This window comes from Cupriavidus sp. SW-Y-13 (assembly GCF_009793345.1).
In the GTDB taxonomy this organism is placed as follows: Bacteria; Pseudomonadota; Gammaproteobacteria; order Burkholderiales; family Burkholderiaceae; genus Cupriavidus.
Genome location: NZ_WHLX01000001.1, coordinates 2871290 through 2986632, shown reverse-complemented (window position 1 = coordinate 2986632; position 115343 = coordinate 2871290). Strand labels below are relative to the sequence as shown.

Here is a 115343-nt window from a genome sequence, read left to right as displayed (position 1 = left end):
AAATGTCGCCCCGGTGCCATGACGCCCGGACGCCACCCCTGCGGCGGCGTGTCCCGAAGCGCCTGGCCGTGCCCCGACGCCGCTACGTATTGTGCAGCGCGCCGGCTCCGGCACAGAGTCACTCCCGTCTGGAAGCGAGATACATGCGTTCATTCCGTTCGACCGCCACGCGCCCGGCGCTGGTATTTTCCCTGCTGGCAGCGGCGCTGCTGGCCGGTGCCTGCTCCGCTTACGACAGCACGTCGCGCAAGGTGGTGCAATCCATCACGCCTTACCGCATCAATATCGTCCAGGGCAATTTCGTGTCCCGCGAAGCTACCTCGCAGTTGCGTGAAGGCATGACGCGCGATCAGGTTCGCTTCCTGCTCGGCACGCCGCTGCTGCAGGACGTGTTCCATGGCAATCGCTGGGACTATTATTTCTCGTTCCGTCGCGGCGCCACCCCGGTCGTGCAATCGCGCCAGTTCACGGTGTTCTTCGACGGCGACAAGCTCGTGAAGTGGCAAGGCGATGAACTGCCTTCAGAATACGAATTGATTGCCGAGATCGACGGCATGAAGGCAGCGCAGCGGAACAACACGTCGGGCAAGGCCGTGTCGACGCCAGCCGCAGCACCAGCTTCTACCTCGACGACCCCCGCGCCGGAAGCGGCGCCGGCAGCACCGGAAGCGCCAGCGGCGTCGGCCGTACCCGCCGCGCAGGAAAAACCCGCCAACTGATCGGACCGGGCCCACGCTATCGCATAGACGACATCGTTGGCCGGTTCCTTCCAGACTGCCCGGCCTGTGGACCGGGCGCTGTCCCCAATTACCCCCGTACACCATGAAAATCGCCATCGCAGGTGCATCAGGCCGCATGGGCCGCATGCTGATCGAAACCGTCCTGAACACCGAAGGCGTGACGCTGACCGGCGCGCTGGACATTCCGGGTGCTGCCGCATTGGGGCAGGATGCGGCCATGTTCCTGGGCCGCGAGACCGGCGTGAAGATTTCGGACGATATCGAAGCGGTACTGGGTGCTTCGGACTGCCTGATCGATTTCACGCGGCCGGAAGGCACGCTGGCCCATCTGGCCGTGGCGAAACGCCTGGGCAAGAAGATCGTGGTCGGCACGACCGGATTCGATACAGCTGGCAAGCAGGCACTCGAAGATGCGGCGAAGTCGATCGGCGTGGTCTTCGCCTCGAACTTCAGCGTGGGTGTGAATGCCACGTTCAAGCTGCTCGAAGTGGCGGCCAAGCTGCTCTCGACAGGTTATGACATCGAAGTCATCGAGGCCCACCATCGCCACAAGGTGGATGCACCGTCCGGCACGGCGCTGACGATGGGCGAGGTGATTGCCAAGGCAGTCGGCCGGAATCTGGACGACTGCGCGGTGTATGCCCGCGAAGGCCACACCGGCCCGCGCGATCCGAAATCGATCGGGTTTGCCACGATTCGCGGCGGCGATATCGTGGGCGACCACACGGTGATGTTCGCCGGCATCGGCGAGCGCATCGAGATCAGCCACAAGTCGTCGAGCCGCCAGTCGTACGCCGATGGTGCCGTGCGCGCGGCGCGTTTCCTGGCCGACAAGCCCAATGGCCTGTTCGACATGCAGGACGTGCTTGGCCTGAAGTGATGTCGGGCCCGTTTCGGCGGGCCGCCCCAGCGCCCTGGCGCATTGCCGTGGCAGCCCGGATTGGCCGGGCGCCACGGTTATAATCGTTTCTTTCGCAAACCGATCCCCCGGCCGTCCGGCGCGCCTGTTGCCGCCGGACTGGTGTCCAGACTGCCGTCCCGACCATGCAAGACAAATATCTTCCGTCCGCCGTTGAACAAGCTGCGCAGCAGCACTGGCAAGCCATCGATGCCTACCGGGTGTCCGAGTCTGCCGTCGGCCCGGATGGCAAGGAAAAGCAGAAGTTCTACGCCTGCTCGATGCTGCCGTATCCCTCGGGCAAGCTCCACATGGGGCACGTGCGCAACTACACGATCAACGACGTGATGGCGCGCTATCTGCGCATGAACGGACGTAACGTGCTGATGCCGATGGGCTGGGATGCATTCGGCATGCCCGCCGAGAACGCCGCGCTGAACAACAAGGTGGCACCGGCCGCCTGGACCTACGACAACATCGCTTACATGAAGAAGCAGATGCAGTCGATGGGCCTGGCGATCGACTGGTCGCGCGAAGTGGCGACCTGCAGCCCTGACTACTACCGATGGAACCAGTGGCTGTTCCTGAAGATGCTGGAAAAGGGCATTGCCTACCGCAAGACCGGCACAGTGAACTGGGACCCGGTCGACCAGACCGTGCTCGCCAACGAGCAGGTGATCGATGGCAAGGGCTGGCGTTCGGGCGCGGTGGTGGAAAAGCGCGAGATTCCGATGTACTACCTGCGCATCACCGAGTACGCGCAGGAACTGCTGGGCGATCTGGACGGCCTGGGCTGGCCCGAGCGTGTCAAGATCATGCAGCAGAACTGGATCGGCCGCAGCGAAGGCGTGCGCTTTGCGTTCCCGCATGACATCCGCGATGCGGCAGGCAACACCATCCAGGACGGCAAGCTGTACGTGTTCACCACGCGCGCCGACACGGTGATGGGCGTGACGTTCTGCGCCGTGGCGGCAGAGCATCCGCTGGCTACGCACGCCGCCGCGAACAATCCGGAACTGGCTGCATTCATCGAGGAGTGCAAGCACGGTTCCGTCATGGAAGCCGACATGGCGACCATGGAAAAGAAGGGCATGCCCACTGGCCTGCAGGTCACGCATCCGCTGACCGGCGCGCAGGTGGACGTCTGGGTCGGCAACTACGTGTTGATGAGCTACGGCGACGGCGCCGTGATGGGCGTGCCGGCTCACGACGAGCGTGACTTCGCCTTCGCCAACAAGTACAACCTGCCGATCAAGCAGGTGATCGACGTCAAGGGCCAGCCGTACTCCACAGATGCGTGGCAGGAATGGTATGGCGACAAGGAACAGGGCGTCTGCATCGAAAGCGGCAAGTACGATGGCCTGGCCTACAAGGCTGCCGTCGACGCGATTGCCGCCGACCTCGCCGCCAAGGGCCTGGGCGAGAAGAAGGTGACATGGCGCCTGCGCGATTGGGGTATCTCGCGCCAGCGCTACTGGGGCACGCCGATTCCGCTGATCCATTGCGATGCCTGCGGCGTGGTGCCCGTGCCCGAGCAGGATTTGCCCGTGGTGCTGCCGGAAGATCTCGTGCCGGACGGCACGGGCAATCCGCTGAACAAGGACGAGCGTTTCCTGGCCTGCACCTGCCCGTCATGCGGCAAGCCCGCGCGTCGCGAGACCGACACGATGGATACGTTCATCGACTCGTGCTGGTACTACATGCGCTATACGTGCCCGGATGCCACCACGATGGTGGATGGCCGCAACGACTACTGGATGCCGATGGACCAGTACATCGGCGGCATCGAGCACGCGATCCTGCACTTGCTGTACGCACGATTCTGGACCAAGGTCATGCGCGACATGGGCCTGGTCAAGTTCGACGAGCCGTTCACCAACCTGCTGACGCAGGGCATGGTGCTCAACGAGACGTACTACCGTGAAGATGTGTCGGGCAAGAAGACCTGGTACAACCCCGCCGACGTCGATGTGAAGACGGACGAGCGTGGCCGCCCCGAAGGCGCCACGCTGAAGGCGGACGGGCAGCCCGTGGTGATCGGCGGCGTGGAAAAGATGTCGAAGTCCAAGAACAACGGCATCGACCCGCAGGCCCTGATCGACCAGTACGGTGCCGACACCGCGCGCCTGTTCGTGATGTTCGCCGCGCCGCCGGAGCAGCAGCTCGAATGGAGTGGCTCTGGTGTGGAAGGCGCATCGCGCTTCCTGCGCCGCGTGTGGAACTACGGCGTGGCCAATGCGCAGGCCATTCGCGATGGCGCCGGCACGAAGCCCGTCGCCGGAGATGCCGACCTGCGCCGCGAACTGTACACGGTGCTCAAGCAGGCCAACTACGATTACGAGCGGATCCAGTACAACACCGTGGTGTCCGCCACGATGAAGATGCTGAATGCGCTGGAAGATGCCAAGGGCGCATCGCCGGCTGCGCGCCGCGAGGGCTTTAGCATCCTGCTGCGCGTGCTGTACCCGGTGGTGCCGCATATCGCGCACGGGCTGTGGGCCGAACTCGGCTATGCAGCTGAGTCCGGCGACGTGCTCGACGCCGCCTGGCCGCAGGTGGACGAGTCCGCGCTGGTGCGCACCGAGATCGAACTGGTGCTGCAGGTCAACGGCAAGGTCCGTGGCAGCCTGACCGTGCCGGCCGGCGCGGACAAGGGTGCGATCGAAGCCATGGCCGCGGCCAGCGAGACCGTGGCGAAATTTGCCAACGGCGCGGCACCGAAGAAGATCGTGGTCGTGCCCGGCCGCCTCGTCAACGTGGTGCTCTGACGCAAGTCGCCAGATATCGCCAGCAACAGCCAGGAAACAGAATGGATCGACCGGACATGGGACGCCGCGGATTTCTCGCCATCGGTGCTGCAATGGCAGCGGCCGGCCTGCTGGCTGGCTGCGGCTTCCACATGCGTGGCAATGCCGACTTCGCATTCAAGCGGCTCTATATCGGTCTGCCGGCCGGTTCGCTCATGGGCGCCGACCTGCGCCGCAACATCCGCAACGGGTCGGACACCAAGGTCGTCGAGGACAAGGCGGATGCCGATGCCTTCCTCGACGTGCTGGCCGATACGCGGGGCAAGTCGATCCTCTCGATCACGGCCCAGGGCGTGGTGCGCGAGTTCCGGTTGAGCCAGCGGTTCGTGTTCCAACTGCGCGACGCCGCGGGCAAGGAACTGATTCCGCCGTCGACGCTGCTGCTGACGCGGGACCTGACGTACAACGAAGCCAGTACGCTAGCCAAGGCGTACGAGGAAGAGCAGCTTTATCGCGACATGCAGAAGGATGTGGTGCAGCAGTTGATGCGCCGTCTGGCGGCCGTCAAGACGATCTGACCCCCTTCTGGCCACGCATTGGCGATGCAACTCAAGCTCGACGCACTCGACGGACATCTGAAGCAGGCCCAGGCCAAGGGCCTGGCGCCGCTTTACGTGGTGCATGGCGACGAACACCTGCTCGTGCTGGAAGCGGCCGATCGGCTGCGGCGTGCGGCGCGTGATGCCGGCTTTACGGAGCGCGAGGTGCTGGTGGCGGAGCGCGGGTTCCATTGGAGCCAGCTCGTCGAGGCCCAGCAGTCGATGTCGTTGTTCGGCGACCGCAAGATCGTGGAACTGCGCATTCCGACGGGCAAGCCCGGCAAGGATGGTGGAGAAGCGCTGCGCGCTGTCGCGGCGCAGCCGTCGCAGGATGTGGTGATGTTGGTGACGCTGCCCCGGCTGGACTTTGCCACGGCGAAGTCGGCGTGGTTCCAGGCGCTGGAATCTGCAGGCGTCTCGATCAAGGTGGATGCCGTGGATCGCACCCGGCTGCCCGCCTGGGTGGGCGAGCGGCTTGGCCTGCAGCAGCAGCGCGTGGAGCCCGGCGAAGCGGGCCGGCGCGCGTTGCAGTTCATCGCGGACAAGGTGGAAGGCAACCTGTTGGCCGCGCATCAGGAGATCCAGAAGCTCGGACTGCTGTATCCGCCCGGTGTGCTGACGTTCGATCAGGTACATGATGCCGTGCTCAACGTGGCGCGTTTCGATGTTTTCAAGCTGTCCGAAGCCATGCTTGGCGGCGATGTGCCGCGCCTGACACGCATGCTCGAAGGGCTGCGGGGCGAGGGCGAGGCCACGGTGCTGGTGCTGTGGGCGCTGACCGAGGAAATTCGCGTATTATCCAAGGTCCGGCAAGGGCTGGCGGGCGGTAAGCCGGCCGGTGTGCTGATGCGCGAACTGCGCGTCTGGGGGCCGCGCGAGCGGCTCGTGCCGCAGGCGGCCCAGCGGCTGTCGATGCCGCAGTTGGAAGCGGCGCTGGCCATGGCTGCCCGGTTGGACCGACAGGTCAAGGGACTGGGAGACCTACCGGGTGCAGGGGGCACGGCAGGGGGGCTGCCCGCCGAGCCTTGGGATGGGCTGCTGCAACTGGCGTTGCTGATCGCCCGGCCAGCCTGACATCCTCACCCAAATGGAATTTCGCCGGCAGCCGCGCCGGCGCCAAGCATCGCGGCACCATGAATCGTGGCACCACGCAGTGCCGCACCCACAGCAGACCGGGCTCGTGCCCGGACACATCATGACCGAGTCCGATCTCCACGCATACATGAACCGCGTCGGCCAGCAGGCCCGCGCGGCATCGCGCGCCATGGCGCGTGCCTCCACGGCTGACAAGAACCGCGCGCTGATGACCATTGCCGCCGCGATCCGCCGCGACGCCGACAAGCTCAAGGCCGTCAATGCACGCGATGTGGAGCGCGCGCGCGCCAACGGGCAGGACGCCGCCTTCATCGATCGCCTGACGTTGTCGGACAAGGCCATCGACACCATGGCTGCGGGCCTCGAACAGATCGTGGCGTTGCCGGACCCGATCGGCGAAATCTCCAACATGAAGTTCCGCCCGACCGGTATCCAGGTGGGGCAGATGCGCGTGCCGCTGGGCGTGATCGGCATCATCTACGAGTCGCGCCCGAACGTGACGATCGACGCCGCGGCACTGTGCCTGAAATCAGGCAACGCCACGATCCTGCGCGGCGGCTCCGAAGCCATCGAATCGAACACGGCGCTGGCCGCGCTGGTGGCAGAAGGGCTGTCGTCGGCGGGACTGCCCGCCGAGGCCGTGCAGGTTATCGAGACCACGGATCGGGCCGCAGTGGGCCGCCTGATCACGATGACCGAATACGTGGACGTGATCGTGCCGCGTGGTGGCAAGAGCCTGATCGCACGGCTGATCGAGGAGGGACGCGTGCCGATGATCAAGCATCTGGATGGCATCTGCCACGTCTATATCGACGATGACGCCGATCTCGACCGTGCGGTGCGCATCTGCGACAACGCCAAGACGCAGCGTTATGCGCCGTGCAACACCATGGAGACGCTGCTGGTGTCGCGTCCGGTTGCCCGACAGGCGCTGTTGCCGCTGTGCCGCATCTATCAGGAGAAGGGTGTCGAGCTGCGGGTCTGTGCCGAAACGCGCGCCATGCTCGAAGCCGCAGGCTTCTCGGGGCTGGTGGATGCCACCGAGGAAGACTGGCGTACCGAGTACCTGGCGCCGGTGCTGGCGATCCGCACTGTCGACGGACTCGATGCGGCCATCGACCACATCAACACGTACGGCTCGGCACACACTGATTCGATCGTGACCGAAAACTACAGCACGGGTATGCGATTCATCCGCGAGGTGGATTCGGCCAGCGTCATGATCAACGCGTCCACGCGCTTTGCCGATGGCTTCGAGTATGGGCTCGGCGCGGAGATCGGCATCTCCAACGACAAGTTGCATGCGAGAGGTCCGGTGGGCCTGGAAGGGCTGACTTCGCTCAAGTACGTCGTGTTCGGGCACGGCGAGATTCGCGTTTAAGCGGAGGCAGTAAACAGATGCTCTGGGTCAAGGCGTTTCACATCCTGTTCGTGACTTCGTGGTTTGCCGGGTTGTTCTACCTGCCGCGTATTTTTGTCAACCTAGCGATGGAAACCGAGGCGGCCAGCGTACAGCGGCTACTGCTGATGGCGCGCAAGCTGTTCCGGTTCATGACGATGCTGGCAGTGCCTGCCGTGGTGCTCGGGCTCTGGCTCTACCTCGGCTATGGCATCGGACGCGGCACGGGGCAGGGCTGGATGCATGCCAAGCTGGCACTGGTGCTGGTGCTGATCGGCTATCACCATGGCTGCGGCGTGCTGCTGCGCAAGTTCGAGCGGGGCGCCAACAAGCGCTCGCACACGTTCTATCGGTGGTTCAACGAAGTGCCGGTGCTGGTGCTGTTGGCCATCGTGATTCTGGTTGTCGTAAAGCCGTTCTAAGCTGTCGGATCTTTCCTGATATCTGATGAGGTCGTGATGAGCAAGCAGGTCGAGTATTTTCTGGCGCCGCATTCCCCGTATGTCTATATGGGGCATGCGCGCTTCGTTGAAATCGCCCGGCGCCATGATGCGCAGGTGCTGCTCAAGCCGATGGACCTGGGCAAGCTGTTTTCCGTTTCGGGCGGGCTACCGCTGGCACAGCGTCCGCCGCAGCGGCAGGCGTACCGGCTGGTCGAACTCGAGCGCTGGCGCAAGTTTCTCGACATCCCGTTCAACCTGCATCCCACATTTTTTCCAGTATCCGGCGATGCCGCCGCACGGCTCATCATTGCCGCGCAACTGGCGCACGGCACGGCACGCGCGTTGGAGTTGACCGGCGCCATCACCCGTGGTGTCTGGGCCGACCAACGCAACATCGCCGATGCTGCCACGCTGTCCTTGATTGCCGACGAACTGGATTTCGACGGTGCGAGTCTGCTGAAGGCCAGTGAAGCACAGGCCGTGCAGGCGGCTTATGCACAAAATACGCAGGATGCCATTTCGGCCAATGTGTTCGGCGCCCCGTGGTATGTCCACGACGGCCAGCCGTACTGGGGCCAGGACCGTCTCGATTTCCTCGATCGCGCACTTGCGGCGGTCTGAGAGACGGTCAACACCACGCTTTCCCGTCCGCTGCTGTTGCGGACGTTTTTGTTTCAGGATGACACGTCATGACCCAAGCATTTTTCGCTCCCTGCCCACGCGGCCTTGAACAGGCACTGGCCGAGGAGTTGCGCGAGATCGCGCAGTACCCGGCTGTGGTGGCCTCGGCGCCGTTCACGGTGCATCGCGATGTGCCCGGCGGCGTGACATTCTCCGGCGACATGTCTGCGGCGTACGCGGTCAACCTGCATTCGCGGATTGCCAGCCGCGTGCTGCTGCGTGTGGCGCAGCGCGGCTATCGGCACGAGGACGATATCTACACGCTGGCGCGCCAGCAGCGCTGGGAACAATGGTTCTCGCCCAACGAGACGCTGCGCGTTGATATCACGTCGCACAAGTCGCCGTTGCGCAGCCTTAATTTCACGGCGTTGCGGGTCAAGGATGGTGTGTGCGATGCCATGCGCGAACGCCTGGGCGAGCGGCCGAGTGTGGATACCGTCAGCCCGGATGTCCGCATCTACGCGCACCTGACCGAGACCGACTGCACGCTCTATCTCGATACCACGGGCGAGCCGCTGTTCAAGCGCGGCTGGCGCATGGAGAAAGGCGAGGCGCCGCTCAAGGAAAACCTTGCGGCCGGCATCCTTCGGTTGGCGGGCTGGACGCCGGGTAATACCAACCGTCCGTTCTTCGATCCGATGTGCGGCAGCGGCACATTCCTGGTAGAAGCCGCGCAGGTGGCGCTGGGCATTGCACCGGGCGTGGCCCGCACGTTTGCGTTCGAATGGCTCAAGGGCGCCGACATGAAGGCATGGCAGGCGCTGCGCAGCGATGCCCAGCATGCCCGCGAGCGGGCCGCGAACCGAGGCGATGCGCTGCATATCGCAGGCTCGGATATCTCCACCGACATGCTTTACATGGCGGAAGCCAACTGGCGCCGCGCCGGATTGCCCGGTGACGTGCAGTTGAAGCAGGTCGATGCACGGTTCGTGCAACCGCCGTTTGCCGAGGCGGGACTGGCAATCATGAACCCGCCTTATGGCGAGCGTATCGCAGTGCGCGGCGAACGTCGCGATCCCACGTATGACGCACCGCCGGACGAAGCCGAGGAAGCGGCCGCCAACCAATTCGCAGCGGCCTTTGCCACGACGTTGAAGCAGCATTTTTCCGGCTGGCAGGCATGGGTATTCACAGGCGATCTGTCGATGCCGAAACGTCTGCGTTTGAAGGAGTCGCGCCGTACCCCGCTATACAACGGCAACATCGAATGCCGGTTGTTCCGGTTCGATATGGTGCGTGGCGGGAATCGGGAGGGGAAGAAGGAGTGAGGTGGTTTTCTCCCCTCTCCCGTTTTGCGGGAGAGGGGAGAAAAACAAGCGGCGGATTCTAAGCCAGCTTGTTCCTACCCGTCATTGCCTGCCCATTGCGTGAGAACTCCGACAGGAAGCTTTGCAGGCTGACGATCGGTTCCTGCAGCAAGTGACGCGGCAGGTCGAACAGGGCGTAGAAGTATTCCTCGCGGCCTTCGCAACGTTCGGCCGGCAGGCAGTACTGTTCCCAGTCTACACAGGCCGGGGTGTACATGCCGTTGCCGGGCCAGAAGAACGGCACGATACGGCCTTCGCGCAGACCCTCGATCAGCGCGGCGGGCGCCTCGTAGGCTTCGGCCGACTCCACCTGGTTCAGCAGGCCGGCGCGCGTTTCGATCACCATCAGCGTGGCATGGCCCTGCGCGGTCAGCAGCAGCATGCCCACGGGATTCGGATACAGGTAATACTCCACGAAGCCATAGCGCGCCGCCGTCTGGCGTACACGCTCGGCCATGACCGGGTCCGACAGGAACGAGTACGAATGCCGTGTCAGCAAATCGCGCAGCGTGCGCGAAATCGACGCGAAATACTGTTGCTGCAGGGCGTCGATTTCCTCGTTCAGCCGGGCCACCATGTCCGGGTCATGCTTCTTGACGTAGCGATCGATCAGCCCGTGATTGAAACCCTGCACGGCGATGCTTTCGTCGGCCGTGCCGGTCAGGAGAATTGTCTTGCACGGCAGGTCTTCCAGTGCCTGGCAGAACTCGAGGCCATCCATCTGTGGCATCGAGTAATCGACCACGATGACGCCGGGCTGCAGGAAGCGATGCACATCGTGAATCTGACGATGGATGCGGTCGACATCGAGCTGCACCGTGCGGCGCTCCGACAGGAACGTCAGGTCGTCGTGGGTGACGCGCACCGGGAGGAAGGCCGGATGCCGCGTGGCATAGGCTTCGCGAATCCACGCGAGTGCTTCGCGCGGGTCCGTGAAATTGACGACCGCGCGCGATGCATCCATCTGGAATGCAAGGCTGTCGATGAACGACTTGCTGTCGTCCACCAGCACCGTCAGAACGGGGTGATGGAAGACCGACAGGTTCCTGTCATGCGCGGTAAATGTCATGGTGCGATTGAATCTGGCCGCCTGCTGCAAAGGGGGAATGGAAAAGGGGCAAGCCAGTATAGCGCCGGAATTCCCGCATGCAAGCCAGTCGCACAAAAGGAAACGGCCGGCGTTGGTTGCCGGCCGCACCAGTTCGATTTTATTGATTTCAGGTCTGCGCGTTGCTTTATTCACCCTGCGGACCTGACGCCGTCCGCAGGGTTAACGGCAACTTATTCCACGGCCTTGAACATGTCTTCCACCACCTTCTTGGCGTCGCCGAAGACCATCATCGTCTTGTCCATGTAGAACAGTTCGTTGTCGAGACCCGCGTAGCCGGCGGCCATCGAACGCTTGTTCACGATGATGGTCTTGGCCTTGTAGGCTTCGAGGATCGGCATGCCGGCGATAGGTGATTGCGGATCGGTCTTGGCGGCCGGGTTGACCACGTCGTTGGCGCCCAGCACCAGCACCACGTCGGCTTGCCCGAACTCGCTGTTGATGTCCTCCATCTCGAAGACCTGGTCGTACGGCACCTCGGCTTCGGCCAGCAGCACGTTCATGTGGCCGGGCATGCGACCCGCCACGGGGTGGATCGCATACTTGACCGTCACACCGTGCTCGGTGAGCTTTTCGGTCAATTCCTTAAGTGCATGCTGCGCCCGCGCCACGGCCAGGCCGTAGCCCGGTACGATGATCACGGTCTCGGCATTGCTCATCACGAACGCTGCATCGTCGGCAGAACCCGACTTCACGTTGCGCGCGGCCTGCGAACCGGCAGTGGCGCCAGCCGTGGCATCGGCGCCGAAGCCACCGAGCAGCACGTTGAAGAACGAGCGGTTCATCGCGCGGCACATGATGTACGACAGGATGGCACCGGAGGAGCCCACCAGCGAGCCGGCGATGATCAGCATCGGGTTGTTCAGCGAGAAGCCGATACCTGCCGCCGCCCAGCCCGAGTACGAGTTCAGCATCGACACCACCACGGGCATGTCGGCGCCGCCGATCGGAATGATGATCAGTACGCCGAGCACGAACGCAATGGCCAGCATCAGCAGGAACGGCAGCCATGCCTGCGTCATGAAGAAGATGATGCCGAAGCCCACCATCGCCACGGCCAGCAGCAGGTTCAGCCAGTGCTGTCCGGCGAACACCACCGGTGCGCCCTGGAACAGCCGGAACTTGTAGCGGCCCGACAGCTTGCCGAACGCGATCACCGATCCCGAGAACGTGATGGCACCCACGAAGCAGCCGATGAACAGTTCGATGCGGTTGCCCAGCGGGATGTCATGCGAGCCGGCCGGCGTGATGCTGAAGGCGGCCGGTTCGGCCACGGCAGCTACGGCGATGAACACTGCCGCGAGACCGATCAGCGAGTGCATTGCTGCCACCAGTTCCGGCATCTTGGTCATTTCGACCTTGCGCGCCACGTAGGCGCCGATGCCCCCACCGACGACCAGCGCGCCGAAGATCAGCCCGAGGCCCGTAGTGACCGACGATTGCGCTGCGCCCGCCGCAAGGAACTCGTGCTTGAGCTTGACGATCAGCACCAGCGTGGTCACCACGGCAATCGCCATGCCGATCATGCCGAACGCATTGCCCTTGCGGGCCGATGCCGGATGCGAGAGACCCTTCAGCGCCTGGATGAAGCAGACCGACGCCACCAGGTACAGCAGCGTCACAAGGTTCATGCTGACGGCTTCCATCACGCACCTCCCTTGGCGGCTTCAGCCCCGGCCTTGGCCTTTGGCTCCTTCTTCTTGAACATCTCCAGCATTCGCTGCGTCACCAGGAAGCCGCCGAACACGTTCACCGCGGCCAGTGCCACAGCCAGCGTGCCCATGATGCGGCCGACGTTGCCTTCGGTGAGGCCAGCGGCCAGCATGGCGCCGACGATGATGATGGCCGAGATCGCATTGGTCACGGCCATCAGCGGGGTGTGCAGCGCGGGTGTGACTGTCCAGACCACGTGGTAACCCACGTAGATTGCCAGCACGAAGATGATCAGGTTGATCACCGTGTGGTTCACCATCTCCATCGACTTCTCCTCCGTTGCTTTGAATACGGTGCCACGCCCACGCGTGCGGGGGCGCGGTGTACCGTGGCGCGCAGGCTCGGCGCACCACGGCAACATCAGGGGCGATTAAATCAGGCGGCTTCGCGGATGACCTGGCCGTCCTTGCACATCAGGCAGGCGGCGACGATGTCGTCTTCGAGGTTCAACGTGTAGCGGCCGTCCTTGTCGATGATCAGCTTGAGGAAGTCCAGCACGTTGCGCGCATAGAGCGCCGACGCATCGGCGGCCACCATGCTTGCCAGGTTGGTGTGTCCGATCAGCGTCACGCCATGGCGTTCCACAACCTCGTCAGCCACAGTCAGCGGACAGTTGCCACCCTGCGCGGCCGCCAGGTCCACTACGACCGAGCCGGGCTTCATCTGCTTGACGGTGTCTTCCTGCAGCAACACCGGCGCCTTGCGACCCGGGATCAGTGCCGTGGTAATGACGATATCGGCCTGGATGGCGCGCTGGTGGACCAGTTCGGCCTGGCGGCGCATCCAGTCAGCGGGCATCGGGCGGGCATAGCCGCCAACACCCTGGGCAATCTCGCGTTCCTCGTCCGTGACGAAGGGCACGTCGAGGAACTTGGCGCCAAGAGACTCGATCTGCTCTTTGACTGCGGGACGCACATCGGACGCTTCGATCACAGCACCCAGCCGCTTGGCCGTGGCAATGGCCTGCAGGCCGGCCACGCCAGCACCGAGAATCAGCACGCGCGCCGCCTTCACGGTACCGGCGGCGGTCATCAGCATCGGCATGAAGCGCTGGTAGTGGTGCGCGGCCACGAGCACTGCCTTGTAGCCGGCGATGTTGGCCTGCGACGACAGCACGTCCATGCTTTGCGCGCGCGTGGTGCGCGGCGCGGCTTCCAGCGCGAAGGCGGTGATCGCCGAGCTGGCCATGCGGGCGTTGTTTTCGATATCGAAGGGATTGAGCATGCCGACGAGCACGGACCCGGCCCGGAACTGCGCACGCTCGGCATCGTCGGGGGCACGTACCTTGAGTACCAGTTCGGCGCCCAGCGCATCGGATGCAGATCCGATGCGCGCACCAGCCGCCTCGAACGCTGCATCCGGAATGCTGGCACGTACGCCAGCGCCGGTCTGCACCGTCACCTGATGGCCCTGAGCCACGTACTTCTTGACGGTCTCCGGGGTGGCGGCGACACGCGTCTCACCTGCCCGCGTCTCGAGCGGGATACCGATATGCATCGTCAATTTCTCCTGTCTGGCGTCGTTCGAATCTGGTTGTCGGGGCTACGTCCATGCCCGTTGGTGCATTGCAAAACCCGCACCAATTTTTGCGCAGCTTACCCGAAACTTACGCTCGGTGGTGGCTGGCCGGTCAGAGATTTGTGCGTCGGCGGCGACTCATTTTTGTTCCGCATGAAACGACTCCTTTCATGCAAGGCTGATTCCTGTTGAAAAGCGTCTTTATCGGAAGGTGTCGGCACCGTCCCTTTTCTTGATGCCGATTTGATATGCGTCTGCGTATCGTGGCGCCCACGCCTCCTCAAGGGGCGCATTCCCAACGCAACGCTATTCCATTTCATGATTGCCACCCGCCTGATGACTTCGGTGCCTGCCTCGCTGGCCGCCGCCATCCTCCTCGCCGCCCCGTTCTCTACCGCATTTGCGCAAGAAGCCACCGCCACGCTCGAAGCGCCTTCGCAAACCTCGCCGCACACCTTCACCGCCAATGTCTCGGTGGTCTCCGACTACCGCTACCGCGGTATCAGTCAGACCGACCGTCGCCCCGCCATTCAGGGCGGCTTCGACTATGCGCATGCCAGCGGCTTCTATCTGGGCAACTGGAATTCGAGCATCAGCTGGCTTGGAGATTCTGACGCGTCAGTGTCTGCGCCGATCGAGATGGATTTCTACGGCGGCTTCAAGAACACGTTCCAGCTAGGCGGCCAGGACTTCAACTACGACCTCGGCGTGCTGGAGTACTACTACCCCGGCGCGTACACGGCCACGCGGCCATACACCACCGAGCTGTACGCCGGCATCGGCTGGGGTCCCGTGTTCCTGAAGTACTCGCATGCCGTGACGAACCTGTTCGGATTCGCCGACAGCAAAAACAGCTACTACGTCGATCTCTCGGCCAACGTGCCGCTCGATGTGTGGGGCCTGACGCTGAATGCGCATGTGGGCTACCAGGGCGTGCAGCATTTCAGCGATGCCTCGTACGCGGACTGGAAGATCGGCCTGACGAAGGATCTTGGTCAGGGCTTCTCCGTGGCCGTGGCATATATCGACACCAATGCGAAGCAATCGGTCTACACGAATACGCGCGGCCGATACCTCGGCAAGTCTACGGCCTTCGTCTCGCTGACCAAGACGTTCTGATCGTTGCCGATGGCGGGGTCTTTTACGCGTTCTTGATGCGCCCCGCCCGTAACGCTGCATCAAATTGATGCCCGCCTCCCTAGCATGGGAGGCATGTTCAACAGACGATCCGCCACGCGCGGATCATCGCTTCATGCGACAGTCATCGAGTCTCGCCATCGCCTTTGCATCCGTACCGCGACGCCGGATCGTTGCGGACGACGCCTGGATCCGCCTGCGCCTCGCCGTATCGTCGACGCAGGTCTTTGCCCTGCGCCAGACCCTGCATCGGGCTATCGGCAACATGGCGCGGATCTACGTGGTGCAAGTCGATCATCGCCATGGCGAGACCACGCTGCATGTGGAAGTGGAGCGCGCCGACCGCGACGCGGCCATGCACGCCATCATGGAAGCGCTGCCCGCCGCCGAGTTCGGTGCGGCCACCGTGCTGGGAGCCGACCATGCCGCGCACTGAAACGCAGCGTGGCACCGTTACCGACGGCTTGTGGCTACCGATGGTCACGCCGCTGCGCAACGACCAGGTGGATCTGGACGCAGCACAACGGCTGGCCTTGCACTATGCGGAAGCCGGCGTCGATGGCCTGATCGTGCTGGGCACCACGGGGGAGGGCGGGCTGCTGACGGACGCCGAACGCTTCATGCTGACGGCGTCGGTGACCGAAGCCGTGCATGGCGCCATACCTGTGATGGCTGGCGTAGGAGGCGTGGCCACGCATGCGGTGTGCGAACAGGTGCGCAGGCTCGACCGCCTGCCGCTGGCCGGCTACCTCGTGCCGCCGCCTTACTATCTGCGTGTTTCCGATGAGGGGATCGCCTGGCACATGCGCAGCATCGCTGGCCACACCAACAAGCCGTTGATGCTTTACAACGTGCCCAAGCGCACCGGCTGCACGATCTCCCCGGAACTGGCGTGGCGACTGGCGGCGCATCCGCAGATCGTCGCCATCAAGGAATGCGATCCCGCGAACATGCGCACGCTGGCAATGCAGGATCTGATCGGCGTCTATTGCGGCGACGATGCATCGATGCTCGACCATTTGCTGGATGGCGGGCAGGGGGTGGTGCCGGCCGCCGCGCATGTGCGGCCTGACCTGTTCGTGCGGTTGCTGCAATATGCCCGCACGGGTCGCGTCGACGCCGCGCGTGCGTTGTTCCAACAACTGTCGCCGCTGATCGCCCTGATGTTCGCCGAACCGAATCCCGCGCCGGTGAAGGCGGCGCTGGCCTTGCTCGGTCAGGCGACGGCAGAGGTGCGCCGTCCGCTGATGCCGGCATCGAAGGCGCTCACGGCGCAGATCGATGCGGCCATGGCGTTGCTGCCGCCTGTGGTCATCGCCAAGGCTGCGTGACACCCCGAGCCATGCACGTTCGAACGGCAACCGGTAAAATGCCGGATTGCTTAAAAAATGTGCATCATGTCACGTGAATGGAATGCCAGTGTCACGGTTGCCGCCGTTATCGAACGGGGTGGCCGCTTCCTGCTGGTGGAAGAGGAAACGGCGGATGGCCTGCGCCTGAACCAGCCGGCGGGCCATCTCGAAGCGGGCGAAAGCCTGATCCATGCGGTGATCCGTGAAACGCTCGAGGAAACCGCGCACACCTTCGAGCCGCGCGCACTGGTGGGCTGCTACATGAGCCGCGGCCGTTCGTCGCGCGATCAGGGCGACACCACCTATATCCGCTTTGCCTTCACCGGTGACCTCGGCGCGCTCGACGCCGGCCGTCAACTCGACGCGGGCATCGTACGCACCGTCTGGATGACCGCCGAGGAACTGCGCGCGAGTACCGACCGGCATCGCACGCCGCTGCTGATGGCGTGCGTCGAAGACTACCTGGCCGGCAAGCGCTTTGCGTTGGATGTGCTGCATACTCATCCCACTGCGGTGGCGGAGGCGGCGCTTGTCGCAACGCCTGCAACTCCCGCAACGACCGGATCGGCATCATGACCGGCAAGCGCGTAGTGGTGGGCATGTCCGGCGGCGTGGATTCGTCGGTCACGGCATGGCTGCTCAAGCAGCAGGGCTACGAGGTCATCGGCCTGTTCATGAAGAACTGGGAAGACGATGACGACAGCGAGTATTGCTCCACGCGGCAGGACTGGCTCGATGTGGCGTCGGTTGCCGACGTCATTGGCGTGGATGTCGAAGCCGTGAACTTCGCGGCCGAGTACAAGGATCGCGTGTTCGCCGATTTCCTGCGCGAGTACTCGGCAGGGCGCACGCCGAATCCCGATGTCCTCTGCAATGCCGAGATCAAGTTCAAGGCGTTTCTCGACCATGCAATGTCGCTGGGCGCGGACACCATCGCCACGGGCCACTACGCCCGCGTGCGGCAGGCGACGAATGGTCGATTCGAACTTCTCAAGGCGTTCGACCACACGAAAGACCAGAGCTACTTCCTGCATCGCCTGAATCAGTCGCAACTGTCGCGCACGCTGTTTCCACTCGGGGAAATGCCGAAGACGCGCGTGCGCGAGATCGCCGCGGAAATCGGCCTGCCCAACGCGAAGAAGAAGGATTCGACGGGCATCTGCTTTATCGGCGAGCGTCCGTTCCGGGATTTCCTGAACCGCTACCTGCCGACCAAGCCCGGTCCGATGAAGACCGACGAAGGCAAGGTGGTGGGCGAGCATATCGGCCTGGCCTTCTACACGCTGGGCCAGCGCAAAGGCATCGGTCTGGGCGGCAGCAAGGACGGCAATGGCGATGCATGGTACGTGGCGCGCAAGGACATGGCGGCGAATACGCTGTATGTCGTGCAGGGACACGATCATCCGTGGCTGTTGACGCCGGAACTGAACGCGGCCGATCTCTCGTGGGTGGCTGGTGAACCCCCGGCTGCAGGTGCCGTGATGGCGGCCAAGACGCGTTACCGGCAGAGCGATGCGCCGTGCACCGTGGTGTCTGCGGATGGCGAGGCGCTGAAGCTGTCGTTCGCCGAGGCGCAGTGGGCGGTCACGCCGGGCCAGTCGGCGGTGCTGTACGACGGCGAGGTGTGCCTGGGTGGGGGGATTATTCAGTAGTGCAGGGATGCAGAGGGTGGCCGGAGCCGGCCACCCGGGCGCGCCGGTCAGGCGGCGGGAATTGCAGTGTCGATGAACGACTGGCGCTTCTCGATCTTCTCCTGGAACGCGACGAGGTTGGCGTACTGCTCGCGCCATGCCAGATCCGGGAAGCGGAAGTCCAGGTAGGCCAGCGCACAGCCCACGGCCACGTCGGCCAGCGTGAAGTGGATGCCGGTGCACCACGGCTTGTCGGCTAGGCCGGCGGACATCGCGGCCAGTGCCGCGTCGATCTTGCCGCGCTGGCGGGCTACCCAGCTTTCGCTGCGTTCGTTCGGCTGGCGTTGCGTGGCTTCCAGGCGCACGAGCAGGGCGGCGTCGAGCAGGCCATCGGCCAGTGCTTCCCAGCAACGCACTTCCAGGCGTTCACGGCTACCTTGCGGAATCAGTCGGCCGACTGGCGACAGCGTGTCGGCATACTCGGCGATGACGCGCGAATCGAAGACCGCGCCGCCGTCTTCCATGACCAGGCACGGCACCTTGCCGAGCGGGTTGAACTGGGAAATGGTGGTGTCGGGTGACCAGACGTTCTCCTCGATCATCTGGTAGTCGATCTTCTTTTCCGCCAGCACCACGCGCACCTTGCGCGCATACGGGCTGGTGTGGGACGCATACAGCTTCATGTTCTCCCCTTGAGCATGTTATGAAGTGCATCGGCGCTCTATGGCACACGGTGCAGCAGGCGCGGCCGCGTGCCCAATGCACTTCATAACAGGCTAACGGATGGGCGAGCGGGAGTATACCCGCGCGTCTGCCCGGATGCCGCGCCAATGCGGCCTGTCGCACCGATCACCGCCCATCGCATGGGACGGTCCGCACAGCGCCATGGTGCGATGGTAAAATCGCGCGTTACGCGTTTTGGCCCTGGCCACTGAGCGGCGCATCCGCCGCTTGCACGAGCCGCCTTCGCGACGCCTATCCTCTGGTTCCGGCGCCCCCGCACGAACCCCCGATTTCTCTTCTCTCCGGTTGCCCAGCATGTCCACGTCTTCCCTTTCGCCGCTCTCCGCCCTGTCCCCCATCGATGGCCGTTATGCCGCCAAGGCCGACGCGCTGCGCGAGTGGCTGTCGGAAGCCGCATTCATGCGCAACCGCGTCAAGGTCGAGGTCAACTGGCTGATCGCACTGGCCCAGGCCGGCCTGCCTGACGTGCCGAGATTCTCGGCCGAATCCGAAGCGAAGCTGCAGGCGCTGGTGGATGATTTCACCGAAGCCGATGCCGGCCGGATCAAGGAAATCGAAGCCGTCACCAACCACGACGTGAAGGCGGTGGAGTACTGGCTCAAGGAACAGGTCAAGGGCAACGCCGAGCTGGAAGCCGCGAGCGAGTTCATCCATTTCGCCTGCACCTCGGAAGACATCAACAACACGTCGCACGGCATGATGCTCAAGGGCGCCCGCGATGGCGTGATCGTCCCGGCGCTCAAGCGCGTGCACGCCCGCCTGGTGGAACTGGCCAAGCTCAATGCCACGCAGCCGATGCTGTCGCGCACGCACGGCCAGCCGGCCAGCCCGACCACGCTGGGCAAGGAAATGGCCAATGTGGCCGCCCGCCTGGCCCGCGCCATCGAACGCGTGGAGCGCGTGGAACTGCTCGGCAAGATGAACGGCGCCGTGGGCAACTACAACGCCCACCTGTCGGCCTATCCGTCGTTCGACTGGGAGTCGTTCTCGAAGCAGGTGATCGAGCAGCGCCTGGGCCTGACGTTCAACCCGTACACCATCCAGATCGAGCCGCACGACTACATGGCCGAACTGTTCGATGCCGTGGCGCGCGCCAACACGATCCTGCTGGACCTGAACCGCGACATCTGGGGCTACATCGCGCTGGGCTACTTCAAGCAGAAGACGAAAGCTGGCGAGATTGGCTCGTCGACGATGCCGCACAAGGTCAATCCGATCGACTTCGAAAACTCGGAAGGCAACGTGGGCCTGGCCAATGCCGTGCTGCGCCACCTGTCGGAAAAGCTGCCCTTGTCGCGCTGGCAGCGTGACCTGACCGATTCCACCGTACTGCGCAACATGGGCGTGGCCTTCGGCTACAGCCTGCTGGCCTACGAGGCATGCCTGCGCGGCCTGGGCAAGCTGGAAACCAATCCGGAGCGCCTGAACGAAGACCTCGACAACTGCTGGGAAGTGCTGGCCGAGCCGGTGCAGACCGTGATGCGCCGCTTTGGCGTGCCCAACCCGTATGAACAGCTCAAGGAGCTGACGCGCGGCAAGGGCATCTCGCGCGAAGCGCTGCAGACGTTCGTGCAGGGGCTGGCGATTCCCGACGACGCCAAGAAGGTGCTGCTCGACATGACGCCGGCCAGCTACATCGGCAAGGCCGTGGAACTGGCGAACCGCATCTGATTACCTTCGCGCTCCGCAAGGAGCGTGGCGGCAGGACAACAGGGGCTGACCTTCGGGTCGGCCCTTTTTGTTTGGCGCGGTTTCAAACGGGCAACGACTGGCCGGACAGGGTGACACCATCGGCCAGTGCCGTCTGTCACCGGTGTGCGCTACGATCGGTTCCCGGTTGGCTGGTGCGACATTACGGCACATCAAATGATTTGAACGACTTCATGAAGTTCGGGGCTTCCCAGCATCGGGCGCGCACCCAATAATGCGAAGATTGCTGGTCACGCATGGCGCGGCGCAGGCGGCCTTGGGGCCTGACGTGATTGTCGTGGCGGATCGTCTTGCATGATGGATGGTCGCCAGACAGGCCGGCGCAACAAATAAAAGCAACAAACGAAGGGATTGACTGACATGGGTTCCATTGGATCCTCGACGGGGGCGCCGGCGCGCTATACGCCTACGGCGATCGGCCTGCACTGGCTGATTGCGTTCGGCATCTTTGCCGCGTTCGGCCTCGGCCTCTACATGACCGGTATCCCCGGTTTCACGCCCACCAAGCTCAAGCTGTTCTCCTGGCACAAGTGGCTTGGCGTAACGATCTTCGTGCTGGCCGTGCTGCGCGTGATCTGGCGCGCCACCCATGCCGCACCGGCCGTGGCGCCGGGCACGCCGGCCTGGCAGGCACGGGCCGCGGCCGCCGCGCACCATCTGCTCTACCTGCTGATCATCGTCGTCCCGATCACCGGCTATCTGTACAGCCTGGCTGCTGGCGTGCCGGTGGTCTACCTGGGGCTCTGGAAGCTGCCGGTCCTGATCGAGGCCAGCGACACATGGAAGCCGATCCTCCAGAATGCCCATATCTGGCTCAACTACCTGATGGCGGCGATTGTCGTGGTGCATGCCGCTGCAGCCATCAAGCACCAGATCATCGACCGTGACGGCACGCTGGGCCGCATGATCCCGTTCCTGCGCTGAACCGCGCGAATCCATCACCCGATCACCCCATTACCACTGGAGTCTCAGATGAAACGCATGTCCCGTTCCGGTCCAATCCTCGTGGCCACCATGCTGGCCACGGCGGGCATGGCCGCCAACCTGGCATGGGCCCAGATCGATGCCGCAAAGAGCTCGGTCACGGCCGTTGCCAAGCAGATTGGCGTGCCGATGGAAGGCAAGTTCAAGAAGTTCGATGCCACGCTCGACTTCGATCCGGCCAAGCTCGCCACCTCGTCGGCCAAGGTCGAGATCGATGTGTCGAGCTTCGAGATCGGCGATGCCGAGACCACGAAGGAGGTCAAGGGCAAGGATTGGTTCGATGCAGGCAAGTTTCCGAAGGCCGTGTTCCAGTCCACCAGCATCAAGGCCGGCGCCGCAGGCAAGTACGACGTGGTGGGCAAGCTGACCATCAAGGGCAAGACCATCGACGTGACCGTGCCGGCCACGTACAAGCAGGACGGCGGTGCGCAGGTCTTCGACGGCGTGCTGCCGATCAAGCGTACCGTGTTCAACATCGGCGACGGCGAGTGGAAGGACACTTCCGTGGTGGCCGACGACGTCCAGATCAAGTTCCATATCGTGACCCCGGCAAAGAAGGGCTGAGGCAGGCTTAGTCCCGCTGACCGCTCCTTGGCCGATTTATGACCTTCCTCTCCAACTTTTTGACGGGAGATTCAAGATGAAAATGCGCACCCTGATCGCCGCTGCCGCGGCAGCCTCCGCCACGTTCGCCGCCGGCGCCGCCATGGCCAACGCGTCGACGTACAACATCGACCCGACCCACACGTACCCGAGCTTCGAAGCCGACCACCTGGGCGGCCTGTCGAAGTGGCGTGGCAAGTTCGACAAGTCCAGCGGCGTGGTGACGCTGGACCGTGCTGCCAAGTCCGGCACGGTGGATATCAAGATCGATGCGGCGTCGATCGATTTCGGCAACGGCAAGCTCAACGAGCACGCCAAGGGCCCGGAGATGTTTGACGTACAGGCTTTCCCGGATGCCACGTACAAGGGCAAGTTCTCGAAGTTCAAGGGCGACGTGCCGACCGAAGTGGAAGGCGTGCTGACGCTGCGCGGCGTATCGAAGCCGGTCAAGCTCGAGATCAAGGAATTCAAGTGCATCCAGCACCCGATGCTCAAGCGTGAAGCTTGCGGCGCCGATGCCGTGGCCGAGTTCAACCGCGCCGACTTCGGCATCGACTACGGTGTGAAGTACGGCTTCAAGCAGGACGTGAAGCTGGCGATCCAGGTCGAGGCCGTCAAGGCGGACTAAGGTTCGGACTGGGTTCGACGGTGATCCGTACACAAGGACGGATCACGGCGCGATGCAATATTTCGGTGCATCGGCGCTATCGGGGAGATGTCATCTTCCCAAGACATGGGCCGGCAGGGAATGCCGGCCCATTTTTTATGCGTGTTGGCATACCCCACTATTTGGCTGGACTGGCCGGTTGTGCGTTGTCGAACAGCCACAGTACAATGGGTCGCCGCAGTCCCACCCTCTGGGGCGGCGCCCGCCAGTGCAATGGCCAGTTCCGCCAGCCTGCCGGTGCGCGCCTTCCCGCAACAGGTCACGCGCATCGATATGAGCATAGGCTGCATTCCCTGACTGGTAGTTCGCCTCAAGTCCCTTGCCTGAGCCGTAATCGGCCGGCTGCCCCTTGGCGCCGAGCCCGCAGTGTTTCTCGGAATTCCCCTGGCGCGATACCGTGTACTCCAAAACGCAAATCGATCCGGTAGTCAGCTTCCGCAACTCGCAGGGCGAGCAGGTGCGGGGCACGATTATCAATCTCCAGCGCAAGTCGCTGGTGATGGAAATCTACAATCCCTATTCGATTGTCCAGGTCAGCGAGGTACTCAGCGAACTGAACGTCCGCATGGGCGCCAAGAACGCTTACCTCGGCAAGGCCGTCGTCATGAGTCTCGTCAACACGGGCCTGACCGCTGTGGTCTCGCTGACGCTGATCGACGAATGGCGCGAGCTGACGGACGTGGGCGACGCGCCCAAGTCGGTCGCCCACGAGGCGAATCTCTTTGTCCAGGACTGGGACACGCGCTTCAATATCCGGCGCGATTACCAGATCGTGGTCAACGAGATGCGCGCATTCCTCTCGGAAGTCTCGCGCTGGGTCGAGCAGGTGGACCTGACCGAGTCGCTGCCGAAGAAGGAAGGCCGGCTGCGCGAGGACGTGTTCTACGAACTGGCCTCGCCGCTGATGGGGAAGGTGAAGACCTACCTTGACTGGCTCGAGGGTGAAGCACAGAGCGTGGACAGCGAACTGGCGCCGGTGCACCGCACCTATGCGCAGGCCGCGCTGCATCCGCTGCTGCTGCGGGCACCGTTCGTGTACCGCACCTTCACCAAGCCGCTGGGCTACGCCGGCGACTACGAGATGGTGAACCAGATCCTCAGCGATCCGCAGCAGGGTCCGACCACGTACTTCCAGATCGTCAACACCGCGTTCCTCAAGGCTGCGGTGGCTACGGCGCACCGCAACCGCATCGACCTGCTGGTGGACTTCCTGACACGGCAGGCCGAGCGCGCGCGGGCCGCGGGGCGTCCGTTCCGCATCCTCAACGTGGGGTGCGGGCCGGCATTCGAGATCCAGCGCTTCGTGCGCGAGTACCCGAATCCAGAGTTGCTGTCGTTCCAGCTGGTCGATTTCAGCGAGGAAACGCTCGAATACACACGTAGCTCGATCGAGCGATCGGCGGCGGCGGCCGGGCACAAGGTATCGGTGGAGATGCTGCATCAGTCGGTGCATGAACTGCTCAAGCGCCGGATTGCCATGGACGACCCGAGCGTGCGGGAGTTCGACGCGGTCTACTGCGCCGGCCTGTTCGACTATCTCTCGGACAAGGTCTGCGCGCGTCTGCTGTCCTATTTCGCATCGCGATCGAAGCCGGGCGGGGAGATGCTGGTCACCAATGTCCACTCCGACAATCCCGAGAAATTCGGCATGGAACATTTGCTGGAGTGGTACCTGATCTATCGCGACGAGGCGGGGATGTCCTCGCTGCTGCCGGAGAATTCGCATGCCCACCGACTCTATGTCGATGAAACCGGCGTCAATGTCTTCGCCGAAGCCACCATCCGCTGAGATAGAGGCGGCGCCTGCCAGGGTCATGAGCTCGAACCAACTCTATGCCGGCTATCAGTCGGAGCTGGCCGACTTCCGCCTCGCGTTCAGTCGGGGCGGCGCCTACACGGCCATCGCCCTCGTGCTCCTTGGTGTCGGGCTCGACTACGGCCAGTACCCGCATCTGCAACTGCCTTTTGCGATTGCGCGGGTCGTCGTGTCGTTGCTGATCGCCGGCGTGGTGGTGGCGCTCTACAGCCAGGCGGGGCGCCGCTTCGCGCCCTGGCTGACGATGTCGTGGCTGCTGCTGCCGCAGATCATGATCGCGTGGATGATTTCGCAGACCGAAGGGGTGCAGTCGCCTTACTACGTGGGCCTGAACCTCGCGATCTTCGCCTCGGGCATCGCCCTGCCATTCGGACTCTGGCAGAACCTGGTGTTCGGCATTCTCTCGTACGTGCTCTACGCGCTGGCTTGCCTGCTGCATTCCGGCGGCATCGAGCCGATGGGCACGTTCATCGTGAACTCGCTATTCCTGCTGTTCGCGGCGGCTGCCAGCGGCGTGTACACGTTCTTCAATGAACGCGCGCGCTTCATGCTGTTCCGGCTCAAGGCCGAGGTGGCAGACAAGAACACCGAGCTCGAAGTCATCAATCGCAAGCTGGTGGATATCAAGGGCCAGATGCTGCAGCAGGAAAAGATGGCCGCCATCGGTACGCTGGCGGCGGGGCTGTTGCACGAAGTCAACAATCCGGTGAATTTCTGCCTGATGGCCATCGAGGTGGCCATGGAGGAGCCGGCGGCCAAGAACGAGCCGGGGATCCAGGAGTGCCTGGTGGATGCCAAGCAGGGTATGCAACGCATCCAGCATATCGTCTCCGACCTGAAGACGTTTGCGTACCGCAAGCCCGGCGCCGAGGTGGAGGGCACACCTTTCCTTTTCGAAAAGGCGCTCGACTCGTCCCAGCGGCTGACGGCGCACGAATTGCGCGGCGTCAAGATGACGCGCGAGATGCCGATGGATACGCTGGTGCTCGGCGACGAGGCTGCGATCATCGGCGTGCTGATCAACCTGTTTTCGAATGCCGCGCTGGCCATGCGCAAGGCGGGCACGAAGGAACCGGCGATCCATACGACCGTGCGCTGGGACGTCAAGCGCCTGCACGTGACGGTGCGCGACAACGGCCCCGGCATTGCGCCGGAAAACCTCGCGCGGGTGTTCGAACCGTTCTTCACGACGCGCGAAGTGGGGCAGGGGTTGGGGCTGGGCCTGTCGATCAGCTATGCGGTGATCGAGCGCCACGACGGCGTGCTCTATGCCGAGAGCGAGGTCGGCCAGTGGGCTGCCTTCAGTTTTGACCTGCCGCGCGCGGAGTGATGTTGTCATGATCGAAGTTACGCAGGCGCGTCCTACCATTCTCTACGTCGATGACGAGGAGATGGCCTGCAAGTATTTTGCCCGCGCTGTGGGCAGCGAGTACGAAGTGCTGTCGGCCACGGGTGCCGACGAAGCCATCGCCATCCTGCGTGCGGAGCACGCGCGGATATCCGTGCTGGTGACCGATTTCCGGATGCCGGGCCGCGATGGTGGCGACCTGTTGCGCCAGGTGTCGCTGGAGTATCCGCAGATCGTGCGGATTCTGGTCACGGCCTTCGCGGACAAGGATGTGCTGCTCGAAACCGTGAACAACGGCGAGGTCTTCCGCATCCTGGAGAAGCCGATTGGCGTGGCGGGTGCGCGGGATGTCCTGCGGCTGGCCGGCGAACGGTTCCGCGAGCGCGCGGTGCGCCAGCAGCGGCTGATGGCCATCGACGAGACGCTGGCCTTTCTTGCCCACGAACTGAATACGCCGCTGGCGGCCATCGCCAACTTCGCGCGTGGCATCGAGTCACGCGTCGGAGGTGAACTGAGCCAGCAGCGCCAGACCGAGATCGGCCATGCCGCTGGTGCGATGCACGATAACGCCCAGTATTGCCTGGCGGTGCTGTCGTCATTCCTTCAGTCGGTGCGGAGCAGCGCGGGTGGTACCAAGCCCCGGTCCGGACCGGGGCAGGAGGTCAGTGCGGGCGCGCTGGTGGCATCGCTACTGGATAGCTACCCTTTTGCCGATAACCAGCGTAGTTGGGTACAGGTCGATGTGATCGGTGATTTTCCGGTGCTCACGCTGCCCAATTGCGTGGCGCTGGTGCTGTCGTCGGTTATGAGCAATGCATTGCGGGCACTGGCCGACGTCGAGGCGCCGTTGCTGCGCTTTGTCGTGGAGTCCGGCGACCGGCCGGAAATCCGCATCGCGGACAACGGCCCCGGCATCCCGCCCGAGGTGATGGGCCGGCTGCTGGTGGACCCGGTGACCACGCACGCCTCGGCGGGTGGCAGCGGCATGGGCATGATTTTCTGTAATCGCGTAATGCAATCTTTTGGTGGCGGCATCCGGATAGCGTCCGCATCGGGCGCAGGCACCACCGTTACCCTCGATTTCCCCAATTTCAAGAATCGTATGCACAGGAGTGATCGATGAGCGAACCGAATATGACGCAGGCACCCCCGGCGATTCTGTTCGTCGACGACGAAGCTACCGCAGTCAAGTATTTCCAGCGCGCCATCGGGCAGCTTGCACCGGTGGTGACCGGCCAGTCGGTGGAGGAGGGCAAGGCGCTGCTCGATGCCCACGCCGAGAGCCTTGCCGTGCTGGTGTCCGACCAACGTATGCCGGGCGAGTATGGCAACGAACTGCTGCGGTATGCGCGCGAGCGCTACCCGCACATCGTGCGCATCCTGACCACGGCCTACTCGGAGCTCGACCAGACCGTCGAGGCAGTCAACCAGGGCCAGATCCATCGCTACATCAAGAAGCCCTGGGACATTACGGCGCTGCGCATGGAACTGAAGCAAGCGCTGGAACTGTCCGGGCTGCGCCGCGAGCGCGACCAGCTTGTACGCGAGAAGCTGATGGTGCTGCAGAAGCAGACCGTGGCGACGCGCGTGGGCATGGTGCATGCGCTGTGTGCGAGCCTGATCGGTCCTGGAAAATTCCAGCCGGTGGAGACGTATCTGTCGGGTACCTCGCTGGCCGGTGCGAAGAATGCCGAGCCGGACTGGCAGCGCATGGACTACGCGGACGTGATCGGCGCGGAAAGCCAGCGCAGTGGATCGTTTGGCCATGCGGTCGGCTTGAGGCTCGCGGCGTTGCGCGCAGCGGGCCGTGGCGCTGGCGATGTGGCGGCGGTGTTGGCCGAGGCGCTTGGCGCGTCCGTGCGCCGTGATGGCGACGTCATCACCTGGACGTCCCCCGCAGCGTTGAGCGAGTTCGTCGCCAATCCAGTGGGCGAAGCCGTGTCGGCCGAACACGCTGCCTGGCTGGCTACGCTGCTGTGGCTGGAGGAAGCAGGCGGGGCGCTGCAACTGGTGCGCGAGGGCGATGCCATTTCGGCGCGCACCGGCACCCGTACCGAGTCGTTTGCGTCGGATCGCCTGGCGGTCTGGATCGAGAACCTGACGGAAGTCTGATGGCTCGGCCGGTAGCGGCCCGGAGGAAAATAAAAAGGCACCCGATGAACTGCACCCCAAAAGTTGGACATCAATCCAACCTTTGGGGTGTTTTTCATGACGAAGTACAACGAGGCGTTTAAACGACAGTTGGTTCAGGAGTATCTGGCGGGCCAGGTTGGGACTCGGGCTCTTAGCGAAAGGCATCAGATCAGCCATTCGACCCTCCGACGCTGGATTGCTGGGTGGCAGCATCACGGGCAGGCCGGGCTGCGCAAGAAGCATGAAACGTATAGCGCCGAGTTCAAGCTGAAGGTGCTGCAACGCATGTGGCGCGACGAGTTGTCCTTCCAGCGGGTAAGCGCGCTGTTCGATCTGCGTGAAGCAAATGGAATCGCTCGGTGGGAGCGCCAGTATCATGAGGGTGGTTTTGAAGCTCTCCAGCCTCGCCGCAAAGGCCGGGCGCCCACAATGTCCCAAGCCAAGCCGCCAACTCTCCCCCCGTCCGTGCCGGTTCAAGACCGTTCGCGTGAGGATCTGCTCAAAGAAAATGAGTGCCTGCGCGCTGAGGTCGCGTACTTAAAAAAATTGAGGGCCTTGCGCCAGGCCAAGGAACAATCGGCGCAAAAGAGAAAGCGCAAGTCGTGAACGTATTGCGCCAACATCATCCCCTGTCGATCTTGCTCAAGATCGCCGGACTGGCACGCAGCACGTTCTACTACCAAGTGAGCGCAGGTAAGGCGCAGGATCGACATGGCGAGCTGAAAGCGCATATTGCCCGCATCTTTGCCCAGCACAAGGGTCGATATGGCTATCGCCGGATCACGGCCGCTTTGCGTCACAGCGGTATTCGAGTCAATCACAAGACCGTGCAACGGCTGATGGCGGTGTTGCAACTGAAGTCACCTGTGCGGCCCAAGCGATACCGCTCGTATCGAGGGCAAGTGGGACGCGTGGCCCCCAACCTGCTACAGCGCCAATTCGCGGCAACCAGACCAAATGAGAAGTGGGTGACAGACGTAACCGAGTTCAGCGTTAGTGGCAAGAAGCTCTATCTCTCGCCCGTGCTGGACCTGTATAACGGCGAGATCATAGCGTGGCAAACCAGCGAGCGACCTGACTTCGAACTGGTCCGGGGAATGCTTGATAAGGCTTTGCGAAAGCTAGGCCCTGAAGACGCCCCAATGTTGCACTCGGATCAAGGCTGGGCCTATCAAATGGCGGCATATCGTCGGAAACTGGCCAAGCGAGGCTTGCCTCAGAGCATGTCTCGAAAAGGCAATTGCCTGGACAATGCGGCGATGGAGAGCTTCTTCGGCACGCTGAAGTCCGAGTACTTCCGGCTGGAGCGTTTCGCGGACATCGACCAATTGCGACGCGGCATTGCCGAATACATCCGGTACTACAATTACGACCGCATCAAGCTCAAGCTAAATGGGCTGAGTCCCGTGCAATACAGGACTCAGCCCCAGGCCGCCTAACTTACTTACCCGTCCAACTTTGTGGGGTCAGTTCACGAAGGTGCCTTTTTATTTTGTCGCTTCTTTGTCGCTTTCTTTGTCGATGACAGCGTGACAGCAATGACCGTCAGGCCTGCGCCCCGAAGTTCGGGTCGTTGCGGTCGGTGGAGTCGCCACCCTTCTTGTCGCCCTTGACCAGGTCTTCGCGCTTGACGCCCAGCCACATGGCCAGTGCCGCAGCCACGAACACCGACGAGTAGATACCGAACAGGATACCCACGGTCAGGGCCAGTGCGAAGTAGTGCAGCGTCGGTCCGCCGAAGAAGAACATCGACAGCACCATCATTTCGGTCGAGCCGTGGGTGATGATGGTCCGCGACATCGTGCTGGTGATGGCGTGGTCGATGACTTCGTGGGTGCTCATCTTGCGGTACTTGCGGAAGGCTTCGCGAATCCGGTCGAAGATCACGACCGATTCGTTGACCGAGTAGCCCAGCACCGCAAGGATTGCCGCGAGCACCGACAGCGAGAACTCCCACTGGAAGTACGCGAAGAAGCCCAGGATGATCACCACGTCGTGCAGGTTGGCGATGATGCCCGCCACGGCGAATTTCCATTCGAACCGGAATGACAGGTAGATCACGATACCGGCCACCACGCAGAGCAGCGCCAGCAGCCCATCGGTGGCCAGTTCCTTGCCCACCTGTGGTCCCACGAACTCCACGCGCTGGAGCTTGGCGTCAGGCGTGGAGGCGGTGAGTGCGCCCATCACCTGTTCGCTCTGCTGCGCCGAGGTCACGGGCTTGCCGTCCGGACCCTTCTGCAGCGGCAGGCGGATCATCACGTCGCGCGAGGTGCCAAAGTTCTGCACCTGCACGTCGCTATAGCCGAGCTTGCCTACCTGGCCACGGATCTTTTCGAGATCGGCGGTCTGCTGGTAGTTGACTTCCATCACCGTACCGCCGGTGAACTCGATCGACAGGTGCAGGCCCTTGTGCCAGAGGAAGAAGACGGCAGCGGCAAACGTCAGGAAGGAGACCACGTTGAAGATCAACGCGTGCTTCATGAACGGAAAGTCGCGCTTGATGCGGAAAAATTCCATGATGTGTATTCCTGTCCTGGCTTACTTGGTGACCGGGGTATCGGGGCCCGGCTTCCAGACCTGGCCAATGGCCAGGCTCTGCAGCTTCTTCTTGCGGCCGTACCAGAGGTTGACGATGCCGCGGTTGAAGAACACCGCCGAGAACATCGAGGTCAGGATGCCCAGGCAGTGCACCACGGCAAAGCCGCGCACAGGACCCGAGCCGAACGCCAGCAGCGCCAGGCCTGCGATCAGTGTGGTCACGTTCGAGTCCAGGATGGTGGCCCAGGCGCGGTCGAAGCCGATGGCAATGGCCATCTGCGGCGACGCGCCCGCGCGCAACTCTTCCCGGATACGTTCGTTGATCAGCACGTTCGCATCGATGGCCATGCCGAGCACCAGCGCGATAGCGGCGATGCCGGGCAGCGTCAGCGTGGCCTGCAGCATCGACAGCAGCGCGATCAGCAGCAGCAGGTTCACGCCCAGCGCGATCACCGAGAACACGCCGAACAGCATGTAGTAGAAGATCATGAACACGCCCATGGCCGCAAAGCCGTAGGCGACGGAGTCAAAGCCCTTCTGGATATTGTCCGCGCCCAGCGACGGGCCGATCGTGCGTTCCTCGATGATTTCCATCGGTGCGGCCAGCGAGCCGGCGCGCAGCAGCAGCGCCAGGTCGTTGGCGGCTTCGGTCGAGTAGGAGCCGGTGATCTGGAAGCTCGAACCCAGTTCCGACTGGATCGTCGCCACGGTCAGCACTTCGCCCTTGCCCTTTTCGAACAGGACGATGCCCATCGGCTTGCCGATGTTCTCGCGCGACACGTCACGCAGCGTGCGGCCACCCTGTGCATCGAGCTTGATGTTGACGGAGGGGCGCTGGTTCTGGTCGAAGCCGGCCGACGCGCTTTCAATGCGGTCGCCCGTGAAGATCACCTGCTTGCGCAGGATCACCGGCGCGCCGTTACCTTGCGTGAACAGTTCGTCGCCAAACGGCACCGGGTCGCCCGGACGCGGGTTGCGCGGTGCGTCCGGATCGGCCAGGCGGGCTTCCAACGTGGCGGTACGGCCGATGATGTCCTTGGCCTTGGCCGTGTCCTGCACGCCCGGCAGTTGCACGACGATACGGTCGGCGCCCTGCTGCTGGATCACGGGCTCGGCCACGCCGAGTTCGTTCACGCGGTTGTGCAGCGTGGTGATGTTCTGCTTGACGGCGGCGTCCTGCACGGCCTTGCGGGCAGCATCGGTAAACACGCCGGTGACGTTGTTGCCGTCCACGGTGAATGCCAGCTCGCGCAGGCTATCGGCCAGGACAGCGCGTGCGCGGTCGGCCTCGCCAGCATTGCCAAAGCGCACGGTCAGGCGGTCGCCGTCACGGTCGATGCCGGAATGGCGGATGTTCTTGTCGCGCAGCAACGTACGGGCATCGCCCGAGAGGCTGTCGAGCTTCTTGTCGACGGCACCCTTCATGTCGACTTGCAGCAGGAAGTGGACGCCACCGCGCAGGTCCAGGCCCAGGTACATCGGCAGTGCGTGCAGGGAGGTGAGCCACTGCGGCGAGCCGGACAGCAGATTCAGCGCCACCACATAGGTGGGATCGTTGGCGTTGGGATTGAGCGCGCGGGACAGGACGTCCTTGGCCTTGAGCTGCTCGTCGGTCGTGCGGAAACGTGCCTTGACCGAGCCGGACTGGCCGGCGAGATCGAAAAAGACCCCGTCGGGCTGCAGCTGGTTCTGGGCCAGCACTTCCTCGACCTGTTTCTGCATGGCCAGGTCGACCTTGACCGTGGCCTTTGCGGAGGACACCTGCACAGCGGGTGCCTCGCCGAAGAAGTTCGGCAGGGTGTAGATGATCCCGATGGCCAGGGCCACCAGAATCACGATGTACTTCCAAAGCGGGTAACGATTCATCTTTGGCCAGTCGTTGCAGTTGGCGTGGCCGATTGTCGCGCGCAGTGCGCGCCGGATCGGCCGGACCGGTTGGCAAACAGCCGCCTGGCAGCTCCGGGCCGGGTCCGGGTGGACCCGCGGGCTGGTTCAGGCGGCTGCGCAGGGGGCGGTCACGCGCGGCGGTTGCCGTGGGAGACCGTGCCGGGATCAGGCGATTGAGGCAGTCCGGATCAGAGCGACTTCAGCGTGCCTTTCGGCAGGACGGTGGTCACGGCGTTCTTCTGCACGGTGATTTCCGTGCCTTCCGCCACTTCTACCGTCACGTAGTTCTCGTTGACCTTGGTTACACGACCCAGGATGCCGCCGGCGGTCACGACTTCGTCGTTCTTTGCCAGTGCTTCCATCATGGCCTTGGCTTCCTTTTGCCGCTTCATCTGCGGGCGGATCATGATGAACCACAGCACCGCGAACATCAGGATGATCGGCAGGAAGCTCATCAGGCCACCCGCTGCGCCGCCAGCGCCAGCGGTCTGAGCAAAAGCGTTCGAAATCAGCACGTTACTTCTCCGTCACAAAGGTCATTCAGTGAATCGGGCATTCTATCACCCGTTGTCGTCCCGCCTTGGGCATTCTAGGGCGAATTCCGGGTTTGCTCGGGGTGCTCCGAAAGTACTTTAAGTACGTGACAGAAATACCTCGTTCCCGGAGACCACCCGCTCGGCGGGCAGGTATTCGACCATCAGGCCGCGAAAAGTTCTACCGGGCTTTCCGCTACCTGTCTGGTTTTGGATACATGGAGGCTATTTGGTGCCGCGCGCGCGGTTCTCGGCGAACATGCGACGGAACGCCTCGAAGCGGTGTTCCTCGATGGCGGTGCGCATTTCGCTCATCAGTTCCAGGTAGTAATACAGGTTGTGGATCGTGTTGAGCCGTGCGCCGAGGATCTCGCCCACGCGGTGCAGGTGGTGCAGGTAGGCACGCGAGAAGTTGCGGCAGGTGTAGCAGCCGCACTGCTCGTCGAGCGGGCGCGGATCGTTGCGATGGGCGGCATTGCGGATCTTCACGTCACCGAAGCGCGTGAACAGCCAGCCGTTGCGCGCGTTGCGCGTCGGCATCACGCAATCGAACATGTCTACGCCGTGGGCCACACCGGCGACGAGGTCTTCCGGCGTACCGACACCCATCAGGTAGTGCGGCTTGTTGGCCGGCAGGCGCGGACCCACATGTTCCAGCACCCGCATCATGTCTGCCTTGGGCTCGCCCACCGACAGACCGCCGATGGCGTAGCCGTGGAAGTCCAGTTCCGACAGGCCGGCCAGTGACTCGTCGCGCAGGTCCTCGTACATGCCGCCCTGCACGATGCCGAACAGCGCGTTCGGATTGGCGAGCGACTCGAATTCGTCGCGCGAGCGCTTGGCCCAGCGCAGGCTCATGCGCATGGATTTGGCCGCTTCCTCGTGCGTGGCGGGGCGGCCATCGATCTCGTAGGGCGTGCATTCGTCGAACTGCATGACGATGTCCGAATTGAGCGTGCGCTGGATCTGCATCGAAATCTCGGGCGACAGGAACAGCTTGTCGCCATTGACCGGCGACGCGAACGTGACGCCTTCCTCGGTGATCTTACGCAGTTCACCGAGCGAAAACACCTGGAAGCCGCCCGAATCGGTCAGGATCGGCTTGTCCCAGCCCATGAACTTGTGCAGGCCGCCGTGGGCTTCCACCACGTCCAGTCCGGGACGCAGCCAGAGGTGGAACGTGTTGCCGAGGATGATCTGGGAGCCGATCTCGTTGAGCTCCAGCGGCGACATCGCCTTGACCGATCCATAGGTGCCCACGGGCATGAAGATCGGCGTTTCCACCACGCCGTGGTTCAGGGTGACGCGGCCGCGGCGGGCGTTGCCATCGGTGGTCAGCAGTTCGAAATCGAGCATGTTCTTGGTCCTGGGATTCGGTCAGTCCTGCGTCTCGCAACGGTCACGGACAGTCAGCAGCATGGCATCGCCATAGCTGAAGAAGCGGTAGCGGGCGTCCACGGCGTGGCGGTAGGCGGCGCGGATGGCTTCCACGCCGGCCAGCGCCGACACCAGCATCAGCAGCGTGGACTTGGGCAGGTGGAAGTTCGTGATCAACGCGTCGACCACGCGGAAACGGTAACCGGGGGTGATGAAGATATCGGTGTCGCCATGGGCCACGGCCAGCGTGCCGTCTTCGGCGCCCGCCGATTCCAGCGCGCGTAGCGACGTGGTGCCCACGGCGATCACGCGGCCGCCTCGCGTGCGGGTCTCGCGCACGGCATCGGCCAGTTCGGGCGGAATCGAAAACCACTCCGAGTGCATCTTGTGCTCGGCCAGGTTCTCGGTACGCACGGGCTGGAACGTGCCCGCGCCAACGTGCAGCGTCAGGAAGCCACGGCGCACACCGGCCGCGTCGAGGCGCGCGAACAGCGCATCGTCGAAATGCAGCCCGGCGGTGGGCGCGGCCACCGCGCCTGGATTGCGCGCATACACGGTCTGGTAGCGCGTTTCATCGTAGGCGTCGGGGTCGTGCGTGATGTACGGCGGCAGCGGCAGGCGGCCGTAGCGCTCGATCAGGTCGAGCGCAGGCTCGGGGAAGCGCAGCGTGAAGAACTGGTCCACGCGCGGGCCCACGGTCACCGAAAAGGCATCGTCGGCCAGCAGCAGTTCGCTACCTTCGGCGGGTGTCTTCGAGGCGCGTACCTGGGCCAGCACGGTGTGGGTATCCACCACGCGCTCGACCAGCACCTCGATCCGGCCGCCGCTGGGCTTCTGGCCGAAGAAGCGCGCCTTGATCACGCGCGTGTCGTTGAAGACGAGCAGGTCGTCGGGACGCAGGTATTCGAGGATGTCGCTGAATGCGCGATCCACCATCCGCACGGCGTCGGCAGTGTCTTCCGGGGCTGTCCGATCCACCACCAGCAGGCGGCTGGCGCTACGGTCGGGCAGGGCGGACTGCGCGATCAGTTCGGGCGGCAGCGGGAAATCGAAATCGGACAGAGTCAGCATGGGTTTGACAAACGGCGCGGCCACGCAAAACGATGCGCGGGCGGCACTCGTGACGGAGTGCTGCCGCAGGCATCGGCATGGCATGGGTACAATCGGCGAATCCGATATTGTAAGGCTTGGGCGCCCCGCGCTGCCCACGCCCCGCTTGTGATCTCCATATTCCCGCGCTGATGCCAGGCACCGCCAACGATCCGATCGACGAACCCGCACACGCTGAGGCCCCCGGCAAACCGGCCCGGCGTGGCAAGTCCACCCCAGCCAAGGATGGGTCGGGGCCGAACGCGGCCAAGCCGTCCACGGCCGCCGCCCGGCTGGCCAAGCTCGGCTTGCGCCGGCCCGTCGACCTCGTCCTGCATCTGCCGCTGCGCTACGAGGACGAGACCACGCTGGAAACCATCGGCGAGGCCACCCGGCGCGCAGGGCTTGGGCTGGCGGCGCAGGTCGAGGGCGAAGTGGTCTCCAACGAGGTGACATTTCGACCGCGTCGGCAACTCGTGGTCAAGATCGCCGATGACACCGGCGAACTCACGCTGCGCTTCCTGAACTTCTACGGCAGCCAGACCAAACAGATGGCCGAGGGCGTGCGGCTGCGCGTGCGCGGGGAGATCCGTGGCGGTTTCTTCGGTGCCGAGATGGTTCATCCGACGGTGCGCCCCGTGGTGGCCGAAGAGGCCCTGCCGGATCGCCTGACGCCGGTCTACCCCGCCACGGCCGGCATTTCGCAAGCCTACCTTCGCAAGGCTATTGGTGGCGCGCTGTCTCGGACGCCGATGCCCGAGACATTGCCGCAACCGGTGCTGCGCGGCCCGCTGGCGTCGCTGAAGCTGGCGCCACTGATGGATTGCCTGCGGCTGCTGCACAACCCGCCGCCGCAGGAGAGCGAAGCCGCGCTGGCCGATCGCTCGCATCCGGCGTGGATCCGCATCAAGTTCGACGAACTGCTTGCCCAGCAGATATCGCTGCGCCGCTCGCAGGCGGCCCGGCGCGAGAAGAATGCGCCATCAATGCCGCGTCGCGCGGATGGCCTGCTGACCCGCTTCCTGGCCGCGTTGCCGTTCAAGCTGACCGGCGCGCAGCAGCGCGTGGTGGAGGAAATCGCCGCCGACATGACCTTGCCGCACCCGATGCATCGGCTCCTGCAAGGCGATGTGGGCAGCGGCAAAACCATCGTGGCGGCACTGGCCGCGTGCCAGGCCATCGATGCCGGTTATCAGGCCGCATTGATGGCACCCACGGAAATCCTGGCCGAACAGCACTACCGCAAACTCTCGGCATGGCTGGAGCCACTGGGCGTGCCTGTGGCGTGGCTGGCGGGCAGCCTCAAGGCGAAGGCGAAGCGCGAAGCCGTGGCGCTGGCCGAATCGGGCGAAGCCAAGCTGGTGATCGGCACCCATGCACTGATTCAGGACGGCGTGCGCTTTGCCAATCTGGGGCTGGCCGTGGTCGATGAACAGCACCGCTTTGGCGTGGCGCAGCGGCTGGCGCTGCGCGGCAAGGCGGGGGCAGCCGATGCTACGGCTCCATCGGACAAGGTGCCCCATCAACTCATGATGTCGGCCACGCCGATCCCCCGGACGTTGGCGATGACCTACTACGCGGACCTCGACGTGTCCGTGATCGACGAACTGCCGCCGGGCCGCACGCCGATCGTCACGCGGTTGGTCAACGATGCGCGTCGCGATGAAGTCATCGAGCGCGTGCATCATGCCGCCGCCGAAGGTCGGCAGGTCTACTGGGTCTGTCCGCTGATCGAGGAAAGCGAGGCGTTGCAGTTGCAGACCGCCGTGGAGACGTATGAAACGCTGGTGGCCGCGCTGCCCGACCTGCGCGTCGGGCTGGTGCATGGCCGGCTGCCGCCCGTCGAGAAGGTGGCGGTGATGGAAGATTTCAGCGCGAACCGCATGCAGGTGCTGGTCGCCACCACTGTGATCGAGGTGGGCGTGGACGTACCCAATGCCTCGCTAATGGTCATCGAGCATGCCGAGCGTTTCGGGCTGGCGCAGTTGCACCAGTTGCGCGGCCGGGTGGGGCGGGGCAGTGCGGAATCCGTCTGTCTGTTGATGTACCAGGCCCCGCTGTCGCCCACGGCCAAGGAACGGCTGGCCACGATGCGTGAGACCACCGACGGTTTCGAGATCGCGCGGCGCGACCTGCAGATCCGTGGTCCCGGCGAGTTCCTCGGCGCGCGCCAGTCGGGGGAGGCCATGCTCCGGTTTGCCGATTTGGAGACCGATGCCTGGCTGGTGGATCCCGCGCAGGAAGCTGCTGAGCTGATGCTCGCCCGGTTCCCGGAGGCTGTGGAGGCGCATCTCTCGCGCTGGCTTGGCGGTCGGGAACACTTTCTGAAGGCCTAGCGTTGTTCGCGGAATGTTTGATGCGTCAGCGAAGTGATGTATGCCTGACATTACTTCGTCGATCTGACAGACGGCGGAATCGAAGCTAAAATCTATCGCCTAACCGGAATTGATTAATCATGACGCTCACCGAACTGAAGTACATCGTCGCCGTTGCGCGCGAGCGCCATTTTGGCCGTGCGGCCGAGGCGTGCTTCGTATCGCAGCCAACGTTGTCAGTCGCCATCAAGAAGCTGGAAGACGAGCTGACCGTTCAGATCTTCGAGCGGGGCACCTCCGAGGTGTCGGTGACGGCGATTGGCGAGCAGATTGTGGCGCAGGCTCAGCGTGTGCTGGAGCAGACCATGGCGATCCGCGAAATCGCCAAGCAGGGCAAGGATCCGCTGGCCGGTCCGCTGCGCGTGGGCGTGATCTACACGATCGGGCCGTACCTGCTGCCGGCGCTGGTCAAGCAGATGATCGACACCGTGCCGCAAATGCCGTTGATGCTGCAGGAGAATTACACGAACAAGCTTATAGAACTGCTCAAGCAGGGCGAGATCGATTGCGCGATCATGGCCGAGCCGTTCCCGGATTCGGGTTTGACCGTGCGTCCGCTCTATGACGAGCCGTTCGTGGTGGCTGTTCCGCGCGGGCACGCCCTGGCCGAACAGGCCAAGGTGGACCCTGACGAGCTCAAGCAGCAGACCATGCTGCTGCTTGGCAGCGGGCATTGCTTCCGCGATCACGTGCTGGGCGTGTGCCCGGAACTGTCGCGCTTCTCGCAGGCCGCCGACGGTATCCAGAAGACGTTCGAAGGATCGTCGCTCGAGACGATTCGCCACATGGTGGCCAGCGGCGTGGGTATCACCGTGCTGCCGCGCACGTCGGTGCCGGACCTGAAGCCGCGTAACGACCTGCTGGCCTATGTGCCGTTTGCCGATCCGGTGCCAGACCGCCGCGTGGTTCTGGCATGGCGCAAGAGTTTCACGCGTCTGCCGGCCATGGAGGCCCTGGCCCGCGCCGTGGCCGCGTGCGATCTGTCCGGCGTGCGCCGACTCTCCGATGCGTCCGCCGTCGAGGCAGTGGCGGCCTGACAGCCTTTCGATAATCCATCGCCAACGGCAGGGTTCTCCTGCCGTTTTTATTTCCCGCCAACGCCGTCCGGCCAACATAGCCCCAGCCTATTCAATAGTTTTAAATTATCGAATAGTCACATTAGTAGTTGATGCATACACTCCATTCCATCGGGTCTTGCGGTGCTGCTTGCAGCGGCGCAAGACCTCCAGTGACCGCATGGGGAGCACAACATGGCAATGGTTGATCTTTTTGTTTCCGAATTCCGGCAATTGCAGGCGCAGGCCACTGAACAGCGCCTGGCGCGCACCGGCGATGCCGCCCGGCTGCGCCGCAAGGTGGTGCGCAAGGAGATCGGCATGGCGATTGTCGCGCTGGGGGCAATGGCGATGTTCCTCGACGCGGCACGGGGTCTGACCTTCCTCGCGGCGTGATCCTGGTGCGATAATGATCGCCGTCTTGTCCGCCATCATGTTCGCAACCGGCGGCGGACGCCGATCCTCGTGCTTGAACAAAAAATGGAGCTGAAACACCATGGCAAAGAAGAATGAGATGAGCGTGAATATTGGTATTTCGGACAAGGACCGCAAGAAGATCGCGGAAGGGCTCAGCAAGCTGCTGGCTGACACCTACACCCTCTATCTCAAGACCCACAACTTCCACTGGAACGTGACGGGTCCCATGTTCAACACCCTGCATACGATGTTCGAGACGCAGTACACCGAGCTGGCGCTGGCCGTCGACTCCATCGCCGAACGTATCCGCGCGCTGGGCTACCCGGCACCGGGCACGTATCGCGAGTTTGCCAAGCTGTCGTCGATCGCCGAGGAAGAGGGCGTGCCCGAAGCCACGGACATGATCCGCAAGCTCGTGGAGGGCCAGGAAGCCGTGGTGCGCACCGCGCGCTCGCTGTTCCCGGCTATCGATGCTGCTGGCGACGAGCCGTCGGCCGACCTGCTGACCCAGCGCATGCAGACGCACGAGAAGACCGCGTGGATGCTGCGCTCGCTGCTGGCCTGATCCTCATCGGCCAGTGACCGGTTGATCCGGTACGACGCGCCCCGGCAAACCATGCCGGGGCGCGTTTTTGCTTTACAGATTGCTACGAAGTCCGCCATGTCTCAACCCTCTGCCGCCCCCCGACACCCGAGCCGCCTCGCGCTTTACGCGCGGCTGGTGCGCATCGATAAGCCCATCGGCACGCTTCTGCTGCTCTGGCCCACGCTGTGGGCGCTGTGGATGGCCGATGGGGGGCCGCCTTCGTGGCAGATGTTCTGGATTTTCTTCGTCGGTACGTTCCTGATGCGCTCGGCGGGTTGCGCAATGAACGACTGGGCAGACCGCGATTTCGACCGCCATGTGAAGCGCACGAAGGAACGACCGCTGACCGCCGGCCTGATCGCGAGTTGGGAAGCCCTGATGGTGGCGGGCGTGCTCACCGTGGTGTCGTTCCTGCTGATCCTGCCGCTGAACGGGCTGACCAAGTGGCTGGCCGTGGTGGCGGCAGTGCTGGCCGGCACCTATCCCTTCTTCAAACGTTTCTTCGCCATCCCGCAGGCTTATCTGGGCATCGCGTTCGGCTTCGGTATCCCGATGGCGTTCGCGGCTATCCAGGGCCAGGTGCCTTTTGTGGCCTGGCTGATGCTGGCAGCCAATGTGTTCTGGGCCGTGGCCTACGACACCGCTTACGCGATGGTCGATCGCGATGACGACCTGCTGCTCGGCATGAAGACTTCGGCCATTACGTTCGGACGCTTTGACGTGGCCGCGATCATGATCTGCTACGCGGTGTTCCTGGGCCTGATGGCTTGGGCTGGACTGCTGCTGGAACTGGGCTGGCCGTACTTCGCGGGGCTAGCAGCTGCAGCGGTCCTCGCCGGCTATCACTACACCCTGATCCGCGAGCGCGACCGCATGAAATGCTTCGCCGCGTTCCGGCATAACAACTGGCTGGGAGCCTGTGTGTTTGCGGGGACTTTCGGGGCGTATTGGATCAAGTAGCCCGTTCCGCTTGGCTTTCCCAATCCCGCCGGTTTGGCCCCCCCTCTCCCGCGTGCGGGAGAGGGGAGAAAACAGAGAGTGAATCGGGCGCTCAATCCTTCCCGAATTCCGCCCCCATCTCCCGGCCGCGCTCCGCAGCCGCGTGCATCGCCTTCACAAACGCTTCCTTCATCCCGCTCGCGTCCATCGCCGTCAGCGCCGCGTGGGTCGTGCCGCCCTTCGACGTCACGCGCTCGCGCAGCAGCGACACGGGCTCGGGCGACTCGGCGGCCAGCGCCGCTGCGCCGCGGAAAGTTTCCACCGCAAGCTGGCGGCCCTGTTCGGCGGAGAGTCCCATTTCCATGGCGGCGCGTTCCATCGCTTCCACGAAATAGAACACGTAGGCCGGGCCGCTGCCGGAGATGGCGGTGACGGCGTCGATCTGGTCGTCGTTGTCGACCCAGACACACTGGCCCACGGCTTGGGCCACGGCGCTTGCGACGGCGCGGTCGGCCTCGGACAGCCCCGGGGCGGCCGCCAGTCCGGTCATGCCCATGCCGGCCAGCGCCGGGGTATTCGGCATGGCACGCACCAGACGGGTACGGCCGAGCCAGCGGGCCATGTCCTGCAGGCGGATGCCAGCCGCCACGCTGATGATCAGGCTGTCGCCCAGCAGGGCTTCCAGCGGAGCCAGGGCGTCGCGGAACTGCTGCGGCTTGACGGCCAGCACGATGACGTCGCTGGCGCCGAATGCGGCGTCCGGAGCGGCCAGTGCATGGACGCCCGGCGCCTGTGCCAGACGTTTGCGGGCGTCTTCGGAGGGGTCGACCACGCGGATCGAACCGGCGGGTACGCCACGGGCCACCAGGCCGCCAATCAGCGCGGAGGCCATGTTGCCGCCGCCAAGGAAGCCAAAGGTGAGGGAATCGAGCATCAAAGTTCCTGGTCTGCCAGCGCGCCGCCATTGGCTGGATCGGCTGGCGTTCTTGTCATGGGTTCGGGGGCCGGCGCGGACCCGTTGGGGCAGTCAGCCCCGCGCGCCGAAAATTGCGGTACCGATGCGCACGAGCGTGGCGCCTTCGGCAATGGCCGCGTCCATGTCTGCAGACATGCCCATCGAGAGCGTGTCCACGTTTAGCCCGGATTGGCGTAGTTGATCAAGCAACCTGCGCAAATCGGCAAACGGCCGGCGCTGTGCCACCGGATCGTTCGCCTGCGCCGGAATTGCCATCAGCCCACGCAGTTGGAGATTCGGCAAGGCTGCGATGGCCTGGGCCAGCGCAGGCACTTCATCGGGCGCCACGCCGCTCTTGGTGTCTTCACCGCTGATATTCACCTGGATGCAGACCTGCAGCGGTGCCAGGCCGGCCGGCCGCTGGGCGGAGAGCCGCTCGGCAATCTTCAGGCGGTCGATGGCATGTACCCAGTCGAACTGCTCGGCCACCACGCGGGTCTTGTTGCTTTGCAACGGTCCGATGAAATGCCAGACAATGCCGCCGCGCAGATCGTCCAGCGCCCCGATCTTTTCCACGCCTTCCTGTACATAGTTTTCGCCGAACGCGCGCTGTCCGGCCTCATATGCCTCGCGGATCCTGGCCACCGGAACGGTCTTGGAAACGGCCAGCAAGGCGACCTCCGAAGCGGGTCTTCCCGCCTGTTGTGCAGCCGCCGCGATGTCACTTTCCACGGCTTGCAAGTTGGCGGCGATTACAGACATAATCCGGCGAACATATATATCAAGAAGTAAAACAATAAGCGGGTTTTTAGGGTGGGGTCATTATAGATGGACATCGCACAGCTTCTGGCCTTCGCGGTCAAGAACAAGGCTTCCGATCTTCACCTCTCGGCTGACATGCCGCCGATGGTGCGGATTCACGGCGATATGCGCCGCATCAATGTCGCAGCCATGACGCACAAGGATGTGCACGCCATGGTGTACGACATCATGAGCGACGTGCAGCGCAAGATGTACGAGGAACGGCTGGAAATCGACTTCTCGTTCGAGATCTCTGGCCTGTCCCGCTTCCGGGTCAATGCCTACACCACGCAGCGCGGCGCCGCCGCCGTGTTCCGGACGATTCCGTCGAAGGTACTCACGCTCGACGATCTCCGGGCACCGGCGGTGTTCGCGGATCTCTGCATGAAGCCGCGCGGGCTGGTGCTGGTGACCGGACCTACGGGCTCAGGAAAGTCCACCACGCTGGCCGCAATGGTGGATCACCGCAACGATAGCGACATGGGCCACATCCTCACGGTCGAGGACCCGATCGAATTCGTGCACGAGTCCAAGAAGAGCCTGATCAACCAGCGCGAACTGGGTCCGCACACGCACTCGTTTGCCAACGCACTGCGCTCGGCACTGCGTGAAGACCCGGACGTGATCCTGGTGGGTGAATTGCGCGATCTGGAAACCATCCGGCTGGCACTGACCGCGGCCGAAACGGGCCACCTGGTCTTTGCCACGCTGCACACCAGCTCCGCTGCCAAGACGATCGACCGGGTGGTGGACGTGTTCCCGCCCGAAGAAAAGGACATGGTCCGCACCATGCTGTCGGAATCGCTCGAAGCGGTGATTTCGCAGACGCTGCTCAAGACGCGCGATGGCAACGGCCGGATTGCCGCGCACGAGATCATGATCGCCACGCCGGCCATCCGACACCTCATCCGCGAGAACAAGATCGCGCAGATGTACTCGATGATGCAGACCTCCAGCGGCATGGGCATGCAGACGCTGGACCAGGGCCTGAGTGACCTGATCAAGCGCGGGTCGATCAACTACAACGATGCGCGGGCGATTGCCAAAAACCCCGACGCCTTCATGGGCTGAGGAAACTGCTTCAGGAGGATTCTGGCGTCGTTGCGCGGCCTTGCCGTACTGTTTGTACTGTCTGCGGCCGCGCGCCTGGGTCAGAACCGCTACGCTCCCTCCTGAACCAGTTTCCGAGTGAAACGGAGTGACTATGCTCGACCGCGAATCCGCATCGAAGTACATCAACGACTTGCTTGAGCTGATGGTGAACAACCGCGGCTCGGACCTGTTCATCACCTCCGAATTCCCGCCGGCCATCAAGGTGGATGGCAAGATCACGCCGGTCTCGCAGCAGCCGCTGAATCCGACGCAGGCGCTGGGCCTGGTGCGCTCGATCATGAACGAGCGGCAGGTGAGGGAGTTCGAAGAGTCGCGCGAGTGCAATTTCGCGATCACGGCGCCCAATGCGGGCCGCTTCCGTGTGTCGGCGTTCATCCAGCAGGGCCGGGCCGGCATGGTGGTGCGGACGATCAACACGCAGATCCCGTCCGTGGACGATCTGGACCTGCCGAAGTCGCTGCAGGACATCGTGATGTCCAAGCGCGGCCTTGTGATCGTGACCGGGGCAACGGGTTCGGGCAAGTCCACTTCACTGGCGGCGATGCTCGACCACCGCAATGCGCACTCGTACGGGCACATCATCACAATCGAAGACCCGATCGAATACGTCCACGCGCATCAGAACTGCATCGTGACGCAGCGAGAGGTCGGTATCGATACGGAGTCGTGGCACATCGCGCTCAAGAATACGCTGCGTCAGGCGCCCGACGTGATCCTGATCGGCGAAATCCGCGACCGCGAGACGATGGAGTACGCAATGCAGTATGCCGAAACGGGCCACCTGTGCCTGGCTACGCTGCACGCGAACAATGCCAACCAGGCCATTGACCGCATCGTCAACTTCTTCCCCGAGGAGAAGCGCCATCAGTTGCTGATCGACCTGTCGCTGAACCTCAAGGCGATGATCTCGCAGCGCCTGCTGCCGCGCGCGGGTCGCAAGGGCCGGGTGCCGGCCGTGGAAATCATGATCGGCACGCCGCTGGTGGCCGACCTGATCTTCAAGGGCGAGATTGCCGAGCTCAAGGAGGTGATCAAGAAATCCCGCGAGCAGGGCATGATCTCGTTCGATCAGGCGCTCTTCGAGCTCTACGAGGCTGAGAAGATCACGTACGAGGATGCGCTCAAGAACGCCGATTCGCTCAATGACCTGCGACTGATGATCAAGCTGCACAGTGCGCGCCATCGCGATACCGATCTCGGTGCAGGTACGGAGCATCTGAACGTTATCTGACCAGTACGGCAGCGTTCAAGCTTCACCCTTCACCCTGGACGGGTCAGGCGGAGTATTCTTCGGCCTGACCCGTTTCACATTCCGAGGAGCCCATGATGGCCAATGTCTACGAATTCGAAGCCAGTTCGCTGTCGGGCAAGCCAGTGCCGCTCGACGATTTTCGCGGCAAGGTGCTGCTGATCGTCAACACGGCCAGCGAGTGCGGTTTCACGCCGCAGTATGCGGGCCTGCAGACGTTGCAGGATACGTATCAGACGAAGGGTTTCGATGTGCTGGGCTTTCCGTGCAACCAGTTCGGCAAGCAGGAGCCGGGCGATGCGGAGCAGATCGGCGCGTTCTGCGAGTCGCGTTTCCACGTCACGTTCCCGATGTTCGGAAAGATCGACGTGAATGGAAGCGACGCCCATCCGCTCTACAAGTGGCTGACCGCCGAGAAGCCCGGCCTGCTCGGCACGCAGGCCATCAAGTGGAACTTCACCAAGTTCCTGCTGCGCCGCGACGGCACGGTCTTCAAGCGCTACGCACCAACGACGAAGCCCGACGAGATTCGCGGCGACATCGAATCGCTACTTGCCGACCCGGGCGCCTGATCGAACGATGAGATTCAGCGCGGCATGAACGTGGCCAGCACGGGAACGAGGATGGCCGTCAGCACGCCGTTGAGTCCCATGCCGAGGGCGGCAAACGCGCCGGCCTCCTGGCTGACCTGGAAGGCGCGGGCCGTGCCGATGCCATGCGCGGCCACGCCCGTGGCGAAGCCGCGTACTGTGTAGTCGCGCACGCGCAGCAGGTTCAGCAACCCCGTGGCACTGATCGCGCCGATGATGCCGGTGGCCATCACCAGCACAGCGGTCAGCGAAGGCAGTCCGCCGATCTTCTCCGACACACCCATCGCGATCGGAATCGTCACCGACTTCGGCGCCAGCGATCGCACGACCTCTGGCGACGCGCCCAGCGCATATGCCACGCCCACCGCCGACACGACAGCCGCCAACGAACCCGCCACCAGCCCGATCAACAGCGGCAGCACGTTGCTGCGCAGCTTCGGCAACTGGGTATAGAGCGGCACCGCCAGCGCAACGGTAGCGGGTCCAAGCAGGAAGTGGACGAACTGCGCGCCATCGAAATACGTCTTGTACGGCGTGCCAGTTACGGTCAGCACGGTGACGAGCAGTGCCACCGAGATCATCACGGGGTTGGCCAGTGGCGAGAATCGCGCGCGCTCATAGATGCGGAACGCAAAGACGTAGGCGATCAGCGTGGCGGTCAGCCCGATCAGCGGGCTTGCTGCCAGATAGACCCAGATTTCGTTGAGGCGCGGAGACATCATGGCTGCGTTCCCTCGTTTGGCACAGTCGGGGTGGCAGGCGGCTTGCGCATCAGCGCGCGCGTGACCAGCGCGGTAACCGCGATCGCCACCCAGGTGGAGACAACGAGCGCGATGATGATCGGCATCCATTCGCTGCTGATACGGTTGGCGTGCACCATGATGCCGACACCGGCGGGCACGAACAGCAGGGACAGGTGCTTCAGCAGTTCATTGGCCGAACCCTGGATCACGGGCAACAGCCGGTTGTCGAACACCAGCCAGCCGAACAGCAGCAACATCCCGATCACGGGGCCAGGAACGGGCAGGCGCAGCGCGTAGCTGATCACCTCTCCCACGGTCTGAAAGACCAGCAGAATGGCAAACGTCTGAAGCATGGGGGCAACTTGGGATTTCCAAAATTGCCGACATGGTACTCCCGTACAAGATGCGTGCAAGGTGCCGATGAGGTGTCCCGTCTCCCACGGTTTTGCTCCCCTCTCCCGCGCGCGGGAGAGGGGAGCAAAACCAGAGGGAAAATCACACAGTCACCATCCGATCCACCAATTCCACCCAGTGCATCACCGGCGTTTCCGTCCCGCTCTGCAAGTGCGTGATGCAACCAATGTTCGCCGTGACGATCGATTCCGGCGCCGTGGCCTGCAGCTTGGCCAGCTTGTCATCGCGCAGCTTGTACGACAGTTCCGGTTGCAGCACCGAGTACGTACCGGCCGAGCCGCAGCACAGGTGGCTGTCGGCGCAAAGGCGCACGTCCACGCCGAGGCGTGTGAGCAGGGCTTCCACGTTGCCGCGGATCTGCTGGCCGTGCTGCAGCGTGCAGGGCGGATGCCAGGCCACGCGTCGGCCATCGCGCGGGACGGCGCCGGCGAGCTTGTGCAGGTCGTCGGTGAAGGCTGGCAGCAGTTCGGAAAGGTCACGCGTCAGCGCCGATACACGTGCAGCGCGCTCGGCGTATTGGGGATCGTCGCGCAGCAGGTGGCCGTAAATCTTGACCATCGCACCGCAGCCCGATGCCGTCATGACGATGGCCTCGGCGCCGGCTTCGATCTGCGGCCACCATGCGTCGATGTTGGCGCGCATATTGTCGAGGCCGCCCGGATGGTCGCCCGTGTGGAAGCGGATTGCGCCACAGCAGCCGGCCTGGGGCGCGACGATCAATTCCACGCCGAGCTTGTCGAACACGCGTGCCGTGGCGGCATTGATGTTGGGCGACATCGCGGGTTGCACGCAACCGTCGAGCAACAACATCTTGCGTGCGTGGGTGTTGCGCGGCCACGTGCCGGGTGCCGTGGGATGCGCCGGCACCTTGTTGCGCAGGGTCTGCGGCAGCATCGGACGAACCAGCTGCCCTAGCTTCAGCGCCGGGCCGAACAGCGCCGGACGCGTCAGCCCTTCACGCAACGCCCAGCGCATCACGCGCTGCCCCAGCGGACGCTGTACACCCTGGGCTTCCAGCCGCTCGTCGACGATCTGCCGGCCGATATCGACCAGCCGGCCATACGTCACGCCAGAAGGGCAGGTCGATTCGCAATTGCGGCAGGTCAGGCAGCGGTCCAGGTGCAGCCGCGTGCTTTCGGTCACCGGATTGCCTTCGAGCACCTGCTTCATCAGGTAGATGCGGCCGCGCGGGCCGTCCAGCTCGTCGCCCAGCAACTGGTAGGTGGGGCAGGTGGCCGTGCAGAAACCGCAGTGCACGCATTTGCCGACGATCGATTTGGCTTCTTCGCCCTCGGGCGTGTTGCGCAGGAATTCGGCCAGGGTGGTTTGCATGGTGGGGGATCGTTATATGGGCCTGTGCGTCTGACGTGTTGCGCCGGATCAGAGCCCGTTGTACATGCGTTGCGGATTGAAGATGCCGGCCGGATCGAACGTGGCCTTGAGTCGCTTGTGGATCGCGGCGAGTGGCGTGGCCAGTGGCGTGAATACGCCCACTGACTTGTCGCCATTGCGGAACAGCGTGGCGTGTCCACCCGCCGCCTGGGCCACTGCGCGGACATGGTCAGCGGAAGCGGCACTATCGTCGGGCGCCAGCCACCAGCGCTGGCCGCCGCCCCATTCCACGAGTTGCGCGCCCGGCAGGTCCAGCGGCGGCGTGACGGTGGGCACGGCAATGCGCCACAGCGCGGCGTTGGCATCGTGCGCCGGGCCGAAGAACGGGTGCGTCTGCTCGCGCAAGGCAGACCACAGCAGTTGGGTGTGGCTGTTGTCGACCACCTCGCCGCCCAGGCTGTCGCGCGCCGCGCAGACCGCTGCCGTGGCACCGCTCAATCGCACATGCAGCGCGCCGTCATGCCACGCAGAGGCGGCAATCGGCAGCGGCTTGCCGCCCCATTTGTTGAGCTGGTCGATGGCGTCGGCCTGCGACATCGCGAAACGCAGCGTGGCATCGTCGAACGGCACGGGCAGCACCTTCAGCGAGACCTCGGTGATGAGGCCAAGCGTACCGAGCGATCCGGCCAGCAGCCGCGAGACATCGTAGCCGGCCACGTTTTTCATGACCTGTCCGCCGAAGTTCAGGATCTCGCCCTGGCCATCCATCAGTTGCGCGCCGAGCACGAAATCGCGGAGCGCCCCCACTGACTGCCTGCGCGGTCCCGACAACCCGGCGGCCACCGCGCCGCCCAGCGTGGCTTCGCTGGCTTGTCCGCGTGCGGCGAAGTGGGGCGGCTCGAAAGCCAGCATCTGGCGCCGCTCGGCCAGCACGTCCTCGATCTCCCGCAGCGGCGTGCCGCAGCGCGCCGTGATCACCAGTTCGGCTGGGTCGTATTCGACGATGCCGCGATACGCACGGGTGTCGAGCACGTTGCCAGCCAGCGCCTGGCCATAGAAGTCCTTGCTGCCGCTGCCGCGCAGGCGCAGCGGCGTGCGGCTGTCGCCGGCCTGGCGGATCGCATCGCGGAAGACTCCGAGGGTGGCGTCGAGAGTGGCTTGCATGAGGGGCGTGGGTATCGTTATTGGAATGCGTGTGGGATCAGCGTCGAGGCCGCTTCGGGGGCGGGGCGTTGTCGAGCGCGCCTTCGAGTTTCGAATCGGACTGATACTCGGGCAGCGCGGTGCCGCAATGCTTGCAATAGTTGGCGTCGGGCTCGTGCCCCTCGGTCAGGCAATGCTCGCAGCAGCGGGTGGTCAACGGTCGCTTGATGATGCTGGCGGCGAGCTCGGCGCCGACGATGCCAGTCGGGAACGCAATGATCCCGTAGCCCAGCAGGATGGTCAGCGACGTGATGAACTGGCCGATCGGCGTGCGCGGCACGATATCGCCGAAGCCCGTCGTGGTCAGCGTGACCACGGCCCAGTACATGCTGAGCGGGATGCTGGTGAAGCCATGCTCGGGCCCTTCCACCACGTACATCACGGTCCCGAGGATCACGGTGATGATGCACACCGTGCCGAGGAACACGAAGATCTTGCGGCGGCTGTTGGACAGCGCCCGGGCCAGGACCTCGGCTTCCTCAAAGTAGACGGTGAGCTTGAGGATCCGGAACACGCGCATCAGGCGCAGCAGGCGCACGTCGATCAGGAACGCCAGTTCGGGCACGAAGAACGAGGCCCACGTGGGCATGATCGAGATGAAATCGATGATGCCGTAGAAGCTGAACACATAGCGCAGCGGGCGTCGCACCACGGACAGCCGCATGATGTACTCGGCCGTGAACAGCAGCGTGAACATCCATTCGAGGACCGTGAACAGCGTGCCGAAGCGCGCGTTGATCCTCGGGATGCTGTCGAGCATCACCACGGCCACGCTGGCCATGATGGCCACGAGCAGAACCACATCGAACAGTCGACCCTGGCGCGTGTCGGCTTCGAAGATGATCGTGTACCAGCGCTGGCGCCAGCCCGATTCGGGTTGGCCCAGACGTTGGCGGTTGAGGGCGTTGAGGTTGCGTTGTGGCATATCGGACGGTTGGGTAACGGAAACACGCGGCACGCCGCTTTCCCGCAACCTTGCCCGGTGGTTCAGAACCGTGGCAGGTCCGGATGCGGCAGCAATCCGCGCCTGACGTGCATCTTGCCGTACTCGGCGCAGCGGGCCAGCGTGGGGATGGCCTTGTCCGGATTCAGCAGCCTGGCCGGGTCAAAGGCGGCCTTCACGCCGAAGAATGCCTCGCGCTCGGCCGTCGAGAACTGCACGCACATCGAGTTGAGTTTCTCCACGCCCACGCCGTGCTCGCCGGTGACCGTGCCACCCAGTTCCACGCAGGTCTCGAGAATGTCGGAACCGAACAGCTCGGCGCGATGCCACTGGTCAACGTCGCCGCCATCGAACAGGATCAGGGGGTGCATGTTGCCATCGCCCGCGTGGAACACGTTGATGCATCGCAAGCTGTACTTCCGTTCCATCTCCTCGATCCGCTTGAGCAGCGTACCGATGTGCTTGCGCGGGATGGTGCCGTCCATGCAGTAGTAGTCGGGCGAGATACGGCCCGCCGCCGGGAAGGCGTTCTTGCGGCCGCTCCAGAAGCGCAGGCGCTCCGCCTCGGACTGCGACACCGTGATGCGGGTTGCGCCGGAAGCGCGCAATACCTCGCTCATGCGGCCGATTTCCTCGGCCACTTCCTCGGGCGTGCCGTCCGATTCGCACAGCAGGATTGCGGCGGCGTCGAGGTCGTAGCCCGCCTTGACGAACTCTTCCACGGCAGCCGTGGCGGGGCGATCCATCATTTCCAGACCGGCCGGGATGATGCCGGCGGCGATCACGTCGGCCACGGCGTTGCCGCCTTTTTCCACGTCGTCGAAGCTGGCCATGATGACCTGCGCGAGTTGCGGCTTGGGCACGAGCTTGACCGTGACTTCGGTGACCACGGCGAGCATGCCTTCGGAGCCGATGACGGCGGCCAGCAGGTCAAGTCCCGGCGCATCGGGCGCCTCGGAGCCGAAGACCACCACATCGCCTTCCATCGTCACGCCACGCACGCGCAGCACGTTATGCACCGTCAGGCCGTACTTGAGGCAGTGAACGCCGCCCGAGTTCTCGGCCACGTTGCCGCCGATGGAGCACGCAATCTGCGAGGAAGGATCGGGTGCGTAGTAGAGGCCATGCGCGGCCGCGGCTTCCGAGATGGCGAGATTGCGCACGCCGGGCTGGACCACGGCGGTACGCGAATAAGGATCCACCGACACGATGCGCTTGAACCGCGCCAGCGAGAGCACAAGGCCACCTGCGATTGGCATCGCGCCACCGGACAGGCTCGTGCCCGAACCGCGCGGCACCACCGGCACGCCGAGTTCGTGGCACAGGCGCAGCACGGCGCAGACCTGGGCTTCGGTGTCGGGGAGTACCACGGCGTCGGGCACCTGGCGATACGCGGCCAGGCCATCGCACTCGTAAGGCACGGTGTCCTCGGCTTTCCAGAGGATGGCGGCATCGGGCAGGATTCTGGCGAGCTGTGCCAGCAAGGAGGCGCGACGGGCCTCGGCGGATTCGCCCGCCACGGTTTGTGCGTCTTGCGGTGCGTTCATGGTGACTCCTGTGACGAACCGGGCGCGGCGCATGTACTGCGTGCCTGCGGCCGGGGAGGGGGACGGCCGACTATAGCGCAGCCCACGCGCCGAGCGCACGTCAACGCACATGAATTCGGCACGGCAGGCCGATCAAAATGGTTCATGCCGCGTGGAGAACGCAGCACGCCCGGAGACCTCTTCCAGCGTAGTGGCTGCGCCGCTACCAGTCCAGCCCGAGCAGCCAGTCGATGAACGCGCGCGCTTCGGGCATCAGCGGCGCCTGTTCGCGTTCGACGATGTAGTAGCCGTGCGGCGAGACCGATTCCACATCGAGCATCTTCACCATCTGGCCCGATGCCAGCCACTGCCGCGCCATGCGCTGCCGCACCAGTCCCACGCCCTGGTTGGACACGATAGCCTCCAGCATCAGGCCGATGTCGTTGAACTGCGCACCGGTCTGCGGCTCGGGCCACTCCAGGCCGGCTGTCTCGAACCATGGGCGCCACGGCTCCAGCGGACTGCGCAGCAGCGTCAGATTGTGCAGATCCTGGGGCTTGGTGATCGCGAAGCCGTTCACGCGCTCGTAGTATTCGCGGCCGCACGCCGGGAACACCGGCTCTACCAGCAGCTTCGTGGTCTTGAGGTCGTGGTAGCGCCCGGTGCCGTAGCGGATCTCGACATCGGTGTCCTCTGCCTTCACGTCCAGGAACGGCACGGACAGGTGCAGTTCGAGATCGATGTGCGGCTGCAGCGCCTGGAACTCCGGCAGCCGCGGCACCAGGTGCTGGCGGCCGAACGTGGGCGGGATGGCCACGCGCAGCCGCGTGCGCAGCTTGTTGTATTCGGGGCGCGCAAGTTCGTTGAGGGACTTCAGCGCGTCCTCGACATTGCGGTGGTAGCGCATGCCGGCGGCGGTGAGCCGCAGCGCGGCATTGGAGCGCACGAACAGGTCCTCGCCCCAGAGTTCCTCCAGGTTCTTGATGCGGTGCGAGACCGCGCTCGGCGTGACCGAGAGTTCCTCGGCCGCACGCGCGAAGCTGCCAAGCCGTGCGGCGGATTCGAACGCAATCAGCAGGTGCAGCGGCGGAACACGCTGGAAGACCGATGCCATGGCGCCGGTCTCAGCGCGCGGCGTTGAAGATCTTGCCGGGGTTCAGGATGTGATTCGGATCGAGCGCGTCCTTGATGGCGCGCATCAGATCCAGCGCATCCTCGCCGTGCTCCTGCACGAGGAAACCCATCTTGTGCAGGCCCACGCCGTGCTCGCCGGTGCAGGTGCCGCCCATCGCCAGCGCGCGCTGCACAATGCGCCGGTTGATGTCCTCGGCCTCGGCCATTTCCTCTGGCTTGTCCGGATCGACCAGGATCGCCACGTGGAAGTTGCCGTCGCCGACGTGGCCGACGATCGGGCAGGGCAGCGACGACGCATTGAGATCGCGCTCGGTCTCGGTCACGCAGTCCGCCAGGCGCGAGATCGGCACGCAGACATCGGTCGTCACGGACTTGCAGCCGGGCTTCAGTTGCAGCATGGCGAAGTACGCGGTGTGGCGCGCATTCCAGAGCCGCGAGCGGTCTTCGGGGCGCGTGGCCCATTCGAAGCCCTTGCCACCATGCTCGGCCGCGATTTCCTGCACGGTTTCGGCCTGCTCGCGCACCCCGGCTTCGGTGCCGTGAAACTCGAAGAACAGGTGCGGCGTTTCCGGCAACGTCAGATTGTCGTGGCGGTTGATCGCGCGGATGGCCAGCGCATCGACAAACTCCACACGCGCCACGGGCACGCCAAGCTGGATGGTCTGGATGGTGGCGCGCACGGCATCGCCCATGCCCGGGAACGCGCAGACCGCCGCCGAGATGGCCTCTGGCTGCGGGTAGAGCTTGACGGTGACTTCGGTGATGATGCCCAGCGTGCCTTCGCTGCCGATGAACAGGCGCGTCAGGTCGTAGCCGGCCGACGATTTGCGCGCATGGGTGCCGGTGCGAATAACGCGGCCGTCGGCGGTAACCACGGTCAGTGCCAGCACGTTGTCGCGCATCGTGCCGTAACGCACGGCGTTGGTCCCCGAGGCCCGTGTGGCACACATGCCGCCCAGCGACGCATCGGCGCCAGGATCGATCGGGAAGAACAGGCCGGTGTCCTTGATTTCCTGGTTCAGCTGCTTGCGCGTGACGCCCGGTTGCACGGTTACGGTCAGATCCTCGGGCTGCACGGCCAGCACGCGGTTCATCTGCGAAAGATCGAGGCTCACGCCGCCCGCCACGGCCAGCAGATGGCCTTCGAGCGAGGAGCCCGCGCCGTAGGGAATCAGCGGTACGTTGTGCGCGTTGCAGAGCCGGGCGACCTCGGCCACTTCCTCGGTGGAGTGCGCAAACACCACGGCATCGGGCAGGGCGGGGGCAAAGGGCGATTCGTCGCGCCCGTGGTGCTCGCGTACCCCATTCGAGGTTGTGAACCGGTCGCCAAAGCGGGTGGTCAGGGCATCGGCCAGCTCGGACGGAAACGGACGGCGCGCCAGCGCGGCGGCAGGGGTGGGGTGGTTCATGCGGGTCTCCGGCGGGGCCGTTCGGCTCTGTATGCAAGGGAATGCCCGCTATTCTACGACTCCGCTACGCCGTGCGCGTCACCTGCCGGCCCGGCAATTTGCAGCCGACGGCCGATCAGCGGTCAATCCGGGCGGGAAGCGCGCCATAATTGCGCCACTTTCTGAAAACCATCACAACCGACACCAAGGAGACCGGCATGGGCAACCGCCTGTCGAAGATTGCCACGCGCACCGGTGACGCTGGCACCACGGGCTTGGGCGATGGGAGCCGCGTGGGCAAGAACAGCCTGCGCATCGCCGCCATTGGCGACGTGGACGAGCTGAACAGCCATATCGGCGTGCTGCTGGCCGAGGACGGCCTGCCGCCGGACGTGAGCAGCGCGCTGCTCCACATCCAGCATGACCTGTTCGATTTGGGCGGCGAGCTGTCGATTCCCGGCTACACGCTGCTGCAGGCGCCTCAGGTGGCGCAGCTCGACGAATGGCTGGAGCATTACAACGCCGCGCTGCCCCGGCTGGCGGAGTTCATCCTGCCAGGCGGAAGCCGGACTGCCGCGCAGGCCCATGTCTGCCGCACCGTGTGCCGCCGCGCCGAGCGCGCGCTGGTGGACCTGGGCGCCACTGAACCGCTCAACGACGCGCCGCGCCAGTACCTGAACCGGCTGTCCGACCTGCTCTTCGTGCTGTCCCGGGTGTTGAACCGCGCTGCCGGCGGTACCGACGTGTTGTGGCAGCGAGAACGAAAGTCCTGATTAGTGATATTTGAGGCACTTTTTGGTGAAATGGGGTGAGGGCGGCATAGCCGAGAAAATTACTCGGAATTGCGGATTACGCCCTTGAAATGGCCTCGACCGGCCACATTTCGCACTCAGGTTGAATTGCAGTCCCTGACGAGAGACAGGGCTCAATAGGAGAGAACACTATGGGTAAGATCATCGGTATCGACCTCGGTACCACAAATAGCTGCGTCGCGATTCTGGAAGGCAACGCCCCGAAGGTCATCGAGAACGCCGAAGGCACTCGCACCACCCCCTCGATCATCGCCTACATGGAAGATGGCGAGATCCTGGTTGGCGCACCCGCCAAGCGCCAGGCCGTCACGAATCCGCGCAACACGCTGTACGCCGTGAAGCGCCTGATTGGCCGCAAGTTCGAAGAGAAGGAAGTCCAGAAGGACATCGGCCTGATGCCGTACGCCATCGTCAAGGCCGACAACGGCGACGCATGGGTAGGCGCGCGTGACCAGAAGCTGGCACCGCCGCAGGTATCCGCCGAAGTGCTGCGCAAGATGAAGAAGACCGCCGAGGACTACCTGGGCGAGCCGGTGACCGAAGCCGTGATCACGGTGCCGGCCTACTTCAACGACTCGCAGCGCCAGGCCACCAAGGATGCTGGCCGCATCGCCGGTCTGGAAGTCAAGCGGATCATCAACGAGCCGACGGCTGCCGCACTGGCATTCGGCCTGGACAAGAACGAGAAGGGCGACCGCAAGATCGCCGTGTATGACCTCGGCGGCGGTACGTTCGACATCTCGATCATCGAGATCGCGGACGTGGACGGCGAGAAGCAGTTCGAAGTGCTGTCGACCAACGGCGATACGTTCCTGGGCGGCGAAGACTTCGACCAGCGCATCATCGACTACATCATTGCCGAGTTCAAGAAGGAACAGGGCGTGGATCTGTCGAAGGACGTGCTGGCCCTGCAGCGCCTGAAGGAAGCCGCTGAAAAGGCCAAGATCGAACTGTCGAGCGCGCAGCAGACCGAGATCAACCTGCCGTACATCACGGCCGATGCCTCGGGTCCCAAGCACTTGAACCTGAAGATGACGCGCGCCAAGCTCGAATCGCTGGTGGAAGAACTGATCACGCGCACGATCGAACCGTGCCGCACCGCGATCAAGGATGCCGGCGTCAAGGTCAGCGACATCGACGACGTGATCCTGGTGGGCGGCATGACGCGTATGCCCAAGGTGCAGGAGCAGGTGCGCGACTTCTTCGGCAAGGAAGCCCGCAAGGACGTGAACCCGGACGAAGCCGTGGCCGTGGGCGCTGCTATCCAGGGTTCGGTGCTGTCGGGTGACCGTACCGACGTGCTGCTGCTGGACGTGACGCCGCTGTCGCTGGGTATCGAGACGCTTGGTGGCGTGATGACCAAGATGATCACCAAGAACACGACCATCCCGACCAAGCACGCCCAGGTCTTCTCCACCGCCGACGACAACCAGCCGGCCGTGACGATCAAGGTGTTCCAGGGCGAGCGCGAGATGGCCAGCGGCAACAAGCTGCTGGGCGAGTTCAACCTGGAAGGCATTCCGCCGTCGCCGCGCGGCACGCCGCAGATCGAGGTCGCGTTCGACATCGACGCCAACGGCATCTTGCACGTGGGCGCCAAGGACAAGGCCACCGGCAAGGAAAACCGCATCACGATCAAGGCGAACTCGGGTCTGTCGGAAGACGAGATCCAGCGCATGGTCAAGGACGCCGAAGCCAACGCCGAGGAAGACAAGAAGGCCCGCGAGCTGGCTGACGCTCGCAACCAGGCCGATGGTCTGATCCACTCGACCCGCAAGGCGCTGACCGAGCATGGCGACAAGCTCGAAGCCGGCGAGAAGGAAAAGATCGAAGCTGCGATCAAGGAACTGGAAGACGCCGCACGCGGCGGCGACAAGGCCGAGATCGATGCCAAGGTCGCTGCGCTGTCGGAAGTCAGCCAGAAGCTGGGCGAGAAGGTCTACGCCGACATGCAGGCGCAGGCGGGTGAAGCCGGTGCCGCAGGCGCTGCCGGTGCAGCCGGCGCCCAGCAACAGGCGCAGCCGCAGGACGATAACGTCGTGGACGCCGAGTTCAAGGAAGTGAACGACAAGAAGTAAGCGGGAGGGGGCGGCGGCGCGGGTGATGCCGGCGCCGCTGCCCGTCCCGACGCCGGGCGACGGTGGTCTGACTTGCGGTGAAAACCACGGTCGGACACCGCGCTCGGCTTTTTTGCTTATCGCGCGGCGGGGTTTCAAGGCCCGCCGGGCCCATCAGGTATGAGCCACCATGGCAAAACGTGACTACTACGAAGTGCTCGGGGTAGGCAAGGACGCGAGCGACGACGAGTTCAAGAAGGCTTATCGCAAGCTCGCGATGAAGTACCACCCGGACCGTAATCCGGACAACAAGGAAGCCGAAGAGAAATTCAAGGAGGTCAAAGAGGCCTACGAGATGCTCTCGGACCCCGAGAAGAAGGCGGCCTACGACCAGTACGGCCATGCCGGCGTGGACCCGAACATGGCCGGCGGCTTCGGCGCGGGCGGTTTCGGCAACGGCGGCTTTGCCGAGGCATTCGGCGATATCTTCGGCGACATCTTCGGTCAGCAGGCTGGCGGTGGACGTCGCGGCAACGGTCCGCAAGCCTATCGCGGCGCCGATCTGCGCTACAGCATGGAAATCTCGCTGGAGCAGGCCGCACACGGCCACGAGGCGCAGATCCGCGTGCCGCACTGGGACGACTGCGAACACTGCCACGGCAACGGCGCCGAGCCGGGTTCGTCGGTGGAGACCTGCCCGACGTGTAATGGCGTGGGTCAGGTACGCGTGTCGCAGGGCTTCTTCACGATGCAGCAGACCTGCCCGAAGTGCCACGGCAGCGGCAAGTTCATTCCCAAGCCGTGTACCAAGTGCCATGGTCAGGGCAAGCTGAAGTCGCAGAAGACCCTTGAGGTCAAGATCCCGGCTGGTATCGATGAAGGCATGCGCATCCGCTCGTCGGGCAACGGCGAGCCGGGTATCAACGGCGGCCCTCCCGGCGATCTGTACGTCGAAGTCCACATCAAGCAGCACGAGGTCTTCGAGCGCGATGGCGACGACCTGCACTGCCAGATGCCGATCTCCTTCGCATCCGCGGCACTGGGCGGCGACATCGAGGTGCCCACGCTGAACGGACGGGTCAGCTTCCCGGTGCCGGAAGGCACCCAGGCCGGCAAGACGTTCCGCCTGCGCGGCAAGGGCATCAAGGGCGTACGCTCGGGCTATCCGGGCGACCTGTACGTGCATGTGAACGTGGAAACGCCGATCAAGCTGACCGACGCGCAGAAGGAACTGCTGCGCCAGTTCGATCGCTCGGTACACGATGGCGGCTCGCGCCACAGCCCGCAAGAGCAATCCTGGCTGGACAAGGTGAAGGGGTTCTTCAGCTGATCGCGCACTGCTGCGAACGATGAAACCGGCTACGTGATAAACGTGGCCGGTTTTTTTATGTATTGTGGGTGTTTGAAAGGCTGGCCCTCTCCCCCGCCCCTCTCCCGCTAGCGGGAGAGGGGAGAAAACCGATGGCATTCGAATCGCCGTGGGTTCGCTCCCCTCTCCCGCTGTGCGGGAGAGGGGCTGGGGGGAGGGCCAGCGTTCGAATCACCAACCACGCCTGAACCCGTTTGCAAACGACCCCCTTCGTCCTCCTCGACGACGCCCACGCCCCCGGCGTAGCCGCCTCGCGCCTCTACACCGACTTCGTTCGCGAGGATCGCGTCCAGCCCGGTGCCGACACCGCCACACTCGACATCCTGCTCGATGCAGGCTGGCGTGCGGGCCTCCACGTCACGCTGTTCGCCCCTTATGAATTTGGCGGCGCGCTGGTCGGTGCGCCGGTGCATGTCGGTGATGACCTGCCGTTCCACGATGGCGCGCTGCGCCTGCTGTGGTTCCGCAACCTGTCGATGCTCGACGCGAGCCAGGCGGCCCAGTGGGTCGACGAACGTGCGGCGTCCGGCCCCGCTGGCGCCATCGACATCGCCGGCAACTTGACCTCGCAGCAATACGCCGATGCCATCGCCCGCATCCACGCCTACATCGAGGCCGGCGATACCTATCAGGTCAATTTCACGCAGCGTCTTCGATTCGGCACATTCGGTGATCCGGTGGCGTTCTATGCGGCGCTGCGTGCCGCGCAGCCGGTCCCGTTCGGTGTGCTGGCGCAGTTGCCCGGTGACGAATGGGTGCTGTCGCTATCGCCCGAGTTGTTCGTGGCGCACGATGGCGAAGGACATCTCGTCGCGCGTCCGATGAAAGGCACCGCGCCACGTTCGGGCGACGCGCAGCAGGATGGGCAGGCCGCGAAGGCGCTGGCCGCCGACGCCAAGAATCGCGCCGAGAACGTGATGATCGTCGATCTGCTGCGCAACGACCTGGGCCGTGTCGCTGTCCCGGGGAGCGTGGCCGTGCCCGATCGGTTCGTCGTAGAGCCATTCGGCCGCGTGTTGCAGATGACCTCGACGGTGACGGCCACCGCGCGCCCGGCCACGACGTTCGGCGAACTGATGCAGGCACTGTTCCCCTGCGGCTCGATCACGGGTGCGCCGAAGCGTCGCACCATGCAGATCATCGCCGAGTTGGAAGACTCGCCGCGTGGCCTCTATACCGGTTCGATTGGCTGGCTTGATGCGCCATCGGACAGCATGCCGCTTGGTGCCTTCGGCATGTCCGTTGCCATCCGCACGCTGGTGCTGGGTGCAGCGAATCCCGAGGGTTTGCGTCGCGCCGAGATGGGCGTCGGCGGCGGCATCGTCCATGACAGCGTGGCCGATGACGAGTTTGCCGAGTGCGGCTGGAAGGCACGCTTCCTGACCTTGCACGACCCCGGCTTCACGCTGTTCGAGACGATGCATGCATGCGATGGCGACGTGCGACATGCCGAGCGGCATCTGCAGCGGATCGCGACATCGGCGCGCGCATTCGGGTTTGCACTCGACCTCTCCGCCACGCGCGCCGCATTGCAAGCCGAAGCGGCACGTCTCGGCAATGGCGACTGGCGCCTGCGGATGAGCGTCGACAAACGCGGCACGCTCACCTTCGCACATGGCGCGTTGGTAGCCTTGCTCGATGGCGTCGTAGCGGTGGAACTCGCAACGCAACGACTGCCGGTCTCAGATGTCCTGCGCCGACACAAACTCAGCGCACGCGCCACCTACGACGCCGGCTGGCAGACCGCCGAGCAACACGGCGCGTTCGACGCGCTGTTCTTCAACACACGCGACGAACTGCTCGAAGGCGGCCGCTCATCGGTATTCGTCCAGGTGGATGGGCAGTGGATGACGCCACCGTTGTCGGCGGACATCCTGCCCGGCGTCATGCGCGCGGTGGTGCTGGAAGAGGGCGATGCGCTGATCGATGGGCCGGTGGTTGAGGCGACGATCACGCGGGAGATGGTGCTGCGGGCAGGACAGATCGTCCTGGTGAATGCGTTGCGAGGGGTGATGCGGGCGGTATTGCGCCCCGTATCGCACTAACCTGTTCCCCTCTCCCGCGGTGCGGGAGAGGGGAGACAACCAGTGGGATGGAGGCGCGCTCACGCCGCAAACGTATGCTCCACCGCCGGAAAACTTCCGTCCTTCACCGCTGCCACATACGCGCGCACTGCCGCTTCGATTGACGTCTGCCCGTCCATGAAGTTGCGTACGAACTTGGCCTTGCGGCCAGGGTAGATGTTCAGCATGTCCTGCAGCACCAGCACCTGGCCCGTGCAGTCCACACCGGCACCGATGCCGATGGTCGGCACGGTCAGCAACTCGGTCACTTCGCCTGCCACCTTGGCTGGCACGGCTTCCATCAGCACCACCTGGGCACCGGCCTGTTGCAGCGCCAGTGCATCGCGCTTGAGTTGCGCGGCACCGGCCTCGGTCTTGCCCTGCACCTTGAATCCGCCAAACGCGTGCACCGACTGCGGCGTCAGGCCGATGTGTGCGCACACCGGAATGCTGCGCTCGACGAGGAACTTCACGATGGGCGCAGCCCATTCCCCGCCTTCGATCTTCACCATCTGCGCGCCCGCGCGCATCAGTGCGGCGGCACTCTCGAACGCCTTCTCGGGCGTGGGGTACGTGCCGAAGGGCAGGTCCGATACCAGCAGCGCGGTCTGGTTGCCGCGCGCCACGCACTCGGTGTGATAGACCATGTGATCGAGCGTGACCGGCAGCGTGGTCTGCTGGCCCTGCATCACGTTGCCGAGCGAGTCGCCGACCAGGATCATTTCAACGCCACAGTAGTCGAGCAATGCGGCGAAGCTGGAGTCGTACGCGGTCAGCATGACGATCTTTTCGCCGGCGTCGCGCATGGCCTGCAGTTTCGGGGCGGTGATGGTCTTGCGGGAGGGTTCGAGGAGGTAACTCATGGCAGTGCCCGTAGGAGTGGCGGCCAGGTTGTACGCCGGAATGTGCGGAAGGTGCGCACCGGCGGCGGCCGTTGTCGTTATCGTATGGTGCTGCAGCGACTCAGGACGCAGCGAGATTCAGGAAGGCTCTGCGGCCCCGCATGTTCTCGATGCGCGTCAGTAGTGTACGGAAATCATCGTCGTTGTCCACCGGATTGAAGTGCGCGGTATCGACGATCATGACGGGCGCATCATCGTACGTGTGGAACATCTCGCCGTAGGCATCGGTGAGCCGTTGCAGATACTGTTCCTCGATGCCGGTTTCGCCTGGCAGGCCGCGGCGCGCAATGCGCTCGCGCAGCAGCGATGGCGTGGCCTGCAACATGATCACGAGGTCCGCGCGCTGCGTCGGCACTTGCAGCCGTGCCGCCAGCGTGTCGTAGAGCGCCAACTCGTCGGCTTCGAGCGTCAGCGACGCATAAAGACGGTCTCGCGGATACAGGAAATTGCCGATCATCCGATGGCCGGCAAGCATTGCCGCATGCCACTGCTGAAGCTGGGTGGCGCGCTGATTCAGGCAGGACAGTTGCATGGCCAGCGCATAGCGCTGCGGCTCGCGATAGTAGCGTTCCAGGAATGGATTATGGCGCGCACCATCGGGCAGTTCGCCGGCGCGCAGCGTTTGCGCCAGGCGCTGGGCCAGCGCTGTCTTGCCCGATCCGATCGGGCCTTCCACGACGATGCGGCGCAGATGGTCGAGCATGGTTCAGATGCTCCGTGGCGTAGCGCGTGTGAGGCGTCTCACGACGCCGTGCCGCCTTCCTGCAGCCGCGTGCATTTGCATGAGGAAAGCTTCTCGATGCGCTGATTGCTGACGTTAGCGACAAAATCGGCGGCGCGGCCACGGCCTGGAATTTCGAGCGCGGCATCGAGTTCCAGCAGCGGCACGAGCACGAAGGCGCGCTCGGTGATGCGAGGGTGCGGCACAGTCAGTGTCTCGGTATCGATCGAGACATCGCCGAACAGCAACAGGTCGAGGTCCAGCGTGCGGGGCGCGTTATGAAACGGGCGCTCGCGGCCGAACTGGTCCTCGATGTGGTGACAGATGCGCAGCAGTTGCGCCGCCGTGAACGTCGTCTCGACCTTCACTACGGCATTGCAGTAGTCGTTGCCCGTGGCATCGACCGGCGCGGTCCGATAGAACGAGGACCGGGCGGCCACCGTGATGCCGACCTGCTGGGCCAGGCACACGATGGCGTCTTTCAGCGCCTGGCGCGTATCGCCCATATTGGCGCCAATGCCGATGAAGGCAAGCGTCATGTTATTCCTCCGGCTGGGCGCGGCGTGACCCCTCCGCGGCCTGGTCGCCGTCGGCAGAATCCGCCCCGCTGCGGGAAGACACTGTATCTGATTTCCGGGGACTCCGCCGACGGCGCCGTTTGCGTGCCGGCGCTTCGCCTTCCACCTCGTCCGCCACCTCCGGACCCCCTGCGTCCACGGCCTTGTTGCCCTTGCCACGTGCAGGCTTCACCGACTGGATCAGCGCCTCGCGCTCGTCCGGCGGCGAGTTCTGGAAATCGGTCCACCACTGGCCCAGTTCAGCCGGCTGTTCGCCAGCCTCGCAGCGCAGCTGCAGGAAGTCGTAGCCGGCACGGAAGCGCGGCGATTCGAGCAGGCGGAACGGCATGCGGCCCACGCGCTTCTCGAAGCGCGGCTGCATGCCCCAGATGTCGCGCATGTCGGTCACGAAGCGGCGCTGGATGGCCAGTTGGCCGGTCTGCTTTTCCAGCACCATGTCCATGGCCGTATTCAGCGCGGCGATCGGATGCTCGCCGCCTTCGCGCAGCTTGGTCCAGCGCTGCAGCACGTGGTGCCACAGCAGCGACGCGAACAGGAAGCCCGGCGAAACCGGCTTGCCGGCCTGTACGCGACGGTCGGTGTTATCCAGGGCAAGCTGCACGAAGCGCTGGCCCATCGGTTGCTCGATCGCTACATCCAGCAGCGGCAGCAGGCCCTTGTGCAGGCCAGCCTTGCGCAGCTCCTGCAGCGATGCCCAGGCGTGGCCGGACATCAGCAGCTTCAGCATCTCGTCGAACAGGCGCGCGCTCGGCACGTTATGGATCAGCGGCGCCAGTTCGGCGATGGGCACGCGCGTATCTTCATCGATGCCGAAACCGGTCTTGGCCGCAAAGCGCACCACGCGCAGCATGCGCACGGGATCTTCGCGATAGCGCGTGACCGGATCGCCGATCATGCGCAGCGTCTTCGCGCGGATGTCTTCCATGCCGTGATGGTAGTCATGCACGGTCTGCGCGGCCGGATCGTAGTACATCGCGTTGATCGTGAAATCGCGGCGTTCGGCGTCCTCGGCCTGCGAGCCCCAGACGTTGTCGCGCAGCACACGGCCGCTGGCGTCGATCGCATGCGTCTTGGTGTCGAGCTCGGCGCGCTTCAAGCGGCGGCCTTCGGGCAGCGTCTCGCTGGCCACGGCATCCACAAGGGCGCGGAACGTCGAGACTTCGATGATTTCCTGGTCGCGTCCGCCGTAGAACGTCACGTGCACGATCTGGAAGCGGCGGCCGATGATGCGCGAGCGGCGGAACAGCGCCTGTACCTGATCGGGCGTGGCGTTGGTCGCCACGTCGAAATCCTTGGGCTTGATGCCGAGCAGCAGATCGCGGACGGCGCCGCCCACGATGAAGGCCTGGTAGCCGGCCTGCTGGAGCGTGGACGTAACCTTGACCGCGTTGCGCGAGATCAGCGTCGGGTCGATGCGATGTTCGTCCACACCGACCACGCGCGGCGTATGGGCGCGGCCGATGCGGCGCTGCTTGGGGCCCGGCTTGCCGAGCAGCCGGTTGATGAGCTTCTTGATCACGTCAGAACAGGTCCATGATGCGCCAGCCGGCCTCGGCTGCGCGGTTGCGCAGGCGATCGTCAGGGTTGGCGGCCACCGGCTCGCTGACGATTTCCAGCAGCGGGAGGTCGTTGGCCGAATCGCTGTAGAACGTAGTGGTGCCGAAGTCTTCCCACTTGGCGCCCAAACTCTTCAGCCAGCTGTTGACGCGCGTGATCTTGCCTTCGCGGAAGCTCGGTACGCCGAACACTTCGCCCGTGAAGGGGCTCTCCGGCTTGCCGTCGAGCGTGGCGGGTTCGGTGGCGATCAGGTGCTTGATACCGAACGCCTGGGCGATCGGGGCGGTGACGAAGCTGTTGGTGGCAGTCACCACGGCGCACAGGTCGCCCGCTTCCAGGTGCTTGTACACCAGGGCCTTGGCCTGCGGCGTGATGACGGGCTCGATGACCTCGTGCATGAAGCGCACACGCCACTGGTCCAGGCGATCGCGCGGATTGGCGGCCAGCGGGGCCAGCGCAAAACGCAGGAATTCCTGGATATTGAGCGTGCCAGCCTTGTATTGGCTATAGAACTCGTCGTTCTTGCGACGATAGGATTCCTCGTCGACGACGCCCATGCGGACCAGGAAGCGGCCCCATTCATGGTCGCTATCGGTCGGGATCAGGGTGTGGTCGAGGTCAAACAGTGCCAGATTCATGGGGCGCGATTTTACATTAAGGTGCAACAGGCGGGCGGGTTGTCCCGGCGCAGGTTGGGAGCGGGTTTCGTGCCAGCGCGCCGGGATGGCGGCGCTGGCGGACATCTACTCGCGAAATTCGGCAAACATCTCCCGAAGCAGCGGCAGTGTCACGGCGCGCTTGCGCTCCAGCGCGTACATGTCGAGGGCGTCCAGCAGGGCCATCAGGCTGGGCATGTCGCGATAGTGGCGCGTGACAAGCCAGTGCGGAATTTCCGGCGCAAGCTGGAGCCCGCGCTCGCGTGCCGCCTGGACGAGGGCGGCCATCTTGTCATCGTCGGACAACGATTCGAGTTGGTACACCAAGCCCCAGCCCAGCCGTGTGCGCAGATCTTCACGCACGGGCATGGCGCGGGGCGCCAGGTTCCCCGCCACCACGATCGCACAGCGCACATGCGCCCGTACTTCGTTGTAGAGCGAGAACACGGCGATCTGGCGTGCTTCGTCCAGCAATTCCACATCGTCCACCGTATACAACTGGCATGACGGGTCGAAGATGAAATCGGACAGCGCGTGGTGCGGACTCAGGTAGCGGCAGTTCAGGCCCCCATGCAGCGCGGCGTCGCACACGGCATGCAGCAGGTGGGTGCGGCCCGAACCCGCCTCGCCCCACAGGTAGAAGAGGCGGTCATGGGCCTGCTCGCGCGCCACGAGGCCGGGCAGCTCGCGCAGCCGCTGCACGGGTTCCCGGTTGGCGGCCACGAAGAAGTTCTCGAACGTGGACGGCGGAGGGCTGCCCAGTTCGAGTGACAACTGCTTGTGGGAGGGTCGCAAAGACATGGCGCGCGTGACTGGGGCGAATTAAGTCAAAAACTTCAAATAGGGCGAAAAGGTGGCTTCAGCCGTGACTTTGGCGTACGCGGGGCAGGGCTGGCAGTGTGGCACTGGTCGCCGGGAGCCTGTATCCGTTAAAATCGCGATTTTACTGGAGTCGCGCCCTCGATCCGCGCCCGATTCGCCTCAATGGCATCGGAGTGTGATTAATAGGTGATGATTTCAGCACTTCACCCTCCTCAAAGACAAGCAGGTTCTCATGAGCGCATCCCCGACCGCCGGCCAGGCAGGCCTTTCCTACCGCGATGCCGGTGTTGACATCGAAGCCGGCGACGCCCTGGTCGACCGTATCAAGCCGTTTGCCAAGCGCACCATGCGCGAAGGCGTGATGGCCGGCATCGGCGGGTTCGGCGCGCTGTTCGAACTGTCGAAGAAGTTCCAGGAGCCGGTGCTGGTCTCGGGCACCGACGGCGTGGGCACCAAGCTCAAGCTGGCGTTCCAACTGAACCGCCACGACACCGTGGGCCAGGATCTCGTGGCGATGAGCGTCAACGACATCCTCGTGCAGGGCGCCGAGCCGCTGTTCTTCCTGGACTACTTTGCCTGTGGCAAGTTGGACGTGGACACCGCCGCCACCGTGATCCAGGGCATCGCCCATGGTTGCGAACTGGCCGGCTGCGCGCTGATCGGCGGCGAAACCGCTGAAATGCCGAGCATGTATCCGGACGGCGAATACGACCTGGCCGGTTTCGCGGTCGGCGCCGTGGAAAAGAAGAAGATCATCGACGGTTCGACGATCCAGCCGGGCGACGTGGTGCTGGGCCTGGCCTCGTCGGGTGCGCATTCGAACGGTTACTCGCTGGTGCGCAAGATCCTCGACGTGGCCAAGCCGGACCTGAACGCCGACTTCCACGGTCAGCGCCTGCAGGACGCCATCATGGCGCCGACGCGCATCTACGTGAAGCCGCTGCTGTCGCTGATCGAAACCCTGCCGGTCAAGGGCATGGCCCACATCACCGGCGGCGGCCTGACCGAAAACGTGCCGCGCGTGCTGGCCGACAACCTGACCGCTGTCATCAAGAAGGACGCCTGGACGCTGCCGCCGCTGTTCCAGTGGCTCCAGCAACAAGGCAACGTGGCCGACGCCGAAATGCACCGCGTGTTCAACTGCGGCATCGGCATGGTCGTGATCGTGGCCAAGGAAGACGCCGAACGCGCGATTCGCCATCTGCAAGCCGCTGGTGAAGCGGTATGGCAGATCGGTGCGATCGAGGCTCGCGCCGAAGGGCAGGCGCAGACCGTCGTAGTCTGATTGTGCTTTTCCCCTCTCCCTCTGGGAGAGGGGCAGGGGAGAGGGCAGGCGGTTACGCTACGAGAAAGCTCGTCAAGCACGACGCGCTGGCCCTCTTCCCCAACCCCTCTCCCGCCGTGCGGGAGAGGGGAGCACACCCAGGGGTCGATTTAACTCACCACCCCGCCGCCCGCCCCACCTCCGCAACATAGTCCCCCCGCAGACAATCCACGCTGACGCGCTCCGGCGTGCTCCGCAACCACGTCAGTTGACGCTTGCACAGTTGCCGCGTGGCCGCGATGCCGCGTTCGCGCATCGTCGCATAGTCGCAATCCCCATCGAGATATTCCCAGACCTGCCGGTAGCCGACGCAACGCATCGACGGTAGCCCGAGGTGCAGGTCGCCCCGTGCGCGCAGACGTTCCACTTCGGCGATCAAGCCACCGGAGAGCATTGCGTCGAAACGTTCGGCAATCCGCGCGTGTAGCACGGCGCGGTCCGAGGGTTCGAGGGCGATGACGCGGAAGCGTGAATCGGCGGCGCCCGTGAAGGTGCGCGCATCAGCCTGGCGCGCGAGCAGCGCCGACATCGGTTGCCCGCTCAGGCGATGGATCTCCAGCGCGCGCTGGATGCGCTGCGCATCGTTGGGTGCGAGCCGCGCGGCGGTGACCGGATCTACCTCGGCCAGCATCGCATGCAGCGCTGGCCAGCCACGCTCGGCAGCCAGCGCATCGAGTTCGGCGCGCACGGCGGGGTCAGCTTGCGGCAGGTCGTTCAGGCCCTGCGTCAGCGCCTTGTAATAGAGCATCGTCCCGCCGACGATCAACGGCGTGCGGCCACGCGCGCGAATCTCGACAATCAGGCGCTCGGCATCGGTCACGAATTGCGCGGCCGAGTAGCTCTCCAGCGGATCAATGATGTCGATCAGGTGGTGCGGCGCGCTGGCGAGTTCGGCAGGTGTGGGCTTGGCGGTGCCGATATCCATCTCACGATAGACCAGCGCCGAATCCAGGCTGATGATTTCGACCGGCGTGCGCGCGGCCAGCGCCAGCGCGGCGGCCGTCTTGCCGGAGGCCGTCGGCCCGAGCAGGCAGACGACGGGCGGGAATTCAGAAGACTGCGATGACATGGAGGATTACTGGCCGCGCAGGAACAGGCGGTCCAGTTCGGTGACCGTGAGTTGTACCCAGGTGGGACGTCCGTGATTGCACTGGTCGGCGCGCTCGGTCTGTTCCATCTGGCGCAGCAGCGCGTTCATTTCTTCGACGGTCAGCTTGCGATTGGCGCGCACGGCGCTGTGGCAGGCCAGCGTGGCCAGCAGTTCGTTCTGGCGCTCGGCCAGCACGCGCGAGCCACCGAATGACTGCAAGTCACGCAGCACATCGCGCGCGAGCGCTTCGGCATCGGCCTGCTTGAGCAGCGCCGGAATGGCCCGCACGGCCAATGTCGTGGGTGACACCGGTGCGATGTCGAAGCCGAGCAACTGCAGCGTTTCCTGATGTTCCTCGGCGGCGCCGATTTCCACCGGGTTGGCGGGCAGCGTGACCGGAATCAGCAGTGGCTGCACGGCGAGCTCGCGCGCATCGAGACCGGCCTTGATCTGTTCGTAGAGGATGCGTTCGTGCGCGGCGTGCATGTCCACCAGTACCAGTCCGCGCGCATTCTGCGCCAGCACGTAGATGCCGTGCAGCTGGGCGATGGCATAGCCGAGCGGGTGGTCGCCTTCTTCCCCATCTTCATCGACGGGCAATCCCGACGGACGCTCGGGCAGACGGTCGAGCAGGCTGGGCGGCGCATCGGCACGGGCTGCCTCGGCATCTGCCAGCCACGCTGGCCGTTGCGAGGAAGGTTCCCATGAGCGGGCGACTGGTGATCCATCACCCGAGGTGGCGTCACGCACCATGCCCAGGTAGGCCTGGCGTGGCTGGGCAATGCCAAGTTCGCTCTGCCGGCCAGCGGAGTAGTTGATCCATTGTGGCGCGGCGCCCGGCACGCCACCCGCTGGCTTGGTCGTTGGCGACAGCCCAGCACCATCGCCAGTATCCGAATGCAGGCTGTCGCCAACTTCGCCAGCCTGGCGCGCCAGGCTGCGCTGCACGGCGTGGTAGACAAACTGGTGGACGGCGCGCGATTCGCGGAAGCGGACCTCGATCTTCGACGGGTGCACGTTCACATCGACCAGTTCGGGTGGCAGGTCCAGGCAGAGCACGTACGAGGGAAAGCGGTCTCCGTGGAGCACGTCCTGATAGGCGCTGCGCACGGCGTGGTTCAGCAGCTTGTCGCGCACGAACCGGCCGTTGACGAAGAAATACTGCTGGTCCGGCCTGCCGCGCGAAGCGGTAGGCAGCCCGGCGAAACCATAGATGTGCAGCGCGTCGGCCAATTCATCGAGCGGCAAACGGGCACGCGCAAAATCGGCGCCCAGCACCTGCGCGGTACGCGTTGCCACATCGCCGGCATTCCAGTGTTCGAGCGGCTTGCCGTTGTGGTGAACGGAGATCGTGACATCGGGCCTGGCAAGCGCCACGCGTCGGATCATCTCCAGGCAATGCCCGACCTCGGTCTGTTCCGTTTTCAGAAACTTCCTACGCGCGGGCGTATTGAAGTACAGGTGCTGCACATCGATCATCGTCCCGACACCACCAGAAGCCGGTTGCAGATGGCCGGTATCGGCGCTGATCTGCGTGGCGTGTGCGGCATCGGCCGTGCGGCTGGTCAGGACGAGGTGCGAGACCGAGGCGATCGACGCCAACGCCTCACCACGGAAACCGAGTGTCAACACCGATTCGAGTTCGTCGAGCGAGGCGATCTTGCTGGTGGCGTGCCGCATCAGCGCAACGGGCAGTTCATCGGCAGGAATGCCGCAGCCGTTGTCGGTGATGACGATGCGCCGCACGCCGCCTTCTTCCAGCCGGATGCCGAGCTGGGTGGCGCCTGCGTCGAGTGCGTTTTCAAGCAGTTCCTTGACCACCGAAGCCGGACGTTCCACCACTTCGCCGGCGGCGATCTGGCTGATCAGCTGATCGGGCAGGGGACGGATAGGCCGGCCGGGTTGCGCGGTGCGCAAGGCGTTACTGGAGGTGGGGGTGGCGGCGGAAAGCTCGGGGCGGGCGGCGTCGGCAGGCATGCGGGCGATTATACGTGCGGCCGGACACGTTTTCGGCACACTCATTACGGTTCCGTAACGGCAGCCAAATTTGGCTCTTGTATGATGTCAGCCATTCATTGAAGGGGACACACCGTTGGATACTGTATTGCACCTGATGGACATGATTCTTCATGTCGACAAGTTTCTGGGCCAGTTCGTGTTGGACTACGGCGTATGGGTGTACGGCATTCTGTTTGCCATCGTTTTCGCCGAAACCGGCCTCGTGGTGCTGCCGTTCCTGCCAGGTGATTCGCTGCTGTTCATCGCGGGAGCCATGTGCGCGACGGGCGCGATGAACGAGTGGGCACTTTCCGGACTGCTCTTCGCTGCAGCTGTCATCGGCAACACGGTCAACTATTTTGTGGGCAGCTGGATCGGGCCGAAGGTGTTCGACCAGCACTGGCGCTTCCTGGATCAGCGTGCGCTGCGCAAGACACATGATTTCTACGAACGTCACGGCGGAAAGACGCTGGTGATGGCGCGTTTCCTCCCGATCGTGCGGACCTTTGCGCCGTTCGTGGCCGGGGTATCGCAAATGACCTTCGCACGCTTCCAGCTGTTCAACGTGATCGGCGCGGCGGCCTGGGTGTTCGGCCTGGTGTTCGCCGGCTACTTCTTCGGCAACCTGCCGTTCATCAAGCAGTATCTCAACCTGATCGTGCTGGCCGGTATCGGCGCGGCCGTCGTGCCGCTGGTGCTCGGTGGCCTGTGGAAGCTCGTGCGCGGCACGCGCCGCCCGGCGGACCGCAAGCCCTGATCCCGATGTATCCCGCAGCCTCGGTGAATCAGCTGAGGCTGCGGCTCATCAGGCGCAGGGCCGGCATGCGGTCGCGGATCTGCGTGGTGTCGGCGGCATCGGGACGGGCCTGGACATAAGCTTCCAGGTCTTCCAGCGCCGGCCGGAAGCACTCCAGGTTGGCATAGGCCAGGCCCCGGTCGCGCACTTCCTCGATCGAATCTGGCAGCAGGATCACCAGACGGTTCTGCACCGCCAGCAACCGCTGCCAGCGCGATTCCTGCAGATAGATTGCCTTAAGGTTGCGCAACATGCGCGCGATGATCTCCCGATGGCCGGCCACATGCAGGAACAGGCCCAGCGGCACCTCGGTCGAGTCCGAAATCCCCTCCCGTTCGAGGTAGGGATCAAGCATTTCCTGCAGTTGTTCCTTCGACAGCGTTTCGCCGGTCAGCGGATCGAGCACGACCTCGCCGGCCGGAATCGTCATGCGCACCAGGAAATGGTTCGGGAACGACACCCCCTTGAGCGGCAGGCCAATCTGCTGGCCTAGCTCCATGTAGAGCACGGCCAGCGAGATGGGAATACCCCGGCGCTGCTTGAGCACCATGTTCAGGTACGAGTTGTCGGGGTCGTAGTAGTCGTTCGCGTTGGGGCCGAAGCCGAGGTCGCGATAGAAGAAATGGTTCAGCAGGCGCAGGCGCTGGATGGCGGGCGTGCCTTCGGCAATGCGCCGCTTGAGCCGGACGGCCAACACATCCATGGCCGCCAGTTCCGCCTGCAGGTCGAGGTCCGGGTAGGCATCCTGGGCGATGGCGAGGGCGGTTTCCGTCAGCGGGATCGCATCGTCGTCGGCCACGAGGCTGGCAAAGTAATCCAGGACTTTCGTGGAAGTCATGTACGGTGTTTCCTGACTAGCCGGCGCGGCGCCGGAAGGCCGCATAGCGCAGGCCCATGAGCCACAGTGTACCGAAGTAGACCGCCGCCGCAAGTACCAGGCAGGCCGCCAGCAGCGCGATCCGCAGCCATGGCGTGGCGCCCAGCGCCACCCAGTCGAAATTGCGCGCGAACCACAGCAGCATGCCCGACAGGATCAGCATGGCGGCCACCAGCCTGAGCAGGAACATGCCCCAGCCGGCCGACGGATGATAGAAGCCCCGGCGGCGCAGTCCAAAGAACAGCAGCAGCGCGTTGACGATGGCGCCGAAGCTGATCGACAGCGGTAGGCCCGCATGGCCCAGCAGCGGCACGAACACGAAGTTCGACAACTGCGTGATGATCAGTACAAGGATCGCGATCTTGACCGGGGTGCGGATGTCCTGCCGTGCATAGAAGCCCGGCGTCAGGATTTTGATCAGGATAAGCGCGAGCAGGCCCACGCCGTAGGTAGCCAGCGCCTGACGCGTCATCTCGACGGCATGGGCGTCGAAGCGGCCATAGTTGAACAGGACCGAGGTCAGTGGCGTGCCGAACAGCATCAGCCCCGCCGCGCAAGGCAGGGCCAGCAGGAAGGTCAGGCGCAGGCCCCAGTCGAGCAGGCCGGAGTACTCCTCGCGGTTGTCGTTGGCGTTGGCCTTGGAGAGGCTCGGCAGCAGGATCGTGCCCAGCGCCACGCCCAGCAGCGCCGTCGGGAATTCCATCAGGCGGTCGGCATAGGTGATGTACGACACGGCCCCCGCGCCCAGGCGCGAAGCGATATTGGTATTGATGATCAGGCTGATCTGGGCCACGGAAACGGCCAGCAGCGCCGGCGCCATCTGCTTGACCACGCGCCGCACTCCGGGGTTGGCCCACGCCGCGCGCAGGTTCAGCGAGACGCGCGGCAACACGCCGAGCTTGCGCATTGCCGGCACCTGGATCAGCAACTGGAGCACGCCGCCCACCAGCACGCCCCACGCCTGGGCATAGATCGGCTGGGCCATGTGAGGACCGACAAACAGCGCGGCGATGATCAGGCAGAGATTGAGCAGTACCGGCGTGAACGCGGGCACCGCGAAGTTGCGCCACGTGTTCAGTACGCCCGAAGCCAGCGCTACCATCGAGATCAGGCCGATATATGGGAACATCACCCGTGTCATGAACACGGCGGCGTCGTAGGTCTCGGCACTGCCCCGGAAGCCGGTGGCCACTACCGTCATGACGATTGGCGCGCCGATCACGCCCAGCAGCGATACCGCGGCCAGCGCCCAGGCCATGACCGTGGCCACGGCATCGATCAGGAGATGGGTTTCCTCGTCGCCGCGCTTGCCGTGGTACTCGTTCAGGATGGGGACGAAGGCTTGCGAGAACGCGCCTTCGCCAAAGATCCGGCGCAGCAGGTTGGGGATGCGGAATGCCACGTTGAAGGCATCGGTCATGTCCGAGGCCCCGAAGGCGCGGGCAATCAGGATTTCGCGCAGCAGGCCGGTGATGCGCGATAGCATCGTCAGGCCGCTGATCGTGGCAAGTGCTTTGAGCAGGTTCAAGATCGGAAACCAGGGAGCAGGGCCGTGTGACGGCGCCGAGCGGGTGGCAGACGCGTTTCAGACGCCTGCACGGTCATTTGGTTGCGGCGGCGCCACGCTTATGCGGGCATTCCGCTCGCCAGATGTGGCGCATATTATACGGACGGCCGCTGCCCGGCGGCCCTGGTGCCCGATTCTGTTCGGAACCTGTCGGGAGGCTTGCCTGCGGCGCGGGGCTGTGTGTATAATCGCCGATTCGCAAGGACAGTCGCGTCCAAGGATTCGTTTGTCGAACATCCCGGGTCGCAAGATGTGACTTAATTGTTGCGTCCCAAATTATTGCGTCGCCCCGGGCGCGCACTCTGAATTCAGGAAGAGATACATGGCAAATTCCGCACAAGCTCGCAAGCGCGCGCGCCAAGCCGTGGCCGCGAACGGTCACAACTCCAGCCTGCGCTCGCGTCTGCGCACCGCCGTCAAGGCAGTTCGCAAGGCAATCGACGCCGGCGACAAGGCAGCCGCTGCTGAGATCTTCAAGCAGTCGCAAACGATCATCGACAGCATCGCTGACAAGAAGATCGTGCACAAGAACAAGGCTGCACGTCACAAGTCGCGCCTGTCGGCCGCCATCAAGTCGATGGCTGCCTGATAGCTGCCCCGGTCGCCCCTATGGCGGCCGAGCAGTCGCAAAGCCCGTCTTCGGACGGGCTTTTGTTTTTTGCGCCACCACTTTCCAGTGCTCGGCCAACAAAAAACCCGGCGCCTGGCCGGGTTCTCTTGAGAAGCAGGGCGTGCTCAGTCGCCGACCGAGCAGGCTTCCACTACCTGCAAATCATTGTCGCGCGCGAAGTTCAGCACGAAGTCGAGTGCCTTCGGCTCGATGTCCCGCAGCCGCGAATCCACCACCACGTTCTTGATGCCCGCCACGATCACAGGTCGCACGTACGGCGAGTAGGTCAGGCGGGGGTCGCCGGTATCGCCTTCCGGCCGGAACTGCGCCATCACGCCGCACAACCGCTCGGCCCAGTCGCTTGGGCGAAAGGTCCTGCCTTCCTTGGTAACGCCTTGGATGAAGTATTCGCGAACTTGGGGGGTTGTCATGGGACTGCGGGGATCTGCTCTGTGACTCGACGGTAAACCCGCTCAAGACGGGCGCCCGTTTGACGCGTCCGGCAGGCGATTGGTTCGCATGCTGCCGGCATGAGGAAAGCGGGGCGTATTGTCGGCGGGGGCACTTTTGATGCCGTGCGGCGGGCCGTGGCAAGGTATGCCGGGCCCCGCGTGAATCAGCGGGTATTATATCTTATATAAGACTTGCGCATACGTAGAATTCCTGTCGGGAACCTGTCAGCGGGCCGCGTCACCCGCCTCTGCGGGGGACTCCCGCTATAACGGCGCGGACTCGCCAAAGCTGGAATAATCCCTTATGATCGTTGCCACTACATTGCGTAAGCGACGCGAAAGGCGGCCCATGCGAGCCGCCTTCTTTGTTTTATGAGCCAAACCCCGATCAAGCATTACCTCCAGTTCAGCGACCTCAATGCCGAGGAGTACGAGTACCTGCTGGACCGCGCGAGGATCCTGAAGGCGAAGTTCAAGAACTACGAGACGTGGCACCCGCTGCACGACCGCACGCTGGCCATGATCTTCGAGAAGAATTCCACGCGTACGCGCCTGTCGTTCGAAGCTGGTGTGCACCAGCTTGGCGGTCATGCGGTGTTCCTGAACACGCGTGACTCGCAACTGGGTCGTGGTGAGCCCATCGAGGATGCGGCGCAGGTGATCTCGCGCATGGTCGACATCATCATGATCCGTACGTACGGCCAGGACATCCTTGAACGATTCGCCGCGCACTCGCGCGTGCCAGTCATCAATGGCCTGACCAACGAATACCACCCGTGCCAGGTGCTGGCCGATGTCTTCACGTACATCGAGCAGCGCGGCAGCATTGCCGGCAAGACGGTGGCGTGGATCGGCGACGCCAACAACATGGCCTACACCTGGATCCAGGCTGCCGAGCGCCTGGATTTCACGTTCCATTTCTCCGCGCCTCCGGGCTACCAGCTCGACCCGGCCATGGTGCCGCAGACGGCTGCGTCGCGCGTCAAGGTGTTCGACAACCCGCTCGACGCCTGCCAGGGCGCGCACTTGGTGACCACCGACGTGTGGACCAGCATGGGTTTCGAGGCCGAGAACGAGGCGCGCAAGCGCGCGTTCAAGGACTGGATGGTGACCACGGCCATGATGGACCGCGCCACCGATGATGCGCTGTTCATGCACTGCCTGCCTGCCCATCGCGGCGAGGAAGTGGAAGCCGCCGTGATCGACGGCCCGCGCAGCGTGGTCTGGGAAGAGGCTGAAAACCGCCTGCACGTGCAGAAGGCATTGATGGAATACCTGCTCTGCGGCCGCTACTGAGCGACCGCCGGAGCCAGCGAAAGGGGGCCACGACGGCTCCCTTTTTTACGTCTACCGTTTCGTTTTTCGATTCGAGGAGAGTGAGATGAGCCAGTTCGACAACGTGTCCGTCGTCAAGAAAGCCAACCTGTATTTCGATGGCAAGTGCGTGAGCCACACGGTGCTGTTCGCCGACGGCACGCGCAAGACGCTGGGCGTGATCTTCCCGGCCGCGCTGACGTTCAACACGGGCGCGCCGGAAATCATGGAAGTCAACGCGGGTAGCTGCCGCGTGCGCCTGGCTGGCTCGGAAGAGTGGAAGACCTATGGCGCCGGCCAGCAGTTCAACGTGCCTGGCAACAGCAGCTTCGACATCGAAGTGACCGAGACGCTGGACTACGTCTGCCACTTCGAATAAGTCTCAGGGCTAAGAAGCCTCAGAGTACGACCGGCTCTGGCTCGATCCGCACGCCAAACCGTCCCTCGACGGTATCGGCGATGCGGTTCGCCAGGGCCAGAAGGGCCGCGCCGGTGCCACCGCCGTGGTTCACCAGTACCAGCGCCTGCTTGTCATAGACGCCCACCGGGCCGTCATTGATGCCCTTGAAGCCGCACTGGTCGATCAGCCAGCCGGCGGCCAGCTTGTAGCGCCCGTCGGGCTGCGGATAGCTGACCAGCGCCGAATTCTCCGCCAGCAGCGCATCGCGTTGCACGGCCTCTACCACCGGGTTCTTGAAGAACGAGCCTGCGTTGCCAATCTTTGCCGGGTCCGGCAGCTTGCGCGAGCGGATGGCGATCACCGCCTCCCGGATCTGCGCGGCATCGGGTGTGCTCACCGATTCGAGTTCGCGCGCCAGTTCGCCGTAGTTCAACACGGGCTGCCAGGCCACCGGCAGCCGCAGCGTCACGGCGGTGATGATGTAGCGGTCGCAGCCCTCACGCTTGAACAGGCTGTCCCGATATCCGAAGGCGCATGTATCAAGATCGAGCGTCACGAAAGCGCCGCCCTGGCGGTCGTAGGCGCGCACGCTGTCGAAGCGCTCGCGCAGCTCCACGCCATAGGCGCCGATATTCTGGATCGGGGCAGCACCGGCCGTGCCGGGAATCAGGGACAGGTTTTCGAGGCCGGGCATGCCATCGGCGATCGTGCGGCCCACCAGCGCGTGCCAGTTCTCGCCGGCACCCACGGTCACCAGCCAGTCATCGCCGCGCCGTGCCACCTCGTAGCCCGGGATCTCCATCAGCAGCACGCAGGCGTCGAGGTCGCCGGTCAGCACCACGTTGCTGCCGCCGCCCAGCACCACCACCGGCAGGCTGGCAGCGCGCGGGTCGGATAGTGCCGAAATCAGGTCCGATTCGCTGCGGATATGTGCCGCCAGACGCGCACGGACATCGAAGCCGAATGTATTGTGGGCGCGCAGGGGATAAAATTCGTGGAAATCTGCCATGCAAGGTCGGGGGAGGCACCCCGGGCCGGGGCAGGCCAAGATTATACGTAACCGTTACGAAAGCTCCGCCGTGTGCCGGGTGGGGCCGTGGAATACCAGGAGAAACAGGATGCCGTCGTTTGACGTAGTGAGCGAAGCCAACATGGTGGAAGTGAAGAACGCCGTGGAGCAAGCCAACAAGGAAATCACCAACCGCTTCGACTTCAAGGGTTCCGATTCCCGCGTGGAGCAGAAGGAGGGCGAACTGACTGTCTTCGCCGATGACAATTTCAAGCTGGACCAGGTCAAGGACGTGCTGATCAACAAGATGGCCAAGCGCAATGTGGACGTGCGCTTCCTGGACTACGGCAAGGTCGACAAGATCAGCGGCGACAAGGTCAAGCAGGTCATCACGATCAAGAAGGGCGTGACGGGCGACCTGGCCAAGAAGGTCGTGCGCATGATCAAGGACAGCAAGATCAAGGTGCAGGCCAGCATCCAGGGCGATGCCGTGCGCGTGACGGGCACCAAGCGCGACGACCTGCAATCGGTCATCGCACTGCTGCGCAAGGATGTCAGCGAAGCCCCGCTGGACTTCAACAATTTCCGGGACTAGGCAGCGCGCGCTGCAGTCCTGCTGCGGTGCTACTGCGCCTGCCGCGGCTGCGGCAGGCCGCCGATTTTCGCGCCGGGTTTGATGCCCTTCTGCGCGAACCATCCCTTGTTCATCTCCAGCGCATAGCGCACCGCTGTACGCGGACAGTGGTTGTCCTCGGTTTGCGGCGCCATGTCCTCGATATTGACGATGCTGCCGTCATCCGCCAGGAACGCAATCGACAGCGGCAGATTGGTGTTCTTCATCCAGAAGCAGTGCCCGGCCTTGTCCTCGAAGACGAACAGCATGCCGGTGTTGGCGGGCATCGTCTTGCGGTACATCAGCCCGCGCTCGCGCGCTTCGGGTGACGCGGCCACTTCGGCCTGGATGGCGTACATGCCTGCGGTCAACGGAATCACGGGCAGTGCGGTCTGTGCATGCGCCGTGGCGGACAGCGCGGCGGCACCCATCGCACCAACGATCAGCAGGGTCTTGAACACTTGAGGCATGGCGGAATCGATGTGGAGGAAGTTCGACGGCAGGCGGAAGCATAGCGCAGCCAACCGATCCGCGCCCGTAGCCACGCCATGAAAAAAGGCAGGCCGCCGGAGCGTGCCTGCCTTTCGATGGCAGTCTGGAAGATCAGGCTGCCGGGGTCGAAGCTGCCGCCTTCTTGGAGGTGTGCTTCTTGGTGTGCTTCTTCTTCGTGGTCTTCGCGGGCTTCGCCGAATCGGTTGCAGCCGGTGCGGTGCCAGCAGCAGGAGCCGCCGGGGCTTGCGCGAAGGCGCCAGTGGCAAACAGGCCAACTACCAGGGCGGCGATCAGTTTTTTCATTGCGAGTACCTCTAGGATTTATGTCCGGATTTTGGAGGGTTTGACGCGTTTATCGACGTGTCATTCGCAACAACGGCGCGGAATCTTCGCGCGTTGACGATCCGGGTGCCGGCATGTGTAACCAGCGATTACCGCCGCTTTTTCGCCTGTATGGGCGGTCTGACAGGTAGGCGCGGCGCTAAAAGTCCTAATGCACGGACATCTGCCTCGCACCATTGGCCAGGCGCCAGACCGAGTTGGGCGAGCGAAAGATTGCCGATTGCCGCGCGCACCAGACGCAGGGTGGGAAAGCCTACGGCAGCCGTCATGCGTCGCACCTGCCGGTTCTTGCCTTCGCGGATCTTCACTTCGACCCATGTCGTGGGAATGGCTGCGCGATAGCGGATCGGTGGATGGCGCTCCCATAGCCACGCCGGTTCGTCGACGATCCGGGCCTGGGCCGGGAGCGTCACGAAATCGCCCAGGTCTACGCCGCCGCGCAGACGCGCAAGCGCTGCCGCATCGGGCACGCCTTCCACCTGCGCGAGATAGGTTTTTTCGAGTTTGTGGCGCGGATCGGCAATGCGTGTCTGAAGCGGGCCATCGTCGGTCAACAGCAGCAGTCCCTCGCTATCGGCATCGAGACGCCCGGCCGGATACACGCCGGCCAGGTCGATGCAGTCGGCCAGCGTTGGTCGCGATGGATGCGCCGAGAACTGGCTCATCATCTGGAAGGGCTTGTTGAGGGCGATCAGGGTCATGGGCGCGCATTATCCACCAGTCGAAGAGGGCCGTTACAATGACTCGCACAACACAATCGCGTCGCCGGGCCGTGCTGGCCGGGCGCCAGTCACTTCCCCAAGCGGCAGTTGGAGACGAACATGTATCAGCACATCAAGGTGCCAGCAGGCGAGAAGATCACGGTGAACGCCGATTTTTCGCTGAATGTGCCCAATAACCCGATTGTCCCTTACATCGAGGGCGATGGTACGGGTGTCGACATCACCCCCGTCATGCTCAAGGTGGTGGATGCCGCCGTGGCCAAGGCGTATGGCGGACAGCGCAGGATATCCTGGATGGAAATCTTCGCGGGCGAGAAATCCACGCGCGTGTATGGCCCCGATGTCTGGCTGCCCGACGAGACCCTGGAGGCGGTGAAGGAATACGTGGTGTCGATCAAGGGGCCGCTGACCACCCCGGTAGGCGGCGGTATCCGCTCGCTGAATGTGGCGCTGCGCCAGCAGCTCGATCTCTACGTCTGCCTGCGTCCGGTGCGCTATTTCAAGGGCGTGCCATCGCCGGTGCGCGAGCCTGAAAAGACCAATATGGTGATCTTCCGCGAGAACTCGGAGGACATCTATGCCGGCATCGAGTGGGAAGCCGGCAGCGAAGGCGCAAAGAAGCTGATCGCCTTCCTGCAGAACGAGATGGGCGTGAAGAAGATCCGCTTCCCGGAGACCTCGGGCGTGGGGGTCAAGCCGGTATCGAAGCAGGGTACGCAGCGCCTGGTGCGCAAGGCGATCCAGTACGCGATCGACAACGACAAGCCGTCGGTCACGCTGGTCCACAAGGGCAACATCATGAAGTACACCGAGGGCGGGTTCCGTGACTGGGGCTACGACCTCGCGCTCACCGAGTTTGGTGCCGAACTGGTGGATGGCGGCCCGTGGTGCAAGATCAGGAACCCCAAGACCGGGCGCGATATCGTCGTCAAGGACGCCATCGCCGATGCGTTCCTGCAGCAAGTGCTACTGCGTCCGGCCGAATACTCTGTCATCGCCACGCTGAACCTGAACGGCGACTATATTTCCGACGCGCTGGCGGCCCAGGTGGGCGGCATCGGCATTGCGCCGGGTGCCAATATGTCGGACTCCGTGGCGATGTTCGAAGCCACTCACGGCACGGCGCCGAAGTACGCCGGCAAGGACTATGTGAATCCGGGTTCGGAGATCTTGTCTGCCGAAATGATGCTGCGCCACATGGGCTGGACCGAGGCGGCCGACCTGATCATCGCGTCGATGGAAAAATCGATCCAGTCGAAGAAGGTGACCTATGACTTCGCCCGGTTGCTGGAAGGCGCCACGCAGGTGTCGTGTTCCGGCTTCGGTCAGGTGATGATCGACAATATGTAAAGACAGAGACGTCCCGGGATCGCCCGGACGGAAAACCCCGGTTGCGCGCAGGCGCACCGGGGTTTTTTATCACTGACGAAATATCAGTTGTTGGACGTGAGCACGCGATCGTGCATCGGTTGCACCGGCCGGGCATTCATCGGATACAGCTTCCTGAATGCCTGGATCTGCGCGGCCGACACCTGCACCGGCGTCTTCAGGACGTGCCAATGCACGCCTTCGCTGCATGGTGGCGTGGTCAGGCTGCCGTCGAACGCCACGTATGAAAGGTCCTCTGGCAACAGGTCTGCCGGGCTGAACGTCTCGTTCAGTGGCACCGGCGCGGCACCTTTCTCAGGCATGACCTGGAAGATTGACTCAAGCGCCTTGTTCTCTGCGCCTTCCTCGAACAGCACGCCAACCACGGCAAGGCGACCGGCCGCATCGCGATGCACCAGGTGTGCGCTCAGTGGATAGGCGCGGCCATCCACTGTCATTTCGCTCGGGGTATGGAAGTGAAAATTCAGTAACTGGTAGACGCCGGAGGGCAGCTTGGCATTGCCGCCGGCATGCGGACCCACCTGGATCGTATGGCCGTTGTTGATGACGGTGGCGGCGGACGCCGGATAATGAAAGGCCAGCGGTGGAAGCTTGCCGGGCCTGGCGTTCTGGATATCGATGGGCGACTGGGCCTTGCCATCCTTGCACGCCTTGAAGGACGGCGACAGGTCACCCCAGTGCTCGGCGCCCTGGTCGCCGGTGTATGACCACTTGGTACCATGGTCTGCGGCAGTGGCGGACAGCGCTGTGGCCAGCAGCAACGTACCGGCGAAGGCGGCAAGCGGGTTGGTCTTGAAAGGAAACATCGTGAACACTCCAAACTGGGCGGTAGTGCGCGGAGTGTAGAAGTTACCAATTGTCCGGAAAATCGCAGAATCTCTAATTCTGATGCCGGTGATGGCGACGCCCCATGAAAAAGCGCCCGGCACATGGTGAACATGTGCCGGGCGCTTTCCCGGATGCCTGGCGTACCGCTTTTCAGCGCACCACGCCTATCATTGCCCGGCGTGGCGCTGGATCCCGTCCCGAGGGGAGTGAACCCCTTCGCATCCGCATGGGCCGACGCCGCTCTGTGGCAGCATTCGGCCGCGGCGCACTTAATGGGCTTCCTGAATGTTCGTGGCTTGCTTGCCCTTCGGGCCTTGCACGACCTCGAACTCCACCCGTTGGCCTTCCTTCAGCGTCTTGAAACCGGACATCTGAATTGCCGAAAAGTGCGCAAACAGTTCTTCCTCGCCGTCATCCGGCTTGATAAAGCCGAAACCCTTGGCGTCATTGAACCATTTGACGATACCGCTAGCCATAAACTCCCCCAACGAAAAAGCTGATTACAAGCGGGGAAACCAATGGCCAGCCGAAAGCGGTTCGACGGGCACTGCGCGGCCTCTTCTGGTGGAATAGTTGCGCAAATGCACGGCAAATACGGTTTCTCGCGAGTCATCCATTTTCGTTCATCGGAAAATGGACGAAAGTGTCGGACCTGCGCCAGTCGTGGGCCTCCCTGCTCACGGATGCACCCCGCCGGGTCTGTATGCTTGGCTCGCGAGCCCGGACCGGATGTGCGATCGATTCTTTCGGTAAAGGCAATGGCTGTCAATCCGGCAGATTCCCCACTGAGCGTGGGGTGTGGCGAGATTGAAACGGCTGCAGATGGTACGCTTTGCCAGCGTGGTGCATGGTTTTTGCGTAGGTTGGCGGCGCGCCCCGGAGCGGGGTACGCCAATTCGCCACCTGCACCCCGGAAGTGCATGCCCGACGTGCCCGCCGCGCCTCTGTACGTTGGCGCACGCCGGGAATTTTCGTAGGTGCGGGGCTTGAATAAGAGTCCTGTTCCCCAAATTGCAGACTTGTGAGTAAGGGTTAGAATAAACGCCATGGCGACACGGCTGGCGAACACCCCCCAACGCGAAGCAGGCACTGTCATCGAACGGAAGGAGCAGCAGCTCAAGCCGCCAGCGATGTACAAAGTGGTCCTGCTCAATGACGACTACACTCCGATGGAGTTTGTCGTGATGATCCTGCAGCAGTATTTCAGCAGGGACCGGGAAACGGCTACGCAGATCATGCTGACCGTCCACCGGGAAGGCAAGGGCGTTTGCGGTATCTACACCAGGGATATCGCGGCGACCAAAGTCGAGCTTGTATCAACCCATGCGCGGCAGGCGGGCCACCCGCTGCAGTGCGTGATGGAGGAAGCATGATTGCGCAAGAATTGGAAGTCAGTCTGCACATGGCCTTTGTCGAGGCACGTCAGGCGCGCCACGAGTTCATCACCGTGGAACACTTGCTGCTGGCGTTGCTCGACAACCCCACTGCGGCGGAAGTGCTGCGCGCCTGTGCGGCCAATATCGAGGACTTGCGCACAAGCCTGAAGAATTTCATTGCCGACAACACACCGGTCGTACCCGGCACGGACGAGGTGGACACGCAACCCACGCTGGGTTTCCAGCGTGTGATCCAGCGCGCCATCATGCACGTGCAGTCGACCTCGAACGGCAAGAAGGAAGTCACCGGCGCCAACGTGCTGGTGGCCATCTTCGGCGAGAAGGACTCTCACGCTGTGTACTACCTGCAGCAGCAGGGCGTCACGCGGCTGGACGTCGTCAATTTCATCAGCCACGGCATCCGCAAGGACCAGTCCGAGCCGGCCAAGCACGGCGAGGGCAACCCCGAGGGCGAAGGTGGTGACGGCAAGGAAAGTCCGCTCGAGCAGTACACCCAGAACCTGAACACCCTGGCCAAGGCCGGCAAGATCGATCCCCTGATCGGCCGTGACAGCGAGGTGGAGCGCGTGGTGCAGGTACTGTGCCGCCGCCGCAAGAACAACCCGCTGCTGGTGGGCGAAGCAGGCGTGGGCAAGACCGCCATCGCCGAGGGCCTGGCGTGGCGCATCACCAAGAACGAAGTGCCCGATATCCTCGAGAAGGCCGTGGTCTACTCGCTGGACATGGGTGCGCTGCTGGCCGGCACCAAGTATCGCGGCGATTTCGAGCAGCGGCTGAAGGGCGTGCTGAAGTCCCTCAAGGACAATCCGAACGCGATCCTGTTCATCGACGAGATCCACACGCTGATCGGCGCGGGTGCTGCGTCGGGCGGAACGCTGGACGCCAGCAACCTGCTGAAGCCGGCGCTGTCTTCGGGCCAGCTCAAGTGCGTGGGTGCGACGACCTTCACCGAGTATCGAGGCATCTTCGAGAAGGACGCGGCACTGTCGCGTCGGTTCCAGAAGATCGATATCGTGGAGCCGACCGTAGACCAGACCGTGCAGATCCTGCGCGGGTTGAAGTCGCGCTTTGAAGAGCACCACGGCGTGAAGTACGCGGCATCGGCCCTGACTGCTGCGGCGGAATTGTCTGCGCGCTTCATCACCGACCGTCATCTGCCGGACAAGGCGATCGACGTGATCGATGAAGCGGGCGCGGCGCAACGTATCCTGCCGAAGTCCAAGCAGAAGAAGACGATTGGCAAGAACGAGATCGAGGACATCGTCTCGCGCATCGCACGCATCCCGCCGCAGAGCGTGAACCAGGACGACCGCAGCAAGCTGCAGACGCTGGAACGCGATCTGAAGTCGGTGGTATTCGGCCAGGACCCTGCCATCGAGGCGCTGTCGTCGGCGATCAAGATGTCGCGTGCCGGTCTGGGCAAGACGGACAAGCCGATCGGCTCGTTCCTGTTCTCGGGACCCACGGGCGTTGGCAAGACCGAAGTGGCCAAGCAACTCGCCTTCATCATGGGCATCGAGCTGCTGCGCTTCGACATGTCCGAATACATGGAGCGGCATGCCGTCAGCCGCCTGATTGGCGCGCCGCCGGGGTATGTCGGTTTCGACCAGGGCGGCCTGCTGACCGAGGCTGTTACCAAGAAGCCGCACTGCGTGCTGCTGCTGGACGAGATCGAAAAGGCGCATCCGGACATTTTCAACATCCTGCTGCAGGTCATGGACCATGGTTCGCTGACCGATAACAACGGCCGGCGCGCGGATTTCCGCAACGTGATCATCATCATGACCACGAATGCGGGCGCGGAGACCATGAACCGCGCGACGATCGGCTTTACCACGGCGCGCGAGCAGGGCGACGAGATGGCCGACATCAAGCGGATGTTTACGCCGGAATTCCGCAACCGCCTGGATGCGACGATCAGCTTCCGTGCGCTGGACGAGGAAATCATCCTGCGCGTGGTCGACAAGTTCCTGATGCAACTGGAAGAGCAGTTGCACGAGAAGAAGGTGGAAGCCAGCTTCTCGGACAAGCTGCGCAAGTATCTGGCAAAGAAGGGCTTCGATCCGCTGATGGGCGCGCGGCCAATGCAACGCCTGATCCAGGACATGATCCGCAAGGCGCTGGCCGACGAACTGCTGTTCGGCAAGCTGGTGACCGGTGGCCGGGTGGCCGTGGACCTCGACGCCGAGGATCACATCAAGCTGACCTTCTCCGAAGGCGATCCGGAACCGCCGGATACTGGCGAGAGCGAGGAACGCGCCGAAGTCTGACGCAGGGTAGGTACCACACAAACGGCCGGGTATGTCCCGGCCGTTTTTCCGTCATGGGGGGACTCCTGCGCGATCGTTGTATGGTCATTGTTCCAATAACTGGGCGATCAGCGATAGTGATCGGACAAGTTGAGCGATCATCGGGCAAAATACGGGGTGGCGGCATGCCGCCCCTTTTCATTTGTCCCGCGGCCTTCTGGTCGTACAGCCCGAGTTTCCGATGTCTTCTCACGACCGCATGCGGTTGCGCCGCCTGCTGCTGAAAACCTTGCCGATGAGCGCCATGCCCGTGGCCTCGCTGTCTGGCCTCGCCCATGCCGCCGATTCAGGCGCGAACTCCCGACCGATCTCGCTGGTGCTGCCATTCCCACCGGGCGGTAGCGTGGACATCGTCGCGCGGCAATTGCAGCCTGGCCTCAAGACGGCACTCGGTCAGACGGTGGTCGTCGACAACAAGCCGGGTGCCGGCGGACTGATCGCCAGCAGCAACGTGGCGCGTGCCAAGCCAGATGGCAATACGCTGCTGATGGCCTTCGATACCCACGCGATCAATCCGTTCGCGTACAAGAATCTGCCGTACGACACCTTCAAGGACTTCACGCCGATTACCCAATTGGTACGCTTCCCGCTGGTGATTGCTGCGAATCCGGCGCTATCGGCGTCGAACGTGCGCGAACTGGTTGAGTTGGCGAAGTCGAATCCGAATGGCGTGCGCTACGCCTCGTCGGGAATCGGCAGCCTGAACCAGCTCGCGGCGGAAGCACTCGGCACCGAGGCCGGCGTGAAATTCCTCCACGTACCCTACAAGGGTGGTGGCCCGGCCGTGCAGGCCGTGCTGTCGGGCGAAGTCGATGTGTTTTTCAGCAGCTATGCGGCGGTGCAGGCGCATGTGGCGGCCAAGACGATCAAGGTACTTGGCGTGACCGGGACGAGCCGCATCAAGCAGTTGCCGCAAGTTCCGACCGTGGCCGAGCAGGGCTACAAGGGTTTCGAGGCGTATTCGTGGATCGGCGTGTTCGGTCCGGCGCATATGCAGTCTGATTCGGTAACGCGTCTGCACGACGCCTTCGCCGCTTCGATCAAGCAGCAGAAGGTGGTGGATGCGCTGACTGCGCAGGGGTTCGAGATCGCCGTGGGGTCGCCGGCCGAACTGGGCCAACTAGTGCGCCATGAGCACGACAAGTGGCAGGCTGTGGCCCGCAAGGCCAACATCCAGTTCGAATGACCGAAGCCGCCATGCACGCATTGCCTGAGCCGTTCGACCATGCGGTCATCGTCTGCAACGATCTCGATGCCGCTGTGACGCGCTGGCGCGCGCTGGGCTTCACGCTCACGCCGCGCGGTTTTCACACGCTGGGTTCGCAGAACCATTGCATCATGCTGGCGCGCGATTACCTGGAGCTGCTGCATGTGACGGCGCCCAGCCCGAGTCGTCAGTACTACTGGGATGCCCAGCAGCGCGGCGATGGCTGTGCGGCGATGTCGTGCAAAAGCCGCGATGCGTTTGCCACGGCCGACCGGCTGCGCGCCGCAGGCTTCCAGCCTTCCGATCCCATCGAATTCTCGCGTCCGGTGCGTCTGGACGATGGCTCCGAACACCCGGCCACGTTTCGCGTGACGGCGCTCGATAGCGCGCCCGGCGCTCGCTACTTCGTCTGCGAACATCGCACGCCAGAATTGCTGTGGCGTCCGGAGTGGATCGCGCATGCCAACAGGGCTACTGCGATTGCGGCGACGTATCTGGTAGTGGATGCGGGGCAGGTCGCTGTGACTGCTGAAGCCTATGCCACGCTGACTGGGGCGCCGATCACTCGCGCGACCGGCGAGATGGCGATGCTGGATATCGCTGGCGCGTCGTTTGTTGTGACGGCGCCGCAGGAATTGGCCGATGTGGCTGACGTGCCGGGGCTACGCGCTACGTCCGGGTATGCGGCAATTCGACTGGTGACGGACGATCTGGAAAAGGCGCGTTCGCACTGGCGTGCGAACGGTGTACGTGCGGAGGATACGTCGGCGACTGTGTCGGTGATTCCGGCGGCCGAGGCGAATGGGGTGACGCTGGTTTTCGAGCAGGGTTGAGTTTCACAACCTCTCTCGGTTTATTCCCCTCTCCCGCACGGCGGGAGAGCAACCGTGTCAAGCAGGTCGGTTGTTCTGCCAAGGCCGACCCGTCTTGACCATGACATTGAGAATCGTCAGAAGCTTCCTCATGCACCCGACGATGGCGACTTTGAACGGCTTGCCAGCCGCTCTCATGCGTTCATAGAACTCGGTGATCGCCGGGTTGTGCTGCATCGCTGTGACTGCAGCCATGAACAGCGCCTTGCGAACATCGGCACGCCCGCCCCTTATGTAACGCTGACCACGCCGCCTGCCGCTATCGTCATTGAAGGGCGCAAGTCCGACCAGCGCGGCGATCTGCTGGCGGTTTAGCGTGCCAAGTTCCGGCAGCCGTCCGAGCAGCGTGAAGATTGTCACCTTGCCCACCCCCGGCATGCTATCGAGCAAATCCACCTTGTTCTTCCAGGCTTCGCTGGTGCGTAGCCGGTGCGTCATGTCGAGGTCGGTGGACTTGATCCGCGCATCCAGCCACGCGATATGCTCCTTCAAGCTCTTCTGCGCGACAGCCGGCGCCTTGTCCAGGCGGGTCTTTTCCTGCGCACGCATGACGACCAACTGACTGCGACGATCCAGCAAATCAGCGAATTCACGCTGCATCTCGTCGGGCAGCGGTCGCACCGGCGGCCGAATTTGCTGGGCAAAGCGCGCAATTACCCGCGCATCCAGCCTGTCCGTCTTGGCCAGGATGCCACACGCTTTGGCAAAGTCGCGGATCTGCCTGGCATTGATCACCACCACCGGCAATCCAGCGGCAGCCAGTGCCATGCTCACAGGGGTCTCATAACCGCCTGTGGCCTCCATGACAACCCGATCCACCTCGCCATTGACGTTGAGCTCCGTCAGGTGCTCCACGAGCAAGGCGATACCCTTCTCGTCGTTGCTGAACTGGCGCGGGCCGCCTTGCGGCACAACATCGATATCCAGGGTCTTCTTGCTGACGTCGATGCCGATTGCTAGCTTGATATCCATTTGGCTTGTCCCATCCTTGTGTCAATCCGGCGTGCTGCCTTACAACCGTTCGGGCTTAGGCTAAACGCTACCAAGAAATGGACACCACGATCCTAGCTCTCCCTCGAACTTGGACTAACGTCCAGAGCATGGGGTTGTCGATCTGTGGCGTCCGGAGACAATGATGCGACATACAAGGGGTTAGGGGAGAGGGCAGGAGGTTCTGCTTGCCGATTGTCGCAATTGGAACCGCTGGCCCTCTCCCCCGCCCCTCTCCCACTGCGCGGGAGAGGGGAGAAAACAAGTAGCAAGCCGGAAGCCTCAACCCGCCTTCACGTGCGCAACCCCCGTGGACCCAAACCCACCGGCCCCACGCTCCGAATCCTCAGAAAACTCTTCAACCGTCGTGAACACCGGGCGCAGCACGGGCACGAACATCATTTGAGCGATGCGCTCGCCGGGCTGGATGACGATCGGCTCGGTGCCGGGTGCATTGCGGTTCCAGACGCTGACCATGATCTGGCCCTGGTAGTCGGCATCGATCACGCCGATGGAATTGCCGAGCACCAGACCTTTCTTGTGGCCCAGGCCCGAGCGCGGCACGATGGTCGCGCACATGAACGGGTTGCCCATATGCACGGCGATGCCGGCGGGGACGAGTTGCGCGGGCGAGCCGGGTGCAATCGTCACGGGGCCGTCGACGCAGGCGTGCAGGTCGATGGCGGCGGCCATGTCGCTCTGGTAGGCGGGCAGGCCCCAGTCGTTGAGGCGGGCGTCGAGGACCTTGATTTCGACGGTGGGATTCGCGGCTACGGTCATGGATTCGGATAGTGGTCAGAGCAAGGCGGCATGATACCGCGCCGCCCATGCTTATCCGCCACCCGGGAACATCAACCGCGCAGGTCGAACGCTTCGGCCAGCAGTTCGTAAGTGCGCCGGCGCGCGGCATAGGACGCCGCCACGCTGAGCACCACCAGTTCATCGGCAGCGAAACGGTCGCGGATTGCCAGCATGCGCTCGGCCACCTGGTGTGGCGTGCCGCAGATCGTGCGTGGGCGCTCGCGCTCGATGATGACCCGGTCGCGTTCGGTGGGCGTGTAGGTTTCCGCCTGTGCCAGCGAGGGAATCGGCGCGTTGACGCCATAGGCCATCTGCAGGCGGCGGATATCCACGGCCTGCTCCAGCGCAGTGGCTTCCGCCTCCGTATCGGCGCAGATCACGAAGATCGCGGCGGCGCTGTACGCGTGGTCGTGATAACCGGTCTCGAAATCGTCCCGATACTGCTGCGCCACGGCGTGGCCGCCATGGGCGCTGATGAAGTGCGCAAACGCAAAGCGCAGCCCCATGCGCGCCGCCAGTGCACCACCGAAATCGCTCGATCCCAGTACCCAGAGTTCAGGCCTTGTGTCGATGTCAGGCTGCAGCAGGACGCCTTCGGCCAGATGGTCGGGCGGCACCTCGCCACGCAGCAGGAAGGACAGGTCCTGCACCTGCTGCGGGAACTGGTCGCCACGGTTGTACTGGCCCATGGCGACGGCCTGCGCCGTGCGCATGTCGCCACCGGGCGCGCGGCCCACGCCGAGGTCGATCCGGTTCGGAAACAGCGCTTCGAGCATGCGGAACTGCTCGGCCACCTTGAACGGGCTGTAGTAGGGCAGCATCACGCCGCCCGAACCCAGCCGAATCCGCTTGGTGACGCTGCCGAGCCGCGCCAGCATGACTTCGGGCGCCGGATTGCAGACGCCGTGCAGCCCGTGGTGCTCGGCGCACCAGTAGCGCGTGTAGCCGAGATCGTCGGCCATCTGGGCCAGTTCGACCGTGGCGGCGATGGCGTCGCGCGCAGTGTGACCATGGATGACCGGGCTCTGGTCGAGCACGGACAGGCGCAGCTTGGGGCGGGTATCGCTCATGATGGGCGGTCTCGGGCAGTCTCAGACAGGCTTGCGCGGCAGGCGTTGGCCGATGGCGCCGATCAGTTCGCGGGCCAGTGACAGCTTGTCGGCGCGCGGCAGGCGCGTCATGCCGTTGGCGTCGAACAGGACGATCTCGTTATCGTCGAGGCCGAACGTGTGATGGCCGATGTTGCCAACGAGTAGCGGCACGCCCTTGCGCTGGCGCTTCTGCTCGCCGTACTGCTCCAGATTCTCGCTTTCGGCGGCGAATCCCACGCAGTAAGGCGCATCGGCGCGAGAGGCCACCGCAGCCAGGATGTCGGGGTTCTGCACGAACTGAAGGGCCGGCGTATCGGAATCGTTGGCTTTCTTGAGCTTCTGCTGCGACACCTCGGCAGGTCGCCAGTCGGCCACGGCGGCTACCGCCACGAAGACATCGACATCGCGCAGCTGCGCCATCACGGCGTCGTGCATCTGCAGCGCGCTGCGCACGTCGGTACGTGCCACGCCACGCGGCGTGGGAAGCGCAGTCGGACCGGCCACGAGCAGCACGTCGGCACCCGCTTCGCGCGCGGCACGCGCAATCGAAAAGCCCATCTTGCCCGACGACAGATTGGTGATGCCACGCACCGGGTCAATCGCTTCGAAGGTCGGCCCGGCTGTAATCAGTACGCGCTTGCCGGCCAGCGGCTTGGGCTGGAAGAACGCGATCAGATCCTCGACCAGTTCCTCGGGTTCGAGCATCCGCCCATCGCCAATCTCGCCGCAAGCCTGATCGCCACTGCCTGGGCCGAGAATCGCCACGCCATCGGCACGCAGTTGCGCTGCGTTGCGTTGAGTGGGCGCCGCGGCCCACATCTGGCGATTCATTGCCGGTGCCACGAGCAGCGGACATTCACGCGCGATGCAGAGCGTGCTCAGCAGGTCGTCGCAGAGGCCATGGACCAGCTTGGCCAGAAAGTCCGTGGAGGCGGGCGCGATCAGGATGGCATCGGCTTCGCGGGAGAGGTCGATGTGCGCCATGTTATTGCCGACGCGCGCGTCCCACTGCGAGAGAAACACCGGGCGTCCGGACAGCGCCTGCATCGTGACCGGCGTGATGAAGTGCGTCGCCGCCTCGGTCATGGCCACCTGCACGGTGGCGCCGGCCTTGGTCAACAGCCGAACCAGCTCGGCCGACTTGTAGCACGCAATGCCACCGGTCAGGCCAAGGACGATGTGCTTGCCGCGCAGATCCATGGGGAAGGACTCTTCAGAATTCGGAGGTTCCGCATGATACCGCTGGCGGGGGAGGTGTGTCTTTGCTCCCCTCTCCCGCAAGGCGGGAGAGGGGAGAAAACAAGCAGGAGAGCAAAGGCTCAGTGCCGCCTTACCCGCCTCAACTCATCCACGATCAACAGCACCGCACCCACCGTGATCGCGCAATCCGCCACGTTGAACGCCGGGAAGTGCATGTTGCGCAGGTGGAAGTCCAGGAAGTCGATCACGTGACCGTGGAGGATACGGTCGATCACGTTGCCGATGGCGCCGCCGAGGATCAGCGACACCGCCAGGCAAAACATCTTCTGTCCCGTGTGGCGATACAGCAGCCAGATGATGAAGCCGCCCACCACGACGGCCAGCAGCGTGAAGAACCAGCGTTGCCAGCCGCCCGCGTCAGCCAGGAAGCTGAACGCGGCGCCCTTGTTGTAGACCAGCACAAGGTTGAAAAAGCTGGTAACCGGGCGCGACTCGCCGTAGGTGAACGACCGCGAGATCACCACCTTGAAGAACTGGTCGAGCAGCACGACCAGCGCGGCAAAGGCCATCCACAGCAGTGGGGTGACGTTGGTGCTGCCTTTCTTCTTGCTGCGGGCCGGAGTGGTGCGCGTGGGACGCGTGGAGGACGATGCCATCAGGCGTGGCTCCTGTGTTCACCGGCGCCGAACAGGTTGCTGTCGCAGCGGCCGCAGAGGGTGGGATGGGCGGGGTTGTGGCCCACGTCGGCGCGGTAGTGCCAGCAGCGCTCGCACTTGGCGTGCTGCGACGGCGTGACCGTCACCAGCAGGTCACCGCCTTCGGGAGCCGGCGTGACCTTGGCGGCCGACGTCAGCAACACGAAGCGCAGGTCGTCGTCCAGGCTCTGCAGCGCAGCCAGCACAGGGCCACCGGCCGCGATCGTGACTTCGGCCTGCAGCGAAGAACCGATCTCGCCTTCCACGCGCACAGCTTCGAGCTGGCGCGTGACCTCGGCGCGGACCGTACGGATGTCGTGCCACTTCTGCAGCAGGTTGTCCGCATCGTCCATACTCGGCACGTCGTAGTACGTGCTCGTGAAGATGGTGTCCGTGTGCTCGGTGCCGTGGGCAAAGATCTGCCACGCTTCCTCCGCCGTGAACGAGAGGAACGGGGCCATCCAGTGCAGCATGGCTTGCGTGATGTGGTAGATCGCGTTCTGCGCCGCGCGACGGTCCTTCGAATCAGGCGCCGAGGTGTACAGACGATCCTTGAGCACGTCGAGGTAGAAGCCGCCGAGGTCCTCGGAGCAGAACGTCTGCAGCTTGGCCACCACCGGATGGAACTCATACTGCTGGTAGTGCGACAACACTTCCTTCTGCAGTCGCTCGGTCAGCGCCACGGCGTAGCGGTCGATCTCCAGCCATTCCGACGCCGGCAGGGCATGCTTGCCGTGGTCGTAGTCGGTCAGGTTGGCCAGCAGGAAGCGCAGCGTGTTGCGGATGCGGCGATAGCCTTCCACCACGCGCTTCAGGATCTCGTCGGAGATCGACAGCTCGCCCGAATAGTCGGTCGAGGCCACCCACAGGCGGATGATCTCGGCGCCCATCTTGTTCGAGATGTCCTGCGGCGCCACCGTGTTGCCCACCGACTTCGACATCTTGCGGCCTTCGCCATCGACCGTGAAGCCGTGCGTCAGCAGTGCCTTGTACGGCGGCTTGCCGTACAGCATCGACGCGGTCAGCAGGGACGAGTGGAACCAGCCGCGGTGCTGGTCCGAACCTTCGAGGTACAGGTCAGCCAGGCGGCCATCGGGCTGGTCGGCCGACGGATCGTACAGTTCGTCACGATGCGAGCCGCGGATCACGGTCCAGTGCGTGGTGCCGGAGTCGAACCACACGTCGAGCGTGTCGCGGTTCTTCTCGTACAGGGCGGCTTCCTCGCCGAGCAGTTCCTTCGGGTCGAGCGATTGCCACGCCTCGATGCCGCTCTTTTCCACGCGCTTGGCCACTTCTTCCAGCAGCGCGGGCGTGTTCGGGTGCAGCGCGCCGGTTTCCTTGTGGATGAAGAATGCCATCGGCACGCCCCACTGGCGCTGGCGCGAGAGCGTCCAGTCCGGGCGGTTGGCGATCATGTTGTGCAGGCGCTGCTTGCCCCAGGCCGGGAAGAACTCGGTGTTGTCGATGCCGGCCAGCGCGGTCTCACGCAGCGTTGCCGAATTGTCCACCGGGGTCACGTCCATGCCCGCGAACCACTGCGACGTGGCGCGGTAGATGATCGGCGTCTTGTGACGCCAGCAGTGCATGTAGCTGTGCTCGTACTTGTGCGAGTTGAACAGGTTGCCCGATTCGCGCAGCACTTCCACGATCTTCGGGTTCGCGGCCCAGATCGACAGCCCGCCGAACAGCGGCAGCGTGCTGGCGTAGACGCCATCGCCCATCACAGGGCTGATGATGTCGGCGTCGGCCATGCCATGCGCCTTGCACGACTGGAAGTCTTCCACGCCGTAGGCCGGTGCCGAGTGGACGATGCCGGTGCCGGTATCGGTGGTCACGTAGTCGCCCAGGTACACGGGCGAGGTGCGTGCGTAGCCGGCATCCATCTTTGCCAGGGGATGGTGGAAGCGCACCTCGGTCAGCGCATCGCCGCGTGCGGTGGCAACGATCGAACCTTCCAGCGCGTACGTCTTCAGTTGTTCTTCGACACGATCCTTCGCCAGGATCAGGAAGCCGCGCGGCGTATCCACCAGCGCGTACTCCACTTCCGGGTGCATGTTCAGCGCCTGGTTGGACGGGATGGTCCACGGCGTGGTGGTCCAGATCACCACCCAGCCCGGCTTGCCTTCGAGCGTGGCCAGCGGCACGTGGAATGCGTGGGCGATCTTGTCGGCTTCGGCAAACGGGAAGCCCACGTCGATCGACAGGTCGACCTTGTCCTTGTATTCCACTTCAGCCTCGGCCAGCGCCGAGCCGCAGTCGAAGCACCAGTTCACGGGCTTGAGGCCGCGGAACACGTAGCCTTTCTCCATGATCTTGCCCAGCGCACGCAGCTCGTCCGCTTCGTTGCTGAAGTTCATGGTCAGGTACGGATTGTCCCAGTCGCCCAGCACGCCCAGGCGCTCGAAATCCTTCTTCTGGCGGGCGATCTGCTCGGTGGCGTAGGCGCGCGCCTTGGCCTGGACTTCCTGCACGGGCAGGCCCTTGCCGAACTGCTTCTCGATCTGGATTTCGATCGGCATGCCGTGGCAGTCCCAGCCCGGCACGTAGACCGCGTCGAGGCCGGTCAGCCCGCGCGCCTTGATGATCATGTCCTTGAGGACCTTGTTCACGGCGTGGCCGATGTGGATGTCGCCGTTGGCATACGGAGGGCCGTCATGCAGCACAAATTTCTTCGCGCCTTTACGGGCGGCACGGATCTTCTTGTAGAGCTGCTTGTCCTGCCACTGCTTGACCCACAGCGGCTCGCGCTTGGGCAGATCGCCGCGCATCGGGAACGGGGTATCCAGCAGGTTGACCGGATACTTGCTTTTTTCAGGCTTGGCGCGTTTGTCGTCGGACATGTTCGATTCTCGGGGCAATTCGTGAGGCGCGGCGCAGGGAAGCGCGCCGCGCGCGTGTCATTTCGGATGAGGCAGGGCGGGTCCGGCGGCGATGCATCAGGTGCACACGCGCTGCCGGCCGCTAGCTAATTCGGTCGGTGGCGGACGTGGCGAAGTCGCGCCGGCCACCCCCTGCCTCGGGCGCGCTCAGGCCGAAGAACGCACGCGCGTCCTCGGCGTCCTTGGCGATGGCGGCGGTCAGTGCGTCCAGCGAATGGAAACGCTCCTCGTCGCGTAGCTTCTTCATGAACTCCACGCGCACGAGCTTGCCGTACAGGTTCTGGTTCACGTCGAACAGATGCACTTCCAGCAGCACGCGGCCCGCATCCTCGACGGTCGGCCGCACGCCGATGCTGGCCACGCCGGGCAGCGGGTGGTCGGCAATGCCATGCACCTGCACCACGAAGATGCCGTTCACGGCAGGCCGCTTGTGCGAGATCTTGAGGTTCAGCGTGGGGAAGCCGAGGTTGCGCCCCAGCTTGCGGCCGTGAATCACGTGCCCGCTGATGGCGTAGCCGTGGCCCAGCAGCCGGCGTGCGTGTTCGAGATCGCCGTCGGCCAGCGCCTGGCGTACGGCGGAGCTGGAGATGCGGATGCCGCCTTCGGACACCGAACCCATCTGCTCGACATCGAAGCCGAATTCGCGACCGGCTTCCTTCAGGTAGCTGAAGTCACCGGCACGACGGGCGCCAAAGCGGAAATCGTCGCCCACCAGCACCCAGCGCGCGTGCAGGCCGTTCCACAGCACGTTCTCGACGAACTGTTGCGGCGACTGCGCGGCGAAATGGGCGTTGAAGTGCTCCACGACCACCCGATCCACGCCATTGCTACGCAGAGCGTCGAGCTTGTCGCGCAGCAGGGCGATGCGGGTAGGGGCGTGCTCCGGCGCGAAAAATTCGCGCGGATGCGGCTCGAATGTCATCACGCACAGCGGCAGGCCACGCGCATCGGCGGCCGCACGGGCGCGCGCGAGCAACGACTGGTGGCCGCGATGCACACCGTCGAAATTACCGATGGTGAGCGCGCAGGGCGCCCGGCTTTCGGCGTTGGGCAGGCCGCGGAAGACTTTCACGAGGACGGCGGACGAGCGTTTTAGGGAAAGCGAGCATTATAAGGCGAATGGCCCGCGTTGCCCCCTGCCTGGCCGAATTGCCGACTCGACGCCGATGGGGGTGTGGGCAAGCTGCCAAAAATGGCGAATTTATGGCGAATTGCACCGCCGGGCGATGGCGTGAGGCGGAGAAAGGCGGCATGATATGCGCCATTCGGAACATGAACCGCACGATTCCTGCAACGGTCAGCCCCCGTCCAACCCTGTTCGCGGGAAGCTTTTTGCAGTGGGCTGTCGTCGCCACGATACCGGGCACTCCACTCTTGAACGCGCTGCTTAACAAGCTACTGCCGCCCCCCGGACCGCAGCTGGACACCGAAACTCGGGCCAAGCTGCTGGTCACCGTCCATCGGGTCTCGCCCACGGCCATTGCGTCCTCGGTGCTGCTCCCCGGCCTGACCGCCTGGACGTTCTGGTACGAAGCCAACCAGGTGGCGCTGCTGCTCTGGTGCGCCATCATGCTGGTGCTGACCGTCGCCGGTAGCTGGTTTTACGTAGGCTTCAAACGCGACAGCGGCAAGATGAGCCGCTCGGCGCACACGCGCAAGTGGTGGAACAACATGCGCGCCATCGCCTTCCTGACAGGCCTGACCTGGGGAAGCTCCGCGCTGCTGCACCTCTACACCAGTTCGATGGTGTTCTCCGCCGTGCTCTACCTGCTGACGCTCGGCGTGCTGGCGGGGGGCGCCACGTCCCAATCGCCGATTCCGTCGAACCTTGTCTTCGCCGGGGTGCCGATCCTGGTGCCCAATATCCTGCTGGCCGATTTCGCCTTCCCCGGCCATGGCGGGTACGTGCAGATCCTGCTCGTGATCTACGCGCTGATGCTGGCGCGCCACTCGTTGAATCTGCAGCACACGCTGGTGCGCGCCATCCAGCTGGAATCGGAAAGCCGGCGGCTGGCCAAGCAGTTCCAGGAGGAAAAGGAGCGGGCGCTTCATGCGAGCGAGGAGAAATCGCGTTTCCTGGCTGCGGCAAGCCATGACTTGCGCCAACCCGTGCATGCGCTGGTGATGCTGGTGGAGGCGCTACGGGCCCGGAACCAGTCAACTGCGTTACACCCCTTGGTGGAGCAGGTGGCCGCCGGCACGCAAACCATCGACCTGCTGTTCCGCTCGCTGCTGGATCTGTCGAAGCTCGAAGGGCGCAAGGTGCTGCCCACGATGGAGCCGTGCGAACTCAACGCACTGGTGAACGACGTGATGAGCCAGTTTGCTGCCGATGCGCGCGAGAGCGGCCTGACGCTGACGCCGCGCGTGCCTGACGAACTCTATGCGATGGCCGAGCCGGTACTGCTGCGTCGGGCGCTCTTCAACCTTGTGCAGAACGCGCTGCGGTACACAAAGCGCGGCGGCATCCTGGTGACAGCACGGCAGCGCCGCAAGCACGTGCGCGTGGAGGTGTGGGATACCGGCGCGGGCATCACGCCCGAGCATCTGCCGGAAATCTTCTCGCCGTACTACCAGGTTCACAATCCGCAGCGCGATCCGTCGCAAGGGCTCGGCCTGGGCCTGGCGATCTTCAAGGAATGCGTGCGTCTGATGCGCGGAACCTACGGCGTGCGTTCGGTGCCCGGCAAGGGTTCGGTATTCTGGTTTGCATTGGCGCCCGTGCCGGACGAGACCGTGGCCAGCGTGCGCGCGATGCGCAAGAATGCGCAGGCCGAGGAGGCGCGGCAGGATCGGCTGCGCGGCACGGTACTGGTCGTCGATGACGACAGTCAGATCCGCAAGGCGTGGATTGCGCTGATGGAGGCGTGGGGAATTCGTGTCGCGTGTGCCGCGCACGGGCAGGAGGCCGACGCGTTGTTCGCCAAGGGGCTGAAGCCGGACATCATCTTCTGCGACCTGCGCCTGCCCGGCAACGAAAACGGACTGGATCTGCTGGAACGCTGGCAGACCACGCAACCGCAGGCGCGCAGCGCGCTGCTGACGGGCGACCTGAAATCCGCGGCGCTGTTGGCGGCCGAGGACGCGGGCTACTTCGTGCTGCCCAAGCCCGTGGACCCCGCCAACCTGCGCATGCTGCTGCGCCGCTGGCTGACTGCGGTCTGAGAAGCGCTGGACGAGGAGCCGGCGCTTACTGGCGCAGGCGGAACCGCTCCATTCGCGACATCACCTGCATGCGCGTGCGTACGCCAAGACGTTGCAGGATGGCGGATACGTGTTCCTTCACCGTGTTCTCGGTCAGGCCGAGCTTGCGCGCGATGACCTTGTTCGGCAGTCCTTCCAGCACCAGTGCCAGCACGGAGCCCTGACGCGGCGTCAGGCCCAGTTCGGCGGGCGTGACCGGAATGCCGTGGGCGGGTCCGAAGGCCTGCGAGCGTCCCGACAAGGCTTCATCGGTCGGAAAACTCGTATCGCCAGCCAGAACCTTTCGCACGGCGGCCGTGAAGGCGTTGGCATCGAGGTGTTTGCCAACGAAGCCGCAAGCGGACAGCGCGCGTGCACGGCCCACGATCTCGGGCGTGGCTTCGGCGGACATGAAGATGAAGCGCGCGCCGGGAATCACGGTCTTGAATGCCTGCATGGCGTCGAAGCCAGTGCCGTCATTCAGCCAGATATCCAGCAACACGATATCGGGACGGAGTCCCTGGTTCAGCGAGTGGAGAGCTTCCTTGGCGCTACCGGCAGCATGTACTGCAACGTCGGGCATCACCTCCGCGAGGAACGCGGTGGTGCCGGAAAGAGCCATAGGATGATCATCGACCACCAACAGAGTCGGTGCAGCGTTCGACATGCGTATTCCCGTCTAATTTCCCATTTCGCCCTTGTTGTCACCGTTTTCCTAGAAATCGGCGCGTGGACGTAAAGCCCACTCTAACAGAGCGGGGTGCGCGTCACAATCGGTCGCAACATGGTGTTTCTTGTTGCATACGTCCCCAAAAGCGTTGTCCCGTGCGCGTTTCGCGGTAATTAAGTGCCTAATGTGCATGCTTTACAAGCGTTTGCACCACAGCTTGGTAGAATCGCGGCGATGAAAAATATTGTCATATTGATTTCCGGGCGTGGCTCCAATATGGAAGCGATCGTCCGGGCCTGCGCAGCCGAGCGATGGCCGGCGCGCGTGGCTGCTGTATTGTCGAACCGGCCCGATGCGTCGGGGCTCGCGTTCGCTGCCGATCACGGTATCGCCACAGGCGTGGTGGACCATAAGCTGTTTGCCGACCGTGCTGCATTCGATGCCGCGATGCGCGACGCCATCGAGGCGTACCAGCCCGATATCGTTGTGCTGGCGGGGTTCATGCGCATTCTGACGACGGAGTTCGTCGAGCACTTTGCCGGCCGCATGCTCAACATCCATCCCTCGCTGTTGCCGAGTTTTCCGGGCATGCATACGCATCGCCAGGCGCTGGACGCGGGGGTCAAGTTGCATGGCGCGACCGTGCACTTCGTCACGCCGCAACTCGATCATGGCCCGATCGTGATACAAGCTGCACTCGATGTACTGCCAGGCGACACACCCGAGTCCCTGGCCGATCGTTTGCTCGATAGCGAACATGTCATCTACCCGCGCGCTGTGCGCTGGTTTGTCGAAGACCGCCTGCAATTGCAGAACGGCGTTGTTCAAGTTCAACCGGCCGAACCCCAATGGTTCATGGCCATCTCGCCCGAAGCGGCAGGAAAACAGCCATGAGTCGTAATCCCTCTTCCACCCCGGACAATCGCCAGCGCCCCCGCACCAACAAGGGCAAGGGCAGCCCGATTCGCATGGCGCGCCAGCCTGGCACCGATGGCCCGCGCAATCCGGGTGGCCTGCAGGCCTTCCACTTGCAGCACATCGAGCGACTGCTCGGCAAGGTGCTGCTTTTCGCGCGTCCTTCGGATGCCGTGGTCAGCTACTACTTCCGAGAAAATAACAAACTTGGCCATCGTGACCGCGGAATCATTGCGGAAGCGATTTTTGCAGTGTTGCGTAGACGCGTCGAATTTGGTCAATTTGCGGAAAGCGGCACAGGCTCCGCCACCCGCCGCCTTGGTCTGCTGGGACTGGCCTCGACGCTTGGCCGCGACGTGCTGACGCCGTTCCTGTATCCCGATGAAGCCGAGTGGCTGGATCGCCTGACGACGATCGAACGCTCGAGCCTGGCGCAGCGCGTGCGTGCCAACTTGCCGGAGTGGCTTTACGACGATCTGGTTGCGCATCATGGCGAGCCGTTCACGGCTGCCATCGGCGATGCCTGGCTGCGTCCGGCGCCGCTGGACCTGCGTGTGAACACGGCCAAGCTGTCCCGCGAGGAAGCGCTGGCCGAACTCGAAACCGCCGGGATTGCCGCGGAACCTGCACCAATGGCGCCGGCCGGTATCCGCCTCAAGGGCAAGCCCGCGCTGAACCAGCTGCCGCTGTTCATCAACGGTGGCGTGGAAGTGCAGGACGAAGGCAGCCAGTTGCTGTGCCATCTGGTGGCACCGAAGCGTGGCGAAATGGTGGTGGACTTCTGCGCAGGCGCGGGCGGAAAGACGCTGGCGCTGGGCATGCAAATGCGTTCGACCGGCCGGCTCTATGCCTTCGACGTTTCCGAAAAGCGACTGACCAACCTGAAGCCGCGTCTGGCACGTAGCGGCCTGTCCAATGTGCATCCCGTGCTGATCGATTCGGAACGCGACGCCAAGGTCAAGCGGCTGGCTGGCAAGATCGATCGCGTGCTGGTGGATGCACCTTGCAGCGGCCTCGGCACCCTGCGTCGCAACCCCGATCTGAAATGGCGCCAGTCGCCAGAGTCGATCATCGAGCTGACCGCCAAGCAGGCAGCCATCCTCGAAGCAGCCGCCAAGCTCGTAAAGGGTGGCGGACGGGTCGTGTACGCCACTTGCAGCGTGCTTGAAGCGGAAAACGAAGCCATCGTCCGCGATTTCCTCGCCAAGAACGAGAATTTCCGACTGGTGCCGGCCGCCGAAATCTTTGCCGAACAGAAGATCGAGGTGCCCAACTTGCCGGCAGAAAGCGGCATGTTGGCGCTTTATCCGCACGTTCATCAGACCGACGGCTTCTTCGCTGCCGTGCTGGAACGCACGCGTTGATATCCCGTTGAACGCTGATCCGTGCCGATGAACCCTACCACGCTGGCCGAGCTGACGAACTCGCATTCCGTTCTGGGCAAGTTGCTCGACGATCTGATCCACGATGCCGGAGGGCCGGGCTTCTTCTGGCAGATCGGCGTGCTGGTCGGCAGCCTTGCCGTGGCATGGCTGCTGGCGCGATTCGTCGTGCGGCGTCTGGAATCGCGCCACGAAGACGCGAGCTTCGCCCTGCGGCTGGCCGCTGTCAGTCTCGAAAAGGCGATGTTCCCGCTGTTCGGCTGGCTGCTGGTGCTGGTGGCGCGTTTTGCGCTGGCGCCGTTCGTTTCGGTCAGCGTGCTGCGCCTCGCCCTGGTACCGCTGTTTGGCATCACATCGCTCTATATCGCCTTCTACGTCCTGCGCCGCGTGATATCCGCCAACGGCCAGTTGCACGGCATGCTTGTGCTGGTCGAGAAAGTGCTGACGACGCTGGTGTGGGTGGGCATGGCGCTGTACGTCACCGGCGTGCTGCCCGACGTGATCCGCTGGATGGAGGAGATGCGCTTCCCGGTGGGCGGTAAGCACCCGATCAGCGTGGCCGACGCACTGATGGGCGTGGTCTGGATTCTGCTGACCGTACTGGTGGCGATGTGGTTCGGCTCGTGGCTGGAGGAGCGTCTGATGCGCGCTCGCAGCCTCGATGCCAATCTCAAGGTGGTGCTGACGCGCGTGGCCAAGGCGCTGCTGCTGCTGGTTTCGCTGCTGCTCAGCCTGTCGCTGGTGGGAATCGACCTGACGGTGCTGTCTGTGTTCGGTGGCGCACTGGGTGTCGGTCTTGGCCTGGGTTTGCAGAAGATCGCCAGCAATTACATCTCGGGATTCATTATCCTGCTGGACCGCTCGGTGACGCTGGGTGACCAGATCACCGTAGACAAGTACACAGGCATCGTCTCGCAGATCCGCACGCGCTATACCGTAGTGCGCAACGGCGATGGCGAGACGCTGGTGCCAAACGAGCAACTCGTCGCCCAGGCGGTGCAGAACCATTCGTTCTCGGGCACCAATGTCCGCGTGGCGGTGCGCGTGCAGGCCGACTATGCGACCGACCCGGAGACTGTGATCGGCCTGCTCGAGACTTGCGCGGCCGATATCCCGCGCGTTCTGGCGGAACCGAAGCCGGCGGCGTTCCTCGTCATGTTTGGCGATAGCGGTATCGAGTACGAATTCGCGGTCTACATCGCTGATCCTCAGAACGGCAAGCTGGGCGTCCAATCCGCAATGAATCGTGCAATTTGGCGGACCTTCCAGGCAAATGGCGTGTCTATTCCCTATCCGCAACGTGAGTTGCGTGTGCTTAACGACACTTCTTTGCCCACGGCGGCAGTCATTGCATCCAGCTAGGTAGCCTCTGGGCCACCTTCGGGAACATTTGGCAGATTGGGTTATCGAAGTCGGGGAAATAGCGGATGTCCCCTCCGCGCCAATCCGGTAGAATGCCGGGTTGTCGTGGGTATACGAACTTCGATATCCGCCACCCCCACACCAGACAACCGCCAGATTGCAGCGGTTCGTGCCTCGGCCTGGCGCCCCTCAAGGTTCCGCCCGCGCCAGAAAGCTATCGCAATCGATGATTTTGCAGTCTTTTTTCTGCGCGACAGGTGCGCCGCACAGTGGTGCCGCGCTGCAAACACTCGTTTTACGACGGAGAACATAGTTTGTTCGACACAATTCTTGACTGGGCCGCCAACGGCCTCGCCAACTGGTCCTGGTGGGAGATCGTGATCTACACGCTCGTGATGACCCACATCACGATCGCAGGCGTGACCATTTTCCTGCACCGCTGCATGGCGCACCGGTCGCTGGATCTGCACCCGATTGCCCAGCATTTCTTCCGATTCTGGCTGTGGATGACCACGGGCATGGTGACGAAGGAATGGACCGCCATTCACCGTAAGCACCACGCCAAGTGCGAGACCGAGGACGATCCGCACAGCCCGCAGACGCGCGGTATCCGCAAGGTGCTGCTGGAAGGCGCCGAGCTGTATCGCGCCGAGTCCAAGAACAAGGAAACGATCGCCAAGTTCGGTCATGGCACGCCCAATGACTGGGTCGAGCGCAACGTGTACTCGCGCTTTGGCTGGCAGGGCGTTGGCCTGATGCTGATCATCGACCTCGCGCTGTTCGGCGTGATCGGCATGACCGTGTGGGCCGTGCAGATGCTCTGGATCCCGATCCATGCCGCCGGCATCATCAACGGCCTGGGTCACTGGTGGGGCTATCGCAACTACGATTGCGAGGATGCTTCGACCAACGTGTCGCCGTGGGGCTTCATCATCGGTGGCGAGGAACTGCACAACAACCACCACACGTACCCGACGTCGGCCAAGTTCTCGATCAAGTGGTACGAAATCGATGTGGGCTGGTGGTACATCCGCGCGATGCAGTCGGTTGGCCTGGCCAAGGTCAAGAAGACTCCGCCGAAGGCTCGCCTCGTGGAAGCGCGCGAAGTGGACCACAACACGCTGGAAGCCATCATCGCCAACCGCTACGACGTGATGGCGCGCTATGCCAAGGCGCTGAAGGCCGCGTACCGCGACGAACTGCGCAAGCACAAGGAAGGCGGCTCGCCGGAATACACGCACTACAAGCCGGCGCGCAAGTGGTTCCATCGTGAAGAGATGAAGCTGGGTGTGCCGCAGCGTCAGCAGTTGGCCACCATCACCGAGCAGAACAAGATGCTGCACACGTTCGTGGAAATGCGTCGCGAACTGGCCGTGATCTGGGGCCGCTCGAACATGACGCGCGAGCAGTTGCTGGCGCAGTTGCAGGCCTGGTGCCATCGCGCCGAAGCCAGTGGCATCCAGGCGCTGCAGGAGTTTTCGCTGCGCCTGCGCCGATACGCCTGATACAATCGGCAGCACGCCCGTCATGGCTAGAAAGCCCCGCCCTCGGCGGGGCTTTTTCTTTTTGCTGCACGCCCCATGTTGCTGGCAATAGACCGCGTGATGCAAAGCGCGGCGGCAACTGGGTGCCCCGAGGAGTATGTGAAGAGATGACCCCCCAAACGATCAAGACCGTCGAGTTCGAGAAGCCGAACCTGACGGATGCCGAAAGCGCTGCCAGCGGCAGTTGTGTGGCCCATGCCTGGGCCAAAGTGCCTCCCGCGATCACCCCGGACGAACGTGCCGCGCTGAAGGACCGCATTCGCAGACTGCTCAAGGAGCGCAACGCGGTGCTGGTTGCGCATTATTACGTCGATGCCGACTTGCAGGATCTGGCAGAAGAGACGGGCGGCTGTGTGTCGGACTCGCTGGAGATGGCTCGCTTCGGCCGCGATCACGCCGCGCAGACGCTGGTGGTGGCCGGGGTCCGCTTCATGGGCGAGACCGCCAAGATCCTGAGTCCCGAGAAGACCATCCTGATGCCTGACCTTGATGCGACATGCTCGCTCGATCTCGGCTGTCCGGCGGATGAGTTCACCGCGTTTTGTGACGCTCACCCCGATCGCACCGTGGTGGTCTACGCGAACACCAGTGCCGCGGTGAAAGCTCGCGCGGACTGGATGGTGACGTCGAGCATCGGCCTGAAGATCGTCGAGCACCTGCATGCGCAGGGCAAGAAGATCCTCTGGGCGCCGGACAAGCATCTGGGCAGCTACATCCAGAAGGAAACCGGCGCCGACATGCTGCTGTGGCAGGGCTCGTGCCTGGTGCATGACGAGTTCAAGGGCATCGAACTGGACCTGCTGCGCCGCGAGCATCCGAAGGCGAAGATCCTCGTGCATCCGGAGTCGCCGGCCAACGTGGTGGAACAGGCCGATGTCATCGGCTCGACGAGCCAGTTGATCGCCGCCGCGCAGAATCTCGATGCCAATGAGTTCATCGTGGCCACCGACAACGGCATCCTGCACAAGATGCGGATGGCCGCGCCAGGCAAGGTCTTCATCGAAGCCCCGACAGCGGGCAACAGCGCAACGTGCAAGAGCTGCGCGCACTGCCCGTGGATGGCGATGAATGCCCTCACGAATCTGGCGGAAGTGCTGGAGACGGGGCGCAACGAGATCCACGTCGATCCAGTCATCGGCCGCAAGGCGGTGGTCTGCATCGACCGCATGCTCGATTTCGCCGCCGCGCAGAAGGCCAATGTACGTCCCGCTGCCGACCTCGCCACGGAAGGCGCGCTGTTCCAGGGAGTGGGTCCGGCATGAGCGTGAATCCGATTTTCGATAGTTACGGTCCCGCGCTGGCGTTGGCGCTCGACGCCAATGTGAAAGCGGCCATCGCCGAGGATGTGGGTTCCGGTGACTTGACCGGTCTGCTGGTGCCGGCCGACAAGCTGGTGCAGGCGCGCGTGATCGTGCGTGAATCGGCAGTGCTATGCGGACGGCCATGGTTCGAGGCCAGCATGATGGCCGTGGACGAACGGCTGCGCGTGACGTGGCACAAGGAAGAGGGCGCGCGGATGTCGCCCGACGAACTGGTGTGCGAAATCGCGGGTCCGGCGCGCGCGCTGCTGACCGCCGAACGTCCGTCGCTGAACTTCCTGCAACTGCTCTCCGGTGTCGCCACGGCCACGCGTCGTTATGCAGATCTGATTGCCGGCACGCGCGCACGCGTGCTCGATACCCGCAAGACCCTGCCGGGCCTGCGGCTCGCACAAAAATATGCGGTGAAGGTGGGCGGCGGCGAGAACCAGCGGCTGGCGCTCTATGACGGCATCCTGATCAAGGAAAACCACATTGCCGCTGCAGGCAGCATCACGGCGGCGGTGCAGGCGGCGCTAGCACTGGGCGCCGATGCCTCGATCCAGGTTGAGGTCGAGTCGATTGCCGAATTGCAGGAAGCGCTGGAGGCTGGTGCGAGATCCATCCTGATCGACAACTTCACCGTGGACATGATGCGCGAAGCTGTCGCGGTCAATCGCGAACGTGCATTGCTGGAAGTGTCGGGTGGCGTGAACTACGAATCGATCCGCCAGTTCGCCGAAACCGGCGTGGACCGTATCTCGGTGGGCGCGCTGACGAAGGATGTCAGGGCGACGGACTACTCGTTGCGGGTGGTGGGGTAGGTAGTTTCTTCCCCTCCGTAGTTTTGGCTCCCCTCTCCCGCCGTGCGGGAGAGGGGAGAAAACAATTGGTGGGGCGAAAGGTTAACGCCGGCTCGCCCGTCCCGCTCGCCCACTCAACGGCTGCAACACCGAAGGCAGCGCCTTCGGCAAGGTGTCCGGATAGTCGCGGCTGAAATGCAATCCGCGGCTTTCATGGCGTGAATACGCGCTTTCCACGATCATCGACGCCACTTCCACAAGATTGCGTAGCTCCAGCAGGTCGCGCGTCACGCGGAAGTTCGCGTAGTACTCGGCAATTTCCTCACGCAACAACCCGATGCGATGTTGCGCACGTTCCAGCCGCTTGTCCGTGCGCACGATGCCGACGTAGTTCCACATCATCCGGCGCAGCTCATCCCAGTTGTGCGACACCACTACTTCCTCATCCGCATCGGACACGCGGCTCTCGTCCCAGGCGGGCAAGGCGATGTCCGGCGCGCCTGCCTTGCCATGCGCAGCGATGTCGGCGGCCGCAGCCTGGCCGATTACCATGCATTCCAGCAGGGAGTTCGATGCGAGCCGGTTGGCCCCGTGCAGGCCGGTGCAACCGGTTTCGCCCACGGCATACAGGTTGCCGATGTCGGTGCGGCCCGCCGTGTCGGTCACCACGCCGCCGCAGGTGTAGTGTGCAGCCGGTACGACGGGAATGGGCTGTTTCGTGATGTCGATGCCCAGTTCAAGGCAGCGCGCGTGAATCGTCGGGAAGTGTTCCTTCAGGAACGATTCGGGCTGATGTGTGATGTCGAGGTAGACGCAATCGAGGCCGCGCTTTTTCATCTCGAAGTCGATGGCGCGCGCCACCACGTCGCGCGGCGCCAACTCTGCGCGGTCGTCGTGGGCAGGCATGAACCGCGTACCGTCAGGCAGCTTGAGCAGGCCGCCTTCGCCGCGCACCGCCTCCGAAATCAGGAAAGACTTTGCGTACGGATGGTAGAGGCAAGTCGGGTGGAACTGGATGAACTCCATGTTCGCCACGCGGCAGCCCGCGCGCCACGCCATGGCGATGCCATCACCGGTAGCGGTATCGGGGTTGGTCGTATAGAGATAGACCTTGCCGGCGCCGCCAGCAGCCAGCACGGTTTGCGTGGCGGTGATCGTGTGGACTTCGTCGGTCGCCGCGTCGAGTACGTAAAGACCGTAGCAGCGGTTGCCGGGCAGGCCCAGTTTTGCCGACGTGATGAGATCGATCGCGAACTGGTCTTCGAGGATCGTGATGTTCGGATGCTTGCGCGCCTGCTTGGTGAGCGTGGAGACCACGGCGTGACCGGTGGCATCGGCGGCGTGGATGATGCGTCGATGGCTGTGGCCGCCTTCGCGCGTCAGGTGGAAACCAAGTTCGGCCTGGGCGTCGCGCGTGAACGGCACGCCTCGGTCGATCAGCCACTGGATCGCATCGCGGCCATGTTCGACGATATAGCGCGTGGCCTCCTCATCGCAGAGTCCTGCGCCAGCGACCAGCGTGTCCTGCGTATGCTCGGCGTGACTGTCGCCGGAGTCCAGTACTGCAGCGATTCCACCCTGCGCCCAGTCGCTCGCCCCGGCTGTCATGCTGCGCTTGCTCAGGATAACTACCTTGTGGGTATCGGCAAGTTGCAGCGCGACGGTAAGGCCGGCCAGACCGCTGCCGACAATCGCGACATCGAAGTTCATGGTGCGGGGGATCGCCTGGGGCGAATGGGCGTGTGGGGACCGGGAAGTCTACACCCGACTGCCACAATCCTGACATCTTTCCCTTGTACGACAAGGGTTGCAGGGTGCGGCAGGCTCGGAAAGCGCGTCCCCACAATGCAAAAAGCCTCGCGGATGCGAGGCTTTCGGCTGGATACCACGGATCAATTACTTGATCTTGGTTTCCTTGTAAGGCACGTGCTTACGGGCGACGGGATCGAACTTCGAGATCTCCATCTTTTCCGGCATGGTGCGCTTGTTCTTGGTGGTCGTGTAGAAATGACCGGTACCTGCGGTCGATTCCAGCTTGATCTTGTCGCGTCCGCCTTTGCTGGCCATGGTGTACTCCTAATTAGACTTCGCCACGTGCGCGCAGATCTGCGAGCACGGAGTCGATGCCTTTCTTGTCGATCAGGCGCAGACCGGCGTTCGAGACGCGCAGGCTCACCCAGCGGTTTTCCGATTCAACGAAGAAGCGGCGGTTCTGCAGATTGGGCAGAAAACGGCGCTTGGTCTTGTTGTTTGCGTGGGAAACGTTGTTGCCGACCATCGGCGCTTTCCCGGTCACTTGACAGACGCGTGCCATGAAGCACTCCTAAATCTTATTCGTGGACAATGTTCGCAACAGATCAACAAAAGGCGCGCGGGCCCGGACTGCAGCGGATTGGTAATTCAGCAAGACGAACATTATAGACCGGAAACAAGCGGCGAATCAATGCCTTCCGATGGGTTCGGAAGAAGACTGTTGCGCTGTGCCGCCAGCATCACGTTGCAAGTGGTGCGTCGGAAAGCCGGTCTGGTTCTGGACATCGCACTGACTGATGCGTACTGCGATGCGGGCCACACTGTAATAGGGGAACCGGGCAATGTCCAGCGCCAGAGCGCCGGAGTCGCATACAATGGCGGCTGTTGACTGGTTGACTCACATGACTCTGCAAACTGCTGCACCGGCCGCGGCCCCCAGCGGCACCGCCGCACGCAAGACCGTACAGGTCGATTCCTTCCTGACGCTTCACTACAGCATCTCCCTCGAGAACGGTACCGAAGTTGTCAGTACCTTCGAGGAAAAGCCCGCCACGCTGTTGCTGGGCCAGGGGCAGTTTGCCCCGACGCTCGAACAGGCATTGCTCGGCATGCCCGAGGGCGAGCGCATGACGTACCGCCTGGCGCCGGAACTGGCGTTCGGCCCGCGCAATCCCGAACTGCTGCAGTGGGTCTCGCTGGCCACGCTGCGCGAGAACAGCTCGTTCGAAGAGGAATACAGTCCCGGCGATCTCGTCGAATTCAATGCACCCGGCGGCGGCAAGTACGCTGGCGTGCTCAAGGAATACGGCGACACTGCGGCACTCTTCGACTTCAATCACCCGCTGGCCGGACAGACGATTCTGTTCGACGTCCAGCTGATCGGAATACTCTGATGTCTGCCGTGGCAATGGAACGCAGCATGACCGATACCACCACCTCCGCCGATGCGGAGATCCTCATGGCGCAACCGCGCGGCTTCTGTGCTGGCGTGGACCGCGCCATCGAGATTGTCGAGCGCGCGCTGGCGCTGTTCGGCGCGCCGATCTACGTGCGTCACGAGATCGTGCACAACGCCTACGTGGTGGCCGACCTGCGCAAGAAGGGCGCAATCTTCATCGACGAACTGGAGGAAGTCCCCTCCGGTTCGACGGTCATCTTCAGTGCGCATGGCGTGTCCAAGGAAGTGCGCGCCGACGCGGCGCGTCGCGGCCTGACGATATTCGATGCCACCTGCCCGCTGGTGACCAAGGTCCACGTCGAGGTGGGCAAGATGCGCGCGGAAGGTTGCGAGATCATCATGATCGGCCACAAGGGGCACCCCGAAGTGGAAGGCACGATGGGGCAGTCCGAGGCGGGCATGCTGCTGGTGGAGTCCGTCGAGGACGTGCAGGCGCTGACGGTGGCAGACCCGACGCAACTGGCCTATGTCACGCAGACCACGCTGTCGGTAGATGAGACCGCGGAGATCGTGCTGGCGCTCAAGGCGCGGTTTCCGCAGATTCGCGAGCCCAAGAAGCAGGACATCTGCTATGCCACGCAGAACCGCCAGGATGCCGTGAAGTTCATGGTGCCCCAGGTGGAAGTCGTGATCGTGGTGGGCAGCCCGAACAGCTCGAACTCCAATCGCCTGCGTGAACTGGCAGACCGCCTGGGTGTGCCGGCCTACATGGTCGACGATCCTGACCAGCTCAAGCCGGAGTGGGTCGCGGGCAAGCGCCGTATCGGCCTGACCGCCGGTGCATCGGCGCCCGAGGTGCTGGCGCAAGCCATCGTCGAGCGCCTGCGCACGTTTGGCGTGAAGTCCGTGCGTGCCCTGGAAGGCGTCGAGGAGAACATGTCGTTCCCGCTGCCGCGTGGATTGGCGAACCTGACGCCGGGCGCCTGACCACGCCAGGGCGCTCCGTGCGCCCATCTGCTTACGAACGCCGCTGCGCCTCCGCCAGCGGCGTTTTTGTTTTTGCGCTGTGCCGTGTGACGACTGTTTGATGCGGGCGCGTGCCCGTCGCCCATGCCGCGCACCGACGCGGTGCGCGCCGCTATTGCGCTATACAACAGACATTCAAAGCCGCTTTCGCACGCGGTTATTTGTCCAAATCCCCGCAAACCCGCATTCCACCGTCGGAATTCTCCGATTAATAGCGGAATAACCCCATGCTTGACCAAACAATATCAGGGTAATCCCGATGACTGGGGTTTTCCCTATTATGGTGCGCCGTTGCATTCTGCACATTAGAGATGTTGCTCGATATATGAAATGAAATGCCTAATTAATTAAGCGGGCATTATGGGTGGCGCTGGAGAAGCTTCATCCGTGCCGAATGCGCCTCTGCAGGCGCTGTAGGCACGATTCTTGAAAGGGAAGGAGACGGGTCCGCCAAGTTGGCTTTGATTGCCCCAATCTGTGCATTGGGGAAATTCCCTAGCTCATTTGGTGGGTAAAAGGTTCAGGTTGTTGCGTCGCGTATTGCATCCTCAAAGAAAGGGGATACAATGCGCGCGTTTCAAATTGAAACTAATCAAAGGCGGTCCAGGGATTACGTCCGGGAGGCGTAACTAAAACCCTGTTTTTGTGAATCCTAGGAGATCACTCATGCAATTCACGTTTGCCAAGATTCTGCCGATCGCGGCCGCTGTGGCGCTGGTCGCTGCATGTGGCAAGAAAGAAGAAAAGCCGGTTGACACGGCAGCCTCCGCACCGGCCGCTGCGGCCCCCGCAGCAGGTGGTGGCGATGTCGTCGTCAAGATCGGCCACGCCGCTCCGCTGACTGGCGGCATTGCCCACCTTGGCAAGGACAACGAAAACGGCGCGCGCCTGGCCGTCGAGGAAGTGAACAAGGCCGGCCTGGAAGTCGGCGGCAAGAAGATCAAGCTGGAACTGGTGGGCGAAGATGACGCCGCCGATCCGAAGACCGGTACCGCCGTGGCCCAGAAGCTCGTGGACGCCAAGGTCGTGGCCGTTGTGGGCCACCTGAACTCGGGCGTGTCGATTCCGGCCTCGAAGATCTACAGCGATGCAGGCATCGTCCAGATCTCGCCGTCGTCGACCAACCCCGACTACACGAAGCAGGGCTTCAAGACCACGTACCGCGTGGTGGCCACCGATGCCCAGCAGGGTCCGGCACTGGCCAACTACGCCGCCAAGAGCCTGAACGCCAAGAGCGTGGCCATCGTCGACGATGCCACCGCCTACGGCAAGGGCCTGGCCGACGAGTTCGAGAAGACCGCCAAGGCTGCAGGCGTGAATGTGGTGGCACGTGAAGCCACCAACGACAAGGCCACGGACTTCAAGGCCATTCTGACCAAGATCAAGGGCAAGAAGCCGGACGTGATCATGTACGGCGGCATGGATGCCACCGGTGGTCCGTTCACCAAGCAGGCCAAGGAACTGGGCATCACCTCGAAGATCGTGGGTGGCGACGGCGTTTGCACGGACAAGGTGGCCGAACTGGCTGGCGATGCCGTGACGAACCTGATCTGCTCGGAAGCAGGCCTGGCCCTGTCGAAGATGGAAAACGGCGCCGACTTCCAGAAGCGCTACCAGGCTCGTTTCAACGCACCGGTGCAGATCTACGCACCGTTCACCTACGACGCCGTGATGGTGATCGTGGACGCGATGAAGCGTGCCAACTCGGCTGAACCGGCTGCCATCCTGGCCGAAATGCCCAAGACGAACTACAAGGGCGTGATCGGCAACATCGCCTTTGACGAAAAGGGCGACATGAAGGAAGGCACCATCACGCTGTACGAGTACAAGGACAAGAAGAAGTCCGTCCTCGACGTCGTGAAGATGTAATCCGGGCTTACCGGCCCACCTGAACGGCACCGTGATGACATTGCGGTGCCGTTCTTTTTAGTCTCGCCAACGTGTTAGCGGCATCCTTACCATGGATGGAACAGGGCGGGCAGCACACCAGCAACTGAGTACAACCTACCCTTACCATCCACATTACCGTCCCATCCACGGCATCCACACCATGCCGGCCGGAGCGGGGCCGAAGCAGGAGTTTTCATGGATATCTTTATCCAGCAGATCGTGAACGGTCTGGTGCTCGGCAGCATCTACGCGCTGATCGCACTGGGCTACACCATGGTCTACGGCATTCTGGGCATCATCAACTTCGCTCACGGCGATGTGCTGATGATTGGCGCGCTGACCGCATTGTCGGCAATTCTTGGGCTGCAGAAATTTGCACCCGGCCTGCCCGAATGGCTGACGCTGGTGATCGCCACGCTGATCGCCATGCCTGTCTGTGCAGTCCTCTCGTACACCATTGAACGCGTAGCCTACCGGCCATTGCGCAATGCGCCGCGCCTGGCTCCGCTGATCACCGCGATCGGCGTCTCGATCATCCTCCAGACCGTGGGGATGCTGATCTGGTCGCGCAACCCGCTCACGTTCCCGCAACTGCTGCCCTCGGAACCGATCGACATCGGCTCTACCGGCGCCACCATCACCGGCAAGGAAATGGTCATCATCGGCCTGGCCGTGATGGTCATGTCCGGCCTGCTGGCCCTGGTGAACCGCACCAAGCTCGGCCGCGCCATGCGCGCCACCGCCGAGAACCAGAAGGTGGCGGGCCTGATGGGCGTGAACCCCAACTTCGTGATTTCGGCCACGTTCATGATCGGTGCCGCGCTGGCAGCGCTGGCAGGCGTGATGATGGCGACGAACTACGGTAATGCGCACTTCTACATGGGTTTCATCCCCGGCCTGAAGGCGTTCACCGCCGCAGTGCTGGGCGGCATCGGCAACCTGGCAGGCGCCATGGTGGGCGGCATGCTGCTGGGGCTGATCGAGGCACTGGGTGCCGGCTACATCGGTGATCTGACGAATGGTGTGTTCGGCTCGAACTACCAGGACGTCTTTGCGTTCATCGTGCTGATCATCGTGCTCGTCTTCCGTCCGTCCGGCATCATGGGCGAACGCGTGGCCGACCGCGCCTGAGGGGGGAGACCGAATCATGAACGCTCCAATCCAATCCGCAGCCGTGGCCGCGCCGTCGCGCGTCCCGGCCAAGACCCTGGCAGCCCTGCTGGGATTTCTCGTCATCGCGCTGTGCGCACCGTTCTTCGTCCAGACGTTCGGCGGCAACTACTGGGTGCGCGTGCTGGACTTCGCGCTGCTCTACATCATGCTGGCGCTAGGCCTGAATATCGTGGTGGGCTTTGCCGGCCTGCTCGACCTGGGCTACATCGCGTTCTACGCGGTAGGCGCCTACTGCATGGCGCTGCTCGGCTCGCCGCACCTGGCCAACCAGTTCGAGTGGATCCAGCAGCTGTTTCCGAACGGCATCCACCTGACGATGTGGCTGGTGTTGCCAATAGCGATTCTCGTGGCGGCCACGTTCGGCGTGCTGCTGGGGGCGCCTACGCTGAAGTTGCGGGGCGACTACCTGGCCATCGTGACGCTGGGCTTCGGTGAAATCATCCGTATTTTCATGAACAACCTGGACCGTCCGGTGAACATCACCAACGGGCCCAAGGGCATCACGGCGGTGGACCCGGTCCACATCTTCGGATTCGACTTCTCGAAATCGCACGAGATCTTCGGGATGAAGTTCACGCCGGTGTTCATGTATTACTACCTGCTGGTGTTCCTGGTCATCGTGATCGTGTTCGTCTGCCTGCGCCTGCAGAACTCGCGGATCGGACGCGCCTGGGTGGCCATCCGTGAAGACGAGATCGCGGCCAAGGCCATGGGCATCAACACCCGCAACATGAAGCTGCTGGCGTTTGCCATGGGCGCATCGTTCGGCGGTGCCTCGGGTGCCGTGTTCGGCGCGTTCCAGGGCTTCGTGTCGCCGGAATCGTTCACGCTGTGGGAATCGATCTACATCCTGGCCATCGTGGTGCTGGGCGGCATGGGCCATATCCCGGGCGTGATCCTGGGCGGCATCCTGCTGGTGGGCTTCCAGGAACTGCTGCGCGTGGTGGCGGAGCCGATGCAGACGGGCCTGTTCGGCCATGTGATCGTCGATGCGGAAGTGCTGCGTCAGCTGCTGTTCGGTCTGGCCCTGGTGGGTGTGATGCTGTATCGCCCGGCGGGCCTGTGGCCGTCGCCGCGCAAGGAAGATCGTCCGGTGGTGCGCCGGGCGGGCAGCGTGGGCCGTTTCTGAACAGGGGGATAACATGAGCAATTCCGATTTCCTCCTGTCCGTTCAGGGGGTCAACAAGCGTTTCGGCGGCCTGCAGGCGTTGTCCGATGTGGGCCTGCAGATCAAGCCCGGTGAAATCTATGGCCTGATCGGCCCGAACGGTGCGGGCAAGACCACGTTCTTCAATGTGATCACGGGCCTGTACACGCCGGATTCCGGCGAGTTCGTGCTGGGCGGCAAGCCGTACCAGCCCACGGCCGTGCATGAAGTGGCGCGGACCGGCATCGCACGTACGTTCCAGAACATCCGCCTGTTCGGCGAGATGACCGCGCTGGAAAACGTCATGGTGGGCCGCCACGTGCGGACCAAGGCCGGCATCTTCGGCGCCGTCTTCCGTCCGCCTTCGGTGCGTCGTGAAGAAGAAGGCATCGAGGACATGGCGCACGACCTGCTGGACTACGTGGGCATTGGCAA

At 63.7% G+C, this 115343-nt stretch carries 107 protein-coding genes (1 of these 107 cut by a window edge); 59 read left to right on the top strand and 48 right to left on the bottom strand.

Going from position 1 to position 115343, the window contains the following annotated elements; genetic code table 11:
• The first annotated feature begins 143 nt into the window (after nt 1–143).
• The 9 genes from GA566_RS13335 (at nt 144) to GA566_RS13295 (ending at nt 9870) form a co-directional block, all read left to right on the top strand.
• The gene (locus GA566_RS13335; protein WP_137923295.1) at nt 144–719 is read left to right on the top strand and encodes an outer membrane protein assembly factor BamE; all 576 of its coding nucleotides are present in this window, start codon (nt 144–146) and stop codon (nt 717–719) included.
• Nucleotides 720–822: 103 nt separating this feature from the next.
• On the top strand, nt 823–1620 hold the full coding sequence (gene dapB / locus GA566_RS13330) for a 4-hydroxy-tetrahydrodipicolinate reductase (RefSeq protein WP_160472955.1): 798 nt from the start codon (nt 823–825) through the stop codon (nt 1618–1620).
• A 164-nt stretch (nt 1621–1784) separates the two neighbouring features.
• On the top strand, nt 1785–4406 hold the full coding sequence (gene leuS, locus GA566_RS13325) for a leucine--tRNA ligase (protein WP_160472954.1): 2622 nt from the start codon (nt 1785–1787) through the stop codon (nt 4404–4406).
• Nucleotides 4407–4447: 41 nt separating this feature from the next.
• Nucleotides 4448–4963 carry an LPS assembly lipoprotein LptE gene (lptE, locus tag GA566_RS13320; RefSeq protein ID WP_137923292.1) on the top strand — a complete coding sequence of 172 codons (516 nt, stop codon included), beginning with the start codon at nt 4448–4450 and terminating at the stop codon, nt 4961–4963.
• Between the two features lie 24 nt (nt 4964–4987).
• The gene (holA, locus tag GA566_RS13315) at nt 4988–6058 is read left to right on the top strand and encodes a DNA polymerase III subunit delta (RefSeq protein WP_137923291.1); all 1071 of its coding nucleotides are present in this window, start codon (nt 4988–4990) and stop codon (nt 6056–6058) included.
• A gap of 121 nt (nt 6059–6179) precedes the next feature.
• On the top strand, nt 6180–7460 hold the full coding sequence (locus tag GA566_RS13310; protein ID WP_160472953.1) for a glutamate-5-semialdehyde dehydrogenase: 1281 nt from the start codon (nt 6180–6182) through the stop codon (nt 7458–7460).
• Nucleotides 7461–7477: 17 nt separating this feature from the next.
• Nucleotides 7478–7900 (top strand): CopD family protein, encoded by a 423-nt coding sequence (locus GA566_RS13305; RefSeq protein WP_160472952.1) that lies wholly within the window; start codon nt 7478–7480, stop codon nt 7898–7900.
• A gap of 36 nt (nt 7901–7936) precedes the next feature.
• Nucleotides 7937–8542: a 2-hydroxychromene-2-carboxylate isomerase gene (locus GA566_RS13300; RefSeq protein WP_160472951.1), complete on the top strand. Its 606-nt coding sequence runs from the start codon at nt 7937–7939 to the stop codon at nt 8540–8542.
• A gap of 68 nt (nt 8543–8610) precedes the next feature.
• Nucleotides 8611–9870, top strand: coding sequence for a class I SAM-dependent RNA methyltransferase (locus GA566_RS13295; RefSeq protein ID WP_137923287.1), 1260 nt, complete (start codon nt 8611–8613; stop codon nt 9868–9870).
• A gap of 58 nt (nt 9871–9928) precedes the next feature.
• Here GA566_RS13295 and GA566_RS13290 read toward each other — a convergent pair whose 3' ends face one another.
• From GA566_RS13290 to GA566_RS13275, 4 genes are all read right to left on the bottom strand, one after another.
• Entirely contained in the window at nt 9929–10978 is a 1050-nt protein-coding gene (locus tag GA566_RS13290) for a two-component system response regulator (RefSeq protein WP_137923286.1), read from the bottom strand.
• A 212-nt stretch (nt 10979–11190) separates the two neighbouring features.
• Nucleotides 11191–12666, bottom strand: a complete 1476-nt coding sequence (locus tag GA566_RS13285) for an NAD(P)(+) transhydrogenase (Re/Si-specific) subunit beta (protein WP_137923285.1) — start codon at nt 12664–12666, stop codon at nt 11191–11193.
• The gene (locus tag GA566_RS13280; RefSeq protein WP_130389211.1) at nt 12663–12995 is read right to left on the bottom strand and encodes an NAD(P) transhydrogenase subunit alpha; all 333 of its coding nucleotides are present in this window, start codon (nt 12993–12995) and stop codon (nt 12663–12665) included. Before GA566_RS13280 ends, GA566_RS13285 begins: the two co-directional genes overlap by 4 nt.
• 110 nt (nt 12996–13105) lie before the next feature.
• Nucleotides 13106–14227 (bottom strand): Re/Si-specific NAD(P)(+) transhydrogenase subunit alpha, encoded by a 1122-nt coding sequence (locus GA566_RS13275; RefSeq protein ID WP_137923284.1) that lies wholly within the window; start codon nt 14225–14227, stop codon nt 13106–13108.
• A gap of 339 nt (nt 14228–14566) precedes the next feature.
• Here GA566_RS13275 and GA566_RS13270 point away from each other — a divergent pair, with 339 nt between their 5' ends.
• From GA566_RS13270 to mnmA, 5 genes are all read left to right on the top strand, one after another.
• The gene (locus GA566_RS13270; protein ID WP_160472950.1) at nt 14567–15367 is read left to right on the top strand and encodes a TorF family putative porin; all 801 of its coding nucleotides are present in this window, start codon (nt 14567–14569) and stop codon (nt 15365–15367) included.
• Between the two features lie 133 nt (nt 15368–15500).
• A complete protein-coding gene (locus GA566_RS13265; protein WP_137923282.1) occupies nt 15501–15821 on the top strand; it encodes a hypothetical protein in 321 nt (106 codons plus the stop codon).
• Nucleotides 15808–16716, top strand: a complete 909-nt coding sequence (dapA, locus tag GA566_RS13260) for a 4-hydroxy-tetrahydrodipicolinate synthase (RefSeq protein WP_160472949.1) — start codon at nt 15808–15810, stop codon at nt 16714–16716. Before GA566_RS13265 ends, dapA begins: the two co-directional genes overlap by 14 nt.
• A 57-nt stretch (nt 16717–16773) precedes the next feature.
• Complete coding sequence (locus tag GA566_RS13255; protein ID WP_137923280.1) at nt 16774–17313, top strand: NUDIX hydrolase; 540 nt, start codon at nt 16774–16776, stop codon at nt 17311–17313.
• On the top strand, nt 17310–18389 hold the full coding sequence (mnmA, locus tag GA566_RS13250) for a tRNA 2-thiouridine(34) synthase MnmA (protein WP_160472948.1): 1080 nt from the start codon (nt 17310–17312) through the stop codon (nt 18387–18389). Before GA566_RS13255 ends, mnmA begins: the two co-directional genes overlap by 4 nt.
• Before the next feature lie 47 nt (nt 18390–18436).
• On the opposite strand, the gene GA566_RS13245 is transcribed toward mnmA, so the two are convergent.
• Nucleotides 18437–19051, bottom strand: coding sequence for a glutathione S-transferase C-terminal domain-containing protein (locus GA566_RS13245; RefSeq protein WP_137923278.1), 615 nt, complete (start codon nt 19049–19051; stop codon nt 18437–18439).
• Nucleotides 19052–19406: 355 nt separating this feature from the next.
• Between GA566_RS13245 and purB the strand changes: the two genes are divergently transcribed.
• From purB to GA566_RS13200, 9 genes are all read left to right on the top strand, one after another.
• Nucleotides 19407–20783 carry an adenylosuccinate lyase gene (gene purB / locus GA566_RS13240; protein ID WP_137923277.1) on the top strand — a complete coding sequence of 459 codons (1377 nt, stop codon included), beginning with the start codon at nt 19407–19409 and terminating at the stop codon, nt 20781–20783.
• Nucleotides 20784–21182: 399 nt separating this feature from the next.
• Complete coding sequence (locus GA566_RS13235; protein ID WP_137923276.1) at nt 21183–21746, top strand: cytochrome b; 564 nt, start codon at nt 21183–21185, stop codon at nt 21744–21746.
• Nucleotides 21747–21794: 48 nt separating this feature from the next.
• Nucleotides 21795–22370: a YceI family protein gene (locus GA566_RS13230; protein WP_160472947.1), complete on the top strand. Its 576-nt coding sequence runs from the start codon at nt 21795–21797 to the stop codon at nt 22368–22370.
• 76 nt (nt 22371–22446) lie between these two features.
• On the top strand, nt 22447–23037 hold the full coding sequence (locus tag GA566_RS13225; protein ID WP_160472946.1) for a YceI family protein: 591 nt from the start codon (nt 22447–22449) through the stop codon (nt 23035–23037).
• A 436-nt stretch (nt 23038–23473) separates the two neighbouring features.
• Nucleotides 23474–24865, top strand: coding sequence for a class I SAM-dependent methyltransferase (locus GA566_RS13220; RefSeq protein ID WP_137923273.1), 1392 nt, complete (start codon nt 23474–23476; stop codon nt 24863–24865).
• A 25-nt stretch (nt 24866–24890) separates the two neighbouring features.
• Nucleotides 24891–26222, top strand: a complete 1332-nt coding sequence (locus GA566_RS13215) for a sensor histidine kinase (protein ID WP_137923272.1) — start codon at nt 24891–24893, stop codon at nt 26220–26222.
• A 7-nt stretch (nt 26223–26229) separates the two neighbouring features.
• On the top strand, nt 26230–27363 hold the full coding sequence (locus GA566_RS13210; RefSeq protein ID WP_160472945.1) for a hybrid sensor histidine kinase/response regulator: 1134 nt from the start codon (nt 26230–26232) through the stop codon (nt 27361–27363).
• Entirely contained in the window at nt 27360–28352 is a 993-nt protein-coding gene (locus GA566_RS13205) for a response regulator (protein ID WP_137923270.1), read from the top strand. Before GA566_RS13210 ends, GA566_RS13205 begins: the two co-directional genes overlap by 4 nt.
• 96 nt (nt 28353–28448) lie before the next feature.
• Nucleotides 28449–29812, top strand: a protein-coding gene (locus tag GA566_RS13200) for an IS3 family transposase (RefSeq protein WP_160471670.1) whose coding sequence is annotated in 2 segments (ribosomal slippage) — nt 28449–28950 and nt 28950–29812 — 1365 coding nt in all. Because the reading frame shifts where the segments join, the coding sequence is not laid out codon by codon here.
• A 106-nt stretch (nt 29813–29918) separates the two neighbouring features.
• Here GA566_RS13200 and secF read toward each other — a convergent pair.
• The 5 genes from secF to queA form a co-directional block, all read right to left on the bottom strand.
• Complete coding sequence (gene secF / locus GA566_RS13195; RefSeq protein ID WP_160472944.1) at nt 29919–30893, bottom strand: protein translocase subunit SecF; 975 nt, start codon at nt 30891–30893, stop codon at nt 29919–29921.
• A gap of 21 nt (nt 30894–30914) precedes the next feature.
• A complete protein-coding gene (gene secD / locus GA566_RS13190) occupies nt 30915–32780 on the bottom strand; it encodes a protein translocase subunit SecD (RefSeq protein ID WP_137923268.1) in 1866 nt (621 codons plus the stop codon).
• Between the two features lie 209 nt (nt 32781–32989).
• Nucleotides 32990–33316: a preprotein translocase subunit YajC gene (gene yajC, locus GA566_RS13185; RefSeq protein ID WP_137923267.1), complete on the bottom strand. Its 327-nt coding sequence runs from the start codon at nt 33314–33316 to the stop codon at nt 32990–32992.
• 243 nt (nt 33317–33559) lie between these two features.
• The gene (tgt, locus tag GA566_RS13180) at nt 33560–34690 is read right to left on the bottom strand and encodes a tRNA guanosine(34) transglycosylase Tgt (protein WP_160472943.1); all 1131 of its coding nucleotides are present in this window, start codon (nt 34688–34690) and stop codon (nt 33560–33562) included.
• Between the two features lie 21 nt (nt 34691–34711).
• Nucleotides 34712–35782 carry a tRNA preQ1(34) S-adenosylmethionine ribosyltransferase-isomerase QueA gene (queA, locus tag GA566_RS13175; RefSeq protein WP_160472942.1) on the bottom strand — a complete coding sequence of 357 codons (1071 nt, stop codon included), beginning with the start codon at nt 35780–35782 and terminating at the stop codon, nt 34712–34714.
• A gap of 170 nt (nt 35783–35952) precedes the next feature.
• Between queA and recG the strand changes: the two genes are divergently transcribed.
• The 5 genes from recG (at nt 35953) to ubiA (ending at nt 41193) form a co-directional block, all read left to right on the top strand.
• Nucleotides 35953–38136 carry an ATP-dependent DNA helicase RecG gene (gene recG, locus GA566_RS13170; RefSeq protein WP_160472941.1) on the top strand — a complete coding sequence of 728 codons (2184 nt, stop codon included), beginning with the start codon at nt 35953–35955 and terminating at the stop codon, nt 38134–38136.
• Nucleotides 38137–38255: 119 nt separating this feature from the next.
• Nucleotides 38256–39212 carry a LysR substrate-binding domain-containing protein gene (locus GA566_RS13165; protein ID WP_137923263.1) on the top strand — a complete coding sequence of 319 codons (957 nt, stop codon included), beginning with the start codon at nt 38256–38258 and terminating at the stop codon, nt 39210–39212.
• Nucleotides 39213–39425: 213 nt separating this feature from the next.
• Nucleotides 39426–39626: a hypothetical protein gene (locus GA566_RS13160; protein ID WP_160472940.1), complete on the top strand. Its 201-nt coding sequence runs from the start codon at nt 39426–39428 to the stop codon at nt 39624–39626.
• Nucleotides 39627–39726: 100 nt separating this feature from the next.
• Nucleotides 39727–40212, top strand: coding sequence for a Dps family protein (locus tag GA566_RS13155; RefSeq protein ID WP_130389234.1), 486 nt, complete (start codon nt 39727–39729; stop codon nt 40210–40212).
• A 96-nt stretch (nt 40213–40308) separates the two neighbouring features.
• Nucleotides 40309–41193, top strand: coding sequence for a 4-hydroxybenzoate octaprenyltransferase (gene ubiA / locus GA566_RS13150; protein ID WP_160472939.1), 885 nt, complete (start codon nt 40309–40311; stop codon nt 41191–41193).
• Between the two features lie 91 nt (nt 41194–41284).
• Here ubiA and proC read toward each other — a convergent pair whose 3' ends face one another.
• Both proC and GA566_RS13140 read right to left on the bottom strand, forming a co-directional pair.
• Nucleotides 41285–42106 carry a pyrroline-5-carboxylate reductase gene (proC, locus tag GA566_RS13145; protein ID WP_160472938.1) on the bottom strand — a complete coding sequence of 274 codons (822 nt, stop codon included), beginning with the start codon at nt 42104–42106 and terminating at the stop codon, nt 41285–41287.
• 93 nt (nt 42107–42199) lie between these two features.
• Nucleotides 42200–42889 (bottom strand): YggS family pyridoxal phosphate-dependent enzyme, encoded by a 690-nt coding sequence (locus tag GA566_RS13140; protein ID WP_137923259.1) that lies wholly within the window; start codon nt 42887–42889, stop codon nt 42200–42202.
• Nucleotides 42890–42955: 66 nt separating this feature from the next.
• Here GA566_RS13140 and GA566_RS13135 point away from each other — a divergent pair, with 66 nt between their 5' ends.
• From GA566_RS13135 to GA566_RS13125, 3 genes are all read left to right on the top strand, one after another.
• On the top strand, nt 42956–43999 hold the full coding sequence (locus tag GA566_RS13135; RefSeq protein ID WP_137923258.1) for a type IV pilus twitching motility protein PilT: 1044 nt from the start codon (nt 42956–42958) through the stop codon (nt 43997–43999).
• A 133-nt stretch (nt 44000–44132) separates the two neighbouring features.
• On the top strand, nt 44133–45272 hold the full coding sequence (locus GA566_RS13130; RefSeq protein ID WP_137923257.1) for a PilT/PilU family type 4a pilus ATPase: 1140 nt from the start codon (nt 44133–44135) through the stop codon (nt 45270–45272).
• A 95-nt stretch (nt 45273–45367) separates the two neighbouring features.
• Nucleotides 45368–45862, top strand: a complete 495-nt coding sequence (locus GA566_RS13125) for a glutathione peroxidase (RefSeq protein WP_160473299.1) — start codon at nt 45368–45370, stop codon at nt 45860–45862.
• A gap of 14 nt (nt 45863–45876) precedes the next feature.
• On the opposite strand, the gene GA566_RS13120 is transcribed toward GA566_RS13125, so the two are convergent.
• The 8 genes from GA566_RS13120 to GA566_RS13085 form a co-directional block, all read right to left on the bottom strand.
• Nucleotides 45877–46602, bottom strand: a complete 726-nt coding sequence (locus tag GA566_RS13120) for an LrgB family protein (RefSeq protein ID WP_137923256.1) — start codon at nt 46600–46602, stop codon at nt 45877–45879.
• Entirely contained in the window at nt 46599–46976 is a 378-nt protein-coding gene (locus tag GA566_RS13115; RefSeq protein ID WP_160472937.1) for a CidA/LrgA family protein, read from the bottom strand. The genes GA566_RS13120 and GA566_RS13115 overlap by 4 nt, the downstream gene beginning before the upstream one ends.
• Before the next feature lie 142 nt (nt 46977–47118).
• Nucleotides 47119–48369, bottom strand: coding sequence for a glycolate oxidase subunit GlcF (gene glcF, locus GA566_RS13110; protein ID WP_160472936.1), 1251 nt, complete (start codon nt 48367–48369; stop codon nt 47119–47121).
• Nucleotides 48370–48417: 48 nt separating this feature from the next.
• Nucleotides 48418–49533, bottom strand: a complete 1116-nt coding sequence (glcE, locus tag GA566_RS13105) for a glycolate oxidase subunit GlcE (RefSeq protein WP_137923253.1) — start codon at nt 49531–49533, stop codon at nt 48418–48420.
• A 37-nt stretch (nt 49534–49570) separates the two neighbouring features.
• Nucleotides 49571–50497 (bottom strand): ion transporter, encoded by a 927-nt coding sequence (locus tag GA566_RS13100; RefSeq protein ID WP_137923252.1) that lies wholly within the window; start codon nt 50495–50497, stop codon nt 49571–49573.
• 62 nt (nt 50498–50559) lie between these two features.
• Nucleotides 50560–52062, bottom strand: a complete 1503-nt coding sequence (locus tag GA566_RS13095) for an FAD-linked oxidase C-terminal domain-containing protein (protein WP_137923251.1) — start codon at nt 52060–52062, stop codon at nt 50560–50562.
• Between the two features lie 202 nt (nt 52063–52264).
• Nucleotides 52265–53155, bottom strand: coding sequence for a LysR substrate-binding domain-containing protein (locus GA566_RS13090; protein WP_137923250.1), 891 nt, complete (start codon nt 53153–53155; stop codon nt 52265–52267).
• 10 nt (nt 53156–53165) lie between these two features.
• Complete coding sequence (locus GA566_RS13085; RefSeq protein WP_137923249.1) at nt 53166–54584, bottom strand: FAD-binding oxidoreductase; 1419 nt, start codon at nt 54582–54584, stop codon at nt 53166–53168.
• Between the two features lie 197 nt (nt 54585–54781).
• Between GA566_RS13085 and GA566_RS13080 the strand changes: the two genes are divergently transcribed.
• The 4 genes from GA566_RS13080 to pabB all read left to right on the top strand — a co-directional run bounded on the left by GA566_RS13080 (nt 54782) and on the right by pabB (nt 60846).
• A complete protein-coding gene (locus GA566_RS13080; RefSeq protein WP_137923248.1) occupies nt 54782–55336 on the top strand; it encodes a cob(I)yrinic acid a,c-diamide adenosyltransferase in 555 nt (184 codons plus the stop codon).
• A gap of 170 nt (nt 55337–55506) precedes the next feature.
• Nucleotides 55507–57453, top strand: a complete 1947-nt coding sequence (gene dnaK / locus GA566_RS13075) for a molecular chaperone DnaK (RefSeq protein WP_137923247.1) — start codon at nt 55507–55509, stop codon at nt 57451–57453.
• A 169-nt stretch (nt 57454–57622) separates the two neighbouring features.
• A complete protein-coding gene (gene dnaJ / locus GA566_RS13070; RefSeq protein ID WP_137923246.1) occupies nt 57623–58762 on the top strand; it encodes a molecular chaperone DnaJ in 1140 nt (379 codons plus the stop codon).
• Between the two features lie 233 nt (nt 58763–58995).
• Nucleotides 58996–60846: an aminodeoxychorismate synthase component I gene (gene pabB, locus GA566_RS13065; protein WP_160472935.1), complete on the top strand. Its 1851-nt coding sequence runs from the start codon at nt 58996–58998 to the stop codon at nt 60844–60846.
• Nucleotides 60847–60905: 59 nt separating this feature from the next.
• On the opposite strand, the gene panB is transcribed toward pabB, so the two are convergent.
• The 6 genes from panB to hda form a co-directional block, all read right to left on the bottom strand.
• Nucleotides 60906–61727 (bottom strand): 3-methyl-2-oxobutanoate hydroxymethyltransferase, encoded by an 822-nt coding sequence (panB, locus tag GA566_RS13060; RefSeq protein ID WP_137923244.1) that lies wholly within the window; start codon nt 61725–61727, stop codon nt 60906–60908.
• Nucleotides 61728–61827: 100 nt separating this feature from the next.
• The gene (locus tag GA566_RS13055) at nt 61828–62469 is read right to left on the bottom strand and encodes a deoxynucleoside kinase (protein WP_160472934.1); all 642 of its coding nucleotides are present in this window, start codon (nt 62467–62469) and stop codon (nt 61828–61830) included.
• 38 nt (nt 62470–62507) lie between these two features.
• Complete coding sequence (gene folK / locus GA566_RS13050) at nt 62508–63026, bottom strand: 2-amino-4-hydroxy-6-hydroxymethyldihydropteridine diphosphokinase (RefSeq protein ID WP_137923242.1); 519 nt, start codon at nt 63024–63026, stop codon at nt 62508–62510.
• Nucleotide 63027: 1 nt separating this feature from the next.
• On the bottom strand, nt 63028–64584 hold the full coding sequence (gene pcnB, locus GA566_RS13045) for a polynucleotide adenylyltransferase PcnB (protein ID WP_137923241.1): 1557 nt from the start codon (nt 64582–64584) through the stop codon (nt 63028–63030).
• A gap of 1 nt (nt 64585) precedes the next feature.
• Complete coding sequence (locus GA566_RS13040; RefSeq protein WP_137923240.1) at nt 64586–65260, bottom strand: HAD family phosphatase; 675 nt, start codon at nt 65258–65260, stop codon at nt 64586–64588.
• 105 nt (nt 65261–65365) lie between these two features.
• Nucleotides 65366–66073, bottom strand: coding sequence for a DnaA regulatory inactivator Hda (gene hda, locus GA566_RS13035; protein ID WP_137923389.1), 708 nt, complete (start codon nt 66071–66073; stop codon nt 65366–65368).
• Between the two features lie 259 nt (nt 66074–66332).
• On the opposite strand from hda, the gene purM reads away from it, so the two are divergent.
• Nucleotides 66333–67385 carry a phosphoribosylformylglycinamidine cyclo-ligase gene (gene purM, locus GA566_RS13030; RefSeq protein ID WP_137923239.1) on the top strand — a complete coding sequence of 351 codons (1053 nt, stop codon included), beginning with the start codon at nt 66333–66335 and terminating at the stop codon, nt 67383–67385.
• 154 nt (nt 67386–67539) lie between these two features.
• Here the strand turns inward: purM and miaA are convergent, their stop codons facing one another.
• Both miaA and mutL read right to left on the bottom strand, forming a co-directional pair.
• Entirely contained in the window at nt 67540–68493 is a 954-nt protein-coding gene (gene miaA / locus GA566_RS13025; protein ID WP_160472933.1) for a tRNA (adenosine(37)-N6)-dimethylallyltransferase MiaA, read from the bottom strand.
• 6 nt (nt 68494–68499) lie between these two features.
• Nucleotides 68500–70491, bottom strand: a complete 1992-nt coding sequence (mutL, locus tag GA566_RS13020) for a DNA mismatch repair endonuclease MutL (protein WP_160472932.1) — start codon at nt 70489–70491, stop codon at nt 68500–68502.
• A gap of 142 nt (nt 70492–70633) precedes the next feature.
• Between mutL and GA566_RS13015 the strand changes: the two genes are divergently transcribed.
• The gene (locus GA566_RS13015) at nt 70634–71269 is read left to right on the top strand and encodes a VTT domain-containing protein (RefSeq protein ID WP_370459307.1); all 636 of its coding nucleotides are present in this window, start codon (nt 70634–70636) and stop codon (nt 71267–71269) included.
• A gap of 28 nt (nt 71270–71297) precedes the next feature.
• Here the strand turns inward: GA566_RS13015 and GA566_RS13010 are convergent, their stop codons facing one another.
• Complete coding sequence (locus GA566_RS13010) at nt 71298–72146, bottom strand: SirB1 family protein (protein ID WP_137928234.1); 849 nt, start codon at nt 72144–72146, stop codon at nt 71298–71300.
• 16 nt (nt 72147–72162) lie between these two features.
• The gene (gene murJ / locus GA566_RS13005; RefSeq protein ID WP_137928233.1) at nt 72163–73713 is read right to left on the bottom strand and encodes a murein biosynthesis integral membrane protein MurJ; all 1551 of its coding nucleotides are present in this window, start codon (nt 73711–73713) and stop codon (nt 72163–72165) included.
• 361 nt (nt 73714–74074) lie between these two features.
• On the opposite strand from murJ, the gene rpsT reads away from it, so the two are divergent.
• Nucleotides 74075–74341 carry a 30S ribosomal protein S20 gene (rpsT, locus tag GA566_RS13000; RefSeq protein ID WP_137928232.1) on the top strand — a complete coding sequence of 89 codons (267 nt, stop codon included), beginning with the start codon at nt 74075–74077 and terminating at the stop codon, nt 74339–74341.
• A gap of 146 nt (nt 74342–74487) precedes the next feature.
• Here rpsT and GA566_RS12995 read toward each other — a convergent pair whose 3' ends face one another.
• A complete protein-coding gene (locus tag GA566_RS12995) occupies nt 74488–74793 on the bottom strand; it encodes a DUF3579 domain-containing protein (RefSeq protein WP_137928231.1) in 306 nt (101 codons plus the stop codon).
• 393 nt (nt 74794–75186) lie between these two features.
• Here GA566_RS12995 and argF point away from each other — a divergent pair, with 393 nt between their 5' ends.
• Together argF and GA566_RS12985 are read left to right on the top strand one after the other, a co-directional pair.
• Nucleotides 75187–76110 carry an ornithine carbamoyltransferase gene (gene argF, locus GA566_RS12990; RefSeq protein WP_137928230.1) on the top strand — a complete coding sequence of 308 codons (924 nt, stop codon included), beginning with the start codon at nt 75187–75189 and terminating at the stop codon, nt 76108–76110.
• 85 nt (nt 76111–76195) lie between these two features.
• Nucleotides 76196–76507 carry a pyrimidine/purine nucleoside phosphorylase gene (locus GA566_RS12985; RefSeq protein ID WP_137928229.1) on the top strand — a complete coding sequence of 104 codons (312 nt, stop codon included), beginning with the start codon at nt 76196–76198 and terminating at the stop codon, nt 76505–76507.
• 19 nt (nt 76508–76526) lie between these two features.
• Here GA566_RS12985 and murB read toward each other — a convergent pair whose 3' ends face one another.
• Nucleotides 76527–77537, bottom strand: a complete 1011-nt coding sequence (gene murB / locus GA566_RS12980) for a UDP-N-acetylmuramate dehydrogenase (protein ID WP_160472931.1) — start codon at nt 77535–77537, stop codon at nt 76527–76529.
• A 109-nt stretch (nt 77538–77646) separates the two neighbouring features.
• Here murB and GA566_RS12975 point away from each other — a divergent pair, with 109 nt between their 5' ends.
• Entirely contained in the window at nt 77647–78132 is a 486-nt protein-coding gene (locus GA566_RS12975; protein ID WP_137928227.1) for a YajQ family cyclic di-GMP-binding protein, read from the top strand.
• Nucleotides 78133–78161: 29 nt separating this feature from the next.
• On the opposite strand, the gene GA566_RS12970 is transcribed toward GA566_RS12975, so the two are convergent.
• The 3 genes from GA566_RS12970 to GA566_RS12960 form a co-directional block, all read right to left on the bottom strand.
• Nucleotides 78162–78620, bottom strand: a complete 459-nt coding sequence (locus GA566_RS12970; RefSeq protein WP_160472930.1) for a DUF192 domain-containing protein — start codon at nt 78618–78620, stop codon at nt 78162–78164.
• Between the two features lie 133 nt (nt 78621–78753).
• On the bottom strand, nt 78754–78945 hold the full coding sequence (locus tag GA566_RS12965) for a hypothetical protein (RefSeq protein ID WP_137928225.1): 192 nt from the start codon (nt 78943–78945) through the stop codon (nt 78754–78756).
• 128 nt (nt 78946–79073) lie between these two features.
• Entirely contained in the window at nt 79074–79685 is a 612-nt protein-coding gene (locus GA566_RS12960; protein ID WP_137928224.1) for a pseudouridine synthase, read from the bottom strand.
• A gap of 120 nt (nt 79686–79805) precedes the next feature.
• On the opposite strand from GA566_RS12960, the gene icd reads away from it, so the two are divergent.
• Complete coding sequence (gene icd / locus GA566_RS12955; RefSeq protein WP_160472929.1) at nt 79806–81056, top strand: NADP-dependent isocitrate dehydrogenase; 1251 nt, start codon at nt 79806–79808, stop codon at nt 81054–81056.
• Nucleotides 81057–81139: 83 nt separating this feature from the next.
• On the opposite strand, the gene GA566_RS12950 is transcribed toward icd, so the two are convergent.
• Together GA566_RS12950 and GA566_RS12945 are read right to left on the bottom strand one after the other, a co-directional pair.
• Complete coding sequence (locus GA566_RS12950) at nt 81140–81901, bottom strand: carbonic anhydrase (RefSeq protein ID WP_137928222.1); 762 nt, start codon at nt 81899–81901, stop codon at nt 81140–81142.
• Nucleotides 81902–82192: 291 nt separating this feature from the next.
• The gene (locus GA566_RS12945) at nt 82193–82399 is read right to left on the bottom strand and encodes a cold-shock protein (protein ID WP_137928221.1); all 207 of its coding nucleotides are present in this window, start codon (nt 82397–82399) and stop codon (nt 82193–82195) included.
• Nucleotides 82400–82969: 570 nt separating this feature from the next.
• Between GA566_RS12945 and clpS the strand changes: the two genes are divergently transcribed.
• The 4 genes from clpS (at nt 82970) to GA566_RS12925 (ending at nt 87669) form a co-directional block, all read left to right on the top strand.
• Nucleotides 82970–83296 (top strand): ATP-dependent Clp protease adapter ClpS, encoded by a 327-nt coding sequence (clpS, locus tag GA566_RS12940; protein WP_160472928.1) that lies wholly within the window; start codon nt 82970–82972, stop codon nt 83294–83296.
• A complete protein-coding gene (clpA, locus tag GA566_RS12935; protein WP_137928220.1) occupies nt 83293–85590 on the top strand; it encodes an ATP-dependent Clp protease ATP-binding subunit ClpA in 2298 nt (765 codons plus the stop codon). Before clpS ends, clpA begins: the two co-directional genes overlap by 4 nt.
• A 220-nt stretch (nt 85591–85810) precedes the next feature.
• Nucleotides 85811–86815 carry a tripartite tricarboxylate transporter substrate binding protein gene (locus GA566_RS12930; protein ID WP_202126694.1) on the top strand — a complete coding sequence of 335 codons (1005 nt, stop codon included), beginning with the start codon at nt 85811–85813 and terminating at the stop codon, nt 86813–86815.
• A gap of 11 nt (nt 86816–86826) precedes the next feature.
• On the top strand, nt 86827–87669 hold the full coding sequence (locus tag GA566_RS12925; protein ID WP_160473297.1) for a VOC family protein: 843 nt from the start codon (nt 86827–86829) through the stop codon (nt 87667–87669).
• A 57-nt stretch (nt 87670–87726) separates the two neighbouring features.
• Here the strand turns inward: GA566_RS12925 and GA566_RS12920 are convergent, their stop codons facing one another.
• From GA566_RS12920 to GA566_RS12890, 7 genes are all read right to left on the bottom strand, one after another.
• Nucleotides 87727–88680 carry an IS110 family transposase gene (locus GA566_RS12920; RefSeq protein ID WP_160471606.1) on the bottom strand — a complete coding sequence of 318 codons (954 nt, stop codon included), beginning with the start codon at nt 88678–88680 and terminating at the stop codon, nt 87727–87729.
• Nucleotides 88681–88980: 300 nt separating this feature from the next.
• Nucleotides 88981–89478, bottom strand: coding sequence for a dUTP diphosphatase (gene dut / locus GA566_RS12915; RefSeq protein ID WP_160472927.1), 498 nt, complete (start codon nt 89476–89478; stop codon nt 88981–88983).
• 71 nt (nt 89479–89549) lie between these two features.
• A complete protein-coding gene (locus GA566_RS12910; protein WP_137928624.1) occupies nt 89550–90569 on the bottom strand; it encodes an LLM class flavin-dependent oxidoreductase in 1020 nt (339 codons plus the stop codon).
• A gap of 21 nt (nt 90570–90590) precedes the next feature.
• Entirely contained in the window at nt 90591–91790 is a 1200-nt protein-coding gene (gene coaBC / locus GA566_RS12905) for a bifunctional phosphopantothenoylcysteine decarboxylase/phosphopantothenate--cysteine ligase CoaBC (protein ID WP_160472926.1), read from the bottom strand.
• Between the two features lie 119 nt (nt 91791–91909).
• Nucleotides 91910–92446, bottom strand: coding sequence for a signal peptidase II (gene lspA, locus GA566_RS12900; RefSeq protein WP_137928626.1), 537 nt, complete (start codon nt 92444–92446; stop codon nt 91910–91912).
• Complete coding sequence (gene ileS / locus GA566_RS12895; RefSeq protein WP_160472925.1) at nt 92446–95325, bottom strand: isoleucine--tRNA ligase; 2880 nt, start codon at nt 95323–95325, stop codon at nt 92446–92448. The genes lspA and ileS overlap by 1 nt, the downstream gene beginning before the upstream one ends.
• Nucleotides 95326–95446: 121 nt before the next feature.
• The gene (locus GA566_RS12890; RefSeq protein ID WP_137926098.1) at nt 95447–96436 is read right to left on the bottom strand and encodes a bifunctional riboflavin kinase/FAD synthetase; all 990 of its coding nucleotides are present in this window, start codon (nt 96434–96436) and stop codon (nt 95447–95449) included.
• A 302-nt stretch (nt 96437–96738) separates the two neighbouring features.
• Between GA566_RS12890 and GA566_RS12885 the strand changes: the two genes are divergently transcribed.
• The gene (locus tag GA566_RS12885; RefSeq protein ID WP_137926099.1) at nt 96739–98529 is read left to right on the top strand and encodes a hybrid sensor histidine kinase/response regulator; all 1791 of its coding nucleotides are present in this window, start codon (nt 96739–96741) and stop codon (nt 98527–98529) included.
• Nucleotides 98530–98554: 25 nt separating this feature from the next.
• On the opposite strand, the gene GA566_RS12880 is transcribed toward GA566_RS12885, so the two are convergent.
• Complete coding sequence (locus GA566_RS12880) at nt 98555–99214, bottom strand: response regulator transcription factor (protein WP_137926100.1); 660 nt, start codon at nt 99212–99214, stop codon at nt 98555–98557.
• A 237-nt stretch (nt 99215–99451) separates the two neighbouring features.
• Between GA566_RS12880 and purN the strand changes: the two genes are divergently transcribed.
• The 6 genes from purN (at nt 99452) to nadC (ending at nt 106542) form a co-directional block, all read left to right on the top strand.
• Nucleotides 99452–100111 (top strand): phosphoribosylglycinamide formyltransferase, encoded by a 660-nt coding sequence (gene purN, locus GA566_RS12875; RefSeq protein ID WP_137926101.1) that lies wholly within the window; start codon nt 99452–99454, stop codon nt 100109–100111.
• Nucleotides 100108–101496, top strand: coding sequence for an RsmB/NOP family class I SAM-dependent RNA methyltransferase (locus tag GA566_RS12870; RefSeq protein ID WP_160472924.1), 1389 nt, complete (start codon nt 100108–100110; stop codon nt 101494–101496). The genes purN and GA566_RS12870 overlap by 4 nt, the downstream gene beginning before the upstream one ends.
• Nucleotides 101497–101523: 27 nt before the next feature.
• A complete protein-coding gene (locus GA566_RS12865; RefSeq protein WP_137926103.1) occupies nt 101524–102876 on the top strand; it encodes a mechanosensitive ion channel family protein in 1353 nt (450 codons plus the stop codon).
• 314 nt (nt 102877–103190) lie between these two features.
• Nucleotides 103191–104381, top strand: coding sequence for an acyl-CoA desaturase (locus GA566_RS12860; protein WP_137926104.1), 1191 nt, complete (start codon nt 103191–103193; stop codon nt 104379–104381).
• 146 nt (nt 104382–104527) lie between these two features.
• The gene (gene nadA, locus GA566_RS12855) at nt 104528–105682 is read left to right on the top strand and encodes a quinolinate synthase NadA (protein ID WP_137926105.1); all 1155 of its coding nucleotides are present in this window, start codon (nt 104528–104530) and stop codon (nt 105680–105682) included.
• A complete protein-coding gene (nadC, locus tag GA566_RS12850; protein WP_137926106.1) occupies nt 105679–106542 on the top strand; it encodes a carboxylating nicotinate-nucleotide diphosphorylase in 864 nt (287 codons plus the stop codon). The genes nadA and nadC overlap by 4 nt, the downstream gene beginning before the upstream one ends.
• Nucleotides 106543–106623: 81 nt before the next feature.
• On the opposite strand, the gene nadB is transcribed toward nadC, so the two are convergent.
• The 3 genes from nadB to rpmB form a co-directional block, all read right to left on the bottom strand.
• Nucleotides 106624–108231, bottom strand: a complete 1608-nt coding sequence (gene nadB / locus GA566_RS12845) for an L-aspartate oxidase (RefSeq protein ID WP_160472923.1) — start codon at nt 108229–108231, stop codon at nt 106624–106626.
• A gap of 186 nt (nt 108232–108417) precedes the next feature.
• Nucleotides 108418–108588 carry a 50S ribosomal protein L33 gene (gene rpmG / locus GA566_RS12840; protein ID WP_008644909.1) on the bottom strand — a complete coding sequence of 57 codons (171 nt, stop codon included), beginning with the start codon at nt 108586–108588 and terminating at the stop codon, nt 108418–108420.
• Nucleotides 108589–108601: 13 nt separating this feature from the next.
• Complete coding sequence (rpmB, locus tag GA566_RS12835; protein ID WP_006575661.1) at nt 108602–108835, bottom strand: 50S ribosomal protein L28; 234 nt, start codon at nt 108833–108835, stop codon at nt 108602–108604.
• Nucleotides 108836–109175: 340 nt separating this feature from the next.
• Here rpmB and GA566_RS12830 point away from each other — a divergent pair, with 340 nt between their 5' ends.
• The 6 genes from GA566_RS12830 to GA566_RS12805 form a co-directional block, all read left to right on the top strand.
• Entirely contained in the window at nt 109176–109667 is a 492-nt protein-coding gene (locus GA566_RS12830) for a peptidylprolyl isomerase (protein WP_160472922.1), read from the top strand.
• Complete coding sequence (gene ispH, locus GA566_RS12825; RefSeq protein ID WP_137926109.1) at nt 109667–110659, top strand: 4-hydroxy-3-methylbut-2-enyl diphosphate reductase; 993 nt, start codon at nt 109667–109669, stop codon at nt 110657–110659. The genes GA566_RS12830 and ispH overlap by 1 nt, the downstream gene beginning before the upstream one ends.
• A gap of 705 nt (nt 110660–111364) precedes the next feature.
• Nucleotides 111365–112567: a branched-chain amino acid ABC transporter substrate-binding protein gene (locus GA566_RS12820; RefSeq protein ID WP_137926110.1), complete on the top strand. Its 1203-nt coding sequence runs from the start codon at nt 111365–111367 to the stop codon at nt 112565–112567.
• Nucleotides 112568–112783: 216 nt separating this feature from the next.
• The gene (locus GA566_RS12815; protein ID WP_137926111.1) at nt 112784–113719 is read left to right on the top strand and encodes a branched-chain amino acid ABC transporter permease; all 936 of its coding nucleotides are present in this window, start codon (nt 112784–112786) and stop codon (nt 113717–113719) included.
• A gap of 16 nt (nt 113720–113735) precedes the next feature.
• A complete protein-coding gene (locus GA566_RS12810) occupies nt 113736–114890 on the top strand; it encodes an ABC transporter ATP-binding protein (RefSeq protein ID WP_137926112.1) in 1155 nt (384 codons plus the stop codon).
• A gap of 13 nt (nt 114891–114903) precedes the next feature.
• Nucleotides 114904–115343, top strand: the 5' portion of a protein-coding gene (locus GA566_RS12805; RefSeq protein ID WP_137926113.1) for an ABC transporter ATP-binding protein. Its footprint extends 337 nt past the window's final position; only the first 440 of its 777 coding nucleotides appear in the window; the start codon lies at nt 114904–114906; its stop codon lies off the right edge, out of view.

Bases quoted from the DNA above. Each gene is read 5' to 3' on its own strand.
- GA566_RS13160 (WP_160472940.1), top strand. From the start codon at position 39,426: ATGGCAATGGTTGATCTTTTTGTTTCCGAATTCCGGCAATTGCAGGCG.
- dapA (WP_160472949.1), top strand. From the start codon at position 15,808: ATGCCGCGCACTGAAACGCAGCGTGGCACCGTTACCGACGGCTTGTGG.
- GA566_RS13230 (WP_160472947.1), top strand. From the start codon at position 21,795: ATGAAACGCATGTCCCGTTCCGGTCCAATCCTCGTGGCCACCATGCTG.
- GA566_RS12965 (WP_137928225.1), bottom strand. From the start codon at position 78,945: ATGAAAAAACTGATCGCCGCCCTGGTAGTTGGCCTGTTTGCCACTGGC.
- nadA (WP_137926105.1), top strand. From the start codon at position 104,528: ATGACCCCCCAAACGATCAAGACCGTCGAGTTCGAGAAGCCGAACCTG.
- GA566_RS12830 (WP_160472922.1), top strand. From the start codon at position 109,176: ATGACTCTGCAAACTGCTGCACCGGCCGCGGCCCCCAGCGGCACCGCC.
- panB (WP_137923244.1), bottom strand. From the start codon at position 61,727: ATGAGTTACCTCCTCGAACCCTCCCGCAAGACCATCACCGCCCCGAAA.
- mnmA (WP_160472948.1), top strand. From the start codon at position 17,310: ATGACCGGCAAGCGCGTAGTGGTGGGCATGTCCGGCGGCGTGGATTCG.
- GA566_RS12995 (WP_137928231.1), bottom strand. From the start codon at position 74,793: ATGACAACCCCCCAAGTTCGCGAATACTTCATCCAAGGCGTTACCAAG.
- folK (WP_137923242.1), bottom strand. From the start codon at position 63,026: ATGACGCTTGCCTTCATCGGCATTGGCGCCAATATGGGCGATACGCGC.
- GA566_RS13275 (WP_137923284.1), bottom strand. From the start codon at position 14,227: ATGCATATCGGTATCCCGCTCGAGACGCGGGCAGGTGAGACGCGTGTC.
- GA566_RS13095 (WP_137923251.1), bottom strand. From the start codon at position 52,062: ATGAACGCACCGCAAGACGCACAAACCGTGGCGGGCGAATCCGCCGAG.
- secD (WP_137923268.1), bottom strand. From the start codon at position 32,780: ATGAATCGTTACCCGCTTTGGAAGTACATCGTGATTCTGGTGGCCCTG.
- recG (WP_160472941.1), top strand. From the start codon at position 35,953: ATGCCAGGCACCGCCAACGATCCGATCGACGAACCCGCACACGCTGAG.
- GA566_RS12810 (WP_137926112.1), top strand. From the start codon at position 113,736: ATGAACGCTCCAATCCAATCCGCAGCCGTGGCCGCGCCGTCGCGCGTC.
- GA566_RS12975 (WP_137928227.1), top strand. From the start codon at position 77,647: ATGCCGTCGTTTGACGTAGTGAGCGAAGCCAACATGGTGGAAGTGAAG.
- purB (WP_137923277.1), top strand. From the start codon at position 19,407: ATGTCCACGTCTTCCCTTTCGCCGCTCTCCGCCCTGTCCCCCATCGAT.
- icd (WP_160472929.1), top strand. From the start codon at position 79,806: ATGTATCAGCACATCAAGGTGCCAGCAGGCGAGAAGATCACGGTGAAC.
- GA566_RS13280 (WP_130389211.1), bottom strand. From the start codon at position 12,995: ATGGAGATGGTGAACCACACGGTGATCAACCTGATCATCTTCGTGCTG.
- dut (WP_160472927.1), bottom strand. From the start codon at position 89,478: ATGACCGTAGCCGCGAATCCCACCGTCGAAATCAAGGTCCTCGACGCC.
- glcF (WP_160472936.1), bottom strand. From the start codon at position 48,369: ATGCAAACCACCCTGGCCGAATTCCTGCGCAACACGCCCGAGGGCGAA.
- coaBC (WP_160472926.1), bottom strand. From the start codon at position 91,790: ATGGATCTGCGCGGCAAGCACATCGTCCTTGGCCTGACCGGTGGCATT.
- purM (WP_137923239.1), top strand. From the start codon at position 66,333: ATGAGCGCATCCCCGACCGCCGGCCAGGCAGGCCTTTCCTACCGCGAT.
- GA566_RS13210 (WP_160472945.1), top strand. From the start codon at position 26,230: ATGATCGAAGTTACGCAGGCGCGTCCTACCATTCTCTACGTCGATGAC.
- GA566_RS13335 (WP_137923295.1), top strand. From the start codon at position 144: ATGCGTTCATTCCGTTCGACCGCCACGCGCCCGGCGCTGGTATTTTCC.
- GA566_RS12865 (WP_137926103.1), top strand. From the start codon at position 101,524: ATGAACCCTACCACGCTGGCCGAGCTGACGAACTCGCATTCCGTTCTG.
- argF (WP_137928230.1), top strand. From the start codon at position 75,187: ATGAGCCAAACCCCGATCAAGCATTACCTCCAGTTCAGCGACCTCAAT.
- purN (WP_137926101.1), top strand. From the start codon at position 99,452: ATGAAAAATATTGTCATATTGATTTCCGGGCGTGGCTCCAATATGGAA.
- murB (WP_160472931.1), bottom strand. From the start codon at position 77,537: ATGGCAGATTTCCACGAATTTTATCCCCTGCGCGCCCACAATACATTC.
- GA566_RS13165 (WP_137923263.1), top strand. From the start codon at position 38,256: ATGACGCTCACCGAACTGAAGTACATCGTCGCCGTTGCGCGCGAGCGC.
- ileS (WP_160472925.1), bottom strand. From the start codon at position 95,325: ATGTCCGACGACAAACGCGCCAAGCCTGAAAAAAGCAAGTATCCGGTC.
- proC (WP_160472938.1), bottom strand. From the start codon at position 42,106: ATGCTCGATTCCCTCACCTTTGGCTTCCTTGGCGGCGGCAACATGGCC.
- GA566_RS12880 (WP_137926100.1), bottom strand. From the start codon at position 99,214: ATGTCGAACGCTGCACCGACTCTGTTGGTGGTCGATGATCATCCTATG.
- GA566_RS12920 (WP_160471606.1), bottom strand. From the start codon at position 88,680: ATGGATATCAAGCTAGCAATCGGCATCGACGTCAGCAAGAAGACCCTG.
- miaA (WP_160472933.1), bottom strand. From the start codon at position 68,493: ATGTCATCGCAGTCTTCTGAATTCCCGCCCGTCGTCTGCCTGCTCGGG.
- GA566_RS13205 (WP_137923270.1), top strand. From the start codon at position 27,360: ATGAGCGAACCGAATATGACGCAGGCACCCCCGGCGATTCTGTTCGTC.
- GA566_RS13140 (WP_137923259.1), bottom strand. From the start codon at position 42,889: ATGTCTGTAATCGCCGCCAACTTGCAAGCCGTGGAAAGTGACATCGCG.
- GA566_RS12970 (WP_160472930.1), bottom strand. From the start codon at position 78,620: ATGCCTCAAGTGTTCAAGACCCTGCTGATCGTTGGTGCGATGGGTGCC.
- glcE (WP_137923253.1), bottom strand. From the start codon at position 49,533: ATGCAAGCCACTCTCGACGCCACCCTCGGAGTCTTCCGCGATGCGATC.
- rpmG (WP_008644909.1), bottom strand. From the start codon at position 108,588: ATGGCCAGCAAAGGCGGACGCGACAAGATCAAGCTGGAATCGACCGCA.
- holA (WP_137923291.1), top strand. From the start codon at position 4,988: ATGCAACTCAAGCTCGACGCACTCGACGGACATCTGAAGCAGGCCCAG.
- GA566_RS13040 (WP_137923240.1), bottom strand. From the start codon at position 65,260: ATGAATCTGGCACTGTTTGACCTCGACCACACCCTGATCCCGACCGAT.
- secF (WP_160472944.1), bottom strand. From the start codon at position 30,893: ATGGAATTTTTCCGCATCAAGCGCGACTTTCCGTTCATGAAGCACGCG.
- GA566_RS13010 (WP_137928234.1), bottom strand. From the start codon at position 72,146: ATGACTTCCACGAAAGTCCTGGATTACTTTGCCAGCCTCGTGGCCGAC.
- dnaJ (WP_137923246.1), top strand. From the start codon at position 57,623: ATGGCAAAACGTGACTACTACGAAGTGCTCGGGGTAGGCAAGGACGCG.
- GA566_RS13080 (WP_137923248.1), top strand. From the start codon at position 54,782: ATGGGCAACCGCCTGTCGAAGATTGCCACGCGCACCGGTGACGCTGGC.
- GA566_RS13290 (WP_137923286.1), bottom strand. From the start codon at position 10,978: ATGACATTTACCGCGCATGACAGGAACCTGTCGGTCTTCCATCACCCC.
- GA566_RS13120 (WP_137923256.1), bottom strand. From the start codon at position 46,602: ATGATGTCTCCGCGCCTCAACGAAATCTGGGTCTATCTGGCAGCAAGC.
- tgt (WP_160472943.1), bottom strand. From the start codon at position 34,690: ATGCTCGATTTCGAACTGCTGACCACCGATGGCAACGCCCGCCGCGGC.
- GA566_RS13155 (WP_130389234.1), top strand. From the start codon at position 39,727: ATGGCAAAGAAGAATGAGATGAGCGTGAATATTGGTATTTCGGACAAG.
- GA566_RS12930 (WP_202126694.1), top strand. From the start codon at position 85,811: ATGTCTTCTCACGACCGCATGCGGTTGCGCCGCCTGCTGCTGAAAACC.
- nadB (WP_160472923.1), bottom strand. From the start codon at position 108,231: ATGAACTTCGATGTCGCGATTGTCGGCAGCGGTCTGGCCGGCCTTACC.
- mutL (WP_160472932.1), bottom strand. From the start codon at position 70,491: ATGCCTGCCGACGCCGCCCGCCCCGAGCTTTCCGCCGCCACCCCCACC.
- rpsT (WP_137928232.1), top strand. From the start codon at position 74,075: ATGGCAAATTCCGCACAAGCTCGCAAGCGCGCGCGCCAAGCCGTGGCC.
- GA566_RS13255 (WP_137923280.1), top strand. From the start codon at position 16,774: ATGTGCATCATGTCACGTGAATGGAATGCCAGTGTCACGGTTGCCGCC.
- GA566_RS13085 (WP_137923249.1), bottom strand. From the start codon at position 54,584: ATGAACCACCCCACCCCTGCCGCCGCGCTGGCGCGCCGTCCGTTTCCG.
- GA566_RS12870 (WP_160472924.1), top strand. From the start codon at position 100,108: ATGAGTCGTAATCCCTCTTCCACCCCGGACAATCGCCAGCGCCCCCGC.
- GA566_RS12960 (WP_137928224.1), bottom strand. From the start codon at position 79,685: ATGACCCTGATCGCCCTCAACAAGCCCTTCCAGATGATGAGCCAGTTC.
- GA566_RS13235 (WP_137923276.1), top strand. From the start codon at position 21,183: ATGGGTTCCATTGGATCCTCGACGGGGGCGCCGGCGCGCTATACGCCT.
- GA566_RS13100 (WP_137923252.1), bottom strand. From the start codon at position 50,497: ATGCCACAACGCAACCTCAACGCCCTCAACCGCCAACGTCTGGGCCAA.
- GA566_RS12950 (WP_137928222.1), bottom strand. From the start codon at position 81,901: ATGTTTCCTTTCAAGACCAACCCGCTTGCCGCCTTCGCCGGTACGTTG.
- ubiA (WP_160472939.1), top strand. From the start codon at position 40,309: ATGTCTCAACCCTCTGCCGCCCCCCGACACCCGAGCCGCCTCGCGCTT.
- GA566_RS13270 (WP_160472950.1), top strand. From the start codon at position 14,567: ATGATTGCCACCCGCCTGATGACTTCGGTGCCTGCCTCGCTGGCCGCC.
- nadC (WP_137926106.1), top strand. From the start codon at position 105,679: ATGAGCGTGAATCCGATTTTCGATAGTTACGGTCCCGCGCTGGCGTTG.
- GA566_RS12910 (WP_137928624.1), bottom strand. From the start codon at position 90,569: ATGAGCGATACCCGCCCCAAGCTGCGCCTGTCCGTGCTCGACCAGAGC.
- ispH (WP_137926109.1), top strand. From the start codon at position 109,667: ATGTCTGCCGTGGCAATGGAACGCAGCATGACCGATACCACCACCTCC.
- GA566_RS13225 (WP_160472946.1), top strand. From the start codon at position 22,447: ATGAAAATGCGCACCCTGATCGCCGCTGCCGCGGCAGCCTCCGCCACG.
- GA566_RS13090 (WP_137923250.1), bottom strand. From the start codon at position 53,155: ATGGCATCGGTCTTCCAGCGTGTTCCGCCGCTGCACCTGCTGATTGCG.
- clpS (WP_160472928.1), top strand. From the start codon at position 82,970: ATGGCGACACGGCTGGCGAACACCCCCCAACGCGAAGCAGGCACTGTC.
- GA566_RS13055 (WP_160472934.1), bottom strand. From the start codon at position 62,469: ATGCTCGACCATCTGCGCCGCATCGTCGTGGAAGGCCCGATCGGATCG.
- GA566_RS13300 (WP_160472951.1), top strand. From the start codon at position 7,937: ATGAGCAAGCAGGTCGAGTATTTTCTGGCGCCGCATTCCCCGTATGTC.
- GA566_RS13015 (WP_370459307.1), top strand. From the start codon at position 70,634: ATGATTCTTCATGTCGACAAGTTTCTGGGCCAGTTCGTGTTGGACTAC.
- GA566_RS13305 (WP_160472952.1), top strand. From the start codon at position 7,478: ATGCTCTGGGTCAAGGCGTTTCACATCCTGTTCGTGACTTCGTGGTTT.
- dnaK (WP_137923247.1), top strand. From the start codon at position 55,507: ATGGGTAAGATCATCGGTATCGACCTCGGTACCACAAATAGCTGCGTC.
- GA566_RS13215 (WP_137923272.1), top strand. From the start codon at position 24,891: ATGAGCTCGAACCAACTCTATGCCGGCTATCAGTCGGAGCTGGCCGAC.
- queA (WP_160472942.1), bottom strand. From the start codon at position 35,782: ATGCTGACTCTGTCCGATTTCGATTTCCCGCTGCCGCCCGAACTGATC.
- GA566_RS13115 (WP_160472937.1), bottom strand. From the start codon at position 46,976: ATGCTTCAGACGTTTGCCATTCTGCTGGTCTTTCAGACCGTGGGAGAG.
- GA566_RS13135 (WP_137923258.1), top strand. From the start codon at position 42,956: ATGGACATCGCACAGCTTCTGGCCTTCGCGGTCAAGAACAAGGCTTCC.
- lptE (WP_137923292.1), top strand. From the start codon at position 4,448: ATGGATCGACCGGACATGGGACGCCGCGGATTTCTCGCCATCGGTGCT.
- rpmB (WP_006575661.1), bottom strand. From the start codon at position 108,835: ATGGCACGCGTCTGTCAAGTGACCGGGAAAGCGCCGATGGTCGGCAAC.
- GA566_RS13310 (WP_160472953.1), top strand. From the start codon at position 6,180: ATGACCGAGTCCGATCTCCACGCATACATGAACCGCGTCGGCCAGCAG.
- GA566_RS12925 (WP_160473297.1), top strand. From the start codon at position 86,827: ATGCACGCATTGCCTGAGCCGTTCGACCATGCGGTCATCGTCTGCAAC.
- GA566_RS12820 (WP_137926110.1), top strand. From the start codon at position 111,365: ATGCAATTCACGTTTGCCAAGATTCTGCCGATCGCGGCCGCTGTGGCG.
- GA566_RS13245 (WP_137923278.1), bottom strand. From the start codon at position 19,051: ATGAAGCTGTATGCGTCCCACACCAGCCCGTATGCGCGCAAGGTGCGC.
- GA566_RS13265 (WP_137923282.1), top strand. From the start codon at position 15,501: ATGCGACAGTCATCGAGTCTCGCCATCGCCTTTGCATCCGTACCGCGA.
- leuS (WP_160472954.1), top strand. From the start codon at position 1,785: ATGCAAGACAAATATCTTCCGTCCGCCGTTGAACAAGCTGCGCAGCAG.
- GA566_RS12815 (WP_137926111.1), top strand. From the start codon at position 112,784: ATGGATATCTTTATCCAGCAGATCGTGAACGGTCTGGTGCTCGGCAGC.
- GA566_RS13125 (WP_160473299.1), top strand. From the start codon at position 45,368: ATGGCCAATGTCTACGAATTCGAAGCCAGTTCGCTGTCGGGCAAGCCA.
- GA566_RS12985 (WP_137928229.1), top strand. From the start codon at position 76,196: ATGAGCCAGTTCGACAACGTGTCCGTCGTCAAGAAAGCCAACCTGTAT.
- GA566_RS12945 (WP_137928221.1), bottom strand. From the start codon at position 82,399: ATGGCTAGCGGTATCGTCAAATGGTTCAATGACGCCAAGGGTTTCGGC.
- dapB (WP_160472955.1), top strand. From the start codon at position 823: ATGAAAATCGCCATCGCAGGTGCATCAGGCCGCATGGGCCGCATGCTG.
- GA566_RS13295 (WP_137923287.1), top strand. From the start codon at position 8,611: ATGACCCAAGCATTTTTCGCTCCCTGCCCACGCGGCCTTGAACAGGCA.
- GA566_RS13130 (WP_137923257.1), top strand. From the start codon at position 44,133: ATGCTCGACCGCGAATCCGCATCGAAGTACATCAACGACTTGCTTGAG.
- lspA (WP_137928626.1), bottom strand. From the start codon at position 92,446: ATGGCATCGTCCTCCACGCGTCCCACGCGCACCACTCCGGCCCGCAGC.
- clpA (WP_137928220.1), top strand. From the start codon at position 83,293: ATGATTGCGCAAGAATTGGAAGTCAGTCTGCACATGGCCTTTGTCGAG.